This is a genomic window from Bacillus sp. NPDC094077, assembly GCF_050279465.1.
GTDB lineage: Bacteria > Bacillota > Bacilli > Bacillales > Bacillaceae_G > Bacillus_A.
Map to the genome: position 1 here is coordinate 1 of NZ_JBNNUF010000010.1, position 115343 is coordinate 115343.

Here is a 115343-nt window from a genome sequence, read left to right on the forward strand (position 1 = left end):
TGAAAGATGATCAGGTTGATAGGTTCGAGGTGGAAGCATGGTGACATGTGGAGCTGACGAATACTAATAGATCGAGGACTTAACCATATAATATGTAGCAACGTTATCTAGTTTTGAGAGAACATAAAAAACTTGTTGACTTTTAAAGTAAATGAGTTATAATAATGATTGTCTCAAAAGAATAATGTCTGGTAATGATGGCAGAGAGGTCACACCCGTTCCCATACCGAACACGGAAGTTAAGCTCTCTAGCGCCGATGGTAGTTGGGACCTTGTCCCTGTGAGAGTAGGACGTTGCCAGGCAATATTATTCCGCAGTAGCTCAGCGGTAGAGCTATCGGCTGTTAACCGATCGGTCGTAGGTTCGATTCCTACCTGCGGAGCCATTGGAGAGCTGTCCGAGTTGGCCGAAGGAGCACGATTGGAAATCGTGTATACGTCACAAGCGTATCAAGGGTTCGAATCCCTTGCTCTCCGCCATAAGGATTTATAATATTTGGCCCGTTGGTCAAGTGGTTAAGACACCGCCCTTTCACGGCGGTAACACGGGTTCGAATCCCGTACGGGTCACCACTTTTGGAGGATTAGCTCAGCTGGGAGAGCACCTGCCTTACAAGCAGGGGGTCGGCGGTTCGATCCCGTCATCCTCCACCATATATAATTATATGAATAATATTGTCGCGGGGTGGAGCAGTACGGTAGCTCGTCGGGCTCATAACCCGAAGGTCGCAGGTTCAAATCCTGTCCCCGCAACCAAATGGTCCCGTGGTGTAGTGGTTAACATGCCTGCCTGTCACGCAGGAGATCGCCGGTTCGACCCCGGTCGGGACCGCCATTTTAATAAGGCTCGGTAGCTCAGTCGGTAGAGCAGAGGACTGAAAATCCTCGTGTCGGCGGTTCGATTCCGTCCCGAGCCACCATTTTAATAAAATATGCCGGCTTAGCTCAATTGGTAGAGCAACTGACTTGTAATCAGTAGGTTGGGGGTTCAAGTCCTCTAGCCGGCACCATGTAAGTTTCGGAGGGGTAGCGAAGTGGCTAAACGCGGCGGACTGTAAATCCGCTCCTTCGGGTTCGGCAGTTCGAATCTGCCCCCCTCCACCATTTACATAGGGGCATAGTTTAAAGGTAGAACTGAGGTCTCCAAAACCTCCAGTGTGGGTTCGATTCCTACTGCCCCTGCCAAATTATATAAACACAACATGGCGGTTGTGGCGAAGTGGTTAACGCACCGGATTGTGGCTCCGGCATTCGTGGGTTCGATTCCCATCAGTCGCCCCATTTTTATTTTAAAAATTACAAATAATCTAATGGATACTTACATATAATTAAGTAAGAATTCGATGGGCTATAGCCAAGCGGTAAGGCAACGGACTTTGACTCCGTCATGCGCTGGTTCGAATCCAGCTAGCCCAGCCATTTTTGCGGAAGTAGTTCAGTGGTAGAATACAACCTTGCCAAGGTTGGGGTCGCGGGTTCGAATCCCGTCTTCCGCTCCATTTAAATTTCATATGGCGGCATAGCCAAGTGGTAAGGCAGAGGTCTGCAAAACCTTTACCACCGGTTCGAATCCGGTTGCCGCCTTTATTATTGTGCCGATGTGGCGGAATTGGCAGACGCGCACGACTCAAAATCGTGTTCCTTCGGGAGTGTCGGTTCGACCCCGACCATCGGTATCGGCGATGTAAAAAGACTCTAACAGAAATGTTAGAGTCTTTTTTGTTAAATTATACTATGTGATTCTAAAATTCGTAATGAACGTAGGAATTCATGTATAATATAACTTGTCGAAAGAACAAAATGATAGTGATTTATATTATGTCTGTAATATGAATTAAAAATGAACTTTTTATATTTCTTTTAAAAATGTGTTGAACACACATTATATTTCATATTAATATTTTTATGTAGATTTAAAACGGGAAAGAGAGTGGAAAGTATGGGCCGTAAATGGAACAATATTAAAGACAAGAAAGCATCAAAAGATGCAAATACAAGCCGTATATACGCGAAATTTGGACGTGAAATTTATGTAGCGGCAAAACAAGGCGAGCCAGATCCAGAATCAAATCAAGCGCTAAGAGTTGTATTAGAGCGTGCAAAAACATATAATGTGCCAAGAACAATTATTGACCGTGCGATTGAAAAAGCAAAAGGCGGTTCAGAAGAAAACTATGACGAGCTTCGTTACGAAGGTTTTGGACCAAATGGATCTATGGTAATTGTAGATACATTAACAAATAACGTAAACCGTACTGCAGCAGATGTACGAGCTGCATTTAGCAAAAACAGTGGTAACATGGGTGTAAACGGTTCTGTAGCTTACATGTTTGATGCGACAGCTGTTATCGGTCTTGAAGGTAAAACATCAGATGAGGTTCTTGAAATTTTAATGGAAGCAGATGTAGATGCACGTGACATTCTAGAAGAAGAAGATTCTGTTATCGTTTATGCTGAACCAGATCAATTCCATGCAGTCCAATCTGCTCTTAAAGATGCTGGTGTTGAGGAATTTACAGTTGCAGAATTAACAATGCTTGCACAAAGTGATGTAACACTTCCTGAAGATGCACAAACACAATTTGAAAAAATGGTTGATGCATTAGAAGATTTAGAAGATGTACAGCAAGTTTACCACAACGTAGACTTAGGAGAATAATATAAGGAGACCCTTTCGTTTAACGAACTGGGTCTTTTTTTATTGAAATAGTTAAGATGATAAAGTTTTAAAGGTGTTTTGTTGTAGTTATGGAATATGGTTATAGATAGTAATTTAAATAATCGTATTTCTAGGAGGCATTTCTGTGGAGCATAAAACACCAAAGCATATTGTTGCCGTAGCAGGTTATTTAACAAATGAAAAGAATGAGGTACTTTTAACAAAAGTACACTGGCGTGCCGATACGTGGGAAATGCCTGGGGGGCAGGTAGAAGAGGGAGAAGCACTCGATCAAGCTGTTTGTAGGGAAATAAAAGAGGAAACAGGATTAACGGTGAAGCCTATCGGAATTACTGGGGTTTATTATAATGCTTCTATGCATATTTTAGCTGTGGTCTTTAAAGTAGAGTATGTGAGTGGCGAAATAAAAATTCAACCTGAAGAAATAAAAGAGGCAAAATTTGTTGCTTTAAATGAAGAAAACATTGATGAGTATATAACGCGTCCTCATATGAAATCAAGGACACTTGACGCGATGAAAGCAACAAACTTCGTTTCATACGAAACGTGGGAAGTGCAGCCGTATACTCTTCTAGGAAGACTTTAAAAAAGGTTAGCTATTTGAGGCGATATCAAATAGCTAACCTTTTTATGTATACTGCTTTAGAAAAAGGTCAAAATGATAAAGAGGCTAGTATTGATTTTAAGAACGTTTGTTCTGTATAATGGTGATATATCGCATATAATTAGATTGCTAGATGCTCAAAAGTATATATTTATAGGTGATATAATAAAAGAATAAGGTAAAATTAAGGTGTTTTTATGGAAGAAGTATAACTGTTTCAACTTTTGTGTATCTGTATCTACTGATTATTAGGGTTTATAAATAACCTATATTCAATATTTCATATGAATAGTAGATAAAAAAAGACTGTGATACAATACATTTTTATACCTTACAATGATGTAAGGTAGGTGTAAGAAAAATCGATGGGATATTCTTTTACAACAAGGTATTCTTAAGGTAAGAGTTATATGCTGTGTGGAAAAGAGGTGTTCAAGATGAAAGAGCGAGTATTATCTAGAGTGAACTATCATCAAAAAGTTGCATTAAATCCAATGACTAAATTTTTTTATAAAGCCATTATTTTATTATTATTGTTAAGTTGTACGTTATTATTCGTTGGAAATGTAATGATTGAGCGAAGTGACATTAGTAAATTACATGTACCGGCTAAGTTAGAGGTGCCAGAATCATTAACACATGCATTTATTGCGACAGAGGATAAAAGGTTTTATCATCATAACGGTTTAGATTATATAGCAATTATTCGAGCGTCTATTGAAAATATAAAAGCTGGTGGTGTTGTGCAAGGTGGGAGCACAATTACACAACAGTTATCTAAAAATGCTTTTTTAACGAATGAACGTACATTTTCTCGTAAGTGGAAAGAGATTTTTTATACGAAAAAAATTGAACGTACATTTACGAAGGACGAGATTTTAAAATTGTACGTAAGTAATATTTACTATGGAGAGGGAGCTTGGGGGATTGAAAAAGCAGCAAACCTGTACTTCGGTAAAAAGGTGAATCAATTAACGGTGGCTGAAAGTGCAATGATGGCTGCTGTAGTCAAAGCGCCAGCTTATTACTCACCTGTACAAAACTATGATAAAGCGGTTGAGAGACGAAATGTAGTTTTGAGGTTAATGGAGAAAGAAGGTTATATCGATCATGATGAGTATGTGCAAGCGGTTAGTGAAAAATTAGTAATTCGTCATGATATAAAAACCGAGCAATCAATGTTAAATAATGCGCGTGAAAAAGCAGTAAGTTAAGAGAAGTTCCTACAGAGGAGCTTCTTTTTTTTGAATAAATTGTGACAAATAGTGACACAATATCGTCACAATTGTTGTATTTTTGTAATTTATGTGAGCGTGTTCATTGCGTGACATATGTAAGTATTGATATTATGTGTATTGTGTACAATGCTGTATACAGAATATGAATTTAAAGAGGAATGTATATGAAATCATCAAACAAACTCATGGTTCTTGGTGTAGTTTTTTCTATCGCAGTACTGATTGTAATCGGGACGATTGTGTATAGCATCATAAATGACAAAAAAGATAAAGGGAATGAGATGTTTGCTTATTCTACACAACAATCTTTAGGGAAAGAGGATGCTCCGGTTAAGGTAGTTGAATTTGGAGACTTCAAATGCCCTGCTTGTCGTACTTGGGATGCAACAGTATTACCACGATTAAAAGAAGAGTATATTGATAAAGGGAAAGTGCAGTTATATTTTATTAACTTCCCATTTATCGGAAAAGACTCTGATTTAGGTGCAGCAGCTGGTGAAGCAATTTATAAACAAGATAAAGATTCATTCTGGATTTTCTATGATGAGATTTATCAAAATCAAAAGAAAGATACGGAAGAATGGATTACAGAAGAATTACTTCTGAGCATTGTAAAAGAGAAGCTTCCAAAAGTTGATGTAGAGCAATTTAAAAAAGATTTACATAGTAAAGAAATAAAAGAAAAAGTACGTAAAGATTCAGATCGTGCTCAAAAATTAAAAGTTCAAGGTGCTCCTTCAGTATATATAAACGGAAATCTTGCAAACCCTGATTTTGATAGTATGAAGACGGCGATTGATAAAGAATTGAAAAAGTGATGAGATACTCATCACTTTTTCGACTTTTTTCGATAAAATTCTTGCTTCCGCTTTTTTTACATGCTATACTACTTTACATAAGTTATTTCAATATCGTATATTTATTTCATATTTGCGGGTGTAGTTTAGTGGTAAAACAAGAGCCTTCCAAGCTCTGGTCGAGAGTTCGATTCTCTTCACCCGCTCCAAACTTTATTTAATGCTTTTCTAATAAATTGTGATCAACGCAGTGTTTCGTTTCCGAGATAAACGAGGCATTGCGTTTTTTAATGTTTGAAAAGCATAATTGTATGCGAAAATAGAAGTAAAGAATAGTATTCCTAAAGTGAATTGCTAACCAATGTAGCCGTTACATAAGGGGTGGATTCATCTGAGGAGGGATTAAGAATGGATTTTGAACAATTAAAGCAAGATGTAATTGCGTATAGTAAAACAATTGGTATAGATAAAATAGGCTTTGCCAGTGCTTCTCCGTTTGAGGAATTAAAGCAGCGGCTAATTCAGCAGCAACAATTAAATTATCAGTCTGGATTCGAAGAACCTGATATAGAGAAGAGAACGAACCCACAGTTATTGCTACCTGGTGCAAAGTCAATCATTGCAATTGCCTTAGCATACCCTTCAAAATTAAAAAATGCACCATTAAGTAAACGAGGAGAACGTCGTGGGATTTTTTGTCGTGCTTCTTGGGGACAAGATTATCATCTTGTTTTACGAGATCGTTTGCAAAAGTTAGAAGCATATTTAATTGAAAAACTTCCGGATATAGAAGTGAAATCAATGGTTGATACAGGTGAACTAAGTGATCGAGCCGTTTCAGAGCGTGCTGGTATTGGATGGAGTGGTAAGAACTGCGCTATTATTACGCCTGAATTTGGTTCGTATGTATATTTGGGAGAAATGATTACGAACGTCCCATTTCCTCCGGATCAGCCAATAGAAGATCAATGTGGAAGTTGTACGAAGTGTATTGATATTTGTCCTACAGGGGCTTTAGTACAAGGCGGACAATTAGATTCGAAGAAATGTATCGCATTTTTAACACAGACGAAAGGATTTCTACCTGAGGAATATCGCGATAAAATAGGAAATCGTATATATGGATGTGATACATGTCAGACGGTTTGTCCGAAAAATAAAGGAATGGATTTCCATAACCATCCTGAAATGGAGCCCGATCCTGAGTTAGTTAAACCGTTATTAACACCACTTTTAACAATTAGTAATCGTGATTTTAAAGAGAAGTATGGGATTATGTCTGGTTCATGGAGAGGTAAAAAGCCATTGCAACGAAATGCTATTTTAGCACTTGCACATTTTAAAGAAACAGCAGCAATTCCTGATCTAATCGGCGTTATGAAAGAAGATCCAAGACCAGTACTACGCGGAACAGCAGCATGGGCACTTGGGAAAATTGGCGGAGATGGAGTAGGCGAAGCGATTGAAAAAGCGATGGAACGTGAAAAGGATGAAGAAGTTCTTCATGAAATGAATCGTGGGCTTGAATTGTTAGCGCAGAAAAAAGAGTAGATAATATCTTCCTTCTTCATATTGTAATATGGGAGGGAGACGAAATGGTTGTAAAAGCAAATATTGAAATGCAAGTAAAACAGTTTTTAGCATATATAACAGGGAAACGAACAGATGTGGATGGTATTGCTGAAGATTTATTACAAATGGCATGGAGAAAGAAACAATTGTTTCAAAAACGTAGTGCAGATATAGTAAAAGCAACTGCGGATATTTCTTTCATTAGACAATTAAATAGTACCAATCATCAAGAAATTGATTATCAAATACACTTTAAATATTTAATTAGGCATAAAGAATTATTTTACATCGAAGAGGAACAATTAAAACGAAGAGTCTATTTAAATGATGGTCGTATAGTAGATGATTATGCTATTGAAGTGTCAGAAGAAATTGGAATGGGTGAGACATTAGAGAGGGAAGTTACCAAAGAGAAGTATGGTTCTTATCAGTATAATCGTTTAGAGGCAGTGAAGTATGCAGAACGTTGGTGGGATGACCGAAACCCTGTTTATCGTAATTTCCCTGATAATTGTACGAATTTTATTTCTCAATGTCTTCATATTGGAGAAGTACCAATGAATGGATATCCTAATATTCGTAAAGGATGGTGGCAAAGGGAGAACCAGTGGAGTTGGAGCTGGGCTGTCGCACATTCTTTTTATTGGTATTTGTCAGGTGCTACAACAGGGCTTCGAGCAAAAGCTGTAGAAAGACCAGAAGACCTTATTCTTGGTGACGTTATTGCTTATGATTTCGAGGATGACGGTAGATGGAATCATACGACGATTGTAGTAGCAAAAGACGCAGATGGTATGCCACTTGTAAATGCACATTCAGCGAATAGTCGTCGGCGTTATTGGAACTATGAAGACTCTAGTAAATATACACCACAAATGAAATATAAATTCTTTCATATTATTAATGGGTAGAGATTTTTCGCTCAAGTGGTATAATACGTAGTAGACAAAAAACAGAGGTGAATATCGCGTGGGAGTACATGTTGTTTTATATCAACCAGAAATTCCAGCAAATACAGGGAATATTGCTCGTACTTGTGCAGCAACTGGAACAGAATTACATTTGATTAGACCGCTTGGATTTTCAACGGATGATAAAATGTTAAAGCGTGCAGGATTAGATTATTGGCAGCACGTGAAAATTACGTATTATGATTCAATCGAAGAATTTTATGAGAAAAATAAAGATGGTGAATTCTTCTATTTAACAAAGTATGGCGAGAAAGCTCATACAGCGTTTGATTATAGCAAGCGTGAGAAGGATTACTATTTCGTATTTGGAAGAGAAACGAATGGTTTACCAGCTAATGTAATCGAAGAAAACTTCGATCATTGTTTACGTATTCCAATGACGGATAAAGTACGCTCATTAAATTTATCTAATACAGCAGCAATTCTAATTTATGAAGCATTCCGTCAACAAAATTATCCAGGATTAGATTTAGAAATCGTTTATTAAAAGTCGCCATATGGCGACTTTTTTTCTAAAAATAAAAATAATATGTAATCATACATTTAAAAAGGGGTACATATTCATATAGAATGGGATATATGTATAAAAATAGATAAGACAGGTTGAGATAAATATGAAGGAACAATATAGTAATCAAAATACCTTTTTAAGTATGATAGATATGGATTTGATAAGAAGAGGATTATTACACGCTATTCAAGATTTAGTATTTATTGTGAAAGTTATTGATGATGAGATCTTTAAATATATTTATATAAATAAAATAGGGATGGAGTACGCGAAGCTAAGCGAAGAATGTTACGGAAAAACGTTTGCTGAAGTATTATCAGTAGATAAAGCGAGAATATTACAAAGACAATATACAAAAGTAATCCGAGAGGCGAGAGCACATACTTTTTGTGATGTAATCAGTTTACCAACTGGTAACCTACATTATGAGTCTTCACTTAATCCTGTATATGACGAAGAAGGGGTATGTCAGTTTATTATTTGTATTACAAGGGATATTACAGCTCAGATTGAGGAAAAGGTAGAAATAGAGGAAAAACAAATGTTATTTAAGTCATTACTAGAATATAATAATGACTCTATTATATCTATAGATTCTATGGGGAGAATTACATATGCAAATCCGGCAACATATGAAATATTTGGATATCGATATGAAGAATTAAATAATAACTTTATTTTTAAATTTATTATTAAAGAATATGAAGAAGACTTTCAAATGATATTTGAGGAAGCTTTACAGGGAAGGGCAAAACAAATTGTTTCAAAGAAATATGTTCATAAAGAAGGGTACGAGCTATATATTTCTTTGAGAACTATCCCGATTATTGTGAACGGTGAAATTGTTGGGATGTATATTGTTACGAGGGATGTGACAAGGCAAGTATTAAATGAGATGAAGACAGAATACTTCGCTTATTATGACCAGTTAACAGGTTTAATGAATAGAATTTCATGTACAAATAAGCTAAATGAGTTTTTAAATGAGAATAAAGAATTTGCACTTGTTTTCATGGATTTGGATGAATTTCATCTTATTAATGATACATTTGGTCATAAAGAAGGGGATAAAGTATTACAAAAAGTTACAGAATGTTTAAGCAATCTACAAATAGAAGGTATGCATTTATTTAGAGAGCATGATGATCAATTTGTTATGTTAATAGAAAATATAACGAAAGAATGTGTAGAGGAAGTTGCAAAAAACATATTAAAAAAGATTAGTGAGCATTTTGTAATCGAAGAAGAGGACGTGTATTTAAGTGCGTCAATTGGAATTATAATGGCACCAACGGATGGAGAAGATGAAAAAATACTTTTTCAAAGAGTTGATGCCGCTTTGGAAAAAGCAAAGGAAAAAGGAAAAGGGTATTATCATTTTTATTGTAATGGATTAGATTGTGAACGTGAACAAAGGTTTATTATAGAAAACCAGTTACATCGTGCGATAGAAAAAAATGAATTTTTCTTATATTATCAGCCACAAATTAATATTGAAACGAAAAAAATAGCCGGTATGGAAGCTTTAATAAGGTGGAAGAATAAAGAATTAGGATTTGTTCCTCCAAATCAATTTATTCCGCTGGCAGAAAGAACAGGATTTATTATTAAGCTTGATGAATGGGTAGTAGATCAAGTATGTTTACAAATAAGCGAATGGCTAAGTAAAGGATATGAAGTTGTCCCGATTGCAGTTAATATTTCAGCTAGACACTTTCGCTCTATTACATTAATAGAGATGATTACACGGGCCTTAAATAAGTACAATGTACCACCTCATTTATTAGCGATAGAGGTTACAGAAGGAGCTCTTATACATAAAGACATATCGAAGAGAGTGTTGCTGCAATTAAAGGAACAAAATTTAAAGATTCATTTAGATGATTTTGGAACGGGGTATTCATCTTTAAGTTATTTAAAAACATATCCAATTGATACGTTAAAAATTGATCGTTCTTTTATGGAAGGTATACATATAGATGAACGTGATACAAATATTACGGCTGCAATTATTCATTTGGCTCATACTTTAGGATTGAATGTAATTGCAGAAGGAGTAGAAAAGGTGGAACAAATCCAATTTTTAAAGGAAAAGAATGTGAAACTTGCACAAGGTTATTATTACAGTTGCCCTATATCAAAATGTGATGTGGAAAATGAGTATTACAAATGATATATAAAAAAGTGATGTGCTAAAAAGCACATCACTTTTTTTGTGTACCCGGTTTATCGTTGTAACCAGATGTGAAAATAGCTGTAAGAAATGTGAGTGATACACCTAAAATTAATAATAATTTCATATTAATATTCCCCCTACTTTTTCGGTTTACGAATTCTATTTATGAATCGAAATGTATGTAAGGTTCTTAGAAGAAAAGAATTTATTTATAATGAATAGCAGTGTGAAAACTTTAATACCTATATTATACAGAATTTTCTTTTGATTTTGGAGAGAATTTTATAGTGCTATTATATATTTCGTTTTGATTTAAAGAATGTTTAAGGACATCCTAGCATACCTTTTATAATAATCCGATTGAACAAGGAGATGGGGGAGGAGCTATAATGGATATTCTAAAGAAAATTGAACAACATCGAGAAGCAGAAGAACGTTTACAATGGGAAGGTACGTTTGCGGAGTATTTGGAGCTTGTGAAAGAAAGACCATGGGTGGCTCAAACAGCACACTCTCGCATTTACAATATGATAAAAGATGCTGGGATTGAAGAAGTTGATGGTAGAAGAAAGTATAACTTCTTTAGTAATCAGCTATTTGGATTAGAGGATGCTTTAGAACGCCTTGTAGAAGAATATTTTCATCCATCCGCAAAACGATTAGATGTTAGAAAACGTATTTTATTATTAATGGGTCCTGTTAGTGGAGGGAAATCAACATTAGTTACGATGTTGAAGCGAGGATTAGAAACATATTCACGAACAGATCGCGGAGCTATTTTTGCGATTAAAGGCTGCCCAATGCATGAAGATCCACTGCATTTAATTCCTCATCATTTACGAGATGATTTCTTTGATGAGTATGGAGTTAGAATTGAAGGGAATTTATCACCACTAAACGTTATGCGTCTAGAGCAAGAATATGGGTCAAGAATTGAGGATGTAGTTGTAGAGCGTATTTTCTTCTCGGAAGACCGTCGCACAGGGATTGGTACATTTAGCCCGTCTGATCCTAAATCACAAGATATTGCAGATTTAACAGGTAGTTTGGACTTTTCGACTATTGCGGAATATGGTTCAGAATCAGATCCTCGTGCGTATCGATTTGATGGAGAATTAAATAAGGCGAACCGAGGAATGATGGAGTTCCAAGAGATGTTAAAATGCGATGAGAAGTTTTTATGGCACTTATTATCGCTTACGCAAGAAGGGAATTTCAAAGCGGGTAGATTTGCGCTTATTTCAGCAGATGAATTAATCGTAGCGCATACGAACGAAACAGAGTATCGCTCGTTCATAGCAAATAAGAAAAATGAAGCATTGCACTCAAGGATTATTGTAATGCCGGTTCCATATAATTTACGAGTAAGTGAAGAAGAACATATTTATGAAAAAATGATTCGTGAAAGTGATGTGTCTAATGTTCATATTGCACCGCATACACTTCGCGTTGCAGCGATGTTTACTATTTTAACCCGTCTTAAAGATCCGAAGCGACCAGATATCGATTTAATTAAAAAGATGCGTTTATATGATGGGGAAATGGTTGAAGGCTATAATGCAATTGATGTAGAAGAATTGCAACGAGAATATCAAGATGAAGGTATGAAGGGTATTGATCCTCGTTATGTCATTAACCGAATTTCTTCTACAATTATTCGAAAAGAGGTACCATCTATTAACGCGTTAGATGTACTTAGATCTTTAAAAGATGGGTTGGATCAGCATCCATCGATTAGTAATGAAGACCGTGAGCGATATATGAACTTCATTTCATTAGCGAGAAAAGAATATGATGAAATTGCTAAGAAAGAAGTACAAAAAGCCTTCGTGTATTCGTATGAAGAATCAGCGAAGACGCTTATGGATAATTACTTAGATAACGTTGAAGCATACTGCAATAAATCGAAATTACGTGATCCGTTAACGGGCGAAGAAATGAGCCCAGATGAAAAACTTATGCGTTCAATTGAGGAGCAAATTGGAATTTCAGAAAATGCCAAAAAAGCATTCCGTGAAGAAATTTTAATTCGTATTTCTGCTTATGCACGCAAAGGAAAACGTTTCGATTATAACTCACATGAACGTCTGCGTGAAGCGATTCAGAAGAAGCTATTTGCTGATTTAAAAGATGTCGTGAAAATTACAACATCAACGAAAACACCAGACGAAAATCAGCTTAAGAAAATCAACGATGTTGTTGCACGTTTAATTGATGAGCATGGCTATAATTCTTCTTCAGCAAATGAACTATTACGCTATGTAGGTAGCCTGCTAAATCGATAGTTTGATAAAAAAACGCTGTCTCTTGTATTTTGCGGGACAGCGTTTTATTATCCGTTCATATGTGTATAAAGTGAAACTTTAATCAGTGGGGATTTTGTCAATCCCCCACTGATTATTAGTTGAACCAATCGGGCATTTACGGGCAGTTATTTCCCACCTAACTTCCTCGCATTTTCCAAATTTTGAGATGGGGGTCTTACTGCCCGTTAATGCGGGATAAAGTGTCATACCTTGTCCAAATATAATAAATTAAGATGCAATTTCATGAATTTATTGTCAATTATTTTTACAATATGCATATGATAGAGTAACCAACCATTCATACGAAAAAAGCCAACACAATACAATATGTTGCAAAGTGAAAATGTGTGCAACAATGCATTGTGTTTCTTTCTTATCGACGGTTAAATGTTATTTCTATTATGTAATGAGGAAAATTTTGTTTAGGATGCGCGGAGTTTTTGGATAAACAATTGATATGTTTAAGGGATAAATTTCAATGAACAGTTACTTTTGCCCTATACTAGTGGTGCATATCATAAAGAAAAATTTGCAGCTTACTGTTCATAAGGGAAGACAATTACAGTAAGGAGGGAAAGGAATGAGCGAAGAAAATCAACCAAATTATACGATTTCACAGGAAAACTGGTCCCTCCATCGCAAAGGATATGACGACCAACAACGCCATCAAGAAAAAGTGCAAGAAGCAATTAAAAATAATTTACCAGACCTTGTAACAGAAGAAAGTATAGTTATGTCTAATGGCAAGGATGTTGTAAAAATACCAATTCGTTCTTTAGATGAATATAAGATTAGGTACAATTATGATAAAAACAAACACGTTGGGCAAGGAAATGGTGATAGTAAAGTTGGCGATGTCGTTGCGAGAGATGGATCAGGTGGTCAAAAGCAAAAAGGCCCAGGAAAAGGTCAAGGTGCGGGAGATGCGGCAGGAGAAGATTACTACGAGGCTGAAGTCTCTATTTTAGAATTGGAGCAAGCGTTTTTCAAAGAATTAGAGTTACCTAATTTAAAGAGAAAAGAAATGGATGAAAATCGGATTGAACACATTGAATTTAATGACATTAGAAAAACAGGATTGTGGGGAAATATCGATAAGAAGCGAACGATGATATCCGCATATAAACGAAATGCGATGCGTGGTAAAGCATCTTTCCACCCTATTCACCAAGAAGATTTAAAGTTCCGTACTTGGAATGAAGTATTAAAGCCAGACTCAAAAGCTGTTGTATTAGCAATGATGGATACAAGTGGATCAATGGGAATATGGGAGAAGTATATGGCACGTAGTTTCTTTTTCTGGATGACAAGATTTTTACGTACAAAGTATGAAACAGTTGATATTGAATTTATTGCTCACCATACAGAAGCGAAAGTTGTTACAGAAGAAGAATTTTTCTCAAAAGGAGAAAGTGGCGGAACAATATGTTCTTCCGTATACAAAAAAGCATTAGAGCTTATCGATAATAAATATTCACCAGACCGCTATAATATTTATCCATTCCATTTTTCAGACGGTGATAATTTAACGTCAGATAATGCTAGATGTGTAAAACTTGTTGAAGAGCTGATGAAGAAGTGTAATATGTTTGGGTATGGGGAAGTGAATCAGTATAATCGCCATAGTACGCTTATGTCGGCATATAAAAATATTAAAGATGAAAACTTTAAATATTATATTTTAAAGCAAAAAGCAGATGTATTCCATGCTATGAAAAGCTTTTTTAAAAATGAATCAGGTGAGAAAATGGCATAATCCCTTTAAAAAAGGGGTTATTTTTTTTGCTAGTTTTATTATAGTGTTTCAATTGGAAATTCGCTTATGATAATGTTTTTTTAATAATAATTGTTCAGCTTGCTTCAATACTTCATTTTTATACTTTAAATCAATGTCTATTTCCACATGTACAGCCTCTTTTTTATTTGGATATAAAGAGGAAAAGATTAATATAAAGTTAAAAAATGTAAAAAAATCGATTTATTCCCTTTATAATAATATATAATCCTTATAAGATAAGTCATTTTTATTTGTTTTAGAAAAATAAATTAGAAGAATGTAACAATTAGCACCTCTCCTAAAAGAAGAGGTGCTAATTGTTACATAATTTTTTTGATTTTTTGTTGTACTTCTTTTGTTTGCGAATTAACAGCCTCTTTTCGCAATTCTTTAAATAACGAAGTAACCATAAGAACGACTACAATAGAAAACGGTAGTGCAGCAATTATAGCTGCGATTTGCAGTGCATTTAATCCACCTGCTTGTAATAAAATAGCTGCAATTATCGCGATTGTTAATCCCCATATAAGTTTTAAACTATTTTTCGGTGATAAGCTTCCGTTACTCGTTTGCATTGATACAACAAATGTTGCTGAGTCGGCGGAAGTAACGAAAAATGTGGCTACTAAAATTAACCCGATAATTGTTAAAAATGTAGAGAATGGTAAGTGTGAAATAACAGCAAATAATCCAATCTCTGTACCATTTTTTGCAATTTCATCAGCTATTCCAAGTGATTGGAACATTTCCATATGGATAGCGGTACCGCCAAATACCGCAAACCAAAATGTACAGATAAGAGTTGGGACTAATACAACTCCAAAAATAAATTCTTTTATCGTGCGCCCTTTAGAAATACGGGCGATGAATGTACCAACGAACGGAGACCAAGAGATCCACCAACCCCAATAAAAAATAGTCCAGTTTTCAATCCAAGCGGAAGATTTTTCATTAAATGCTCCTAAATTTAGCCCCATACTAGGTAAGGCACCAATATAAGAACCGAGTGTAGAGGTGAAATATTTCATAATAAATACAGTTGGTCCTAAAAGTAAAAAAGAGACGAGTAAAATACCTGCAAGAGAGAAATTCAAGTTACTCAAATATTTAATCCCACGATCTAAGCCGGTTTGTGCACTTGTTAAATATAAAACAGCAAAGATGGCAATAAGCACGAGCTGCGTAAGTAAAGTGTTATGAATGGAAGGGAATAAATAGCTTAATCCTCCGGCGATTTGTTGGGCACCAATCCCAACAGATGGTACAATGCCGAATACGGTGGCTAAAACAGCTAAAATATCTACTGTTTTTCCGATAGGAGAATTTTTCGATCGATTAAATAATGGAGTAACTGTAGCTCCAATTGTGCTACCTTTTTGTTTGCGGAATGTGAAATATGCAATTGTTAAAGCAACCATTGCGTATAGTGACCATGGAAAGAGCCCCCAGTGGAAAAATGAATATTGCATAGCGAGTTTGGCGCTTTCTTCTGTACCTGCTTTTCCTGTTAATGGATCTGTAAAATGTGAAATCGGTTCAGTGATTCCGTAAAAGAGGAGCCCAATTCCCATTCCTGCCCCAAACAACATGGATAGCCAAGATGGATAACTATATTTTGGTTTTTCCTCATCTTTACCAAGACGAATAGAACCGTACTTAGAAAATGCTAAATAAGTAGCCAAAATAATCATTGTAGTCATAAGTAGAGAGTAAAACCATCCAAATTTACTGAGGATAAATGAGTTTAAAGAAGATGTAACGCTTTGTAAATCATAGCCTTGTATCCAACTTGCCGGGGTAATCCCCCATATAATGAATAATGTTGTTAGCAAGATGGAGATGTAAAATACACTGTTTTCTTTTTTTATCATAGAATCCCACCCTTATTTAATAAAGTTAACAATTATATTAATCATAACAATTAAAGGTTTAATTGTCAAAAAATTCTCTTTTTATCATATAAAAGGCGTGGATTATTTTAGGGAGATAAAGGTAAATTTGTTCACGATATGTACAAAATGTAGGAAGAAATAATATGAAATATTGCATTTTATATTGTTGTATCCAAATTTTATGTTAAATTCTTGAATGGAATATTTAAATAGGGGGCAATGATATGAACAAGAAATCGAATTTCAATAAAGTGATGCTTAGTATTAGTACAATGGCTCTATCGTTAGGAGCAATTCAAACGAATGTGTCAGCAGAAGAAAAGGTACCGCATAACGTTTTGAAAACCAAGCCGGTTGGAATTGAAAAGTCAGTAGATGAGGTTGGACACGCTTCTAAAGCCGAGGAAACATTATCGTTTCAAGAACGTTTAAAAGTAGGAGATTTTTCACAGCGACCAGCATCTATTATGAAGAGTTCAGAAGTAAAGCAAGTTAAAGAAAGTTATTCAATGGCTGATTTAAACAAAATGAATGATCAAGAATTAGTTGAAACGTTAGGGAGTATTAAGTGGCATCAAATTACAGACTTATTTCAGTTTAATGAAGATGCAAAGGCTTTTTATAAAGATAAAGGAAGAATGCAAGTTATTATAGATGAGTTAGCTCATAGAGGTAGTACATTTACGAAAGATGATTCAAAGGGAATTCAAACGTTTACTGAAGTTTTACGTTCAGCTTTCTATCTTGCATTTTATAATAACGAATTGAGCGATTTAAATGAAAGAAGCTTCCAGGATAAATGTTTACCTGCTTTAAAAGCAATCGCAAAAAATCCAAACTTTAAGCTTGGTACAGATGAACAAGATACAGTCGTATCTGCATACGGTAAATTAATTAGTAATGCTTCAAGTGATGTTGAAACAGTTCAATACGCATCGAATATTTTAAAGCAATACAATGATAATTTTACTACTTATGTAAATGATCGAATGAAGGGACAAGCAATATACGATATTATGCAGGGTATTGACTATGATATACAGTCGTACTTAACTGAGGCTCGTAAAGAAGCGAATGAAACGATGTGGTATGGAAAAGTAGATGGTTTTATTAATGAAATAAATCGTATTGCTCTTCTAAATAAAGTAACGCCAGAAAATAAATGGCTCGTTAATAATGGCATTTATTTTGCTTGCCGTTTAGGGAAGTTTCATAGCAATCCAAATAAAGGATTAGAAGTTGTTACACAAGCAATGCACATGTATCCACGCTTAAGTGAACCGTATTTTGTTGCGGTAGAACAAATTACAACAAATTATAACGGGAAAGATTATAGCGGGAATACGGTAGATTTAGAGAAGATACGTAAAGAAGGAAAAGAGCAATACTTACCAAAAACGTACACATTCGACGATGGATCCATTGTGTTTAAAACTGGGGATAAAGTGTCAGAAGAAAAAATTAAGAGATTGTATTGGGCAGCGAAGGAAGTAAAGGCACAATATCACCGCGTAATCGGAAATGACAAAGCTTTAGAACAAGGTAATGCAGACGACGTATTAACGATAGTAATCTATAATACTCCAGATGAATATCAGTTAAATAGACAATTGTATGGATATGAAACAAATAACGGTGGAATTTATATTGAAGAGACAGGTACATTCTTTACATATGAGCGTACGCCAGAGCAAAGTATTTATAGTTTAGAAGAGTTATTCCGTCATGAGTTTACTCATTATCTTCAAGGGAGATATGAAGTTCCCGGTTTATTTGGAAGAGGAGATATGTATCAAAATGAAAGATTAACTTGGTTCCAAGAAGGGAATGCAGAATTTTTCGCAGGATCTACTCGTACAAATAATGTAGTACCGAGAAAGAGCATCATTAGTGGATTATCATCTGATCCTGCAAGCCGTTATACAGCAGAGCGTACACTATTTGCTAAATATGGTTCTTGGGATTTCTATAACTACTCGTTCGCATTGCAGTCTTACTTATATACGCATCAGTTTGAAACATTTGATAAAATTCAAGATTTAATTCGTGCGAATGACGTGAAAAATTATGATGCATATCGTGAAAATCTAAGTAAAGATTCTAAGCTAAATAAAGAGTATCAAGAGTATATGCAGCAGCTAATTGATAATCAAGATAAGTATAATGTACCGGAAGTAGCAGATGATTATTTAGCTGAACATGCACCGAAATCGTTAACAGAAGTGAAGAAAGAAATTAGTGATACGTTGTCTATGAAAGATGCAAAAATGACAAAACATGCATCTCAATTCTTTAATACATTTACATTAGAAGGCACGTTTACAGGTAGTGTAACAAAAGGTGAATCAGAAGACTGGAAAGCAATGAGTAAAAGAGTAAATGAAGCTTTAGAACAATTGGCGCAAAAAGAATGGAGTGGCTACAAAACTGTTACAGCATATTTCGTTAATTACCGTGTGAATAGCTCCAATCAATTTGAATATGATGTAGTCTTCCATGGTATCGCAAAAGATGACGGAGAAAATAAAGCTCCGACGGTTAATATAAACGGTCCTTATAACGGGCTTGTAAAGGAAGGTATTCAATTTAAGAGCGATGGTTCAAACGATGAAGACGGAAAAATTGCTTCTTATTTATGGGACTTTGGGGATGGAAGTACAAGTGCAGAAGTTAATCCAGTACATGCATATGAAAGAGAAGGAACTTATAAAGTAGCGTTAAGAGTAAAAGATGATAAAGGTAAAGAGAGTAAAATTGAAACAACTGTTACGATTAAAGATGGAAGTTTAACAGAATCTGAACCAAATAATCGTCCAGAGGAAGCAAATCGTATCGGGCTAAATACTAGTATAAAAGGTAGCCTTATTGGTGGAGATCACACCGATGTTTATACATTTAATGTGGCATCAGCGAAAGATATCGATATTTCTGTTTTAAATGAGCATGGAATCGGTATGACATGGGTACTTCACCATGAATCAGATATGCAAAATTACGCAGCTTACGGTCAAGCTAATGGAAATCATATAGAAGCAAAATTTAATGCAAAACCAGGTAAGTATTACTTGTATGTATATAAATATGATAATGGCGATGGAGCTTACGCATTATCAGTAAAGTGAAACTTTAGTCAGTGGGGGCATCCCAACTGATTATTAGTTGAACCAATCGGGCTTTTACGGGCAGTTATCTCCCACCTAACTTCCTCGCATTCGCCGAGCTTTGAGGTGGGAGTCCTACTGCCCGTTAATGCGGGATAAAATAAGTGCTTTTCCAATGTATGTTTAACTTTACTTTTTGTGGAAAATAGTATATTATATAGATATATAATATATCGGTTATTTTCTAGGAGGAGCCTGTCACAATAGGTTTCTCCTGTTCTTTTTTAGAGACCTGTCTTACAGGTTTTTCTTTAAATGATAAATAACTGAAAATTAAGAACAATAATCTTTGAAAGAGGTGAGGCATACACATAACAAAAAAGGGATTGTTTAAGAAAGGGGGATAAGAAATGGTTTTGTTTGGTTATCCACTTGAAACAATTTATTTATATGGATTTATTATTGCTACTATACTCACTGTTATTTATATTTTCTTTGGAGATATATTTGAATCAATATTTAGTTTTGGGGGCGGATCTGTATCCGTTGTTACTTTATTACTTAGTTTCTTCGCCATGTTATGTGGACTTAGTTATATAGGAGAATATTTATTTTCTTTTAATAGCATTATTATTTTCGGGGCTGCATTTGCTATATCCTTTATTGGTGTATTCATAATGAAAATATTAATTTTAAAGCCAATTGCAGAAGCAGAACAAAATACTGTGCAACGTATGGATGAATTCATTGGTTGTAAGGGAGAAGTCATTACGACAATTCCTACAGAAGGGTTTGGTGAAGTATTAATCTCCTCTCAATTTGGAAGTAATGCAATTCTAGCTAAAACAATTGGGAAAAAAGATATTGTACAAGGAACTGAAGTTATTATCGAGGGAGTTCAAGATGGTGTTTTGCTTGTACAGAACATCGCTTATTCTTTAAAGAAACCAAAATTATAAGGGGGAATTTGCATGACGATTCCATTCATTATCGGTGGAGTTTTACTCGCAATTTTAATTCTACTCATTTTAGTATTCATTACGAAGTATCGTACGGTTGGTCCAGATGAAGCATTAATTGTTACAGGGAATTGGCTTGGTGGTGGAAAGAATGTTGTTACCACTGATGATGGAAAGAAGATTAAGATTATCCGCGGAGGCGGTACTTTCGTAGTTCCAATTATGCAAAGAGGAGAACCTCTTAGCTTACTAAACTACAAATTAGAAGTTGGTACACGTGATACGTATACGAAGCAAGGTGTTCCAGTTACGGTAAACGGTGTTTCTATTATTAAAGTGGGCTCTACAATTGAAGAAGTATCTACTGCAGCTGAGCAATATTTAGGAAAAGAAACAGAAGAGTTAAAAGTAGAAGCAAAAGAGGTTTTAGAGGGTCATTTACGTGCGATTTTATCTTCTATGACGGTAGAAGATGCTTATAGCAACAGAGAGCAATTTGCACAAAAGGTGCATGAAGTTGCTTCGACAGATTTAAAGAAAATGGGACTTCGCATTGTTTCCTTTACGATTAAAGAAATAATGGATAAAAACGGCTACTTAGATGCACTTGGTCAACCGCAAATTGCAACCGTTAAGCGTGATGCAACAATTGCGAATGCAGAGCGTGAAAAAGAAGCGCGTATTGAAAAGGCTCGTGCAGAAAAAGAAGCGAAGGAAGCTGAGTATCAACGGGATGCACAGATCGCTGAAGCTGAAAAGCATAAAGAATTAAAAGTACAGTCTTATAAGAGAGAACAAGAACAAGCACGTGCGGATGCGGATCTTTCTTACGAATTACAACAAGCGAAAGCACAACAAGGTGTTACAGAAGAGCAAATGCGAGTTAAAATCATTGAGCGTGAAAAGCAAATTGAATTAGAAGAAAAAGAGATTGCACGCCGTGAGAAGCAATATGATGCAGAAGTAAAGAAAAAAGCAGATGCAGATCGTTATGCTGTTGAGCAATCAGCTGAAGCTGAAAAAGTAAAACAAATTAAAAAAGCAGATGCAGATCAATATAAGATTGAGGCAGAAGCAAGAGCGCGTGCAGAAGAAGTACGTGTAGAAGGTTTAGCGAAGGCGGAAATTGAAAAAGCGCAAGGTCAAGCGAAAGCAGAAGTACAGAAAGCACAAGGTACAGCAGAAGCAGATGTTATTCGATTAAAAGGTTTGGCTGAAGCTGAAGCGAAACAAAAAATTGCGGAAGCATTTGAATTATATGGTCAAGCGGCAATTATGGATATGGTTCTTAAAATGCTTCCAAGTTACGCGAAAGAAGTTGCAAGCCCACTTAGCAACATTGATAAAATTACAGTTGTCGACACAGGCGGCGGTGGTAAGAATGGCGGCGCCGGAAAAGTGGCAGGGTATGCGACTGATTTAATGGCAACAATGCAGGAGACACTAAAAGCTTCTTCTGGTATTGATTTAAAAGAGTTATTAGAAGGATTTGCAGGAAAAGGAGCAGTACAACAATTATCAAATGATAAATCTGTCGTATCTGTAGTAGAAGGTAAGGAAAAAGAAGTAGAAAAAGCTAAAGAATAGTAAGATAGAAAGAACCTCTAGTAAATGGGACACTAGAGGTTCTTCCATGAAATATAATATTTCGAATAATATACATTTTTATATATTGTTTTAATTATTTAAATTCTATAGAATGAAAAAGGTATGTAACAATTCTTTAAATGTAGAGAAAGATGGGAAAAAGAGATAAAGGGTCTCATCAATGCATTTAAATCGTATGATTTATATAAAGGGATTAAATGTAATTAATTGTATTAAAAACGGTATGGAGGGGCAGAAATATGTTTCAAGGAAAATTAAGGAGTAGTAGTTTAAAAACAAAGTTACTTGTATCATTTATTATTATTTTAATTGTACCAAGTATTATAATTGGTTGGACGTCTTATCAGCAGGCGAAGGCAAATTTTAATGAAACAATTTTGCAATCAGCAAAAGATAACGTGGAGATTTTAAATAATGTAATTAATAAAGAGTTAAATAGTAAGAAAGTAGACGCAGCATATTTTACAAAATTATTCACTGGAGCGAGTTATCAAGCAGATCAGCTTCAAAACGTGCAAAATAAATTAGAAGAATATAATAAATTACATCCAGAAATGGAAGCAATCTATACTGGATCTAGTAATGGACAATTTATTCAGTCACCGGCAATTCAAATGCCAGAAGGGTATAATCCTACAGAAAGAGATTGGTATAAAGAGGCGGTGGAAAAAAGTGGAGAAGTAATTATTACAGCTCCATATAAATCAAAAACGACAGGAAATATTGTTGTTACAATAGCAAAACAAAATGAGGATAAAAGTGGCGTTCTCGGCATTGATTTAATTATTAATGATATTGTAAATACTTCAAAAATGGTTAATATTGGTAAAAAAGGGTATGTTGCAATTTTTGATCAGGATAAAAATGTGGTAGCACATCCAACACTGAAGCCAGGGGATAAGGTAGAAGAGAAACTTGAAAAAGAGCTGTACAAACAGGAAGTAGGTAATTTTAAATTCTCACTAAATGGTGAGGATCGTAATATCACCTTTAAAACGAATAAGATAACTGGATGGAAAATAGCAGGAATTATGCCTTCAAAAGAAATTATTCAAGCGGCTGAACCTATTTTCTATAAAACGATAACTGTTCTTGGGATTTCATTAATGATCGGTGGGGTTTTAATTTACTTCATAATTGCTTCTATTATTAAACCGTTAAAACAACTTGTAATATCATCGAAAAAAATTAGTGAAGGTGATTTAACAGAATCAATTACAGTTCATTCTAAAGATGAAATTGGACAGTTAGGAGAAAGCTTTAACGAGATGGCATCATCATTACATAATGTCATTTCCAATATAAATATTTCAGCAAGTCATGTAGCAGCATCTTCAGAAGAATTAACAGCTAGCATGAAGCAGACAAGTGAAGCGACGGAACAAATTACACAGGCGATAGAGCAAGTGTCGAGTGGGGCTGAAATACAAACGAGAGAAGTTGAAGAAGGAGCAACATTATTAGAAGAAGTTACAGAAGGAGTTCAGCGTGTTGCAGATAGTTCTTCATTAGTATCCACAGCCTCTATGTATACGAAGAAAAAAGCTGAAGATGGTGGAAAGTTAGTTGAGCAAACTGTAAATCAAATGCAATTAATTCATGAGTCTGTTTCAAAGTCAGATAAAGTCATTGTTTTGTTAGATGATAAGTCGAAACAAATTGGAGCAATCCTTGAAGTGATTCAACATATTGCAGAGCAGACAAATTTATTAGCATTAAATGCTGCGATTGAGGCTGCAAGAGCTGGGGAGCAAGGAAGAGGATTTGCAATTGTAGCAGATGAAGTGCGAAAATTAGCCGAACAATCAGGACAGTCTTCTACGGAAATTGGAAAACTAGTGAAAGAGATTCAATTTGATATAAAAGAAACGGTAAGCTCTATGAATCAAGTTGGAACAGAAGTACAATCGGGTCTTGTAGTTGCAAATGAAACGAAGCAAAGTTTTACTGAAATATTGAAATCTACAAATGATACAGTTGTACAAATTGATAGTATGGTAGAAGTAGCGAAACAAATGACGATGGATGCAAAACAAGTAAGTGCATCTATTAATGAAATTGCAGCTACGATTGAAGAAAATGCAGCAAGTGTTCAAAATATTGCTGGCTCCTCTGAAGAACAATTAGCTTCAGTAGATGAAATAAATGCAGCGGCAGTTCACTTATCGCAAATGGCAGAAGAATTACAAGCGATGATTGGCAAGTTTAAAATATAAAGTGAAAGTAAAAAGAAACGAAGTAGATATTACTCCGTTTCTTTTTTTTGGATAAATACAATACGATAAAAAGTAAAGAAGTCAACTATGTAGTAATCATGGTATGATTACATATAGATAAAAAACTGTATATTCTTAAAATTCAACTTTATGAAATGTTAGGGGAATGGTGTTGAAATTTAAAAAGTTAAAACTACAACCGAGAATTACATTAACCATTGGTACACTTATTCTTGTTGTACTTCTGTTAACGAGTTATTTATTTTACTACATATTATCTGAAACAGTAGAAGAGCAAATTGGAAAAAGGGCTTTGCATGTTGCGAAAACAGTTGCAGCTATACCAGAAATCGGGGAAGCTTTTCAAAAAGAAAATCCAGCTTCTATTATTCAGCCGATTGCAGAAAAAATTCGAATTGATACAGATGCTGATTTTATTGTGGTTGGAAATAAAGAAGGGATTCGTTATGCGCATCCTAAGAAAGATAAAATAGGAGAAGCAATGGTTGGTGGAGATAACGAAGGAGTTCTATTAGAAGGGAAATCTTACGTTTCGAAAGCAACGGGGTCATTAGGGCCTTCGTTACGCGGAAAAGTCCCAATCCGTAATCAGGATAATGAAATTATTGGCGTAGTATCTGTTGGATTTTCAATGGATGATATTCATGGAGTGGTAGAAGTGTATGGACAGCGTGTATTTTGGATTACAATAATAGGTTTGTTAATGGGGATAATTGGTTCTATATATTTAGCTGGAAGTATAAAAAGAATGATGTTTGGAATGGAACCAGAAGAAATTTCATCTTTATATGAAGAGCATAGTACTGTGATTCAATCTGTACGTGAAGGGATTATCGTAATTGATAAAAACGGAATTATTAGTTTAGTCAATCAAGCGGCATGCGATATTCTTTCTTTAAATAGACAGCAAAATATCACTGGAGAATGTATTTTAAATGTTATCCCTAATTCATCGATACTAGAGGTACTTCAAACAGGCGAGGAACAGTTTGACAGACAATTAAATATAAAGGGACAGGCTGTTATCGCTAATCGTTTACCTATTAAAGTTAACAATAAAGTAACGGGCGTCGTATCGAGTTTACGTTTGAAATCTGAGATGGATCAGTTAATAGCAGAGCTGTCTCAAACAAAACAGTATACAGAAGCATTACGTGCACAAACGCATGAATATAATAATCTATTGTATACGCTTTCAGGTCTTATACAATTAGAGTCATATGAAGATGCCTTAGAGCTCATTCATAAGGAAACTGCGGTATATCAAGATTTTGTTCAATTTATTATGAAACGAATTCAAAACCCATGGCTAGGTGGAATTTTAATTGGATTTTACAATAGGGCACGAGAGTTAAAAATTGATTTTGTGTTAGATAGAGAAAGTAGTTTAGAAAAGTTAAGTCCACATATTGAAAGTAATTATGTTGTTTCTATTTTAGGGAATTTAATTACGAATGCATTTGAAGCAACTGAAAGAAATCAAGAGAATGATAAGAAAGTAAGAATGTTTGTAACAGATATCGGAGAAGAAATATTAATTGAAGTGGAAGATTCAGGACAAGGAATTCAGGACGAAATAATTACAAGTATATTCTATAAAGGTTTTTCGACGAAAGAAGGAGAAAAACGTGGCTATGGATTAGCAAAAGTGAAAGAATTAGTGGAAGATTTAAATGGAAGTATTGCAATCGAAAAAGGGGATTTAGGTGGTGCATTATTCATTATTGCATTACCGAAAGAGAGAGGCGAGTTGTAATGGGTGAGGAGATTGAAGTATTAATTGTAGAAGATGATATTCGGATTGCGGACATTCATCGTCGTTTTACTGAAAAAATTGAAGGGTTTAAAGTAATTGGAACAGCAACGAATGGAGAACAAGCGAAGGAATGGCTAGAGCTTGTTAAGCCGCAACTCGTTTTGTTAGATGTATATTTACCTGATATGCAAGGAACGGAACTTGTCACATATATTAGGCATAATTTGCATGATACAGATATTATTATGATTACAGCGGCATCGGAAACAGATGTAGTAAGGCATGCTTTACGTGGTGGAGTAACCGATTATATCGTAAAACCACTTATGTTTGACCGATTTAAAGCAAGTTTGGAAAGTTACCAAAAAAGGATTAGGCAGTTAAAGAAAAACAATCAATTATCTACAGAACAAATTGAACACTTATGGTCTCAAAGAGGTGTGAAGGGAAATACAGTTGAATATGCTCCGAAAGGGATAGACCCTTTAACTTTAGCAAAAATAAAAAAGCATATGTTAACAGTTAATGAAAAAGGAATTACCGCAGAAGTGTTAAGCTCAATGGTTGGGGTAAGTCGATCAACAGCGAGGCGCTATTTAGAGTATTTAATATCTGGAAAGAAAGTACATGCAGAGCTTATATATGGAAGTGTAGGGAGACCGGAGAGAAGGTATTTTCTTGTTTCCTCATAATAAAAAAACAGTAGAGGATTGCATTTTCTCTACTGTTTTTTATCTTATATTGGAATAACCCCAATTACAATTCCGGTAACTAACATAACTAGCGTCGTTCCAACTGCCCAAAATAAAGTAAAGCGTTGATGTTCACCAAAATCAACTTTTGCCATTCCGACTAATAAATATGTGGAAGCAACGAGTGGGCTTAATAAGTGAACGGGTTGACCGAGCAGGGAAGCACGTCCCATTTCAGCTGCACTAATTCCGTAAGTGGCAGCTGCTTTCGTTAAAATAGGTAATACACCGAAGTAAAATGCATCATTGGACATGAAAAATGTGAACGGCATACTAAGAAGAGCTGTAATAATTGGCAATTGTGGTCCAAGTGCATCTGGGATAAGATTCACTACACTTTGAGCCATCGCATCTACCATTTTTGTTCCAGATAAAATACCAGTGAAAACTCCAGCTGCAAATACGAGAGAAACAACCGCTAATACGTTTCCTGCATGAGAAGCAATACGTTCTTTCTGTTGTTCTAAGTGTGGATAGTTAATCATAACAGCAATAGCGAAAGAGATTGTAAATAAAACAGGTAACGGCATAACTTCTAGTATGAGACAGACAAGTAATGTAGCGGTCAATAAAAAGTTAATCCATAGAAGTTTAGGGCGTTTATGCACGGCAGCTTCTACTGTTGCAGCTTGCTCATCCGTTGTTTGCATTTGTTTTAAATATTGTACATCCATAATGCCTAAACGTTTTCTTTCTTTTTTTCCAAGATAGTAGGCAACGAAAATTACCCAAATGGCACCAACGATCATTCCAGGGATAAGTGGTGTGAAGAGCTCTGAAGCGTCTAGCCCAAGTGCACTCATAACCCGAGCTGTTGGTCCACCCCAAGGTGTAAGATTCGTAATTCCTGCCCCTAACATAACAACCCCAGCTAATATAAGTGGATTCATTCCAAGACGTTTATATAATGGGTACATTGCGGAAACAGTGATCATATACGTTGTTGTTCCGTCCCCATCTAATGAAACGATAATAGTAAGAATAGCTGTACCAACAACAATTTTTAAAGGATCCCCTTTTACAAACTTTAATATTTTACTAATGACAGGGTCGAATAAACCACTATCAATCATAATTCCGAAATATAAAATGGCAAACATAAGCATAATACCAGTAGGTGCTAATTTTTGAATTCCCTCTAGCATCATAGGTCCCATATTGGCATAGAAGCCGCCAATTAATGCAAAAACAATCGGAATTAATATTAATGCTACTAGCGCTGACATACGTTTCGTCATAATTAAAAACATAAAGACAAATACCATCGCAAATCCAAGTAGAGCTAACATATGATTTCCCCCTCAAAAAATGATTACGCTTTCAAAATAAAATAAAAATTCAGAAAAAAGGTTTTTTGTTTATCATAAAAGCATCCGTGCAAATGGTAAATAATTCGAAAAATAACATCATTAGAAGCATAATTTTTATTTTGGTCATATTGTTCACGAAGTTAATTTGAATTTTTAAAAATATAATTTACTTCTAACAAGAATGATAGAATAAGGTGAAAATAGTGAAGTGCGAAGTAGGGAGTAGATTTTGAATGGAAACGAGAATAGAGGAAATTTATAGTTCATGTGAAGGGAAAATAGAAGAGATTTTTGTGAATGAATCTTCTTACGTATATGAATGGGAAAAATTAATGATGATCAGAAAAAATAACGGTGAGCTTGAAAAAGTCGCGGTCGGTATCAGTGGAAATATAAGATTAGTAAATGTAGAAGTTGGACAGGAAATTAGTGCAGATACATTATTAGTTAAGTTAGAAGATGATTTATTAATTACAGGCTGTGAATGATGAGAGCTGTGTAGAAATAGCTACACATCTTTTTTGTTTCTTATATTACAAAAATAACATTATTTTTTCACAAATCTCACACAACTTTTTGATATTCTCCTCGTGGAAGCTATGGTTTTAGGGAGGAGATAGAATGAGAGTAAAGTATGTTGTGCTTGCTATATGTTTATGTTTCTTATTTATGGTAGTGGGATGTGGGAAAAAGGAAACAACAGCTGTTGCCATTGATGAGAAACATGATAAATGTGATGTATGTCAAATAGGGGTAATGGATAATCAATTTGCAACAGAAATCATTTTAGAAAATGGAAAAGCGTTAAAGTTTGATGATATTGGTTGTATGTATAAATGGATGGAGATTAATTCAGGTGAAAAGACGAAAGAAAAATTTGTTCGAGATTATGATTCGAAAGATTGGATTTCGTTAGAAGATGCCACTTACGTATATGATAAAACAATAACAACACCGATGGCTTATAACGTAATTTCTTTTAAAAATAAAAAAGACGCGGAAAGTTTCGTATCGAACTATATGGGGAAAGTGCTTTCGTATAAAGAGTTATCAAAGCATAAATGGGAAATGAATAAAGAAATGATGGGGAACCCGAAAAAAGGAAGCAACGGTGTTCATTCTCATTAAGATGAAGAAATATTTAAATGTTGTAGGACAGCCATATATGGTTGTCCTTTTCTATTATTAATCAGGTGCAAATATATAAAAGGTGTAAAATTTTTAGAAGAAAGGTTACAATGGAATATAGTAACCTAAAGCAATCATTTATGTACTTTTTAGAAATGTATACAAATGCGGCAAAAACGTGCTAAACTAATTGCTTCATAATGTTAATAATGAGATGAACAGGCGTATCGTTCCAATAGGTTGAAAAACATAGTATAAGTTTAAGATAATCCGATTAAAGAAGGAATATAAAGAGCTTATGGATAAATGTACTCAAGAAGAGTTATTGTATGTGATGGAGGAATGGTTAAGAAAACATTATCTTTCATAGGAGCTGTAGTTGTGAGAAAACAAAAAATTTTATTATGTATGTTATTAGGACTTTTAATGACGGTAGTGGCTTGCGATAAGCAAGAAGAACCAGAATCGAAACCGGTTCATGTGAAAAACGAAAAGAAAAAAGAAAAGCATAAAGAACAAGAAGAAGTTAAAGCAGAAAAAGGTATAAATTTAATGGACAAACAGTTGTTACTTTCTGCGACTCTTGGCGACACAGAGACAACTATGAAGTTGATTCAGGATGGAGCGAATATAAACGTAGAAGGTGACAACGGAGAAACGCCTGTCCTTGCAGCAACGTACCAAAATCATGTAGAGACAGTTAAAGCATTAATTAATGCCGGTGCTAATATTGAAATTAAAGATGAGAAACAAAGTAATCCATTTCTTTATGCAAGTAGAGAAGGATACACGGATATTGTAAAATTATTAATTAATGCCGGGGTTAATACGAAAGAAACGACTAAGTCAGGTGGAACAGCACTCATTTCTGCATCTGAGCGTGGTCATGTAGAGGTTGTTAAAGAATTATTAGAGCATACAGATATTGATGTGAATTATAAAAATGAACGTGGTGGAACAGCTTTATTAGAAGCAATTGTATTAGGAAATGGTAGTGAAAGCCATAAGAAAGTAATTCAAATGCTTATTGACCACGGGGCAGATGTAAATATGGCCAATAAGGAAAATATTACGCCGCTGCAATATGCTGAAAAAAGAGGTTTTAAAGATATTGTGAATATGTTGAGGTTAGCAGGTGCGAATGAAGTAGTGCAGCCACAACCGATGGAGTAACAAGACGAAGAAATAATGAGTGCGAAATAATCCCATTTAGATAGACAGAATGAAGAAGTCATTTTAGCATGATGGATTCAGTAATGTGTATTTAAATGGGATTTTTGTTTTGAACATGAAAAATAGAGTATGAATGGATGGTATATGGAGGCTACACATAGTATCTAAGGAGGGTTATAAATGCGATTTTCAGAACTTGAGTTAATAGCAATTCAGGCAGAGGTCTTATTTGTTCATAATCAAGTAGGAAGAATAAAGAGTGTAAATGAAAATGAAAATCCGAAAGCGCCGCGTTTTTTTCTTGGCCGAACTCGTGAAGGGAATATAACGAGATATCATTATAACCTGGAGAGTGAAATGATAAGTAAGATTGAGAAATTAATTCGAGAATGTTCAAATCACATAGAGATAGCAAAGATCATTAAAGTATTAAATGAAGAGAGAACGGTGGAGAATATTTGGATGGGTCCTGCTTACATGTTTCCAAATAATTTAAATAAGCCGACTAGGGCGATACAAATAACAGAGAAGAATAAAGAACTCATGCGAGAAAATTTTCCGAATTTAATAGAACAGATAGAATGGAGGCAACCTTATTTTGCAATTGTTGAAAATGGACAAGTAGTTTCTATATGTTGTAGTGCAAGACGCAGTCCAGAGGCTTCTGAAGCGAGTGTAGAAACGTTAGCAGAGTTTCAAGGAAAAGGATATGGTTCGGATGTTGTTACAGCCTGGGCGATATCGGTAAAAGAAGAAAAACGTATTCCACTGTATAGTACTTCTTGGGAGAATTTTGCCTCGCAAGCAGTGGCGAGAAAACTAAAACTCATTAACTATGGAATGAATTTACATATTGATTGAATTTTAAACATTGTTGCGTTCTATTTGTTTATATTCTTATATACAGATTATTGTAAATGATGATGGGGTGAATATTAACATTCGATTAACACCATATTAACAATCTATCAAAACTGACTTAATAAATACGTAATATAGTAAAGGTAACAAAATAACTAGGGTAGAGAACATTTGAGAACACCCGCTTACATATAACGTGCCATTTTCTTAGGTGTGCTCTATTCCCTAGAGTTCAAATAAGGAGAAGGGTGTTCTATGTAAGTAGGTGTTTTTAGTTTGGATAAAAATAGAAAAGCTAGGTGGAATGAATGTTTAAGGAACCTTATATAGCGATGATAAAGGATTGGAAAGGGTATAAAAGATACAAAAAATTACCAAAAACAGTTTTTCTTATGACGGGTTCAATGTTGGAGTTACCAGAACGTGTATATGAATTACAAAAGAATGGACATGATGTATTTCTTCATTGTGATTTTATACAGGGCTTAAATACGAACACAGAGGAAGCACTTTTGTATATTCAAGATGTTATCGGAGCACAAGGTATTATTTCAACAAAGGGGTCGACAATTCGAAATGCCAATAAAATTGGATTAAAAACAATTCAACGTATTTTTATTGTTGATACTCTATCTTTTACAAAATCAATTGAAAATTGTAAAACAACTAAACCAAATGCAGTAGAGATTATGCCTGGTATTATGCCTTCTATTATTAAAAAGCTAGCAGAGGAAATAGAATTTCCCATTATTGCAGGCGGATTGATTCAAACGCGAGAAGATGCGGAAATTGCAATTCGTGCAGGAGCAAGTGCGATTTCAACAAGTCATTATGAAGTATGGATACAAGAAGAAAAAAGGAGTGCAATCTTGTGATTGAATTAAAAAATGTTTCAAAGGTATATAAAAACGCAGAGGAAACAGCAGTTAAAGGCGTATCGGTTCACATTAAAAGGGGAGAATTTTTTGTTTTAGTTGGACCTTCGGGGTGTGGGAAAAGTACATTATTACGAATGATTGCTGGCTTAGAGGAAATTTCTTCAGGAGACTTAATTATTAATGAGCGTGTTGCAAATGATTTAGAGCCGAAAGATCGTAATTTATCAATGGTATTTCAAAATTATGCATTATATCCACACTTATCTGTAGAAGAAAATATTTTATTCGGACTTAAGGTAAGAAAAGTACAAAAAGAAGAGCGGCAAAAGCGATTAATGGAAGCTGTTGAGATGGTGGGACTGAAAGAGTATGTAAGGATGAAACCAGGCCAATTATCAGGCGGACAAAGACAGCGTGTTGCGCTTGCTAGGGCTATCGTGAGTCAAGCACCGATTTGTTTAATGGATGAACCACTTTCGAATTTAGATGCGAAATTACGTGCGCAAATGAGGATTGAAATTAGAGAAATTCAGCAACGATTAGGAATTACGATGATTTACGTTACTCACGATCAAATAGAGGCGATGACTATGGGAGATCGTATCATGGTTTTGAATAAAGGAAGTATACAACAAGTTGGAACACCGCTTGATATATATAATGAACCAGCAAATGAATTTGTTGCAAGTTTTATTGGCTCTCCTTCTATGAATATGAATGACGGAGAAGTGGATAAAGAAAAAGGCGTATTACATATAGGGCAATTGCAAATTCCATTATCTATTGGACAATTAAAGCAATTACCAGAAGGAACTATCCGAATAGGCATGCGTCCTGAGCATATTGCGTTGTCTGAGGAAGGACAAGAAGTTACGCTGCAATCTGTAGAAGTATTAGGGAATGAATCTATATTAAACTTTGCGGTTAATAAGACAACTTGGAGTGCGAAAGTTATCGGACAGTTACTTTTAAACAAAGGTGACAAAGTAAAATTATTATTCTCGCAAGATAAACTATGCTTCTTTCACAATAATACGAATGAACGATTAAAAGTGGTAATTGAAGAAGAGTTGAAAGTGGTGGCGAAATCATGATTGAAGTAGGTAAGCTATCAGTTCAAACAAAAGTGTCAAAAAAGAAGAATTTATGGGGCAGAACGAAAGACTTAAGAATAGGATTATTGTTTTTGGCACCATCTATTTTGCTATTTTCGATTTTTCTTTTCTATCCATTGTTTAGGACGATTTACTATAGTTTTTATTTAACAGATATACACGGAGAAGCTAGTCTTTTTGTTGGCTTAGAAAATTATCAATATTTATTTTCAGATCCTGCTTTCTACAAAAGCATAAAGTCAACTTTATTATTTGTTTTATATACAGTGCCTACTAGTATTGTATTGGCTTTATTTCTTGCTTTAATTGCTAATGAAAAAGTAAGAGGTATTGGATTGTTCCGAGTGCTTTTTTCTTCAACAATGGGGATATCAGTAGCAGCGAGTGCAGTCATTTGGCTGTTTTTATTTCATCCAAGTGTAGGATTATTTAATAACATACTAGCCGCTATGAATCTTCCGGCAATCGCGTGGTTAACGAGCCCTGACTGGGCATTGTTTTCTGTATCGGTTACAACGGTTTGGGTGAATACAGGATTTGCATTTTTAGTTATATTAGGTGGGTTACAAAATATTGATACGTCTTTATATGAGAGTGCGTCAATAGATGGTGCTAGTTATTTATATAAGCTTCGCCGTGTTACATTACCGATGTTATCACCAACTTTATTCTTTATCGTAACAGTAACTTTAATTAGTGCATTCCAAAGCTTTGGACAAATCGATATTTTAACGCATGGTGGACCGAATGATGCAACGAATTTAATTGTGTACTCGATTTATAAAGAAGCATTTGTGAATCATCAATTTGGAACAGCAAGTGCACAAGCGATGATATTATTTGTTTTCATTTTCATTGCTACATTACTTCAATTCAAGTTTGCTGAGAGAAAGGTGCATTATAAATGATTGTTAAACAGTGGAAACAAAATTTTCTATTATACATGCTGCTCATTATCAGTGCAGTGATGGTGTTTTTTCCTGTACTCTATGCGTTTTTAATAAGCTTTATGACACCGGATGATATTCAAATGAGAAGGTTATTTCCAACTCAATTTACTTTTGATAATTTTATTAATATTTTTCAAAAAGTACCGCTTTTTACATACTTATATAACAGCTTAATTGTATCGACGGTTGTTATGATTGGACAACTTATCGTATCAAGCTTAGCAGCTTATGCTTTTGTTTTTCTTCAGTTTAAAGGGAGAAACTTAATTTTCTTCTTGTTTATTTCAACGATGCTTATTCCGTGGGAAGCAACGATGGTACCTAACTTTTTAACGATTCAAAACTTTGGTTGGATCAATAGTTTTGCTGGGATGACGGTGCCGTTTTTTGCAACAGCTTTCGGTATTTTCTTATTACGCCAACATTTTATGACGCTTCCGAATGAATTGAAAGAGGCTGCTTTTATTGAAGGGATTGGAAATGTAAGGTTTTTATTTAGCGTTGTAATTCCGTATTGTAAAACGAGTTTTATTACGCTTGGAGTATATAGCTTTTTAACAACATGGAATATGTATTTATGGCCACTTTTAGTGACAACTGATGAAAAAGTAAGAACGGTACAAATTGGTGTGAAGCAGCTGCAGTCTCAAGAAGTTGCGACTGACTGGGGAAGTGTAATGGCTGGTGTAACAGTTATCGTAATTCCAACATTGATTTTACTATTTTTAGGACAGAAGCAATTGCAACAAGGGTTAACAAAAGGTGCAATTAAATAAATAAGAGAAGGTGAGAGAAAATGAGTTTAGTAAAAAAAGGTGCGGCTGTATTAATGGCAGCAACAATGGCATTATCTAGTGCCGCTTGTTCAAATAGTAAAACGGAGGGGAAACCTGAAGCGCAGGCAAAAGTAGCCCCAGTTGAAAAAAATGGTGATAAAACTGTAATTCGTTTCTGGCATGCGATGGGTGGAAAAACACAAGGGGTGCTAGATGGTCTTGTTGCAGACTATAATAAGTCACAGAATAAATACGAGGTAAAGGCAGAGTTCCAAGGGACATATGAAGAGTCTTTAACTAAATTTAAAACGATGTCTGCAACGAAAGAAGCACCAGCTCTTGTTCAATCAAGTGAAATTACAACGAAATATATGATTGATAGCAAAAAGATTACGCCTATTGATAACTGGATTAAAAAAGATAAGTACGATACATCAAAATTAGAAAAAGCAATTACGAATTATTATTCAGTTGATGGAAAAATGTATTCTATGCCATTTAATTCATCTACACCAGTATTAATTTATAATAAAGATGCTTTCGCAAAGGCGGGGTTAGATCCAGAGAAAGCTCCGAAAACATATGCAGAATTAAAAGAAGCAGCGAAAAAGTTAACGATTAAAGAAGGCGGAAATGTAAAACAATATGGATTCTCCATGCTCAACTATGGTTGGTTCTTTGAGGAATTATTAGCGACGCAAGGCGGTCTATATGTAGATAAAGAGAATGGACGTAAAGATGCAGCAACGAAGGCCATATTTAACGGAAAAGAAGGTCAAAAAGTATTTGGGATGTTAGATGAACTGAATAAAGCTGGTACACTCGGAAAGTATGGAGCAAGTTGGGATGATATTCGTGCCGCGTTCCAGTCTGGACAAGTTGCTATGTATTTAGATTCTTCAGCTGGTGTTCGTGATTTAATTGATGCATCTAAGTTTAATGTAGGCGTTTCGTATATTCCGTATCCAGAAGATTCGAAACAAAATGGTGTTGTGATTGGCGGTGCATCATTATGGATGACGAATATGGTTTCAGAAGAAACGCAGCAAGGTGCTTGGGACTTTATGAAATATTTAACGAAGCCAGACGTACAAGCAAAATGGCATACAGCAACAGGGTATTTCTCAATTAATCCAGATGCATATAATGAACCGTTAGTAAAAGAGCAATATGAAAAGTATCCACAGCTAAAAGTAACGGTAGATCAACTACAAGCGACGAAGCAATCTCCAGCAACGCAAGGTGCCTTAATTAGTGTATTCCCAGAATCGCGAGATGCAGTTGTGAAAGCATTAGAAGCAATGTATGACGGGAAAAATAGTAAAGAGGCGTTAGATGAGGCTGCAAAAGCAACAGATAGAGCCATTAGTATTTCAGCTCGTACGAGTCAAAAATAAAAGAAAGCCGTGTCCTTCTTAAGGATACGGCTTTCTTTATAGAGAGATAAGGGATCAAAGAAATGATGAAGTCTTATCTCTTTTATATGAGCAAAGGGTCTAGAACGAAGATTGTCCTTTTCATTATTTGTTTAACTCCATTGCAACTTGTTTGCCATTTACGAAAACCTCTGCTATCGCTACTATAACTTCCATCACTTTTTTCATATCTTATCTCTCCTTATTTTTTGTTTCATTTCTTACTTTTAGTATAAGAAAATGCAGTAGTTACAACCATCGAATTGGATGACAAGAGACTTACATTGTTGTAAGGATAATAGTTTTATTTGTAATAACTGTGATTTTGGATTCGGGTTCAGAAATTTCTATTGTTTTGGACTATAATTAGAAAGAGGTAAGGAGAATCTTATTTCTTTCAATTTTTTATTAAGCAAAATTTAAGAAAGAGCATTTATAATAAATCTTCAAAATTATATATAGGGCAATATTTTAGAAGGAAATAGTTAAAAATGAAATTACATAATGTGACTACATTCTTTTTTTATGAGAAGAAGAGATGCAATAATAAAGAGAGTTGAAATAGATTGTGGAAGGTGAGAATATGCGCTTACTTGTAGTAGAAGATAATGCTTCTTTATTAGAGTCTATTGTACAAATCTTACGTGATGAGTTTGAAGTAGATACAGCGTTGAATGGAGAAGATGGATTATTTTTAGCACTGCAAAACATTTATGATGCAATCCTACTTGATGTGATGATGCCAGGAATGGATGGGTTTGAAGTGATTCAAAAAATACGTGATGAAAAGATTGAAACGCCAGTATTATTTTTAACAGCGAGGGATTCTTTAGAAGATCGAGTGAAAGGATTGGATTTTGGCGGAGACGACTATATCGTTAAGCCGTTTCAAGCACCAGAACTAAAGGCGAGAATTCGTGCTTTACTACGCAGAACGAGTAGTTTAACAACAAAGCAGACCATTCGATATAAAGGGATTGAATTGTTTGGAAAAGATAAAGATGTTCAAGTAGATGGAGAAGCAATTAAGCTCACATTAAAACAATACGAGCTTCTAGAGTATCTTATTCAAAATAGCGGAAAGATTTTAATGCGTGAACAAATTTTTGATCGTGTTTGGGGATTTGATTCAGATACAACAGTAGCGATTGTAGAAGTATATGTACATCATTTACGTAAAAAATTAGAGCCATTCGGTTATCAGAAAGATATTCAAACTGTTCGAGGTATTGGATATATATTAAAAGAACAATGAAAAAGGGAAGCATGTTTCAAAAAACACGCATTCGTTTAACTATATTAAATTCATTAGTATTTATTATATTAATTGGGGTACTAGGAAGTTTAGTGTATTCATATACATCCAATGAAATTTATAAGGGAGTAGATGGATCGATAGAGGACTTTATTATAAAGACAACGAGAGAAAAGCGACCAGGACCCCCGCGATTTGAGTTGAATAAAGATTTACGTATAGGGGATTCAAGAGTTTTTTACTTGGTATGGGATGAAAATAATCAATTGCGAGAGATTGATCCGAGATCTAGAGATCGTAGTTTTCTGGAAGAAAACCAAATAAAGTTACTTCCAAAAAAAGTTGGAGATTTCTATGATATAGAAATAAAAGGAAAAAGTTATAGAACCGGGGCAGTTCACGGAACTACACGTTCGGGAGAGAACGTCACATTTCAAATATTACGTGAAACTACGACTGAAAAAGAAGTACTGCGTACATTGTTTTTAATTCTTATAATGGGCTGTAGCATAGGAAGTCTATGTGCAATAGGCATTGGCTTTTTCCTAGCTGGTAGAGCGCTTGTGCCTATTCAAAATTCATGGGAGAAGCAGCAACAGTTTGTCTCTGATGCATCGCATGAACTAAGGACACCGCTTGCGGTTATTCAATCAAAAACAGATGTATTATTCCAGTCCCCATCCGCTACGATAGAGGAAAAAGCGATGGATATCTCCACAATTTCAAAGGAATGTAGGCGGTTAGCGAAGCTCGTTGCCAATTTATTATTGTTAGCACGTTCAGATTCAAATCAGATTGAGATGGACAAGAAAACATTTGGACTGGATAAATTGTTAGAAGAGATCGTAGATCCATATAAAGAAATTGCCTCTTATCAAGAAAAACAGATGATTTTAAAAGTAGAACACGACATATCGTTTATGGGTGATAGAGAGAGAATCCATCAAATGATGGTCATATTGTTAGATAATGCGATGAAGTATACGAATGAAGGTGGGCAGATTCAAATCGATTGCACGCACACGAGCAGTTCAATTCGTATACGGGTGAAAGATAATGGGATAGGGGTTAAAGAGGAAGATATTCCGAAATTATTTGATCGTTTTTATCAAGGAGATAAAGCAAGAAGTACGTCAGAAGGAGCTGGATTAGGTCTTTCAATCGCCAATTGGATTGTAGAGAGGCATTACGGAAAAATATCAGTAGAGAGCAAATGGGGAGAGGGCACTTGCTTTGAAGTAATCTTTCCTAAAAACCAAAGAATATAGGTGAGAAGACGATCTTGTTTTTACAAGGTCGTCTTTTTTAAGGGAAAGTTAAGGAAGTGTTTATATTATGGATTACATTAAGAAGGTTCGTTATATGAAGAAGTGATTATAGTGGGTGGATTTTATCGATCATAATGTTATCTCAAGCCGTGATGAGATGTATGTATAGTATAAAAAAAATTATGGGAATGATGGAAAAGAAAGTGTAAGAGGGAGGAATTAATTTTGAAAAAGAAAATGATGACGGTATTCACTATTGGAGCAATGAGTTTTAGTATATTAGGGGGCGCTTCTCCTTCTGAAACACCAAAAGGAAAGCCAGATTACGCGCAGCGTAGTAAAGAACAATTAAACAATGGAAAGATACATGCAATGGATACAGAAGGAAAAGCAGAGAAACTAGGAATTGAAACGGAAGGAAAAGAACAAATTACGCTAGAAAAAGAAATTCATGAAACGGAAGTAGGAAGAGAAGCAGAACAGTTAGGAATATCGATTGAAGGAAAAGATGTTGGAACTCTCTCAGAAGAAATCTACGAAACAAAAGTGAAGCAAGAAGCGTTAAACCTAGGGCTATCTATAGAGAACGCATCGATTGTGGATTTAATAAGCCAAATCAATGCAATCAAAATTAATAACGAAGCAGATAAATTAGGCGTTTCGACTGAAGGAAAAGAGATAGAAGCTATTGCGGAAGAAATCTATGGAACGAAAGTGAGAGAAGAAGCAGAACAGTTAGGGATTTCTCGAAAAGGAAAAAAGATAGAAGAGTTAGCGCAAGAAGTGTACGAACAAAAAGTGCAGGAAGAAGCAAAAAAATATCATATTGATTTGTACGGTAAAGATATATATCAAGTATTAAGAGAAATTAACGAACAAAAAGTGATACAGCTGGCAGATGAGCTCAATGTGGACAAGACGAATATGAACATTCAAGATGTGGCAGAAAAAATAAAAAAAGAGTATCCTGAAAGAGGAAAAGAATTAAATTTTGTACCGATGATTCGAACAGATGCTGACGCGTTTTATTCTTATTTAACGAATTAAAAAGGGCGTGAGAGGGATACGGAAATTGAAATGGTATATATGCATGGCTTTACTATGTATAGCGATATGGAATGTATACACGAATGGAATTACAAAGTATATAGAGAAGGTAACATTTTCAAATGTACAAAAAGGAAAACGAGCGGAGTTTAGTAATAATGATGAAAAGGTCATCTTATCAAATGTACCTCTAATTCAGCAATTACCAGAGCTAGATAGAGGTTGTGAAGTGACAAGCTTAGCGATGATGTTACAATACGCGGGTGTTTCTGTAGATAAGATAGAATTGGCAAATGAAATAAAAAAAGTGGATTTTATAGACGACGGTGTACGTGGGAATCCGAATGAAGGATTTGTAGGGAATATTTATACATTTTCTGAATCCGGATACGGTGTATATCATGAACCACTTTTTCAATTAGCGAAAAAATATTTACCTAATAAAGCTGTGGACTTAACAGGGAAGAGTATAGAAGAAATTTATAAGAGTGTAAAAGCAGGACAACCGGTAGTAATGATTACGAATGCAACATATGCACCATTGGATGAAGATGAATTTACTACATGGGAAACAAATAGTGGGGATGTTTCTATTACTTATAATGAACATTGTGTTGTACTTGTTGGATATGATAAGGAATCTGTATATATTCGAGATCCTCTTAATGATAGCTTAGATGTAAACGTACCGAGGGAAAACTTTGAACAAGCGTGGATACAGATGGGAAGCCAGGCTGTTAGTTATGTGAAAGACTCAAAATAAATTAGGGAGAAAAGGATAGAGTGGGTGACGAAATTAAGTTAGTAAATTAGGATAAGAAAATGATATAAAATAAGAGAGTTTCTATACATAGAAGCTCTCTTGTTTTTGTAATACGAACTTTTAAGAATGACATGATTTAATTGAAAAACACATTTTATTATTATGGATTGTTTTATTGATTGGAAAATATAGAGTGAAAATGGTATCATTCTACTTATTTTACCATTTAATAATTGGGGGAGTCATGGAAGGGATGAGAAAAAGGAAAAAACTATGGAATTTATGGAAAACGATTACATTATTAGTGTGCACAGTTGTAATTTTTTCTTTGCTCGTAACAGATATGTTAATTAGCCATAATGTTGAACGAACGACGGAAGAAAGCCAAGCAGAGAAGGCAAAAACTATTGCACATATTGTAGCGAATGATTCGGTTGTAATCGATGGTTTAATAGGGAAAGCAGATACATTTGCAATCCAAACATATGCAAATAGGATATTAAAAAATACAGGTGTTCAATTTATTGTCGTTATGGACATGGATGGAATTAGAAAATCTCATCCAGATCCTCAAAAAATAGGTCATCATTTCGTTGGAGGGGATGAAGGAACTGTATTGAAGGGAAAGGAACACGTATCGTTAGCAAAGGGGACTTTAGGGATTTCAATGCGAGTATTCGTTCCTGTTTTTGCTGACACAGGTGAACAGATTGGTGCAGTTGCTGTTGGCATTTCAGCAGATAATGTAAAAGAGAGAGTTAAGGAAAGTAGACATATTATTTATATTGGTGTCGGGGTGGGAGTGCTAGTTGGCATTATAGGAGCAATACTACTTGCTAGACATATAAAGAAAAGTTTATTTGGTCTTGAGCCACATAGGATAGCCAAAATTTTAGAAGAAAGAAATACGATGCTACAATCAGTAAAAGAAGGTATTATTGCCGTAGATAAAGAGGCAAAAGTAACATTAATTAATAATGAGGCAAAACGGATATTTAAGAAAAGCGGACTTAAAGACGACTTTATCGGTAAAGATGTTGAATTGTATATGCCTAATTCACGTATAAAAGAAGTATTGCAAACAGGAGAGATGCAATTAAACGAAGAACAAAATATTTATGGAATTACGATTGTTACGAATCGTGTTCCTTTATATGTAAAAGGAGAAATAGTTGGCGCAATTGCAACATTTCGTGATAAAACAGAGATTAGAAAATTAGCAGAGGAACTAACTGGGATTAGGCTATATGCAGAAGCGTTACGGGCACAATCTCATGAATTTATGAATAAAATGCATGTCGTATTAGGGCTTACACATATGAAACAGTATGAAGAGTTGCAGAAGTATGTAAGTGGTATGGTATCAGAGCATCAATATGAAATTGGTGGGGTTATGAAAAGAATAAAAAGTCCAGTATTTGCTGGTTTTTTACTAGGTAAACTTAGCTATGCTAGAGAGAAAAATATAAAGTTAATTATAAGTGAAGATTCTTACATGCCGGAAATATATGATGAAGGTATCACTCATGAACTTATTACGATTGTCGGAAATTTAATTGATAATGCATTAGAGGCAGTGACGAATTGTGAAAAGAAGCAAGTTGAAGCTGGGATACAATATGGGGATGCATTAACTATTACAGTACAAGATACAGGGAATGGCATACAAGAAGATGAAATGGATGCATTATTTACAAAAGGTTATTCTACAAAGGGAGATAATCGCGGTTATGGTTTGTATCTTGTAAAAGAAAGTATACAGAGAATAAATGGGGAAATTCATATTCATTCATTGGTAGGAGAGGGAACAACGATAACAGTTGAAATACCTAAAGGTAGGGATGAGAGGCAAATATGATTAAAGTTTTAATTGTAGAAGATGATCCGATGGTAGCAATGTTAAATACACATTATTTAGAGCAAGTGGGAGGGTTTGAACTTGTTCATGCAGCTAAATCAGTAAAAGAGGCGATAGGAGTATTAGAGAAATCCCGAGTAGAATTAGTATTACTTGATATTTTTATGCCTGAAGAGACTGGATTTGAGCTGTTAATGTACATTCGGAATCAAGAAAAAGAAATTGATATTATGATGATTTCAGCTGTGCATGATATGGGGAGTATTAAAAAGGCATTACAATACGGCGTAGTAGATTATTTAATTAAACCATTTACATTTGAACGATTTAAAGAGGCGTTAACTGTATATCGAGAAAAATTCATCTTCATGAAAGAACAACAAAAAATTAGTCAATCGGAATTAGATTCACTACTTTTACAAAAAGAAAAAAGAGAATCTTTCGTTAATAAAGAGCTTCCGAAAGGATTAACGAAGCAAACATTACAACTAATCTGGAAGAAAATCGAATCGCTTAAGGGACAAGCATTTACAACAGATGAAATGGCGCAATTAGTAGGAGTTTCAAGGGTTTCTATTCGAAAGTATGTAATGTTTTTGACTGAAATTGGAGTATTAGAGAATGAAATGGTGTATCAAAATGTGGGAAGACCGGTGAGTAAATTAAGATGTATTGATCAAAATAAAATAAATTTTTACGTATAAGCGACTTATTATAAGTCGCTTATACTTTTTTTAATTACAAAAGTAGTTACAAAACTTACAAAAACTATTTTTACTATTGAAAGCGTTTTAATATTGTTATTAAGAAAACAAGGGGGTGCCATATGGGGATTCAAAAGAATGTGGAAGCGGTATCATTTTCTGAAGGAAATGAAGTACAAAGAGAATCTTTCGCTTCTAAAATGATGAATGTAAAAATCGGTGTTATACCTTTACCGTTATACGTAGTATTGGCTGCTATTATTTATGGAGCATCTGTATATAACAAATTGCCAGCAGATATGATTGGTGGATTTGCAGTTATTATGATTATGGGTATTTTCTTAGGAGACATTGGGATGAGAATTCCAATTTTAAAAAATATCGGTGGTCCAGCAATCCTTTCATTATTTATTCCATCATTACTTGTATTTTTTAACTGGATGAATCCAGCTTCAATGGAAGCTGCGACTATGTTAATGAAAAAATCGAACTTTTTATATTTATATATTTCTTGTTTAGTAGTTGGAAGTATTTTAGGAATGAACCGTAAAGTGTTAGTACAAGGTTTCGTTCGTATGTTTATTCCTTTAGTAGTAGGAACGTTAGCTTCTATAGCAGTAGGCTTATTAGTTGGTTCACTATTTGGGTTTGAAATGAAGAAGACTTTCTTCTTTATTATCGTACCTATCGTGAGTGGTGGTATTGGCGAAGGGATTTTACCATTGTCGTTAGCTTACAGTGATATTTTAAATGAATCATCAGCAGCATTTGTATCACAGCTTATTCCTGCGGCTATTATCGGAAATATGTTTGCGATCGTGAGCGCAGGCTATATGAAACGTTTAGGTGAGAAGAAACCTGAGCTTAGTGGTAACGGTGTATTAGTGAAAACAGACAATCAAGAAGAATTATTAAAAGAACAAAATACAGAGAAGCCAATTGACTTCTCATTAATGGGAGCAGGTTTATTAATTGCATGTACGTTCTTCATCTTCGGAGGATTTGCTTCTAAGTTCATCGGTATTCCTGGGGCAATCATTATGATTTTCTCAGCAGCACTTGTGAAGTACTTTAAATTAATGCCAGCAAAAATGGAGCAAGGAGCATTCCATTTATATAAATTTATTTCAAAGAATTTAACTTGGCCGTTAATGGTCGGTTTAGGATTGCTATATATTCCGTTAAAAGATGTAGCAGCAGTTCTTTCTGTAGGATATGTTGTTGTGTGCGCATCGGTTGTTCTTACAATGGTAACAACAGGTTTTCTTGTAGGGAAAGTGATGAAAATGTATCCAGTTGAATCAGCGATTGTAACTGGATGTCATAGTGGTTTAGGTGGAACTGGAGATGTTGCTATTCTATCAGCTTCAAATCGTATGGAATTAATGCCATTCGCGCAAATTTCAACGCGTCTAGGTGGAGCGGCAATGGTCGTAACAGCGACAATTTTATTAAAAATGTTTTCATGATCAACAAGCTAGCTATATTCATATAGCTAGCTTGTCAAATTAAGGGGAGATTATAAGTATGTTAGAAAATCAAATTAATGAAAGATCATTGTTATTGCATAAAGAGTTAGTAGGGAAAATTGAAATTACAAGTAAAGTAGAAGTGAATTCAGCGGATGATTTAAGCCTGACGTATACACCTGGGGTAGCTGAGTCTTGCAAAGCAATTGCAGCAGATGAGGAAACAGCTTATGACTATACAGCACGTGGTAATATGGTAGCAGTTGTTTCAGATGGAACTGCAGTACTTGGTTTAGGGAATATTGGACCGAAAGCGGCTATGCCCGTTATGGAAGGAAAAAGTATTTTATTTAAGAAGTTTGCGAATGTAGATGCTTTCCCGTTATGTTTGGGAACGACTGATGTAGATGAAATCGTTACCCTTGTAAAAAATTTAGAGCCTACATTCGCAGGTATCAATTTAGAAGATATTGCAGCACCACGTTGTTTTGAAATTGAAAAACGGTTAAAGGAAGAAACGAATATTCCTGTATTCCATGATGATCAACATGGGACAGCTATTGTCGTTTTAGCAGCTGTTATTAATGCGTTAAAAGTCGTAATTAAACAGATGGATGATGTGAAAATTGTTATTAACGGTGCGGGTTCGGCAGGAATTGCAATTGGAAAACTATTATTAAAAGCTGGTGCAAAACACATTACGTTAGTTAGTTTAGAAGGTATTGTTTGTGAAGGTGAAACATGGATGAACGAAGCGCAGATCGAAGTTTCAAAGAAGACAAATAGAGATTACGTACGTGGAACATTAAAGGAAGCGATTCATCATGCTGATATTTTCATTGGTGTATCTGCTCCTAACGTATTAACGAAAGACCTTGTACAGATGATGAATGAGAAACCAATTGTGTTTGCAATGGCGAATCCAATTCCAGAAATCTTCCCGGAGGATGCATTAGCAGCTGGGGCAGCTGTAGTAGGAACAGGGCGTTCTGATTATTCGAATCAAGTAAATAATGTATTGGCGTTCCCTGGAATATTCCGTGGTGCGTTAGATGTACGCGCGACTGATATTACAGAAGAGATGAAGTTAGCAGCAGCATATGGGATCGCTAACATTATTACGGATGAAGAGCGTAATGCGAATTATGTAATTCCAAATCCATTAGATAAAAGAGTTGTTCCAAGTGTTGCAGAAGCAGTAGCGAAAGCGGCTATTGATTCAGGTGTGGCGCAAATTACGAAAATGCCAAAGTATGAGTAGTTAGAAGCAGTGCCTAAAGAGGCACTGCTTTTTTGAGATAAGAAATCAAAATAATGAAGAAGTGTAGAATTATGTATGCCCACTCACTATTTATCTATTTAATTCCAACACAAGTTGTTTACCATTTACTAAAACCTCAGTTACTGCTACAATCACTTCCAGCATTTTTTCATCTTTCCTCATTTCATTACTGTAAGTATAAGAGAAGAGAGAGAATTTAACTATCGAAGTACATGAGGTAGAAATTACATTGTTATAAGGAAGTGTTTTAGTTTGGTCACTTTACGCAGCATTGATTACAAATTGATTATAATATTTTTCATTCACATATATATTTAATATCCATAATCCAGATGATGGCAGTGACATTACGAGGGGGAGTTCTTTTATTGTAGTATCGACTGTATTTGAAGTAGTCCAAGTTGGTTTGGAGGTTTCTGTTGGAACGATTACTGGTGTTGGAAGGATAGATCCTTGTTTTAAAGCAATAATAGATAGTTTTCCAGTTGGCATTTGAGGGTCTAGAAAGTACCACATAATTTCATTTTGTTCATTTGCGACAATAGGTGTATCAGCCAGTGCAATTCTTCTTTCAATCCCCTTTAAAGGTGTCTTTCCTTCTACGAAGGATGGCGCTTCTTCCCAATTTACATCTTTTAAAACGCTAAGATGAAAAAAAGAAGGTGCGTTAATTTGAGAGGATGATGTTGCTATTGCTTCTCTTTTAGGTACCTTTGAATCGGGTTGCGCTTGTGTGCATCCAGTGATGAGGAAGGAGAGAAGTAGCAGAGTTCCGATTTTTTTCATGGTGCCACACTCCTAGTTTTTATTGTTAGTGTAATTGTATTTGCTAGAAGGCGGGACAATTCCTTTAAAGTATAAAAAGAGGTCGTAAGTTTTGTACGACCTCTTTTGACATTTTTTATCCCGCTATTTGCGTGCAGTAAGACTCCCACCTCGAAATTCGGCGAATGCGAGGAAGTTAGGTGGGAGATCAACTGCCCGTAAAAGCCCGATTGGTGTGGGCTAATAATCCGTGGGGGATGGAAAAAAAACCACTGATTAAAGTTTCACTTTATACTTGTTCAGTTGTATAGGTTGGCTCGTTCTCTTTTTGAGGCATCGTTAAGAAAATAACAGAAAGAACGATACATACGCCGCCTAATAATTGATATGCTCCAAAAGATTCATTTAGCCAAGCGATTGAAACAATGGCAGCTACAAGTGGTTCAATGCTAGATAAAATACTTGTTTCTGTTGCTGCTAAATATTTAAGACTACCGATATACAAAAGGAAAGAAAGGGTACCACTTATAACGATAAGAATAAGCATAGAAAAAGTTTTTGGTGTAAAGGTTTGTGAAATCTGATTCCATCCAAAAGAACGATTACAAATAAGCAGTGCCATTCCTCCAATTAACATCCCCCAACCAATTACTACAGTTGTTCCGCATTCTTTAATAAGAGAAGCTGGATGAAGGGTATAAAATGCAAATCCAATTGCCGTTAATAGGCCCAAAATAATGGCCTCTTTAGATAAAACAATATTTTCAATTGAGCCATTTGTAATAATAAAGTATGTTCCTGTTAGCGCAGTTATAATTGCGAGTATTTGCATAGAAGCAGGGAATTTTCTTTGCTCAAATGAAACATACATCGTAATAAGAACAGGACCTAGAAATTGAAATAGCGTTGCTGTGACCGCATTACTAATATGAACCGTTTCGATAAAGGCGTATTGCGCACCAAGCATGCCGAGAATAGAAAAAATAACAAGTTGTATAGATTGTCTAGGATGTTTCCAAATTTGAAATATGTTTTGTTTCTTTATAAGTAAGAAAGACAAAATAAATATTCCTGCAAGTAACAAGCGAATTGTTAAAAAATCAATTGATGATACGTTAGTATGTTGAAATAGCCACTGAATCATCGGGCCAGATAATCCCCATAAGGTAGCTCCTGTAATAATCATAATGAGTCCAGTACGTCTACTATTGTTCATGATCATGCATCTCCTCTCGAGTATTTGATTTTTTATGTGTGACATGATAAAAGGAATTATATATAACTTCTGGTACTGTAAAAAGTGTCAGATTTTAGTTTTATTAAGGGGTCAGATATTATGTTAGAATTAACGCCTAATTTAAATGTGAATAGTAAAAAGGCATTGTATGTGCAATTGTATGAGTATATAAAAAAAGAAATTAAAGATGGAACGATCCCGGCCTTTACGAAGTTACCAGCTAAGCGAAAGTTAGCAACACATTTACAAGTAAGTAAAAATACAGTAGAGGCGGCGTATGAACAATTACTTGCAGAAGGCTATATTGAGTCGATGTCGAGAAAAGGTTATTTTGTGTGTAAGATTGAGCAAATGGTTCATGTAGAAGGAAGCGAAGAGAGAATAGGAGAAGTACCGTTTCAGGAGAAGAATTACAAATTTGATTTCACACAAACAGGAATTGATACAAATGCTTTTCCGTTCAATATGTATCGGAAAATTATAAATGAAGTATGGCAGCCACATAATAATAAACTGCTTTTTCTTGGACACCCTCAAGGAGAAGTGAGCTTAAGAGAAGAGATTGCGAACTATTTGTATGAATCTAGAGGTGTGCGTTGTTCAGCTAGTCAAATCGTATTAGGAGCGGGAACACAAATATTAGTGAAACTACTGTTTCAATTATTAAAGGGAAGCAATTATGCAGTTGAAAATCCAGGATATCATAGGAAAATGGTCGCTTTTGAACAGGGAGAAAAAAGAGTCCAAATGTTATCTTTGGATAGAGATGGAATTTGTATTGCAGATTTAGAAAATAGCGATGCGAATGTTGTATTTGTTACTCCTTCTCATCAATTTCCGTATGGAATGATCATGCCTATCACGAGAAGAATGCAGCTTTTACAATGGGCAAAGAAAGAAGAAGACCGGTATATTATTGAAGATGATTACGATAGTGAATTTCGTTATTCGGGAAAGCCGATACCAGCACTACAAGGGTTAGATACGGATGGGAAAGTTATTTATATGGGGACGTTATCTAAAGCATTGTTACCATCGTTACGGATGAGTTATATGGTGTTACCAAAGAAATTAATTAAAAAGTATCAACAGCAATACTTGTTTTATACACAAAGTGTTTCAAGAATGGATCAAGAAGTGATTAGAAGGTTTTTAAACGAAGGACATTGGGAAAAGCATATTCATAAAATGCGTGTTGTCTATCGAAAAAAAAGAGATCGGCTTGTTTTGGAAATAGAAAAATATTTTTCTAATCGTGTTGAAGTGATAGGAGAAGATTCGGGATTACATATTTTATTAAAGGTGCATAATGGAATGCGGGAAGAAGAATTAATTAAAGAAGCGGCGAAACATAGTATTAAAATATATCCTGTTTCTACGTACTATAAAGGCGGTACTGCACCTGAAAATGTAGTTCTACTTGGATTTGCAATTTTATCAGAAGAAGAAATTGCAAAAGCGATTCAATTATTAAGTACGGCATGGTTTACAAGAAAGTAAAAAAACATCCTCATATATGAGAGGATGTTTTTTTATTATTTATTTTCATCTAGGAATAAGACCATATGCTCTTCATCCCAATATTGTCCGTTATACTTTAATGAACGTTCTTGCACACCAAATGTTTTGAAGCCTAATGACTCATAAAGTTTTTTTGCACCATCGTTTCCGACAACAACATCAAGCATAACTTGTTCTACTTCTAAAGATTTAGCAAGCTCAAGACATTCTTTAATCAGTGCTTTTCCTGCTCCAAGTCCGCGTGCTTTTGGAGATACGTATACTGAACCGATTTTTGCTTTATGTTCTTGTTTTACATATGGTTTCGTTTCCAGTGTTGCAACTCCGATTAATTTTCCATCTTTAAATGCACCTAGTGTATAGTTTTCATCTTGTGCTAATTTTTGTGCTTTATATTCGATAGCACACTCTTTATTAATAATATCCTCATAAGAAGAGCTGAAAGCTTCAGGGTTTTGCTTTAATCCTTCTACGCGAAGTTCTAAGTAAATTTCCGCTTCGTCTTTTGTTAATACATGGATATCCAATTATATCACCCTCCAAATCTTTGACAAATGTACCTTTATTTTATATTGAAATAAGAATAATTTCAAAAGCCTAGCTTATATGAGTTGGTTTTATGAACAAAATAACACCAGTAGTGTTTACTACTACTGGTGATTTCACGCATATATTATTCAAATGGTAATTCAATTATAAATTCTGTTCCGACGCCTAATTCACTTTTAACTTTAATAGAACCATTATGAAGTTCGACAATTTCCTTTGCAACAGCCAGCCCAATACCTTTTCCTCCGGTAGCTCTGGTTCTGGATTTATCAACACGATAAAAACGGTCAAAAATATGTGGGATATCTTCTTCAGGAATACCTTCACCTTCATCTTGTACACTTATTGTAAAATAATCTGTTTCCGCTAGTACACGTATCGTTATAGATGTGTTTTCTGGCGAATGTTGATAAGCATTGTGCAATAAATTTAACATAACTTGTTCCATGCGTCTTTCGTCTATCCAAACTTCTAAATCATCTTTACAATATACATGAAGTTGCATTTGTTTGTTCGTTAATGTTGTTTTTGTTTTTTCAACCATTCGCTCTAGAAATGGCTGAAGCAGCATTTTTTGTTTTTTAATAACAAACTGGTGTTGTTCTAATTGTACAAGTATAAATAAATCTTGTACAAGATCGGTTATACTATCTGTTTCATCTTCAATGATTTGTAAGTATTCTTCACGTTCTTCTTTCGTTAAAGAGTCTCTCTGTGCTACTTTTGCATAACCTTTCATATAGGTTAATGGAGTTAATAATTCGTGAGCGACACTAGCGAGAAATTCATTTCGTTCCTTTTTCATATACGTAAGTTCGCTGGATAAATCTTCAATGGTTTTTGCTAAGCTTCCAAGTTCATCATTACGTTTAATTCCTAATTGAATCGGTTTATTTAATTTTGACATTTTCTCTGTTGCTCTCTTCATTTTTATAAGTGGCTCTGTAATAACGCGGGAGAAGAAAAAGACAGAAATAGTTGTTAAAATAAGTGTTAAAATACTAACGATGATGAATTGATGCATGAGTCTAAGTAACATATTTTCTAAAAATGATGTTTTTAAAAACATATGTAAGTTACCATTGAAGTCTTTTGTTTTAATCGGGCTTACTGTTGAGATGAATTTTGATTTTTTCCAGTTCTTTTCTACTATTAAGCCATCTCTTGTAACAGGTTGTGTTTTGCAATAGAGTTGTTGCTGCATATCTTTTGTTACAGTTGCTGAGGAAGACGTAATTTTTCCATCATTATCAGTTATAATGATAATGATATCGGAATTAGTAAGTGCCTCTGTTTCCATTAAATCTTCAGCGGCATGTTCGATAGTGAAAATGGGGGATTCAGGACGTTTGTAATGCTCAGTATATTTTTTTTGCTCGGCGTATTCGCTCCATTTTGCACGACGTTCAATCGTATCACGATAACGATTTCCTTTTTCTAAAAGAGAAATCGTTTCTTCTTCAACCCGCATTTTTGAAAGGCTTTTATAAAAAGATACGAAAGCGATTGTTTCAATACATAAAGCTAATATTAAAAAGTATGTCCCAACTTTAAGTGAAAGTTTGCTCATTTTCTCACCATACCTTATTTCATATAAAGTTCAACTAATAATCCGTGGGGATGGACAAATCCCCACGGATTATTAGTTGAACTGGTCGGGCTTTTACGGTCAGTGTATATCATATCATTTTCCACTGGCCGAAGTAATTAGTCATTTTTCCATTTATATCCGACTTTATAAACAGTTTCTAAATAATCCTCCACTGGAAATCCTTTTTTGCGTAATTTATCACGGATATTGCGAATATGCGAATCGATTGTTCTATATTCGATGTCTGTTTGATAGCCCCAAATTTTTTCGATTAGATCATCGCGGCTGTAAGCGCGGTTTGTATTTTGTAAAAATAGTCCAAGTAGCGAAAATTCGATAGGAGTTAGTGAGATTTTTTCGTCATAAACTGTGACAGTATGTTTCGTTTTATCCCACTCAATACCTTTGAAGCTAACAAATCCATCTTTCTTTGTACGGCGTAATATAGCCTCAATTCGTGCGACTAGTACATGCTCATCAAATGGTTTTGTAATATAGTCATCTGCTCCTATTGTAAGACCTTTAACCATATCGTAATTTTGGTTGCGGGCTGTTAGCATAATAATTGGAACGTTGGAAATTTGACGAATTTGATAGCAAGTATCCCAACCATCCATATTTGGCATCATAACATCTAATAAAATAATATCGAAGTCTTTTTGTTCGATTAATTCCAGCGCTTCAAGGCCAGATGTAGCTTTCATACAAAAATAGCCGCGAGGGCTTAAGAAAAGATCTAGCAATCGTAACATACGTTCTTCATCATCTACTAATAAAATTTTTACCATAATCTTGTGCACCCCAAACTATTCATTCTACTTGTATAGTTTACATGAAAATAATAAAAAACTCTTTTTATGTGATTGAATGGGTGGCTGATTTTTTCGTTTAGGGCAATTGACATAAAAAATGCACTAGTTTTGCACAACTATTTTTTATAATAGAAAACGTAGCGACACAAAATACCCTATGTTGCGACATAACGTCATGTCATTTTATTTATAAAATGACAATTCCATTCTATTGTGTATGTGAGATAGAGAGGATTTTCGTATTCACCTCGCATCGGATAAGGAAAAATTCCTATCTCACACTTTTTTTATTATAAAGGGGATTATACACATGAGTAAAAAAGAAGAACGTTTACAAAAAGAAAAGCAAGATCGTAATACAGTTGTGATGTGTGTTGCCGTATCTATGCTTATTATTATTAGTTGTGTAAATAAAATTTTCGGGATTTCATAATAGATAGAAAAAAGCTTATTGCTTCTTAAAGAAGCAATAAGCTTTTTTGTTTCATTCTATATAATAAACCAAGGCAAAATGGCTAGTCCGGAAGTTAAAATTGCTGTAGCAAATATTAAAAAGATAGCTTGTTTGTTTTGTTTCATGTCACATTCTCCTCTACATATCAATTGAATGCTGTTCGTTCATTTGATATGTCTAGTATAACGATTGGAAAGGATTGGTACGATCGATAAAGGTGACAGGAAGATTACATTGTTGTAATGAAAAAAAGCATCGTTCGTAATAAGAAGATGCTTTTGAAAATCTATATTGAAGTATTAATCATTTAAGAATAGAACCATATGTTCCTCGTCCCAATATTGACCATTGTGTTTTAAAGAACGTTCTTGTACGCCGTAAGTTTGGAAACCTAATGACTCATATAATTTTTTTGCGGCAGCGTTACCAACCACAACATCGAGCATGAGTTGCTCTACTTGCAATTTATCGGCATTTTCAATAATAGCTTTAATTAAAGCTCGTCCTGCCCCAAGGCCACGCGCTTTTGGGGAAACAAAAACGGAGCCGATTTTTGCTTTATGCTCTTGCTTAATGAACGGCTTTGTTTCTAAAGTAGCAATACCGATTAAATCATTATCTTTGAAGACACCTAGAGTATACTTATCCGGATTGCTTAATCGTTTGGCCATAGCAGCTACAGGGTCTTCCTGTTTAAGAACATCTTCATAAGAAGAGCTAAAAGCTTCAGGGTTTTTCGTTAAACCTTCCATACAAACTTTTAAATATATTTCTGCGTCCTCTGTTGTTAATAAGCGAATTTCCATAGTTATAACCTCCCTGGTGGATTTCAAATAAATCCATTACTTTTATAAGATTGAGTATGCGTTTTGTTAGCAGTCTCTTTTAATTTGTAAAAGAATGAAAAGATATATGCTACAATGTTTTGTTTTAATTGTGTAATGAAATTATATATTAACTTTATTAACTATTCAAGTGTTTAATATATTACATTTTTATAACTAAAACAACTCCTCAATTGAGGAGTTGTTTTTTAATTATTCGATTGATAACCATCAATTCGTTCAGGGTGTGTATAAATATTACAAGATTCATTTCTAATAAAACCTACGACTGTAATGCCTAAATCATGGGCGAGTTGTAATGCTAGCTTTGTTGGGGCGGATTTAGACAGAACAATTTCACAGCCGATTTTTGACACTTTGAGTAAAATTTCAGAAGAGATACGTCCGCTAAATGCGATGATTTTTCCTTTAACAGATATGTCGTTACGTAAACAATAACCGTATATTTTATCTAATGCATTATGTCTTCCGATATCCATTCTTGAGATAAGGATATTGTTTCGATCGCATAGGGCAGTATTGTGAACACCACCAGTTTGACGAAACGTAGTGGAAGATTGTTGTAAGGCATTCATTAAGTAAAAGCATTCTTCAGGAGTAATTTTTACATGTATATCATGTAAATTTTTTGCTTTTGCTGCGTCGTTTACAAAAATAAAACCTTGTCTGCCTTTTCCGCAGCAAGAGGTGACGTATCGTTTATTGTATAAAGTTTCATATAATGGATTCACTTTTGATGATTTTACATGGACGATTCCGTTTTCTTTTTGGATCCATAATTCTTCAACATCTTTATAGGAAGAGATAATTCCTTCAGAAATTAAAAAACCAATTACCATATCTTCAATGTAATTTGGTGTGCATACGACTGTTACGTATTCTTTACCATTTAATTTAATTGTAATAGGAGATTCTGTAACAATCTCATCAATTTGTTTTGAAAATGTACCAGATTGATAGCGTACAATTGCATATGTCTCTTGCGTAAGCTCCATATTAAATTCCCCTTTTATATGTATTTTTCTCCCACATTCATCATAAAACATTGAAAAACTAAAAACATCTATTAGCAGGAAGATCACAGATTATTTTGGTTATTATTGTATATGTACGATATAATAGAATTGTAGAATAGTCACATTTTTAAGCTTTTGTAGTGATACCTTATAACATCGAGAATTGACTTCATAAGAAAAGGATTTCAACAGAGGATTTCAAAAATATGTACAGAAATACGTTTTTGAAAACGTATTCATAATCGTATTGTACAGTCGGTTGTAAGGAGAGGGGAAACTATGGCAGAACAGACAGTCCGTGTAACCGTTGATGGTAAAGAATTTTCCGCATCAGGTGAAAAGACGATACTACAATTATTTAACGAGAGTAACTTGGAACATCCTCAAATTTGTCATGTACCAGAAGTAGATCCAATTCAAACTTGTGATACATGTATTGTAGAAGTAGATGGGAAGTTAATGCGTGCTTGTTCAACAAAGTTAGAAGAGGGTATGCATATTGAAAGGCAGTCGCAGCGCGCAAAAGAGGCGCAGACTGAGGCGATGGATCGAATATTAGAGAACCATTTATTGTATTGTACCGTATGTGATAACAATAATGGTAACTGTAAAGTACATAATACAGTGCATATGATGGGAATTGAAGAACAGAAATATCCGTATGAGCCGAAAGTAAGTGCGTATGAAGTGGACATGTCACATCCGTTTTACCGATACGATCCAAATCAATGTATTGCTTGTGGACAGTGTGTAGAAGTATGCCAGAACTTACAAGTCAATGAAACTATATCAATCGATTGGAGTTTAGAACGCCCGCGTGTTATTTGGGACAATGGTGTAAGTATAAACGACTCATCTTGTGTGAGTTGTGGGCAATGTGTAACAGTTTGTCCATGTAATGCACTAATGGAAAAAACAATGCTAGGAGAAGCTGGGTTCATGACTGGATTGAAACCAGATGTGTTAGATCCGATGATTGATTTTGTAAAGGATGTAGAGCCTGGGTATAGCAGTATTTTAGCAGTTTCAGAAGTAGAATCTGCAATGCGCAAGACGAAGGTTAATAAAACGAAAACAGTTTGTACATTTTGTGGTGTAGGTTGCTCGTTTGAAGTGTGGACGAAAGACCGTCACATTTTAAAAGTACAACCCGTTTCAGATGCACCAGTTAATGGTATTTCCACTTGTGTGAAAGGTAAATTTGGATGGGACTTTGTAAATAGTGAAGATCGTATTACAAAGCCATTGATTCGCCAAGGAGATATGTTTGTTGAAGCATCATGGGAAGAGGCGCTTGAAGTTGTTGCTTCTAACATGCAGCATATTAAAACAGAGTACGGTAGCGATGCATTTGGATTTATTTCTTCTTCGAAAGTAACGAATGAAGAAAACTATCTTATGCAAAAACTAGCTCGTCAAATATATGGAACAAATAATGTAGATAACTGTTCTCGTTATTGCCAATCTCCAGCAACAGATGGTCTATTTAAAACTGTCGGTATGGGCGGAGATGCTGGGACGGTGAAAGATATTGCTGAAGCAGGTCTTGTTATTATCGTTGGTGCGAATCCAACAGAAGGACATCCTGTGCTTGCAACGAGAGTAAAGCGTGCTCATAAATTACACGAGCAAAAATTAATTGTAGCAGACCTTCGTAAACACGAAATGGCAGAGCGTGCGGATTTATTTATTCATCCGCGTCAAGGAACGGATTACGTATGGCTTGCTGGTATTACGAAATATATTATTGATCAAGGTTGGCATGATAAAAAATTCTTAGCCGAAAATGTGAAGAACTTTGATGAATATAGCAAAATGTTAGAAAAGTACACGCTTGATTATACAGAAGAAATTACGGGTATTTCGAAAGATAATCTGAAAGAAATGGCTCGTATGGTATATGAAGCGGACGGTACTTGTGTACTTTGGGGAATGGGTGTAACTCAAAATACAGGAGGAAGTACAACATCAGCAGCGATTTCAAATTTATTGCTTGTTACAGGCAATTACCGTCGTCCTGGTGCAGGGGCATATCCGTTACGCGGACATAATAACGTACAAGGTGCTTGTGATATGGCAACATTACCGAACTGGCTTCCGGGCTATCAAGCAGTTTCAGATGATACGCTTCGTGCAAAATTTGAAAAAGCATACGGTACTACAATTCCGAAAGCGCCAGGATTAAATAATATTGCAATGTTACTTGCGGCGGAAGAAGGAAAACTGCGTGGTATGTATGTCATGGGTGAAGAAATGGCTTTAGTAGATTCGAATGCGAACCATGTACAACACATTTTATCCAATCTAGATTTCCTTGTTGTGCAAGATATGTTCTTATCGAAAACAGCTCGTTTTGCTGATGTTATTTTACCGGCGGCGCCGAGCTTAGAAAAAGAAGGAACATTTACGAATACAGAGCGCCGTATTCAAAGGTTGTATGAAGTAATGAAGCCTCTTGGCGATTCAAAACCAGACTGGTGGATTTTACAAAAAGTAGCTCGTGCACTTGGCGGAGACTGGAATTATGAAAGTCCAAGTGAAATTATGGATGAAATTGCATCACTTGCACCTTTATATTCTCAGGCAACGTACGATCGTTTAGAGGGATGGAATAGTTTATGTTGGGGTAGCCATGATGGTAGCGATACACCACTATTATATGTAGACGGATTTAATTTCCCAGATAAACTAGCTCGTTTATCATTAGATGAATGGGTACCACCAGTTGTAGCGCCAGATGAGTATGATTTACTCTTAAATAATGGCCGTATGCTAGAGCATTTCCATGAAGGGAATATGACGAATAAGTCGGCTGGTATTTTATCTAAAGTATCTGAAGTATTCGTTGAAATTTCACCTGAACTTGCTATAGAGCGCAATGTAAAAGATGGTGGTCTTGTGGAATTAGCGTCACCATTTGGGAAAATTAAAGTACAGGCACTTGTTACTGATCGTGTAACGGGGAATGAGCTATACTTACCGATGCATGCAACAGTAAATGAAGAGGCGATTAATATTTTAACTGGGACAGCAACAGACCTTTATACGTGTACACCAGCGTATAAACAAACGATGGTGAAAATGCGTGTATTACGTGAAAAAGGAAATCGTCCGTTACCATCTTCAAACCCGAGAGATAAAAAGCGTAATCCGCAAAACGGTGTTGAAATTCAGCAGAAGTGGCAAAGAAAACAATACGTATCACTTGTGGACTAGGGGGCGGAGATAGTGGCAAAAGAAATTACGTTAATTAAAAAGAAAGTTGTAACAGAAGAAGAGAAAAAACAGCAATTAGCGGAGGAACTGTTCACTGAGTTAGCGAATAACCGTGAAGCAGTCGAGGAAACGATGCAGTTACTAGCGCAATTACAAAAAGCAGGAATTTTAGACGCGGCAATTAGTTTACTTGCTGCAAAGGAAGATGTTTCAAAAATTGCTGTTGAGCAATTAAATCGTGAACCAGTAAAAAATGCACTGAACAATATGATGGGGGCAGGAGAGGCTTTATCTTCAGTTGACCCAGAAGTAACAAAGCAAATTACATCAAGCTTAGTTACTGGATTGCAATTTGCAACAGATGAATTAAATAGTGGTAAAAAAACAAAAGTGATGGATTTCTTTAAAGTATTAAAAGATCCAGATATCAATAGAGCAATTACATTCGGTTTTAGCTTTTTGAAAGCATTTGGACAAGGATTAGAGAAAAAATAGTGTAAATGAAAAAAGTGATGGGAAGTAGCCATCACTTTTTTCATTGTATGTATAAGAGTGTTCATGTTAAGCGGAATATATTATTATTAAAAAGGTGGATTAGAAATGGAAATGTGGAATCCATCTCAAATATCGTTTTAGAATGTGGAGGAATATATGCAACACCGTAAAAGACTATCTATACCAGGAGTAATGAGACATTCCTTTCAAACAGTAAAATTTGCTTTTTGGAATGTGCTAACATTCCAACTCGTATATAAATTGTTAGCTGCGATTGTGTTTATCCCACTCTTCGGTATTATTTTCAATAAGTTATTGTACCTTGGTGGTTATGCGAATGCTACAAATGATGAACTATTAGCATTTTTGAAAACACCATATGGGATTTTGGCCATTGTAATTTTATCGATATTAGCATTGTTTCTTATTTTTACAGAGTTTGCAGTGCTTATTATTATTTCGTACTTCGCTCATAAAAGACAAAAGGTGAAATTACGTCCGATTTTGTATAAAACGGTAACGTATTTACCTTCATTGTTCACATATTGCTTACCAGGATTTGTTTTATATGCTGTCGTATTATTGCCTCTTTTAAATATGGGATATGAAACGGCATTAATCCCGCAAATTCAAATTCCTAATTTTATTACAGGAGAATTGTTTAAGACGACGATGGGACAGGTTGGTTATTACACGTTCTTTGCTGTAGTTGCGTATTTGAACCTTCGCTGGATTTTTGTTCTACCTATTGTCGTTTTAGAGCAAAAGCCATTTCGCATAGCAGCACGCAAAAGTGCAGCTTTAGTAAAAGAAAGCTTTTTTAAAGTACTATTCTTTTTAGTAGGATTTTTTATTTCAATAGGGATTGTGTATATTGTATTTTTGGGAATATATTTATTGTGTCTATGGGGTGTTTATGAATTTACAAACCCGAAAGGAACATTTGCGTTATTAGCCGAATCAACGATTTCTGTATTCTTAACAAGTACATTGTATTTATTTAGCTTTATCGTGACGCCATTTTATATTATGGCGATTACGCGATTGTATTTACAAAAGGTTCCGGTTGAAGATGTTTTATTAGAAGAAGGATTAGATTATTCGAAAACGAAAGCAGATAAATGTTTCTTCCAAAAACATCGTTGGAAATTTATTGGCGTATATATTGTGGGGATTATTACTGCCGGAATGGTCGTTGCCTTCATTGTAATGTTTATTTCAAATTCGTATAAAGAGCCGATTATTATGGCGCACCGCGGATATATATCAAAAGGGGTAGAAAATACGAAAGAAGCTGTGCAAGGTGCAATTGATGCAAAAGCAGACTACGCTGAAATAGATGTATTACAAACGAAAGACGGTGAACTAGCGGTTATACATGATTTGAAATTAAAACGTCTTGCCAATGCTAATGTGCATGTGTCAGATTTAACGATGGATGAGCTAAGAAAGCTTACTCTTAGTCAAGATGGATTTTCGGGACAAATAAGTACACTTGATGAGATCATTAAGCTAGCAAAGGGTAAAATCAAACTCAATATTGAAGTGAAGCTTCATGGGGGCGAAAAAGATTTTGTAAACAAAGTATTAAAAACGATCAAAGATAATGAATTTGAGAAGCAATGTGTAATTCAAACGTTACACTATCCACTTATTAAAGAGTTTAAGCGTGCAAATCCAGATATAAAAGTAGGATATATATTGTATGCAAGTAGAGCTAACTTAAAGAATGTGAAGGCTGACTTTTATGTAGCGGAAGAATACATGTTAAATAAGAAATTAGTAAAAGAAGCAAGGAAGTTAAACAAGCCAATTTACGTATGGACAGTAAATGATATGGAAAATTTAAAGGCATATTATAAGTTAAACGTAGATGGTATTATAACCGATTACCCTGAGGATGCACGTGAAACAATTAAGATGTTAAAAGAGCAAGAAGCGGAAGAAAGTGATCTGTTTGATAAAATTACTGAAACAACAGATGATTTGTTTTCAAAGTTATTTATAAGTTACCCAGCTGCCGGCTAAATGCCAGCAGCTGTTTTTTGTAAAAAGAATATATCTCTAAAGTATTGTGTAAAGTAATAACTGTATATGTATACGTCGACATTTGGTTTTTTTACATTGTTAAATTATTGTCAAATAATAAATGAGCACTGCTTATTTTGAAGGAATATAATAAAAATAGAGTAAGAGATAATGAAATGATTCGAAGTCCCTAATAGAATCAATGTTTTATATATTTACACTATTCTAAATATATAAACTTTAGAAAAATGATATGTTAGCGTTTTCATAACTTTTAAGTTATGCTAGAATAAGGACATAAGTTATTAATTATTACAAAAAGAAAAAAGACTTTCTTTTTTCTGTTAATTATAAGGGGGCATTTCATTATGCGTATTGGGGTACCAGCAGAAATTAAAAACAACGAAAACCGTGTGGCAATGACACCAGCAGGTGTTGTACATTTAATTCGTAACAATCACGAAGTATTCATTCAAAAGGGTGCAGGTTTAGGATCTGGTTTCACAGATGCTCAGTATGTTGAAGCGGGAGCAAAAATTGTTGAAACAGCTGAAGAAGCTTGGAACATGGAAATGGTTATGAAAGTTAAGGAACCAATTGAAAGCGAATACAAACACTTCAGTGAAGGTTTAATCTTATTCACATACTTACACTTAGCTCCAGAACCAGAATTAACAAAAGCATTAATCGAAAAGAAAGTTGTTTCTATTGCATATGAAACAGTACAATTAGAAAACCGTTCTCTACCATTACTTGCACCTATGAGTGAAGTAGCTGGTCGTATGGCTGCACAAATCGGTGCACAATTCCTTGAGAAAAACAAAGGCGGTAAAGGTATCTTACTTGCAGGTGTTCCAGGGGTTAAACGTGGTAAAGTAACAATTATCGGTGGTGGACAAGCTGGTACAAATGCTGCTAAAATTGCAGTTGGACTAGGTGCGGATGTAACAATCATCGACTTAAGTGCAGAACGTCTTCGTCAATTAGATGACATTTTCGGAAACCAAGTAAAAACTTTAATGTCTAATCCTTACAATATTGCAGAAGCTGTAAAAGAGTCTGATCTTGTAATTGGTGCAGTATTAATCCCAGGTGCAAAAGCACCAAAACTTGTAACAGAAGAAATGATTAAATCAATGGAACCAGGTTCTGTTGTTGTAGATATCGCGATTGACCAAGGTGGTATTTTCGAAACAACTGACCGTATTACAACTCATGATAACCCAACTTACGAAAAACACGGCGTTGTTCATTATGCAGTTGCAAACATGCCAGGTGCGGTTCCACGTACATCAACTCTTGCATTAACAAACGTAACAGTACCATATGCAGTACAAATTGCTAACAAAGGCTACAAAGAAGCTTGCCTAGGTAACTCTGCATTATTAAAAGGTATTAACACATTAGATGGCTATGTAACATTCGAAGCAGTTGCAGAAGCTCACGGTGTAGAGTACAAAGGTGCTAAAGAATTATTAGAAGCAGAAACAGTATCTTGCTAATAGAAGCATTATACAAAACAAAATCGAACAATATATAAAACAACATGATAAGAGCTAAGAGATAATACCTCTTAGCTCTTCTTGGTAAAAGGGGGCATTCATCGTGGCCAACCTATTTAAAAAGAAATCCGTTACGCAATTGTTAGGGGAAAGTAAAAGTAAAACTTTAACGAAAACGCTAGGGGCATTTGACCTAACAATGCTAGGGATTGGTGCGATAATTGGTACAGGAGTTCTAGTATTAACTGGATTAGTAGCAGCAAGAGATGCTGGTCCAGCGGTTATTTTTTCATTTATGATTGCAGCAATTGTTTGTGGATTTGCAGCTTTATGTTATGCAGAGGTTGCATCTACACTTCCTGTTTCAGGTAGTGTGTACACGTATTCGTATGCAACAATTGGTGAGTTTGTAGCTCATTTAATGGGATGGACATTATTGTCAGTATACGTTGTAACGACTGCCGCAGTAGCTGGCGGATGGACTGGTTACTTCCACAACTTAGTGAGTGGATTGGGCCTTGAAATTCCAAAAGCATTGCTAACAATTCCAGCGCAAGGTGGTATGGTGAACTTACCAGCAGTTATCGTTACGTTAGTGATAACTTGGTTGTTATCACGAGGTACGAAAGAAAGTAAGCGTGTGAATAACATAATGGTATTAATTAAAATTGGTATTGTTGTTTTATTCATTGCAGTTGGTGTATTCTACGTGAAACCAGAAAACTGGATACCATTTGCACCGTACGGTTTAAGTGGAGTGTTCGCGGGAGGAGCAGCAGTATTCTTTGCTTTCTTAGGATTTGATGCATTAGCAACTTCTGCTGAAGAAGTAAAAAATCCGCAACGTGATTTACCGATTGGTATTATTGCTTCGTTAGTTATTTGTACAATCATTTATGTTGTAGTTTGTCTCGTTATGACAGGTATGGTTTCTTATAAAGAGTTAGATGTACCAGAAGCTATGGCATATGTGTTAGAAGTTGTAGGACAAGATAAAGTAGCTGGTGTAATCGCAATTGGAGCTGTAATTGGTATTATGGCTGTAATTTTCGCTTATATTTATGCGACAACACGTGTATTCTTCGCAATGAGCCGTGACGGTTTATTACCAAAATCTTTTGCGAAAATTAACAAGAAGACTGAAGCGCCAACATTTTCAGTTTGGTTAACAGGAATTGGTAGTGCTTTAATTGCTGGATTTATCGATTTAAAAGAATTGTCGAATTTAGCGAATATTGGAGCGTTATTAACATTCGCCATGGTTGGTGTAACTGTTATCATTCTTCGTAAAACGCATCCGAAGCTACAACGTGGATTTATGGTACCACTTGTACCGATCTTACCGATTATTTCAATTGCATGTTGTTTATTCTTAATGGTAAATTTACCATTAACAACATGGATTTACTTTGGTATTTGGTTAGCAATTGGAGTAGTTGTATACTTTGTTTATTCGAAAAAGCATAGTCATTTAAAAGAAGATGGAAGTTCGCAGGATAATTTAGAAGAAGCTAATTAAAGGGATATAAAGTTAGTAAGCCTTGTGCGTCTAGGGAGCGCGCAAGGCTTTTTCTTTTGGAGAAAAAAGGGAATGATTGTTATTTTGTCGAATGTTTATGTCGGAATATGAAGAAGGGGTGGGAGCAAAATGCAAGAAACGAAAGTTGTTGTTGGAGCAGAGGGATATAATAATAACCCTGGTTGGTTACATACGAATGAAGACGAATTAAATTTATTACGAAGAGAAATGTGGCTTGATAAATTTCAGCCTAATTCTTTATCAGTAATTTTAGCGGAACATGTATGGGAGCATTTATCATACGAGGAAGGAATCGAAGCGGCAAAGATTTATTATGAGTTTTTAACGGAGGATGGATATATTCGTTGTGCAGTGCCAGATGCATTTTTTCCAGATGAAGAATATCAGCAAGGTGTACAAGTAGGTGGACCTGGTCCGTTAGATCATCCAGCAGCAAGCCATAAAATCGTTCATAACTATAAAACAATCACGTCTATGTTTGAATCAGCAGGTTTTCAAGTGAGGATTTTAGAATATTGTGATGAGAATGGTGGGTTTTATTATAATGACTGGGATGAAAAGAAAGGATTCATTTACCGATCGAAACGTTTTGATCATAGAAATCAAGGTGGTAAATTAGAGTTTGCTTCGTTAATTGTGGATGCAGTGAAAGTTAATAAATAAGAGAAGGATGCACGCTAGTTTTCGTGCATCCTTTTTTGTATGAAGAGTATGATAGGTGCGGAGAATATTGATATGCTTATGTTGAAATGTGAACGGAATTGTCAAAAAAATCTTTCGGTTTTTATTGACACATATGAATAGGCGCTCATATAATAAAGGTATAAGATATATGAATGATTGTTCATATGTTCAATTAAAGAGGTGAGCTATAATGGCTAGAAATAAAGTAGAAACGCCACAAGAGACATGTTCTCAAACGATAATTCATGAAGAAGTCGTTGATCAAGTAAAACAAACAATTCCAACTGATGAAAGTTTAAGTAAAGTAGCAGAATTATTTAAAATATTAGGCGATCGTACACGTACGAGAATATTACATGCGTTATTTGAAGCTGAAATGTGCGTTTGTGATTTAGCGTATTTATTAGGAATGACACAATCATCTATTTCGCATCAGCTTCGTGTATTAAAGCAAGCGAAACTTGTAAAGAATCGTAAAGAAGGAAAAGTCGTTTATTATTCGTTAGCTGACCAGCACGTAATTCATATCTTCGAGCAAGCGTTTGAACACGTAAACGAGGAAGAATAAAAAAACGCGAGGAGGGAGAATGATGGCTGAAGCATTAGTGAAAAAGAAACTGATGTTAGAAGGTTTAGATTGTGCGAACTGTGCAATGAAAATTGAAAAAGGCGTTGGGAATATAGAAGGAGTAAATTCGTGCTCTGTAAACTTCGCAACAAAGACAATGATTCTAGAAACAGCACAAAAAAAAGAAAACGAAGTTGTTACGGAAGCAAAGCAACTCGTTACAAAATTAGAACCGCATATTAAAGTGCAAGAAGAACAAAAAACAAAAGTTGCAAAAGAAGTATTTATATTAGAAGGTTTAGACTGTGCGAATTGTGCAATGAAGATTGAAAATAAGGTAAAGGAAATGCCGACAGTTTCAGAAGCAACTGTTGATTTCGTATCAAAGAAATTACGAATAGAAGTTGCGAATAAAAGAGAACTAGAATCGACTGTGGAAGATATAAAAAACGTCGTACAAAAGTTAGAACCAGACGTGAAAGTTGTGCGTGAAGAGAAGAAAGGTCATGATCACGGACATAGCCACGACCATGGTGAAGCAAATGTGAAAAAGATGGTTGGACGATTAGTAGTCGGTGGAATCTTGACAGGGATTGCTGCGCTAGCAGGCTTACCACAAATGATAACAATTCCGCTATTCGTCCTTGCGTATTTATTAATAGGTGGAGATATCGTTTGGAGAGCGGTAAGAAATATAACTCGCGGTCAAGTATTTGATGAGAACTTCTTAATGGCCATTGCGACGCTAGGAGCTTTTGCGATTCAACAATATCCAGAAGCGGTTGCGGTAATGTTATTCTATCAAGTAGGGGAACTATTCCAAAGTATTGCGGTAAACCGTTCTCGAAAATCAATTACTTCATTAATGGATATTCGTCCTGATTATGCGAATGTAAAGATTGGAAGTGAAACGAAACAAGTATCACCAGAAGATGTACAAATCGGTGATTATATTATTGTTAAGCCAGGTGAGAAAGTACCATTAGATGGAAAAGTAGTTGAAGGAACATCAATGGTAGATACTTCAGCGTTAACTGGTGAATCTGTACCACGTGAAGTTGAAGTTGGAAATAATGTATTAAGTGGTTTTGTAAACCAAAATGGTGTATTAACAATTGAAGTTACAAAAGAATTTGGTGAATCAACTGTATCAAAAATTTTAGATTTAGTTCAAAATGCAAGCAGTAAAAAGGCACCAACAGAAAACTTTATTACGAAGTTTGCGCGCTACTACACTCCAGTTGTAGTTATTACAGCAGCAATCATGGCATTTGTTCCACCACTTATTTTAGAAGGGGCTACATTCGCTGATTGGATTTATAGAGCTTTAGTGTTCTTAGTAATCTCTTGTCCATGTGCGTTAGTTGTATCCATTCCTCTCGGATTCTTTGGAGGTATCGGAGGGGCATCTAAAAGTGGTATTTTAGTAAAAGGAAGTAACTATTTAGAAGCTTTAAACGATGTGAAATATATCGTTTTTGATAAAACAGGAACATTAACAAAAGGTGTCTTCAAAGTTACAAAAATGGAAGCAAGCGAAGGTACTACAAGTGAAGAACTGTTAGAGTATGCAGCATTTGCTGAAGTGTATTCTAACCATCCAATTGCCCAATCTATTCGAAATGCATATGGAAAATCAATTGAAGAAAAACTAATTGATGATTATAACGAAATTTCTGGCCACGGTACAGTTGTAAAAGTACAAGGAAAAGAAATCTTTGCAGGTAATGCAAAATTAATGAGAAAAGAAAACATTACATGTAAGCAACCAGAAACAGTAGGTACATTAGTTCACGTTGCTGTAGATGGAAAATATGCAGGTTATATTGTTATCTCTGATGAGGTAAAAGAGGATTCAAAACAAGCGATTCAACAGTTAAAAGAACTAGGTATTAAGAAAACAGTGATGTTAACTGGTGATGCAAAACCAGTAGGCGAAGCTGTTGGTAAAGCGTTAGGCTTAGATGAAGTTCATGCGGAACTACTACCGCAACAAAAAGTAGAAGAGATTGAAAAAATTGATGCGGCGAAGCACGGAAAAGAAAAAGTTGCCTTCGTTGGTGACGGTATTAACGATACACCGGTATTGGCACGAGCAGATGTCGGTATTGCAATGGGTGGTTTAGGATCAGACGCAGCAATTGAAGCGGCAGACATCGTTATAATGACTGATGAGCCTTCAAAAATTGCAACAGCAGTAAAAATTGCAAAACGTACACGAAGTATTGTATGGCAAAATATTATATTTGCATTAGGTGTAAAAGGGTTAGTTTTATTACTTGGTGCTTTTGGTATTGCAACAATGTGGGAAGCTGTCTTCTCAGATGTTGGTGTGACACTACTTGCAGTGTTAAATGCAATGCGTGTACTACGAGTGAAAGAGTTATAAAAAAAGAAGACGCGATTGCGTCTTCTTTTTTTGTTATTTTAATATACTTTTTACAAATGACCATTTGGTATTGGAAAAACAGAGAAGAGGGAAACTTCTCTGTTTTTCCCGCATTAACGGGCAGTAAGACTCCCGCCTCAAAATTCGGCAAATGCGAGGAAGTTAGGTGGGAGTTAACTGCCCGTAAAAGCCCGATTGGTGCAACTAATAATCAGTGGGGGATGGACAAAACTCCTACTGATTAAAGTTTCACTTTATTTTTGTATGTTTTTTTCAACTTGTTCTCGAACAGTTTGAATGTAATTCATTTTATGATCCCAGCATTCTTGGCTTAAATCGACAGGGTACTCTTCGGGATTTAAAGTTCGCATATATTCCTCCCAAAATAGCGCGAGACTCTGTTCATTATATAGTTGAATATCTAATATGCTTGGTAGCTCATAGGTTCTTTTACCGTTAACGAAAATGTCCTTATGCAGTTCGCGTGCTTCAAAGTTTGTTACGAATTTACTTATATACGTGTGAACAGGATGAAACATTTTTAAACGCTCTTCTTTTCCAGGTTCTTCAGAATCTAACGCAATATAATCGCCTTCTGCATGATCGTTAACACGATTGATAATACGATAAATTCGTTTAAGTCCTGGAGTTGTAATCTTTTCAGGGTTAGATGAAATTTTAATCGTATCATTTAATTCCCCGTCAGTATCTTCAATCGCAACTAGTTTGTAGACAGCCCCTAATGCTGGTTGCTCAAAGGATGTAATTAATTTTGTTCCAACACCCCATACGTCAATTTTTGCTCCTTGAGATTTTAAATGCATAATTGTGTATTCATCTAAATCGCTAGAAGCGATAATCTTTGTATTTGTAAATCCAGCTTCATCTAGTAGTTTTCTTGCTTTTTTAGATAAATAAGCCATATCACCACTATCAAGGCGAATCCCATAAAAATCGATACGGTCTCCAAACTCTTTCGCGACACGAATTGCATTTGGAACACCTGATTTTAAAGTGTCGTATGTATCGACAAGAAAAACACACTTTTTATGTGTCTCAGCATATTTTTTAAATGCAACATATTCATCACGATATGCTTGAACGAAAGAGTGGGCATGCGTGCCGGCTACAGGTATTCCGAAGCGTTTCCCCGCACGAACGTTACTCGTAGATGAAAACCCACCAATAAAGGCAGCGCGTGTACCCCAAAGGGCAGCATCAAACTCGTGGGCACGTCTTGTTCCGAACTCTAAAAGTTCATCGTTATTTGCAGCATGCTTCATACGAGCAGCTTTTGTAGCGATTAATGTTTGGTAATTCACAATGTTTAAGAGAGCAGTTTCAATAATTTGTGCTTCGCCGAGTGATGCATCAACACGTAATAAAGGCTCGTTATTAAAAACAACTTCACCTTCTTGCATACTACGAATTGTCCCAGTGAATTTCATATTTTGTAAATAATGAAGGAAGTCTTCTTCAAATTGTAATTCTGCTAAATAAGCGATATCGCTTTCGGTAAAGCTGAAATTTTCTATATACTCTACAATTTTCTCAAGGCCAGCAAAAACAGCGTAGCCATTCTCGAATGGAAGCTTTCGAAAATATAAATCAAAAACAGAACGGCGATTATGAATACCATCTTTCCAATATGTATAAGCCATGTTGATTTGATATAAATCTGTATGTAAGGCGTAACTATCGTCTTTATAATAATTCATTGCGAAAACACCTCCGTAATTTGGTTATAGTATACCAATTTTGCAACGTTCGTAGCAAAGAAGAGATATTGATGTGAAGTCAAGAGAGAAAAAAATGAAATAATGCATATTTTTTAGAAAATTAACATTTATCAATTTATATTTCTCTAGATTTTATGTATTATTAGAGTAATGGGGGTAATGAGAATGGAGGAGGACAATGCAACAAACATTAGAAAAAATAGGCAAACAAGTCTTTTACAAGCGGCTACAGCAAAAAATGACACAAGAAGAATTATGTCAGGGCATTTGTTCTGTCTCATACTTAAGTAAGATCGAAAATGGAAAGATCGAAGCATCAGAAGAAATTCTACAATTGCTCTGCACAAGGCTAGAAATTGCTGTGACAGATTTGAGAGATGTAGAAGAAGATGTGAAGGGGAAGCTGGATGAGTGGCTGAATGCACTAGTTCATTTGGACAAGCAACAAGTAGAACGTATATATGAAGAGTTGCAAGGTGAAATGAAGCATGTGTTGGATTTTGAAATTATAAATTATTATAAGCTACTTTATACGCGGTATTTAATTATGAAAAGGGATTTTCCTGCTGTTGAAGAAGAGTTAGAGGGCTTAAAGAAGATGTACAAAAAGTATTCACCATTTCAGAAATTATTATATACGTATAGCAAAGGGTTATATTATTTTTTGCAACATAAATATAAGGCGGCATTGGAGTACTTGGCTCGAACAGAAGTAATGGCAAAGGAACAAGGCTACCATGAAAATGGGATATATTTCAATTTAGCTCTTGTTTATAATGAATTAGAAGTTGAACATATGACTTTACATTTTGCTAATGTAGCAATGGAAGGATTTAAGAATGAATATAAGTTCCGTTATGTGATAAATTGCCAATTGCTTATTGCGCTGAGTTATATACAAAAAAAACAATATAATGAAGCGCTATCTATTTATAACAATATTTTGAGAGAAGCAAATTCTTTTGCTGATAAAGAAAGCATAACAGCTATTGCTTTAAATAACTTAGGATTCTTGTATTATAACTTAAAAGATTATGCAAAAGCTAAAGATTATTATTTGCAATGCTTACAGTATAAGAAGGAAGAGGATTTAAATTATATTGATGCAGTATATGAGATTGCTTTACAATGTATTGAATTAAAAGAATTTGAAGAAGCGAAAGATTGGATCGGTAAAGGGATAGATGTCGCGAAGAGGGATGAAAAGTATAAAAGTATGCTATATATACTTTTAATGCTTAAGCATAAATACTTTGAAACTAAAGATGTTTATAAAAAATTTTTAGAAGTTGAGGCAATCCCATTTTTTAGAGGCGAAGAGAATAAAAAGGAATTAAAAATGGTGTATTTAGAACTAGCAGGGTATCATGAAGAATTATTAGAGTTTCGAGAAAGTAATAACTATTATAAATTAGCAATTAATTTATTAGAAGAAAAGGGAGGAAAATAATATGAAGAAAATAATTATTGGTGCTTTGGCTTTGGTAGCTGTATTAGTGGTATTGGAACCGCAATATGCTTGGACATCGGATATCTATGGTCAAGGAGAGAAAGTAGTTGAAGTGGTAAACTTTTAATAGAAACCCCTTTCCAATCGGAAAGGGGTTTTTCAATATTTGTTCCCCAAAATTCTACAAAACTTGAGAAAAAAATTATTTGAATTTTTAGTATATTAATAGTGGAAACATAATGCTAATATAAAACTACTCTTTTTCAAAAATTTTTTATTAGGGGGAAGGTTATATGAAAAAGAAGAGTTTAGCGTTAGTGTTAGCGACAGGAATGGCAGTTACTACATTTGGAGGGACAAGCTCTGCGTTTGCAGATTCAAAGAATGTGCTCTCTACAAAGAAGTACAACGAAACGGTGCAGTCACCTGAGTTTATTTCTGGTGATCTAACAGAAGCGACTGGTAAGAAAGCGGAATCTGTTGTGTTTGATTATTTAAACGCAGCAAAAGGTGATTATAAGCTAGGGGAAAAGAGTGCGCAAGATTCTTTCAAAGTGAAACAAGTGAAGAAAGATGCAGTAACTGATTCAACGGTAGTACGTATGCAACAAGTTTATGAAGGAGTACCTGTATGGGGTTCTACTCAAGTAGCTCACGTAAGTAAAGATGGTTCTTTAAAAGTGTTGTCTGGAACAGTTGCGCCTGATTTAGACAAAAAGGAAAAGTTGAAAAATAAAAATAAGATTGAAGGCGCAAAAGCAATTGAAATCGCGCAGCAAGATTTAGGTGTAACACCGAAATATGAGGTAGAACCAAAAGCGGACTTATATGTATATCAAAACGGTGAAGAAACAACATATGCATATGTTGTAAATCTAAACTTCTTAGATCCAAGCCCAGGAAACTACTACTATTTCATTGAAGCAGACAGCGGTAAAGTATTAAATAAATATAATACAATTGATCATGTGACGAATGATGATAAGTCACCTGTTAAACAAGATGCTCCTAAACAGGATGCAAAAGCAGTTGTAAAGCCTGTAACAGGAACGAATAAAGTAGGAACTGGTAAAGGTGTATTAGGAGATACGAAGTCGCTTAATACAACATTATCTGGATCATCTTACTATTTACAAGATAATACACGCGGAGCAACAATTTTCACATATGATGCGAAAAACCGTTCAACATTACCGGGAACATTATGGGCAGATGCAGATAATGTTTTCAATGCAGCGTATGATGCAGCAGCAGTAGATGCTCATTATTATGCAGGTAAAACATATGATTACTATAAAGCTACATTTAACAGAAATTCTATTAATGATGCAGGAGCGCCATTAAAATCAACAGTTCATTACGGAAGTAATTATAATAATGCATTCTGGAACGGCTCGCAAATGGTATACGGAGATGGTGATGGTGTAACATTCACTTCATTATCTGGTGGAATTGATGTAATCGGTCACGAATTAACGCATGCGGTTACGGAAAATAGCTCGAATTTAATTTATCAAAATGAATCAGGAGCATTAAATGAAGCAATTTCTGATATCTTTGGTACGTTAGTAGAATTCTATGATAATCGTAATCCAGATTGGGAGATTGGTGAAGATATTTATACGCCTGGACAAGCAGGAGATGCACTTCGTTCTATGAGTGATCCTGCGAAGTATGGTGACCCAGACCATTATTCTAAACGTTACACTGGTTCAAGTGATAACGGTGGCGTTCATACAAACAGTGGTATTATTAACAAACAAGCATATTTATTAGCAAATGGTGGTACACATTACGGTGTAACTGTAACTGGTATCGGAAAAGATAAATTAGGTGCAATTTACTACCGTGCGAATACACAATATTACACGCAATCTACTACATTTAGTCAAGCTCGCGCTGGTGCAGTACAAGCTGCTGCTGACTTATATGGTGCGAATTCTGCTGAAGTAACAGCGGTTAAGCAATCATTTAGTGCTGTTGGTGTAAACTAAGATACTTCTATTCGTAAGAGATATGTATTAATCGAATATACTTCAAAAATAAAGAAGGAGCCTATGCTCCTTCTTTATTTTTTTCTCCATTTTTTCCACAAATAAAATAATCCGATACAACCTGCGATTGTTATAATCCACTTCGCTTCATTTGTTCCATTCATAACTTGGTATGCCGAATATACTTCGATCAATAAGGCCGGTATTTTCCCTATTGTGCTGGCAATACTGAAAGAGGGTAATGACATTTTCCCTAGAGCTGCAAATAAAGTAACGATACTTGCTGGAATGAAAGGGATAAAACGAAAAGATAGAACGAGTAGAAAGGCCTCTTTACCTTCTACGTAAAGGAGACGTTCTACCTTTGGATACTTATTTACTTTATCGTGAGTGAATTTTTGAAGGCCTATGCGATAAATATAAAACGAGATAATAGCCCCTAATGCTTCACCTGCGATTGAAATGAGTGTGCCATTTGTTAAGCCAAAGAGCTGTATATTAATGGCGGTTAAAAAGATGCTAGGGATAAAACCTAAAAGGCTAATGATGATATTAATTACGATACTAAGTGGAACTGCGATTGAATAATAGTCTGTTAAGAAGTTCTGAATTGTTTCTGCCATTGTATAAAATCCTTTATCTTTTTTTGCATTACACCATATTTCTATTGTGTAGGCAAGTGCAAATTTACATAATGTAGAAAAGCGTTGACGGAAAGGGTATTATATACCTTATACGGGTATTAGGTATATGAAAATAGGGGTATTTTATGTGTTTTGAAAAAATACATAATAAACCCTTATATAAAAGGATTTATTATGTATATTATCAGTAATTTCATTTGGGAAATAATAATAAAATGATAGGGGTATATATTCAATCGGGCGAAAAATAGAGGTTTGGTGAAAGTGTGTGGGTAAATATAGAAAAATGGATGAGGAATTTTAAAACTGATAGGTTTTTTCGTTGTGAAATTGACTTTTAGTGAAGTTATGATAATAATCATGGAAGAGGTGATATGATGAAACGAATAAGTAGTCTTTTCTTGAGTAGCTTATTGGCATTCATGCTGATCTTAAGTGGATGTGCAGGAAAAGAACAAAAAACAGAGAAACAAACAGGGAATCAAGCTACGTCAGTAAAAAAAATTAGTGATAATATTTTAGATGAAATGGAAGGACCACCTAAAAATGGTCATACGATTGAAAGGCATGTAGGCAAATCAGAAGAGGATTTGAAGAATCGTTTGAAGACAGATAAAGTATCAGCAGCAAGTACATACTATGATAAAGAAACAGCGACGAAAGCTGTAAAAGATAGTTTGAAGCAACACGATAAGGAAATTCAGGATTGGTTAAAAAACTCTAAAGAGGCTCGTCTTGTATTGAATACAACTCATGCATTCCCAGTTGGAAAAACGGTAATAAAGAAAAATATGAGTGTAAAAGACAAACTAGTAAAGACTGTAACTGTTTTAGCGAGAGATAAGTCAGGGGAATTAGGATTCAAGATTGTTACTTCTTATCCATCTGACAAATAAGAAGGGGGAGTAAACATGTATACGACATTACAATACTTTCTCAAATCGTATTGTACGTTAAGCATCCATGAGAATGAAATAGTACATGTGATGGAAGAGTTTCTAGAGCAAGAAGATGAAGAAATTGTTTTGAAATTACGCGATGAATTAGTGAATATGAAGAAAAAGAACGAGTGGGAAGCAGCATGCGTATTAGCTGCGAAGCAAGGAAATCGTATGTGGTCTTTAGAAGAAACGAAAGACCATCTTGAAACTTTTTTACTATTATTGCAAAAGAAAAAGGCGTGAGTAGATCACGCCTTTTTATATACGCTTTTTGAAATTTGTCCATTTGAGATTACTTCACCGTTTTGTGTTACTTTTTTATATGTCACAGCCGTAATTTTATCGCCAGTCTCACTAATCACTTTAGAAGAAACGTCTACATCTTTCCCAGTAGCTGTACCGAAAATGCGTGCAGTAATACTACCTCCATTTGAAAAGGCTTGAATGTAAATATAATTCCCGGTATTGTTTTTAAATTTTAAATCAGGTCCATAATCTGCCACTGCTGCATCTTGGCCAAGTGGTAAGTAATGTACAGGCATAGAATGGTTGCTTCGAGCTACAATTCCTAAGTCAGCTCTTAAAGCTGCGCTATATAATGTGCTACTTACTTGGCAAACTCCCCCGCCAGCACTTTGTATAACTTTACCTTGCAAGTATACTGCTGCGGATTTATACCCATGCGCAGCATCAGTTACGCCAACACGTCCGTTAAAACTAAATGTTTCATCAGGTGCTACAATAGCTCCACTTAAAGTATTAGCTGACTTATTTACGTTAAACGATTGGTTTCCATTACGGCCAGCCATTGGAGTAGAATATTCAGCAATGACTTCTTTAATCCCCATTTTCTGTATATCTTCTGTGGAACGTTCAGGCTTTAGTAGTGTAACTGGTAATGTAACATCTGATGTGCCAGAAGTGATGGCCTGTTTCGTTAAATCAGTTAGTTTTCCTTTATCAATTTTTTCTCCGTTTTGACTTTGACTAATATTTACTGTAGAGCCTTCAACACTTAATTCTGCATTAACAGGATTTTTTAATGCAGAATTATATTTATCTTTTATAAAGGTTTCATAAGCAGTTGTATTTAATTGTGGTGTTAATTTATAGTCACGTTTTATCTCACCGTTTTCAGCTTGCTGTCGCATTTTGTAACGGTTTATTATGTTTCCTTCTTGTTCTTTAAAGATTTTGTCGACAATATCTTTCTCTTTATAATCGATCCCTAAATCTTTCCATTTGTAAGTTTGTTTATCATTTTGGAATATGTAGGTAAGGGGTTTTTGATCTAATTCAGTTACCTTTTGATTAATAATTGCTTGAATATCTGCTTTATTTTTTCCATCAAGAGAAATACCTTCAAACGTAGTGTTTGGTAATGCGGTGGTATCTAATTGATTATTCAATTTGGATACATATTGATATCCACTAATACCTCCTACACAAAGTAATATGCCACCAGCAATTGCAGAACCAATCAGTATTTTACTTAGCTTCATCTATTTCCCCCCAGAAATTTTTATATAAATATATGTATTACATTTTTTGTATAAAAATGATGAAAATAACATTATGTACGTCCTAGTATACTATTATTTTCACTGTGTGTGTAATGTTTTTATAAAAAATGTTACACTGTTGTAATAATTATCTCTTTTTGTCACAATATGCATGAAAAATATGTTGAAAATTATAATAAAAAGGCTGCCTAGAAAGATCTAGCAGCCTTTTTATTATAATTTTTTATGCTCATTTTTATTCGTAACACCGAGATGTTCTTGAAGTGTTGTCGATATATTATTGACGCTTTTTTCGTTTGGAACGTAATAATAAATACCGCCTATATATTTATCAGTACCTTCCACTTGCAATTTGTCCATTTTTAAACTTGAATTCATTGAATTTTTTGCAATTGTCATCATATCATCAAAAGTTAAATTAGTTTTTAGGTCTTTATCGACAGCATCTAGTAGGCCCCCGATTTTATTAATGGAATTAAGAGATAATGCTTTTTCAGCAATAGCTTCTAAAACAAGCTGTTGTCGTTGACCACGCATATAGTCGCTATCGATATGGCGAGTTCTAGCTAGTGCAAGTGCCTCTTCTCCATTTAAATGTTGACGTCCTTTTTTGAGATGAATGGCATCTGCTTCATCTTTACTATTTTGTTCTGTGAACTCAACTGGAACATCGACAGTAATACCGCCAAGGGAATCAACGATTTTAATAAAGGATTTAAAGTTGAATTTTACATAGTAGTCAACTGGGACATCTAAAAAGTTCTCTACTGTATCAATCGTGCTGTCTACACCACCAAATACATGTGCGTGCGTAATTTTATCATATTTATCACGCGATTTAATGTAGACACGTGAGTCACGTGGAATGCTGACAAGTTTAACAGATTTATCGTTTTTATTAATTGTTGCAAGTAATAACGCATCCGTACGAGTTGCTTTTCCGTAATTTTTTTCCCTAATATCACTTTCATCAACACCCATAATAAGTACGGAAATATTATCAGTCATAGGCTTAACAGCTTTTTCACGTTTGCTGGATTTATCGCCTCGACCTAGTTCAGAATAAGCATTACTTAAAACGGATTTTGCTTTACTGTATATATGGAAGGAGTATCCTCCCGCTCCAAGTGCTACAATTAGCAATGGAATAAGAAGGAACCAAAGTAGGCGTTTTTTCTTTGAGCGTCCTTTTTTGGCTCGCATATTGTTGTTCATATCGGATTTCATCATTTTTTCTCCTTTAAAACTATCAAAGTGTATACATCTAGAAGCGTATTCAAACACATAAAAAATATTGTACGCTAAATAAAAGCGATTGTACATGTATAAAAAATAGATGTCTTGATTATTTATAAGGCATCTATTCGTTATTGTATACAAAAGACAGGGGGAAGAAAATGATAAAATTTTACCTAATTACAACATAATGCTTACGATAATTGCAGATAAAATACTAACGAGAGTAGCTCCGTAAAGTAATTTTAAACCAAATCGCGCAACAACGTTTCCTTGTTCTTCGTTTAATCCTTTTACTGCACCTGAAATAATTCCAATGGAAGAAAAGTTGGCAAAAGAAACGAGGAAGACAGAAATAATACCCACTGTACGTGGAGAAAGGCTGTTGGAAATTTTGCTAAGATCCATCATTGCTACAAATTCATTTGTGACGAGCTTTGTTGCCATAATACTACCAGCTGTGACAATTTCAGAACTCGGTACACCGATAAGAAATGCAATAGGAGCAAATACGTAGCCGATTAATTGCTGGAAAGTAATGCCGAATATAATGAGGAATAGGTCGTTAATGCAACTCATTAGTGCGACGAATCCGATGAGCATAGCGCCGACGACAATGGCTACACGAAAACCATCAAGAATGTATTCTCCAAGCATCTCAAAAAAACTTTGCTTTTCACCTTTTATTTCCAAAATGTCTTCGTCATCTTTCACATCGTAAGGGTTAATGATGAGTACGATAATAAAACCGCTAAATAAATTGAGAACGAGTGCGGTTACTACATATTTAGGTTCAATCATCGTCATATAGGCACCTACGATAGACATAGATACGGTTGACATAGCCGAAGCGCAAAGGGTATAAAGACGATGTTTTGGAATTTGAGCTAATTGTTTTTTTACTGTAATAAACACTTCTGATTGACCGACAATGGCAGAAGCGATAGCGTTGTAAGATTCTAATTTCCCAAGACCATTTATTTTACTAAGAAAATAACCGATCCAGCGAATAAAAAATGGTAGTATTTTGAAATGTTGTAATATACCAATTAAGACGGAGATAAAAACAATTGGTAATAATACAGTAAGGAAAAATGGCATTTCACCTTTATTTGCAAGACCACCGAATACAAAGTTTATACCATTAGCAGCATATTCGAGTAGCTTTGTAAACAGGCTAGAAATGATTGTAATAAGTACAAGTCCAATTTCTGTATTTAATAATAAATAGGTTAAAATTAACTGTATAATAAGCATGATAAAAATTGGCTTAATTTTAATATGTTTCTTATTATTACTAGCAATATAAGCAAGGAAGAAAACAACGATAAGTCCGACGAAAAAAGTGATAAATTTCATAATAAGCCCCCTAAAAGAGATATTCTGCTATATAGGTTTTTCATTTCAAGGGAGAATATGCATCTTTGGTAAAGAAAGGAATAGAGAGATCATGAATATATGTAGAGTGCATCATGTTGCAATTATTTGTTCGAATTATGAAGTGTCAAAGAATTTTTATACTAGGATATTAGGTTTTAAAGCGATAAATGAAGTATATAGAGCAGAGCGAGATTCTTATAAGTTAGATTTATGTGTAGGAGAAGAGTATCAAATCGAATTATTTTCATTTCCACATCCACCTGAGCGTAAAAGCTTTCCAGAAGCAGCTGGACTGAGACATTTAGCATTTGCTGTTACACATATAGAAGAAGCTGTGAAACATTTGAACCGACATGGTGTGGAGACTGAGTCGATACGTATTGATGAAATCACGGGTAAAAAATTCGTCTTTTTCCAAGACCCTGATGGCTTGCCTTTAGAATTGTATGAGAGCTGAAAATTGGTGAATTTTATATAGGGTTGCTTTCAAGCAAATGAAGAAACTAAAGTGAAACTTCTTTTTTAAAGGAGGTGTAACTTTAGCTAAGAAAGCTAAAGGGGATATGTGGATATTTTAAAATTATTGATGGTAGCCATCCTTATTGCATTAACAGGTTTTTTTGTGGCTGTTGAGTTTGCAATCATTAAGGTGCGTAGCAGTCGTATCGATCAACTCGTTAGTGAAAAAAGACGAGGAGCATTGGCAGCGAAAAAAGTAACTTCAAATTTAGATGAGTATTTATCAGCCTGTCAGTTAGGTATTACGATTACTGCTTTAGGGCTCGGGTGGTTAGGAGAGCCGACGATTAAACATTTACTTGAGCCGTTGTTCTTAAAATTACATGTATCTCCTACAATTGCCAGTACAGTTTCATTTATTATTGCCTTTGCAGCGATTACATTTTTACATGTTGTTATTGGGGAACTTGCTCCGAAGACATTTGCTATACAAAAGGCAGAGCAGGTTAGTTTATTATTATCGAAACCACTTATTTACTTTTACCGAGCTATGTATCCCTTCATTTGGGCTTTAAATGGTTCGGCAAGGCTTGTAACAGGCTTATTCGGCTTACATCCAGCCTCTGAACATGAAGTGGCTCATTCAGAGGAAGAACTAAGATTAATCTTATCTGAGAGCTATGAAAGTGGAGAGATTAATCAAAGAGAATTTAAATACGTAAATAATATTTTTGAATTCGATAATAGAGTTGCAAAGGAAATTATGGTACCTCGTACGGAGGTTGTAGGATTATATGAGGACGAATCGTTTGAAACGCATATTAAAGTAATCGCGCAAGAGAAATATACGAGATATCCTGTATTTGGTGAAGATAAAGATGAAATTATTGGAATGGTTAATGTAAAGGATTTATTTATTCGTTATATGGATGGTAATCGGGATGAAGAATGCTCGATTACACCATATACACGACCTGTTATTGAAGTGCTAGAAAATATCCCAATTCATGATTTATTATTACAAATGCAAAGAAGGCATATTCCGCTAGCTGTCTTATATGACGAATATGGTGGTACAGCAGGGATCGTGACGCTAGAAGATATTCTAGAAGAAATTGTTGGAGAAATTCGGGATGAATATGATGAAGATGAGCATCCGCCTATAGAACATATAAGTGAAGGGTATAAAATCGTTGAGGGAAAAGTGCTTATTAGTGAAGTAAATGATTTATTTGGTATACATTTGGTCGCTGATGATGTAGATACAATTGGTGGCTGGATCATGGTACAAAAACAAGTCGTTGCTGAAGGGGATGTTATTGAGAAACATGGCTTTTATTTTAAAGTCCTTGAAAAGGATATGCATCAAATTAAACGAGTGGAAATAAAGAAAGTAGAAGAATGATTTTCTATTAACTTTAATAAAAAAGATATATAGAAAAATAAGTGTTTGCGCTTTCAAAAAAGGTGTTTTATAGTGAAGGTGGATACTGAAAAATTCTTCTGAATGATACTCGTATTTTGAGAGGGTGGATTTTTCAAATAAGGATTTAGAATGAAAAAGTATAGGTGATGAAAATGATAGCAACGAAGGATATACGTATAGAAAAAGATTTTTTAGGTGAAAAGGAAGTACCAAGTACAGCATATTATGGTGTACAAACATTACGTGCCGTAGAAAACTTCCCGATTACAGGATATCGCATTCATCCGTCACTCATTACGGCAATGGCAATTGTGAAAAAAGCGGCTGCACTTGCGAATATGGATACCGGTTACTTAGCTAAAGATATTGGACAAGAAATTGCGGAGGCGGCGCAAGAAATTGTTGACGGAAAGTTCCATGATCAATTTATCGTGGACCCGATCCAAGGCGGAGCGGGGACTTCCATAAATATGAATACAAATGAAGTAATTGCTAATAGAGCGTTAGAACGTATGGGATATGAAAAAGGTGAATATGCGAAAATTAGCCCAAATACTCATGTGAACATGGCGCAATCAACAAATGATGCATTTCCAACGGGGATTCATATTGCAACTCTTATGATGTTAGAAGAACTTCTTATTACAATGGATGAACTTCATTCTGCTTTCCGTACAAAGGCAAAAGAGTTCGATCATGTTATTAAAATGGGGCGTACACATTTACAAGATGCAGTTCCGATTCGTCTTGGACAAGAATTTGAAGCGTATAGTCGAGTGCTTGAGCGTGATATAAAAAGAATTAAACAGTCTCGTCAACATTTATATGAAGTGAATATGGGAGCGACAGCTGTTGGTACAGGATTAAATGCAAATCCTACTTACATTGAACAAGTGGTAAAACATTTACGAACATTTAGTGGATTCCCACTTGTTGGTGCAGAGCATTTAGTTGATGCAACGCAAAATACAGATGCATACACAGAAGTATCTGCAGCGCTAAAAGTATGTATGATGAATATGTCTAAAATTGCAAACGATCTTCGCATTATGGCATCTGGTCCACGTGTTGGATTGGCTGAGATTCAATTACCAGCTCGTCAGCCAGGTTCATCTATTATGCCAGGTAAAGTAAATCCAGTTATGGCAGAAGTAATTAACCAAGTCGCTTTCCAAGTAATCGGAAACGATCATACAATTTGCTTAGCGTCAGAAGCAGGACAATTAGAGTTAAACGTAATGGAGCCCGTACTTGTATTTAATTTAATTCAATCTATAAGTATTATGAATAACGGATTCCGTGTATTCCGTGAATATTGTATTAAAGGAATTACAGCGAATGAAGAATTGCTGAAGCAATATGTTGAGAAAAGTGTTGGAATTATTACAGCGGTTAATCCTCATATTGGCTATGAAGCAGCATCTCGTATTGCACGTGAAGCAATTGAAACAGGAAAATCTGTTAGAGAGTTATGTTTAGAACATGGTGTACTGACAGATGAAGAATTGGATATCATTTTAGATCCATACGAAATGACACATCCTGAAATTGCTGGAGCTTCTTTATTAAAGAATAAAGTGAAACTTTAATCAGTGGGGGGCCATCCCCACTGATTATTAGTTGAACCAATCGGGCTTTTACTGCCCGTTAATGCGGGAAAAAAATGTAATGTAAAAAACACCGATCCATTTGGATCGGTGTTTTATTTTTAAAAGATATTAAATACAGCATTTAATTGAAGTAAGCTAATAATAGCTAAGAAGATTAAACTATATTTCATCACTGTTTTAAATAGAGCAGATTCTTTACCAACTAGTCCAACTGCCGCACAAGCAACTGCTACAGATTGTGGTGAAACCATTTTTGCGATTGTACCACCAACTACGTTTAATGAAACGAGAGTAGATGGAACGATGTTTAACTGATCGGCAGTTACTGCTTGAAGTGGTGCGAATAATGAACCACTTGATACTACTGATCCTGTAATGAATACGCCAATCCATCCTAAGATTGGAGAAAGAATAGGGAATGCATTTCCAGTAGAAGAGAATGCAAGTCCAAGTGTAGATGACATACCAGAGTAGTTCTCTACGTAAGCTAAAGCGATAACACTACAAATTGTATATACTGGAACTTTTAGTTCTTTTATTGTTTCGATCATTAATTCTTTAATCATTTTGCCGTTTACACGGTAGACGATAAGTGAAACGATAATTGCTAATACAATTGCAGTAGTTGTAGAAGAGAATACATCTAGTTTGAAAATCGCTGCGAAAGGTGTATCAGCTTTTGTGATTGGTGCAGTTTTTATAACTTGATTATGAAGACCAGGGAATTGAATGTTAAATACTAAGTTTGCTAATGGACCATCCGGAGCAAATAAAGCTTTAATTGGTTTTAAATTAAAGATTGTTACAAATGCAGTTAAGAATACGAATGGAGACCAAGCATATAAAATTTGATTGAATGTATGAGATTCTTTTTCTTCTTGTTTTTCTTCTTTAGCAGAAGATTTTGGTTGCCAAACACGTAAGAATAATGCAAGAGCGACCATACTTACGACTGCTGCGAAAATATTAGTAAGTTCAGCGCCTAAGAAGTAAGTTACAAGGAACTGAGTAATTGCGAAAGAAACACCACTTACAAGAATACCTTGCCAAGTTTCTTTAATGCCTTTAAATCCATCTACCATTGAAACAAGTAAGAACGGTAAAATAATGCTAATGAATGGCAAAATGTAAACTGCTTGACGACCGACAGTTAATGCATCTATTCCAGTTAATTGTGCAGGTACTGTGACTGGAATACCCATAGCACCCATAGCACCACCAGCGATATTAGCTACTAAGCAAATACCTGCTGCTTTTAATGGATTAAAGCCCATACCTACAAGTAATGCAGCTGTAATAGCAACTGGAACACCGAAACCAGCTGCGCCTTCTAAGAAAGCACCGAAAGAATAAGCGATTAATAATACTTGTAAACGCTGATCATTTGTAATACTGGAAATGCTATCACGAATGACATTGAATTGTTCTGTTTTAACAGTTAATTTGTAAAGGAAGATAGCTGCGATAACGATAGTACAAATTGGATAAAATCCAGATAAAACACCAAATCCGGCAGATGCTACTGCTGCAGTTGCAGGCATTTTATAAACAAATATAGCAAGAATAATAGCAACAATTACACTATAAAGCCCAGCCATGTAACCTTTCATTTTGAGTCCCACTAAACAAATAATAAAGCAAAAAATTGGGAGTGCAGCGATTAGTGCAGATAACCAGATGTTGTTTAATGGATCATAAATTTGTGTCCAAGTACTCATAATAATGACAACTCCTATCTATTATATGTGAAGAAATTCACATTATTTGTGAAACTATTCACAATCAACTTACATGCTTAGTATATTCTCCTTCAGCACTATTGTCAACGTAAAAAAGTATAATTATTCCATAATAGTGTTAAAAGTAAATTTTTGTTCATAAAGTAGACAAAAAGCGCACTCAAATAGATTTGAGTGCGCTTTTTAAATTATTTGCATATTCTTTTACTTGTTCATATGCCATTGCCCATATAGGCTTATATTAGATGACGTCTTTTGTATCGAGTATAAAGGATATTTGATACGTAGCGCTTATTTGTCCCGTTTGATCTAGTGGGGAGGAACTTTAATAGGAAGTTTTGCATAACGTTCTATCCACTTGTAACACGAATAAAAAATAAGAAGCAAATTTTTAATACCACATCATCTCTTTTTACTGAAAATTCCTTTTAGCGTAACAAAGAGGTTAATTATGGTTAAACTACGTTACGATAGGTTATCAATTATAGACGGTATTTTACAATACCATTACTTTACGTTTCAATGAGATGAAAATATAACAAAAAGCCTGATAAAACAACATTTGCAAGCAAAGTATTCGTAGCCCTTTGTTTTGCTTTTTCGTTATATCATATAGTATAATATTCAAAATCAGCAAGGATTTTTTCCTGAATTCTATGCTGATAAAGGTGGAAAAAATTTTCAGCGTTATAGGTTGATAAAGTTATGTCGTAACAGGAAATATAAGAACAGATATATAAATAAATAAAAAGAAAATAAAAATGAAAATGAGGGGAACTTTATGAGCCAAAATCAATTCGAATGTCGTATTTCAGAAGAAGATGTACAAATGTTAAGAGCGTTAGCTCACCCACTTCGTCTACGCCTAGTAATGGAACTAATGCAGCGTGGAACGTGCAATGTAACACAATTACAGGAAGTATTAGAAATTCCACAATCAACGGTTTCACAACATTTAACGAAATTAAAGCAAAATAAAGTAGTACGCTTTGAGAGACGCGGGTTAGAAGTGTATTATCAAATTCATAACGATAAAGTAAGTAAAGTAGTAAAAACATTATTTTCTTAAAATTTGAATATTATGGAAAAGGCGTGTGGAATATACGTCTTTTTTTATTTGTCAGAAAGGTAGTAAGAGAGTAAATATTAGCATGTGAGGAAGAAATGACTATCAATCAACATGCGTCCTTACGGAATATATTCTAAAAGGAAAAGAAAAAATAGAAAGGAGTGTAGTAAGAAAAAAGGAGGGATAGTAGTATGGATGTGAAACGTGTGAAACAAATCTTATCTTCTTCAAGTAGAATTGACGTTACATATGAGGGCGTACCAGTATGGATTGAGAGCTGTGATGAGCAGAAGGGAAGTGCTCAAGTGTATGACGTATCTAATCCTGGTGAGAGCGTTCATGTGGACGTGACAGCTCTAGAGGAGAAATAATAAAAAAGACGCTTCTAATTTTAGAAGCGTCTTTTTGTGTGTTATTCCATCATACTCGCAACTTTTTTAGAGAAGAGAAGGAGTACAAGTCCTAAGACGATAACGATAATACCGATACTTGAAAATACTTCAAGGTATCCTAATGATTGTGTAAAGGAAGCAAGTTTACCAGCTAACCAGTTAGCCATACCCGTACCAGCTAACCATACTCCCATTAGTAATGATGCTAATTTTACAGGAGCAATTGCACTTACCATTGATAGACCGATTGGTGATAAGAATAACTCACCAATTGTATGGAAGAGATAAGTGATAACGATGAATAATAAGTTTGCTTTTACAGTTATATCTGCTTCATTACTACCAGTTTTTAGAACTGCTAATGTTAAAACAAGGTAACCTATACCTAGTAAAATCATACCTAATGCCATTTTTGTTGGCACTTTTAAATCACCGCGTTTTGTTTTAGAAAGTTTTAACCATAGCATAGATACGAATGGTGCAAGTAGTACGATGAATGCTGGGTTAACTGATTGGAACCAAGATGTTGGAACTTCCCAACCAAAAATGGTACGATCAACAAATTTATTTGTATAAAGTGTTAAAGAACTACCAGCTTGCTCAAATCCTGCCCAGAAGAATACTACGAAACAAGTTAAAATTACAATTGCCCAAGTGCGATTTTTTTCTTGTTTTGTTAAAGGTTTCTTTTCGATTACAGGTTGATTTTTTGATTTTTTACCAATAACTGTTGTTCCTGCTTTACCAAGGTAGCGAGGAGCTAATAAGTTGAAAACAATTTGTCCGATAATCATACCGATACAAGCTGCTAAGAATCCGTATTTATATCCCATAACCATAACGCCATCAACACTTGTTTTAAAGAAATCTTCTGCTAAAAATCCACAAATAAGTGGAGCGAAGAAAGCACCTACGTTAATACCCATATAGAAGATAGTAAATGCACTGTCACGACGTGAATCATTTTCTTCATACAATTCACCTAACAGTGTAGAAATATTTGGTTTAAAGAATCCATTACCAATAACTAATAGTACTAATCCAAGGAATAGTCCTGTTTTTGTATTCATTGAGAATAGTACAAAGTTACCGATTGCCATAATAATTCCGCCGAGAGTAATGGCATGACGTCTTGTAATATAATGATCAGTTAGCCATCCGCCTATAATTGGCATGAAATATACTGCGGCTGTAAAAGTACCATATAATTGCACTGCGAATGCCTTATCAAATCCTAACCCGCCACTAACAGCAGCAGTTGTCAAATAAAGAACTAAAAGGCCGCGCATTCCATAATAACTAAATCTTTCCCACATTTCTGTTAAGAACAACAAATACAACCCTGGTGGATGTTTTTTTGGTGATTGTTGCTCTCCAGCTTTGTCTAATTTTAAAGCTGCATCCATTTTTGTTTCCCCCTAATCCTGTATAACGGATATTTATGTAATCATTTTAATTTACAAAATATTTAGAAGTCAATAGAATTATATGGAAATAGAAAGAAAATTTCTAAAAAAGTTCTATTTTTCTTCAACCGTTATTGTATTTTTCCCTGAAAACGAGATAATAAGCGTTTTCAAATGTAGTAATTGAATTCTAAATGGAAGTAAAAAAGTGATTAATCAGAAAATTTAGATTAGAACATCTATTCTGATATAGAGAAAATATACTCTATTTACTTTTATAATATAACATATTGGGAATAAAAATACAAAATGAAATAATGTGACATTTCCGTGGAATGAAAAAACCAGCTCCATAAAAGAGGGAGCTGGTTAGAACAAAATTATTTCATAAAGCGTTTTTCAATGTCATCTAGCATTAAGTTCGCAGCCATTACACCGCCAGCTGTATTCCAAATGACATCGTCAACTTTGTATACTTTACCGTTTTTAGAAGCATTTAAGTTTTTGAATAGAGGATCGTTTATATATTCTTTCTCTAATTCAGAACCTTTTTTCTCATTACCTTTATCGTATGTAAAGTAGAAGATGATATCGCCATCCATTGCAGGGATACGCTCTTTAGATACATTACGTTCTGCAAAGTCATTTTTATTTTGATCACCAGGGCGTTTGAAACCAAGTTCTTTTAAAATAACGCCAGAGAATGTATCACCATGATAAATACGAACATCACCAGGCATGAAGCGGACCATAGAAATTTCTTGATTTACTTTATCACCAAGCTTGCCTTTTAAGTCTTTTATACGTTTTTCGTAATCAGCTAAAACCTTTTGACCTTCTTTTTCTTTATTTACTGCTTTTGCATAAAGTTTAAAGTTATCCTTCCATTCACCACGCAGTGTTTCTGAAAAGACAGTAGGAGCGATGCCTTTTAATTGCTCGTATACTTTTTCATGGCGAAGTTTGTTACCAATGATTAAGTCAGGTTTTAAGGAAGCGATTGTTTCCACATTAACTTGAAGCTCAGTACCGACAGTTTTTACATCTTTTAGTTTATCCTTCGTATGAGGATACCATGGGTTACCGGTAGGTGCTTCAGCAGCGCCTACTGGCGTGACACCAAGGGTAAGTAAAGCTTCTGTTCCTTCATTTGTTAAGACAACGACGCGCTTTGGATTAGCAGGAACCTCTGTTTTACCCATTGCGTGTTCTACAGTAATCATTTCCTTTTTATTATCTTCTTTTGTAGATTCTTCTTTGTTATTTGATTTTCCACAAGCACTTAAAATAAGTGAAAAGGCTAGTAGAAATGCAAATAATGTAAACGATTTCTTTTGCGTGAAATTCATTGTGTACCCCCTACATATTGAGAATTTTTTTCAATAGCAAGCATGATATTAAGGCTTTGTTGTCTGATTGTCAATATATATCACTGAAAATGATTATCAGTTTTATTGACAATGCGAATTAAGTTGAAATACACTAACAACGTATCATTATACATTGAAGGGGAAACGCTGCATGTTATTAAAAACAAATCAAGCAAAATGGATTGGATTATTTGTTGGAATCATTGCAGTCATTATTTGTATTTGGGGAAGTATTATTTTCGGATATACAAATACGAGTTGGAAATTAGCGTTAGATGCTTTTTTTCATTTTAATGGTTCCAATGAACATATTATTATTCAAAATGTGCGTCTTCCAAGGGCGCTAATTGCGGCTAGTGTTGGTGCTAGTTTAGCCATTGCAGGTTGTCTTATGCAAACTTTAACTAAGAATCCACTTGCTTCTCCAGATTTTATTGGATTAAATTCAGGTGCTGCATTCTTCATAGTTGTAGCAATTGTACTCTTTTCCGTGACGTCATTATCAGCTTTCACGTGGATCGCCTTTTTAGGAGCGGCAATTGCAGCTGTGCTTGTATTTGCTTCTAGTTCTTTAGGAAAAGAAGGGACAACTCCTCTTAAGTTAACATTAGCAGGTGTAGCAATCAGTGCCTTATTTTCATCATTAACACAAGGGTTACTTGTATTAAATGAAAAGGCGATGGAAGAAGTATTATTTTGGCTTGCGGGATCTGTGCAAGGAAGAAAGTTAGAAATTTTACAATCTGTATTCCCGTATTTATTAGTAGGCTGGATTGCATCTCTTATGATGGCAGGGAAAGTAAATACATTAATGATGGGGGAAGATGTTGCAAAGGGACTCGGACAACGAACAATTTTAATGAGATCATTGGTACTACTCATAATTGTATTGTTATCAGGTGGTTCCGTCGCGGTTGCTGGTCCAATTGGATTTATTGGAATTGTTACGCCGCATTTTGCAAGAGCTCTTGTTGGAGTAGATCATCGGTGGAGAGTACCATATAGCGGATTGTTAGGGGCAATATTATTACTCTTGGCTGATATAGCAGCGAGATACGTCATTATGCCACAAGAAGTACCAGTAGGGGTTATGACAGCATTTATCGGGGCCCCATTCTTTATTTATATTGCACGTAAGAGAGGGCTTAGCAAATGAAGAAGTATATCCCGTTTCGTATAGGAACAGACGGCTTCTCGTTTTTAATGTATAAACGAGCTTGTATCGTTTTAGTGAGTTTACTAGTTGTTTTAATAGGATTATTTTTTGCGAGTGCAGGCATGGGAGATATGAAAATTGCTCCTTATGATGTATGGCAAGCGATTACCGGAAATGGCGATGCAATGTCAAATATGGTTGTAAATAAGTTTCGTATGCCGCGTATTTTAATCGCCATCCTTGTAGGAATCGCACTTGCTGTAGCAGGTTGTATTTTACAAGGGCTCGTTCGAAATCCGCTTGCTTCTCCTGATATCATCGGAATTACAGGTGGTGCAAGCGTAGCAGTTGTACTCTTTTTAGCTATATTTAGTGATAAAAACAATGCGCTAACAGTAAGCATTCATTATATGCCGCTAGCAGCTTTTGCTGGAGCGACGATTGTAGCGCTTTTTGTATATTTATTTGCATGGAAAAATGATGGTTTATCACCGATTAGTCTTGTTTTAATTGGTGTTGGATTTTGGGCGTTAACGAAAGCGGCAACAACGTTATTTATGTTGTTAGCGCCAATTTATCAAGCGAGCCAAGCGAATGTATGGATTACAGGTACTGTTTACGGCTCTTCATGGCAAAACGTGATGGTACTTGCGCCCTGGGTGCTTATTTTAACGGTAATATCCTTTATCGCTGCTAGACATTTAAATGCACAAGAGCTAGGGGATGATATAGCGATAGGACTCGGTGTTCCTTTAACGAAGTCGCGTGTATTCATGTTATTACTTAGTACAGCTTTAATTGGTGGCGCGGTTGCCTTTGCCGGAGGGATTGGGTTTGTTGGTTTAATGGCACCTCATATTTCGCGAAGATTAGTTGGTTCTTTATACGGTGCATTACTCCCAGTTGCAGCTATTGTCGGTGCAATTTTGGTACTCGCTGCAGATTTAATTGGGCGCACAATTTTCACACCACTTGAAATTCCAGCAGGGGTATTTACATCAGCAATTGGTGCACCTTATTTTATTTACTTACTTTATAAAAGTCGGAATTCATAAAGGGAGATGAATATGCAAAAAGCATTGGAGACGAAACGTTTGACTCTGTCTTATGGTGAAACAATTATTATTGATGAGTTGGATTTAGAAATTCCAAAAGGTGAAATTACAATCTTCATCGGTTCTAACGGTTGTGGAAAATCAACTTTATTACGTTCACTAGCTAGATTATTAAAGCCAACAGCTGGTGACATTTTGTTAGATAATCAAGCAATTCAAAGTATGCAAACGAAGCAAATTGCTCGTCAGATGGCAATTTTACCGCAAGGACCGCAAGCGCCAGAAGGGCTTACAGTATTGCAACTTGTAAAGCAAGGACGTTATCCATATCAAACTTGGCTGAAGCAATGGTCAGAAAAAGACGAGGAAATGGTACAGAAGGCACTTGCAGCAACAGGTATGACAGAATTTGCTGAGCGTGATGTGCATGCTCTTTCAGGTGGGCAACGTCAACGTGCTTGGATTGCAATGACGCTTGCACAAGATACAGACATTATTTTACTGGATGAGCCAACTACATATTTAGATATGACTCACCAAATTGAAGTACTAGATTTATTATTCGAATTAAATGAAACAGAACAACGAACAATTGTTATGGTATTACATGATTTAAATTTAGCATGCCGCTATGCAGATAATATTGTAGCAATTCAAGATAAACAAATATATGCACAAGGTAAGCCTGAAGAAGTGGTAGATGAGAAGTTAGTACGTGATGTATTCCGAATGGAGTGTCAAATAAGTACGGATCCTTTGTTTGGAACACCACTTTGTATCCCGCACGGAAGAGGAAGAAGATTAGTTAAAGAAGTTGCTCAGGCAATGAGGTGAAAAAGGAGATGAATGATTCATCTCCTTTTTTATTTTTTACAAGAAAATAGAAGGAAGAGAGGAATCCGTAAACGACGTTCATATTCTTCTTCACTCTGAAAATAGGTTTGATTTGGTGTAGCTTCTTTTAAGCTTGTAATCGTAAATCCGACTTGTTGTAGTAATGTGAAATACCCTTCCGTTGTACGATGATATTTAATAACCTCTTGGTCAATCCATGGTTCAACACGCTTTCCTATTTTAAAGTAATCATCGACGAGCCAACTCGTCCTCTTGCCACTTGTTTGTAAGCTTTCAAATGAAGAGGTAATAATGGGATGTTGAACGCTAAAGATAAAGGTTCCGTTCGTTTTTAAAGTTTGAAATACATGCTGAAGAATGATATCAAGATGTTCAATATAATGTAAGGCGAGTCTAGATGTTACTAAATCAAAAGTAGAAGGGGGATAGGTATAGTCTTTGAGGTTTATAAAATGAACAGATCCATTTTTATTTTCTAGTTGTTTTCTAGCTTTTTCATACATAAGTTGAGAACCTTCAATACCAGTGTAAGAGTGGCAACCGTTTTCTAATAATTCTTTGCCAAACTTAGCATCACCACAGCCTAAATCGAGAATTTGTTTTCCTTGTACATTACCAATGAGCTGAAAGAATGCTGGCTTTTCAATCGATTCATTCGGGCTATTTTCTCGATATCTTCGTTTCATATATTGTTCCAAAAATGCTTCGTTATTATATACGTCAGATTCTGTAAATGCCATGTTTGAAGCCCCCTTAAATATTTTTTTAATTCTATCAAATATGAAAAGTAAATGATAGATTTCTTGTAATGAATCGTATATAATCTAAAATTGTAAGCGGTTACTTTAAACTATTTTTCTATAATAAATTCTGAAAACGTGTTAAGCTAGTAGAGGGATTATTAGAACTATTAAGACAATAATTCGCTTACATGAACGATGGGAGGCTTCACGATGTCTAGTAAAACACTTGCAAAATTTTTAGAAGAAAATTTAGAGGATTTAAAATCAAAGGGGCTTTATAACGTAATTGATCCGCTTGAAAGTCCAAATGGACCGATTATTACAATTGGCGGAAAAGAATATATTAACTTATCTTCAAACAACTATCTTGGATTAGCGACTGATAATCGCTTACAAGAAGCAGCAATTGGTGCAATTCATAAGTATGGTGTTGGAGCAGGAGCTGTTCGTACAATTAACGGTACTTTAGATTTGCATATTAAATTAGAAGAAACAATTGCAAAGTTTAAACATACAGAAGCAGCAATTGCTTATCAATCAGGATTTAATTGTAATATGGCAGCGATTTCAGCTGTTATGGATAAAAATGATGCGATTCTTTCAGATGAATTAAACCATGCATCTATTATTGATGGTAGTCGTCTATCAAGAGCGAAAATCATCGTTTATAAACATTCTGATATGGAAGATTTACGTAAAAAAGCAATCGAGGCAAAAGAATCAGGTCTTTACAATAAATTAATGGTTATTACAGACGGTGTTTTCTCAATGGATGGAGACATTGCAAAATTACCAGAAATTGTTGAGATTGCAGAAGAATTAGATTTAATGACATACGTAGATGATGCACACGGTTCAGGTGTACTTGGCAAAGGCGCAGGTACTGTAAAACATTTCGGTCTTTCTGATAAAGTTGATTTCCAAATTGGTACATTATCAAAAGCAATTGGGGTAATTGGTGGATATGTAGCAGGGAAACAAAACTTAATTGATTGGTTGAAAGTTCGTTCACGTCCATTCTTATTCTCTACAGCTTTAACACCCGCTGATGCAGCAGCTTGCATGAGATCAATTGAAATCTTAATGGAAAGCACAGAGCTACACGATCGTCTATGGGAAAATGGTCGCTACTTAAAACAAGGGCTAAAAGAACTTGGCTTTAACATCGGAGAAAGTGAAACGCCAATTACACCTTGTATTATCGGTGATGAAGTATTAACACAAGAATTTAGTAAACGTCTAAATGAAGAAGGCGTATACGCAAAATCAATCGTGTTCCCAACTGTAGCTAAAGGAACAGGACGCGTTCGTAATATGCCTACAGCAGCTCATACGAAGGAAATGCTTGATGAAGCAATTCGTAAGTATGAAAAAGTAGGGAAAGAAATGGGTATCATTTAAGTAACGGCATCTTTTGAATAGCTTGCAAATGAGGAGTGGGGAAAATGAAAAAAATTCTAGTAACCGGTTCTTTAGGGCAAATTGGTTCTGAACTAGTAATGAAACTTCGTGATGTATACGGTGCATCAAACGTTATTGCAACAGATATTCGTGAAACAGATAGTGAAGTAGTAAAGTCTGGTCCATTTGAAACGTTAGATGTAACAGATGGACAAAAATTACATGACATTGCAAAGCGTAATGAAGTGGATACAATTATTCATTTAGCAGCTTTACTTTCAGCAACAGCGGAAAAAAATCCGCTATTTGCTTGGAATTTAAATATGGGCGGACTTGTAAATGCCTTAGAAGCAGCTCGTGAATTAAACTGTAAGTTCTTCACGCCAAGTTCTATCGGTGCATTCGGTCCATCAACGCCAAAAGATAATACACCACAAGATACAATTCAGCGTCCTACTACGATGTATGGGGTAAACAAAGTAGCAGGAGAATTATTATGTGATTACTATTATCAAAAATTCGGTGTTGATACGCGCGGTGTGCGTTTCCCAGGCTTAATTTCTTACGTAGCTCCTCCAGGAGGCGGCACAACTGATTATGCAGTTGAAATTTATTATGAGGCGATTAAAAAAGGTGCATACACCTCATACATTGCAGAAGGAACGTACATGGATATGATGTATATGCCTGATGCTTTACAAGCGATCATTTCATTAATGGAAGCTGATCCAAGTAAACTAGTGCATCGAAATGCGTTTAACATTACAGCAATGAGCTTTGAGCCAGAGCAAATCGCAGCATCAATTCGTAAACACATTCCGAACTTTACAATGGATTACGCTGTAGACCCAGCTCGTCAAACGATCGCTGACAGCTGGCCAAACTCTATTGATGCAACAGCAGCAATGAAAGAGTGGGGCTTTAAAGCAGAATATGATTTAGACAAAATGACAACTGACATGCTGGCTAAGTTAAAAAAAAAGCTCACAGCTGAGTTAGTAATGAATTAATAGGGAGAGCCGATTCTTAGGGATCGGCTCTTTTATTTTTATTTTTGTAAATATACAAATAATTCTAAATGTGATAGAATGAGTTAATTTGTGCATAAAGGGGAGCGATAGAATGGAGAAATGGGAATTAGCAAAGGAAATTTACAGTGTGTCACGTTTAACGGGAACGTTTAAGCTTCGATCAGGACAAGTATCAAATCAATACTTTGATAAGTACTTATTCGAATCGAATCCAGTACTACTATTAGAAATCGCAAAGCAATTGAAAGAGCACATTCCTCCTGAAACAGAAGTACTAGCAGGTTTAGAGATGGGAGGAATTCCAGTAGCGACAGCATTATCTTTACAAACAGGTATACCAGTTGTATTTGTAAGAAAAGAAGCGAAGAAGTACGGTACATGTAAGTTAGCAGAGGGCGTTGATATTGCTGGGAAAAATGTTTGTGTTGTTGAAGATGTTATCACGACAGGCGGTCAAATATTATTAAGTACGAAAGATTTAAGAGAATTAGGTGCGAAAGTAAATCATGTTTTAGGTGTGATTGAACGAACAAAAGAAGGAAGAGAAAACTTATTAGAAGATGGATTGCAGTTACATTCTTTATTTACAATGGCTGAGCTAATTGAAGGAGAAAAGCAACATGCAAAGAGTTGATGTCGTATATGCACTAATACATGATGAAGAAAGAGATAAAATATTAATGGTACATAATATAGAACAAAATGTTTGGTCATTACCAGGTGGTGCTGTTGAAAAAGGTGAAACATTAGAGGAAGCTCTAGTAAGGGAAGTAAAAGAGGAGACAGGATTAACTGCTGTGGTAGGTGGATTTGTTGCAATAAACGAGAAATTCTTTGAGAAGAAAGGACACCATGCACTATTTTTTACATTCCGAGCGAAAGTGGTAACCGGTGAACTTCGTGCAGAAGATGAAGATGAAATTTCCGCAATTGAGTGGGTGGATAGAAAAATCGCAAATGAGCGATTTCCATACTACGACGGAGGATTCGAAACATTATTAGAAGTAGCCATTCCATACAAGTTTCAACCAGAAACAAAGTGAGTGAATGAAAAACCAGGAGCCATAAGGCTCCTGGTTTCTATTCAATCGTCTTCAATAATAGCTTTTTTAATAGTGGTTTAATCTTCAAACGTAAATCTTCAGCGTGATTTGCAACTAAGAAGTGATGATTATAAATATTCTTCATTAATTGATATGTCGCTTCTTTAGCTTCTCCTTCTTCGATGAAGATACCGATTACTTCCATACCACTTTTACGCGCGAGTTTAACAGCTTCATGCGTATCTAAAATTCCATCTTGTTGATAGTCTAATGCAGAAGGCTCACCATCTGTGAAGACTAGTAGGAATTTATGTTTTTCGGGTCTTTTCGCAAGTTTTTCAGAGACGATACGAATAATATATCCGTCACGGTTATCTTCCTCTTCGCGAAGTTGCATAATTTCTGGACCGACGTTTGGTAACGTTGAGTTTTTATACGTTACAACTTCGTGGATAACGTTCGGTTTATCTTCAGGTTTAGCGCTAGAAGCATCTTCCCAAAATCCACTAATAGCGTGCGGGATTTTTAATGATTTTAATGCTTCATGGAATAGTACAACACTCTTTTTCGTTTCTTCCATTTTGTTATACATAGAACCAGAACAGTCGACTAACAGTTGGAATGCAACATCGAGTTCTTGTGACTCTTGTCCTTTTTTATAAAACATGCGCGGCTGTTTTTCTGTATATATACGAAGGAATTTCTTACGAAGTCTTCCGTAATATTTATCACTATTTGCATTCGTTTTGTTTTCAATTGTTTTTTCGATAATTTTCTTTAATTCTTTTACATCTTTATTAACGACGGATTTGATGGTTTGGTAATCTTTTTTCTCGTCAGGGTTTGGCTTACGTGCTTCTTTAAATGTATGGGAAGCTCCCACATTATACTTGCCGTATACACCTTCGTTTTGACTAGAAGCGTGAGATGCTCTCGCTTCCTCTGTATCAGCACCATCAAAATTAGAGTGTGTACTTTTTTGCGAAGTACCTTGTACAGAACCAAGTGCCTGATCACCATCTTCTGATTCGCGAGCAGTATCACCCATCATATTTGTTTTTGTTCCACTTTCTAATTCGAAGCGTAAAAAGTTTTCGTTTTCATTGTTTTTATTTTCACGATGCCATGTCGAGAAGCTTTCATTAATTTTATTTTTATTTTCATCGTCAACGATTTGCGTATCATCATTTGCTAATTTTTCGGTGCGACTGTCTTTCTCATCTGCAAGAACAGATAAGTAGAGTGGTGCATGTCCGAAATAATTGTTAAGCATATCACTTTCAAGAAGCTCCTCTAAACGGTAGCGGATTTTCTCAACGATATACATAATATCTTCTGTATTACGAGCTTGGAATGTTTCATGCAAGATCGTTTCAATTTGCTCGAAATATTCATTATTAAACATTTCATATTTATCGCTCGTTAATGAAAGGTAACATAGACAAAACAGGCGATCACCGTGATAGTTACGAACACGATTGATTTCATTTTGTGAACTGAAATAGTTGCGGTACATTTCTTTTCGGCGTTTAAAAATATGCTTTGTGCCAGGGCGTATTTTTTTTACGATTTCCTCGACACGTAAATCTTCTAATAGAACAAATAATTGCGTTAAAAACTTTTTTAGAGGCGACTCTTGCAATTCAATTGCATAAGAACGAATGAAAGTCATGTCCGAGTAATGTTTATTACCAAGTGCTTTTAAGAACACTTCGCTTTTTAATCCGATTACTGTATCTTCTTCTTTTCGATCATCCCAAAAGTGACTAATGACAACCTTTTTTTCAATTTCGTCGTAGTATGCTTTATAGCCATATTCAAGGTAGGCATCATCTTCCTTTAGAAGGGCATACATTAAGTTTTCCATTTGTAGAAACAGCGACGCATCAATTTTCTTGTCACTAAAAATTTGTCTCATGAATTATCCCTCAAAGAAATAACTTTCTGCTAATTCACGGACAGTCATTTGTTCTGTTTCATCATTTAATTTTGCAATAATGCTACGCTCAATAGCGCGCATAACAGGAATATATACGCCTAAATCACATGCGTCGATAATACCACGAATACTTGCTGCTTCTTCACTTACACGTCCATCACGAGCTAAAGGCATAAGATCGCTTGCAAATGCAACGAACTTTTCAATTGTTGCAGTATCTTTTAATTTGGATTCTGCTAATAATAGTTCTTTTAATGTTTCACCTTGAATGTACGGAACTTCAATAATAACGAAACGGTTTTTTAATGCTTCGTTTAGTTCACTTGTTCCAACGTAACCTTCATTGATTGCAGCGATTACACGGTATTCGTTATCACCGTATACAACTTCTTGTGTAAATGGGTTTGTAATCATTTTACGGTAATCTAATGCACCGTGAAGTAGTGGTAACGTTTCAGGTTTTGCCATATTGATTTCATCAATATATAGGAAATGACCGTTTTTCATAGCTTTCATAAGAGGGCCGTTAACGAATGTAACTTCAGATGCGCCATCTTTCGTTTGTAGTGTGTTGTATCCTAAAATACCTTCTACGTCTAAGTCAACAGAACAGTTAATGCTATGCATTGGTTTTTGGAATAAAGACGAAAGAGTTTCCGCTAGTACCGTTTTACCACTACCAGTCGGTCCTTTTAATAGAATGTTTTTACCAAGAAGAAGGGCAGTAATAGCATCTTCGATGATACTGTTATCAGATGCTTTATATATTTTTGTACCGATTAAATGTGCATTTGCGCCAGCTTCTTGTTTATTCTTTTCGTGAATTGATGAAAGCTGTCGTTTTAAATCAGCATGTATATGAAATTGTTCTAACATGTATTTCCCACCTAACATTATTTTCATAAAGTAATACATCTTATGATAACTTGTTTTAATATGGTATGCAAAGAAAAGGAGAGGGGACAAATATAAAAGAAAAAGCAATCAATAATACACTGATTGCTTATAGTAATGGAGAAATGAGTCGCATAAAGGACTCTAATATTCTTTTTTTGATACTTCTTTTTTGGAACGAGTTCCATTTAATTTCAGTGGAATGCTTAAAGTCTTCTTCAAAATCGTGCTTAATATCATGAACGGTTTCTGATTCATACAGTACGCTAATAATTTCATAATTTAATTCAAAGCTGCGTACATCCATATTTGCTGTTCCGATTGTTGCAATTTTATCATCGACGAGTACAATTTTTGCGTGCATGAACCCATCTTTATAACTATAAATGGAAGCCCCAGCTTTTAAAAGTGGAGTGAAATAGGATTGGGATGCTTGATCGCTAATAATACTATCACTTTTACCTGGATATAAAATGCGCACATCTATTCCGGCAATTGCACTTAAGCGTAATAATGTTAAAGTTTCTTGATCTGGAATAAAGTATGGTGTAGCGATCCAAATAGATTTTTTTGCAGAGCCCATAACAGCTAATAATGTATTACGAATACTTTTATCATCTGAGCTTGGTCCACTCGCTACAATTTGAACAGCACCTTCTGCATTTGAAATCTCTTTACCTGGGAAGTATTGTCTATTCATGAATTGATCCCAAGAATAAGTATTTAAACCACTAGAGGCATAGAGCCAGTCTTCTAGAAAAATTGCTTGTAATTTATATAACGCTTTTCCCTCTATTTTTAAATGACTATCACGCCAAACGGGGAATTTTTTTGAACGGCCAAGATATTCATCACCGACGTTGAGTCCCCCGGTAAAACCAATTTCTCCATCTACAATAACGATTTTTCGATGGTTGCGATAATTGACTGTTTCAAGTAACCAAGCTGAAAAAATAGGATCAAATTCGACAATTTCAATTCCAGCTTCTTTCATAGGATGTAAAAACCGTCTTCTTAACGTATTACTTCCGAGTCCATCATAAAGGAACCGTACAATAACACCAGCTTTTGCTTTTTTTATTAAAGCATCTCGAACTTTTGTACCAATCTCATCAGATTTATAAATATAGTATTGAATATGTATGTGATGTTTCGCATGCTCGATAGCTTGCAAAATTTCTGAGAATGTTTGATCTCCGTTTGTTAAAAGTTTTGTAGATGTTCTATCTGCGGCAGGACCGCCTCCAAATTTTTGTACGACTTCTGTTAAATGTATAGAACGTTCATGTAATGGAGCTTTAAGTGATAGTTCAAGTCGTCTTCCTTCTAAAATTTCACGGAATAATTTTCTTTGTTCTTCTGAACGATGGAGATGTTTTTTTCTTCTCCAGCGGCTACGCCCGAAAATAGAGTATAAAAGCACACCTACAACAGGAAGAAGTGCTAATACTAAAAACCACGCTAAGGTACTTTGTGGAGATCTATTTTCGATAAAAATAACGAATGAAATTCCGACGATTGTGATGGACCATAGAGCACCGACAAACGTATATAACGAAATAAATGATGTATTTAATAGGAAAAGAACGATAGATACAATTGTAAATATTAATAATAATTGAACGATAGGTTTCTTCATTTCTATATAATTCCTCTAATCTTTCTTAAATATAGACTTCTTAAATAGAAGATGTAATCTGACCTCCTCATTATAAAGTGTTTTCTGTTTTTTACAAAATATAGGTATTTCCCTATACTTTCCGCATTTGTCCTACATACAGTATATTGTTACGTTTTTAAATAGAAAAGGGGGATGAATAAAATATACGGTCGCCCAGTCGGTAGTTTTGGTCATGGCGGCTTTGGACATTCACCATTTTTTGAAGGAGGTTTCTTTCCTGGATTTGTAGCAGATTCATGATTAAGCCCTGGATATGGTTATCCGTATTACCTAGGTTATTCTTATTATGCAGCTTACCAACAAAATCCGTATTATTCATACAACATCTATTAAGGTGAGAAAATTGAAAAGGAGAGGGGAATAATGCATTATATAGAAAATAACGGATTGTATTATCGCAATCATCATGGAGGGCATCATCATAATGGCGGACATAATCATTATGGTGGACACCATCATTATGATCACCATCATCATCATCACGGTGGTGGATGGGGCGGCGGTGGCGGCTCATGGGGCGGTGGGTTTTTCCCTGGAAGTTTTGCTGGAGGAGTGTTAGGCGGGCTTACAGCTGGTGCATTAACGGGTGCAGCAAGTGGAGGCTATTATCCAGCACCGTACCCGGTAACATATCCAGCACCATACCCGGGTTATCAGCAAATACCATATCCATATTAAACTAAAAAAGAGGCTATCCTCTTTTTTTAGTTTAATAATGTATTTATTTATAAAATACTTCCAAAATTAAGATGGAAATATGTTAATATTTTATTATTGTAATTCAATAACGTATATACCAATTTAGATTTTTATATTATTCGTGAATAGTTGTATAGTATGTTCTAACTTCTATTTTGCTATTAAAACGAAAAGGTTAGATGAGAGCGGAGTTAGTAGGAAATAGAGGTTGTATAGAGCTAGTTAAAGGAATGCAAGAGAATGAATGCTGTATAATAAGACAAGATAATTAGAGAAATGTGAAGCTACTAATTATAATTGAAACGGTATTATATTGCTTTTTATTACAAATAATATTATGTTATTTTAATCGGCCTATTTAAAAATATGTTTTATGTAAAGGGCTATTATTAAAAAGTGAAATGTCTCTATTTCTATGAAAAGAAACAAGTTGTGTTTTAGTTAGATAGGAAGCAAGGAGAGATGCGCATGCTAGGACAAAGAGGTCAGGCATTATATGACTCTTCATTGCGAGATTTAAAGTTGGCATTAGATGAGTCTTCAATTGTTGCAATTACAGATCGAAAAGGTCTTATTACATATGTAAATGATAAGTTTTGTGAAATCTCCAAATATACAAGAGAAGAGTTAATTGGAAAAGATCACCGTATTTTAAATTCAGGATATCATCCGAAAGCGTTTTTTCAAAACTTATGGAAGCGTATTTTGAATGGAAAAGTATGGAGAGGTGAGATTCGGAATCGAGCGAAAGATGGTACATATTATTGGGTTAAAACAACAATTGTTCCATTTTTAAATGAAAAAGGAGAGCCATATCAATTTATTGCGATCCGAAATGACATTAGTAGTAGAAAAGAAGCAGAACAGAGATTACGGTTAAGCGAAAGTCGTTATAGGGAACTTGCATATCATGATGCTTTAACGAGTCTACCGAACCGTTTGCAGTTAATAACGACTGTTAATGAGATGATTGCCGAGAAAAAAGAATTTGGCATGATTTATTTTGATTTGGATCGTTTTAAATTAGTAAATGATACGTTAGGTCATATGATAGGAGATTTACTTTTAAGCGAAGTTGCTTCACGGTTGCATTATGTGCTAGGAGAGAAAGATGTTCTGGCTAGGCTGGGTGGCGACGAATTTGTGCTGTTAACAAAAAATTATACACAAGATGAGATGGGGCAGTTAGCGACATCTGTGTTGTCATGTTTTCAGGCACCCTTTATGCTTGAAGATCATGAAGTATACATTTCAGCTAGTCTAGGACTTTGCTCATATCCACAAGATGGACAAGATGTGGAAACACTATTAAAAAATTCGGACTTAGCTATGTATAGTGCGAAAGAGCAAGGAAGAAACGCTGCGTGTTTCTTTACAGATGAGTTACGTGCGAAAATAAACCGTAGAATGAAAATTGAATTTGCTTTGCAAAAGGCAATTCGTGATGAAGAATTAGACGTGGCATTGCAACCTATTATTGATTTGAAAACGAAGAAATATACTGGTATTGAGGCTTTAGTACGTTGTATGACAGAAGACGGGCCTATTTCACCAAGCGAATTTATCCCTGTAGCTGAAGAGTCTGGACTTATTATAAAATTAGGAGACTGGGTATTAGAAAAATCATGTCGCTTGTTTAAAACATTGCCAGATTACCAAGAAGGATTAAGGTTATCTGTTAATTTATCCATACAACAATTGATGCAAAAGCGTTTTATTTTGTCTGTACGTAGCATTTTAAGGCGAACTGGTTTTCCTCCGAATCGTTTAATTTTAGAAATAACGGAAAGTATTGCTGTTCGGCATTTTGATTATATTATTGCTACATTACAAGAATTAAGAAATATGGGCGTTTTAATTGCTTTAGACGATTTTGGAACGGGTTATTCTTCCTTATATTATTTAAAACAACTACCACTGGATATAGTAAAAATTGATCGTAATTTTATTCGCGAATTTCATTATGATTACGCACAACCAGAGCGAACGATTGTAAAATCTGTTATTGAAATTGCTCATAGTTTAAATTTATCAGTAGTTGCTGAAGGGATAGAAACAGTAGAGCAAGAAAGTTTATTACAATCCATGGGCTGTGATTATGTACAAGGATTTTATTATGCGAAACCTTTATCCGTAGGCGAGTTAAAAGAAAAGTTAATTACGGATTTTTAATAAAAAAGAGAAGCGAGAAGCTTCTCTTTTTTTAATTCACTTTTTGTGAATTTTTCATTAATACTGGATAAAGAATAAGGCCTAATATAAATAATCCAATTCCTAAGAAGAAAGTTTTTAAATCAGCAGTTCCCGTTTTGATAACCCAAATGGAGTATACCAATGCCAATGTAGTAATGATCCCATCTTTTACTCGAGATCCCGGCATTATATCATACGTTTCTCCAGTAATAACTAATTTTAATTGGTACAGAGTAGAAACAAGGTATGGAATTAAATATGCTAATGTTGCTACGACGATAGCGAAATTATACGCTTCTGAAACAGTACCAGAAATCGTTGAGAATAAGAAAATTTGCGTCATCACATTTGTAATAAATAATGATTTTGAAGGACTACCTTTTTTATTTGTTTTCCCGAAAAACTTAGGGAAAAGTCCATTTTTTGCTGCCTGGTAAGGTACTTCGGAACTCACAACGATCCAGCCAACTGTAGATCCAAATAAAGATACAAGTGCGAGTAAAGCCATGATATATGCGCCTTTATTGCCAATTGCTAAATTTAATGCATCTACTAATGGTTTTTGAGATTCCTTTAAAGCATCTTGTGGAAGAGCCCCCATTGTAAGTAAAGTAATTGCCATGTAAATAAGAAGAGCGATAATTAAGCCGAAAATTGTAGCTTTTTTTACATCTCGCTGTGATTTTGCACGGTTAGAAAGCATGACAGCAGATTCAATACCGATAAACGCCCAAAGTGTTGCAATAGCAGCTGAATTGATTTGTCCACCTAACGAGATAGCTTGTCCAGCTTCATTCATAAATGTTTGACCGTCTCCGAAATTAGAGGCATTGAAAATGAATAATGTGATTACAATAAACATTGTAAATCCGATAATTTTTGCAATGGTAGCAAGAAGATTCATATTTCCAGCTCGGTCAATATTTTGAGAAAGAATACATTGAATTCCCCATAACATAAGGCTACATACGAGGAAAGTTAATCCTTTTCCGAGTTCCAGTGAAAACCCATTTATTGAAAAGAGAATTTGCTTACTTTGTAAAACTGGAAAGAATGTTGATAAATATCCAGCAAAAGAAATAATAACAGATGCGGTTGCAGCCCAGTTAGCAGCCCAATATCCCCATGCCATACTATATCCTGCAACTTTACCAGCTTTTTTTGAAGGAAACATCGCTTGAGCATAACTTTGTGGTCCTGCTTTTAATTCTGGTTTCCGAATTGCTAAATTTCCAAATACGAGTGCAATCATAAATACACCAAGGCCTGTAATACTCCATGCGAGTGTAGAACCCATTGGACCTGATACTTGTGCTAGATTTGCTGGGAGCATAAATACGCCACCGCCAACCATATTTCCGATAACAAAAGCTGTTAAAATCCATAATCCCCATTTTTTCGTTTCCATTTTTGTTAACTCCTTTGTAGTAAGTTTTGCTTAAACATCATTTTTTACTAGCGTTTTGGCAATAAAAAAAGAGCCATGTAGATAAAAAAATACCTACATGGCTCTTCGCCAAAGCGTAGGTACAACGGGAATAACCCTTGTACCTACGCGTGAATTTTTCCGCTAGGTTTCAAGGGTTAAGTATGATGATGATGTTTTTGTGCAAATGTAACTACAGTTGTATAAGTAAGCATAGTTCTTTGCTCCCTTTCTCCTCTGATTTTGAAGTTAGTATACTACATGTTTTTTTGAATGAAAAGAAAAATATAAAAATTTTTATAAAAATACGTTTTAAAGACTAAATATTTACCTATATTTTTCTTGTAATGGAAAATAAGTGAGAGATTGGCAGAAGAGTGTTGCATGGTATAATACATATAGAATTAGAAGGTGACAAGGGGCTATTGTAGATGATGAGTAAGTATGAACAAATTTATACAGAAATCAGTAAGTCTATTGATAATAAACAATTAAAAGAGGGATGTAAAATCCCATCAGAAACCGAATTAATGAAGCAGTATGAGGCAAGCCGAGGTACTGTAAGAAAAGCAGTAGATTTATTGCAAGAACGTGGATATGTGCAAAAAATACACGGCAAAGGTGTTTTCGTTTTAAAGCGAAAAAACATTGAATTTAATTTTGGCGGTATTGTAAGTTTTCAAGAAGAAAATGAACGTTTAGGACGTCATTGTATTACGGAAGTTGTGGAAATGGAGAAAGTAAAAGCGACAAAAGAGGTTGCAAAACTATTAAACGTGAAAGAAAAAACAGAAATCGATCATATTAAACGCGTACGAAATATTGATGGAGAAAAAGTAATTTTAGATATCAACCATTTTGTATCTGAATGTATTCCAGGATTAACGAGAGAAATCGCAACGGAGTCAATTTATAAATACATTGAGAAAGAACTAGGGCTACATATTAGTTATTCACAGAGGGTAATTGAAGTGCAGCCGTGTACAGAGGATGACAGAAAGTATTTAGATTTAAATGGAACAGACTATGTTGTCGTTGTAAAAAACTTTACTCATTTATACGATGGGAGTCAGTTCGAATATACGGAATCACGTCACCGCTTAGATATTTTTCACTTTTCGGATGTGGCGCGAAGAAAGTAAGGAGGTGAAACGAAATAACGTTTCATCTTTTTTTTATAAAAAAATCACCAACTCGTATATACGAGTATTGACTAACTTATATATACGAGTTAATATGTAAGTGTAAACGGTATCAAAAAAAGAAAAGAGGGACGGGAATATGGGGAAAGACTATCGTAAAACAGCAGAGGAAGTGTTGCAGTATATTGGTGGGAAAGACAATATTGAACAAGCTGCGCACTGTGTAACGAGGCTCCGTATCGCTTTAAAAGATGAAAGTAAAATAGATAATGATAAATTGCAGTCTGTTTCATTAGTAAAGGGAGCGTTTCATAATGCTGGGGTATTTCAAATTGTAATTGGTCCAGGTGATGTTGATCGAGTATACGCTGAATTGATAACGCTTGCAGGTATGAAGGAATCGACAGTAGCTGACGTAAAAGATTCTGGAAACCAAAAGTTAAATCTGGCTCAAAAGTTTGTAAAAGTATTTTCAGATGTATTTATGCCGATATTACCAGCAATCGTAACGGCTGGTTTACTGATGGGAATTAACAATCTATTAGGGGCAAAGGATTTATTTTTTGATGGTAAAAATTTATTAGATGTTTATCCGAACTTAGGCGGGCTTTGGGATTTAATTAATATGATGGCCAATACAGCATTCGTATTCTTACCGGCACTTGTCGGTTGGTCAGCGACGAAGCGTTTTGGCGGTAGTCCAATACTAGGGATTGTTATGGGATTAATGCTCGTACATCCTGATTTATTAAATGCTTGGAATTACGGGAAAGCAGCAGCAGGATTAGATGGTCAAAAAATTGAGTACTTCAACATATTAGGATTATTCCAAATTGAAAAAGTTGGGTATCAAGGTCAAATCCTACCGGTTTTAGTAGCGGCATTTGTATTGAGTAAAGTAGAGATCTTCTTAAAGAAACACGTACCAAATGCGATTCAATTATTAGTTGTACCAATTACAACAATCGTTGTAACAGGTGTGTTAGCATTAGGAATTATCGGTCCAGTTACACGTCATATTGGAGATTTATTAACAGCTGGATTAGTAGGTGTATATGAAACAGTACCAGTAGTTGGAGCAGTATTATTTGGAGCATTATATGCGCCATTAGTTATTACAGGTATGCACCATATGTTTATTGCAATCGATTTACAATTAATCGCGCAGCACGGTGGTACATTTATTTGGCCAATGATCGCTCTTTCTAACATTGCGCAAGGTAGTGCGGCACTAGCAATGTTCTGGATTTCTAAAAATCAAAATGATAAAAGTATGGCATCAACATCAGCGATTTCAGCGTACTTCGGTATTACAGAGCCAGCGATGTTCGGTGTAAACTTACGAAATAAATTCCCGTTCTATGCAGCGATTATAGGATCGGCTGTAGCAGCGATATTTATTACGTTAAATGGCGTATTAGCACCTGCTATCGGAATTGGCGGACTGCCAGCATTTATTTCTATCATTCCGAAATCGATTCCAATGTTTATTGTAGGAATGATTATCGCAGTTGTAATCCCATTTGCGTTAACATGGTTATTTGCAAAAAGAGTTAAACAGAAGTAGGAGGAAGTTAAACATGAAGGATTGGCATAAAAGTGTAGTCTATCAAATTTATCCGAAGAGCTTTAATAGTTATTACAATAAAGAAACCGGTGATATAAAAGGAGTTACAGAGAAACTAGATTATTTACAAGAACTCGGAGTGGATTATATTTGGTTAACACCGATATACCAATCACCACAAAATGATAATGGATACGATGTAAGTGATTATTACAGCATTGATCCATCTTACGGAACGATGGAAGAGTTTGAAGAACTTTTAGAAAAAGCAAAAGAACGTGACATTGAAATCATGCTCGATATCGTTGTAAACCATAGTTCGACGGAGCATAAGTGGTTTAAGGAAGCGAAGAAAGATAAAAACAACCCATATCGTAATTACTATATTTGGCGTGATGAAAAAAATAATTGGCAGTCTAAGTTTGGTGGGTCTGCTTGGAAGTATGATGAAAAGACTGAGCAATATTATTTACATCTATTTGACGAAACACAAGCGGATTTAAATTGGGAAAATGAAAAGCTTCGTGAAGAAGTGTATGATATGATGCGCTTTTGGCTTGATAAAGGGGTAACTGGATTCCGCCTTGATGTTATTAACTTAATTTCAAAAGACCAACGTTTCTTAAGCGATGACGGAAGTACTGCGACAAGTGATGGACGTAAATATTATACAGATGGTCCGCGTGTCCATGAATATTTACAAGAGATGCACCGAAATGTGTTTGAAGGGAAAGAGGTAATTACAGTAGGAGAAATGTCATCTACGACAATTGATAATTGTATTAAATACTCAAACCCTGAGCGAAATGAACTAAGTATGACGTTTAGTTTCCATCATTTAAAAGTAGATTATCCGAATGGTGATAAGTGGACGAAGGCGGAGTTTGATTTTATTAAATTAAAAGAGATTATGTCTAATTGGCAAATTGAAATGCAAAAGGGCGGGGGATGGAATGCGTTATTCTGGTGTAATCATGACCAGCCTCGCATCGTATCACGCTTTGGTGATGATGGAAAGTACCGAAACGAATCTGCAAAAATGTTAGCAACAGCCATGCATATGTTGCAAGGGACTCCCTATATTTATCAAGGAGAAGAAATCGGTATGACGAATCCTAATTTTGAGTCCATCGAACAATATCGTGATGTGGAATCGTTAAATATATATGATATAAAACAAGGAGAAGGGTTATCAAAAGAAGAGATTATAGGGATTTTAAAACAAAAATCTCGTGACAATTCCCGTACTCCGATGCAGTGGAATGAAGAGGAGAATAGTGGGTTTACAACAAGTACACCTTGGATCTCTGTGGCTGAAAATTTTAAAGAGATAAACGTAGAGAAGGCATTAGAAGATAATGAATCTGTATTTTATCATTATAAAAAACTAATTGAACTAAGAAAAACATATGATGTTATTACAGAAGGAGAATATGCTATTTTAGATGAAAATCATCCTAAGATTTGGGCATATACACGTACTGTAAATGATGAAGTACTACTTGTTATAAATAACTTTTACGGAGAAGAAATCACTTACTCCATACCAGAAAATGTTCAATTAGATGAGATGAAGCAAGAAATATTGTTATCCAATTATAAAGACTCAAGTAAAGACATTAAAAATCTTGTATTGAGACCGTACGAATCTATTGTATATCGATATACGAAATAAAAAGGTTGTATGCCGCATAGGCATACAACCTTTTACTTTAAGACACCACTATATAAAATGTTTACTTCTACTTCTGGTTTAAACTTCACTTTTGCATAATCTTTCTTCCAATTTTTCTTCTTCCATACTTCTGGATGATAAGCGATAAGGTTTCTACCAATACCGAAAGCATCACAATTTGCTTTTTGTAGTTTTTTCGTTATTTGTTTTGCTTCTTTTGTGAGCTGTTTAGATAATTCTTTATTTAGTTTTTTCCTCTCTTCCATTTTATCAAGATGATCTCTTGGAGCTTCAAGAGCTATTACTCTTAGTTGTAATTTAATATGAGCATAAACATTTCCTTTTTTATCTGTTGTCACTTTTAAGTCTCGTTTTAGTTTGCGATTGCTCACTTCCATTGTTAAATAATCAGATGTTTGCTCTGATTCATCGCTAGTAAGTTTTTGGGTTATACGGGCACTTGTTCCCATTTTTCCGGTTAATAACACGAATAAAACAGCTTGTTTCAGGGGTAAATGACCAGTTAATTTATCTTTATTAAATAAAGATAACCCGTCTGTAATAACTTCTTTTCCTTTTATTTTTATAGAAGGGAGAGTGAAGTCTTTACCTGGATCTAACATTTTTGTAGCAGCTGTTTCTAAAGTTTCTTTTGGAAATACACTCATATCTTCTAAGCTTTTCACTTTTTTCTTTAGAAAATCTCCAATTAGTAAATTTCCTACTTTCTTTTTTTCGAGTATCTCGGATGTTTCACCATCTACTGCAATAAGTTTTACTAAAGCAGTTGGGTTTGTTGGGTCTCGAAAGCTGACATCTAAATAGGGTAGTATACCTTTTTTTTGAATTTTTGTTCCTAGTAATTGAACGCCATATTTAAAATAACGAATATTTCCAGTCACATTTTTTTTCAGTGCATCGCTTGTATCCCTTATGTTATGCCCAGTTGCTGAATGTACTTCATTCTCGAATGAAGATTGCTCTCCGCTTGAGCTTTTTACGAGTTCGACTGTTTGCTGAAGTTTATTTTCTTCTGTAATATCACATCCAATACTATAAGCTAATCGGGCCTCTCTTTCTGGTTCTTGATCCCAACAACCAGAAAGGAGTGAACTAATGCATAAGATTGCACTTAATTTAATTATTTTTTTTTGCATATTGTGCTCCTTTCTTATTTCTGAGTAAGGAATAAAGAAGAAATAAAAAAGGTAAGATTACTATAAAAATATAGGTGAATTTATCAGTGAATTGTGCAAGGGCTTTTAATTCTTCAGGTGTATCTATAAATAAGGCTACACTAAAAGCAATAATACCAACGATTGGAACAGCTTTTTTATGATTAGCAAGATTGAATATATGTCCAATTCCTATTGAAGCAGCGCAATAATAACTAGCAATAGAAGCTACGACTGTTATCATCCATATTGGTATAAAAAGTAAATCAGTCCGGTCTACAATCCCGATATGCAAGGAGCGTAGTAAGTAAGCAACTGGCTCTGGAATAAGCTCAATTTGCTTTGGACTAAATACGATAAAGCAAATCCAAACAGTAAAAGTATAAAAAAGTGTTACAAATCCATTAGCGATAGAAATAGCTTTTAGTCTTGCTAAAGGGTTCCCATTTACTTTTGGAAAAGCGATAAGAATAATTTCAAAACCATACATGGCTGTAATTGTTTCTTTTGATGCTTGAATAATATTCCACCATCCAGCCTCTGTAATGGGGAATATATAAGAAAAATCAGCACGTGTAAGCCCTAGGGCAATTAAAAGAGCCATGGGAAAAATGAGAATAGAGGCCATGACATAAAATCGTACAATGACTTTAAACGTATTATAAGCTACATAACAACAAGCTATTGTAAATAATATGAGAATTGCGTACCAAGGAGTTGCTTGCAAAACCCATACTTTAATGACGTTACATACATTTAACATAACGGTCATACCGATAAGGGTAAAATAAAGAATATATGAAAAACCTAATAGTTTTCCGAATTTATTACCAAACATCATAGAAGCAATTTCATACATATCTGCATCAGGAAACCTTCTTAATAAAAACCACATAAGTAAAATGATAAGTTGAATTGCCAACCCAGCGATGAGGGCAGAAATCCATCCGCCGCCTTTAGCAATTGGGTGAAGACGGTTTGGTAGAGAAAGTATACCAACACCGATCTGACATTGAATAACGAAAAAGGTTAATTGAACTAGCGAAATTTTACTTTGCGTGTTTGTCACCGTTCTTATCCTCTCTCGTTACATGTTGTCGTTGCATTTTTTTCGGCTTTGGATCATGTGGTCGTTCCCAAAATGACCAAATTGGTAGCCTTACAAAGGAATCTTTCATATCTTTTATCCGCATCGGAGCAACAGGAGAAAGATATGGTGTATGAAATGAATGTAACTGACATAGGTGAACGAAAGTTATAATTAGGCCAAATGATATTCCTACATATCCGAATATGGCAGCCAGAATCATTAATGGGAAACGAAGAATCCGAACTGCTGAGCTCATATCGTTTGATGGAACAAGAAAAGATGAGATTGCAGTTAAAGCTACAACGATAATCATTGTGTAAGAAACGAGTCCAGCTTTTACGATCGCATCCCCAATTACTAAACCGCCTACAATACCGATTGTTTGTCCAACGCGGCTCGGCAGACGAATACCAGCTTCTCGTAATAACTCGAAAATTAACTCCATTAAGAGAGCCTCCAAAATAGGAGGGAGCGGTACTTTTTCTAATGAAGCTTTAATCGTATAAACGAGTTCGAGCGGTAACACATCAGGGTGAAAAGCAACCGTTGCGATATATAAAGCTGGTAAGAGAAAGGCAATTAAGAAACTCACTAAGCGAATCATCCGTACAAAAGAACCGACAATCCAGCGGTTATTATAATCATCTGGCGATTGATAGAAAGCGAATAACGTAACAGGAACGATAAGGGCTGTTGGATCTCCGTCGGATAAAATAGCAACTCGTCCCTCCATTAAATTTGCAGCCGTCCTATCTGGACGCTCTGTATTTAATTGCTGCGGAAATGGCGAAAAAGAAGTATCTTCTATAAATTCTTGTAGGTAGCCTGGTGGCATTAGTGCATCCGTTTTGATCATTTCTAATCTTCTTTTCACTTCTGTAACAAGATCAGCATTAGCTATATTTTGAATATAAGCAATAGCTACTTTTGTATGCATTTCTTCACCGAGTGTAAAATACTTAATAACTAAATTCGGACTTTTAATGAGTTTACGAATAGAGGCTAAATTAGTTGCTAAATCTTCTACGAAACCAGTATGCGGTCCACGTACAATACCTTCATTATCAGGCTCTGTTATATCTCTTTTTAAAGATAGAGCTGTTTCAAAAATACAAAAGCTTTCGACATGCTCATGAAAATATAATGATTTCCCTTGTAATAAAAGTTGCACACCATAATTTAAATTCGTTTCTTTTTTCATATTCAATGTAGAAAAAGCTTTATCTAAAGACAGCTCAGCTCGAGTTAATAGAGGCTCAAGAGCAAGCTGATGAATTAAATTTGGATCGGCTAAAGATTCGATATATAAGATTGTTCCTTTTCCGTTTTGAAAAGGAACATCTAATTTTTTTATATCATCTGAATGGGAAAGTTTGTTTTCAATGTAATTAATGTTCTCCGGAAGTGATGGAAACATATGCTTTTTGCTATCATCTTGTTGTGAATTTTCCTGTTCGGCCATAATTTCCACCTCGTTTAGAATAAAGTTACTTCTGTTAATTTTTGTTTTTTATGAGAAAATTATGCTTGGAGTATTTGAAAAAGTAGCTTGAAAGTTCTGTTGCGTTATCTTCTATACTTAAAGAAAATGAAAATTAGGGGAATAGAAAGAAAGCGTATATTAGATTGGCGATATTCATATATATCTTTTGTACTATAGGAGGGTAAGCCTAGCGGCATGCATAATTACATCATTTGATGAATAGGAAATTTATGAAAAGCGATTTATACTACTAGTATTGTGTCTTGCCTTTTTAGGTGCAGTACACAGCCGGTGATTGGCTAGTGGAGGTTCTTCCATTTTGCCAGTGCCGGTTTTTTATTGGATAATAGAGAAAATGAATTTCTATAAAGAAAGAAGGGGTTGTTTTGAAAGATGTGAATTCTATCTTTATGAGAGAAAAGATTGCTAGTTCTTATCTTTATTTTATTTCTTTTCTTGGTTTGATTACTATAACTATATCTTTACTTGAAATTAAAATCCCTTCTCATCCAACAATACTAATATTGTTATTACTATTTATGGGGATTGCAGAGTATTTTCCTGTACGGTTTTGGAGAGGAACTAGCTCGCTTACCTTTCCGATAATTTACGCTATGAGTTGGCAGTTTGGAATCCATATAACTATTATTGCTATTGTACTCGTTACGCTAATTCTTCACCTGCATCGTCGTTCACCGATACAAAGAATGTTATTTAATAGTACTCAGCATGCGCTTAGTTTGATCTTGGCGGAATGGTTTTCAAATAAATGTCTGACCTTATTAATTAACAAAATGGATATGTCAGTTCTGTATGAAAATTTAATATCTTTGTTATTATTTTGCGTGTTTTTTTGTTTTTTCAACAATCGCTTTTACGATCTGTTAATGATACTCCTTCCGCAGCCATATTCGATCTATCAGTGGTATAAAAAAACTGTAACGGTATTTCTTTGTGAAACTTTTGGTTTCTCTTATGCGGCCCTGATGCATGTATTAATTAGTACATATAGTGTGGAAATAAACGAGATTACAGTACTGTTTTTCTTTTTCCCACTTGTAGCAATTTCAGTTATTAGTTCTTTTTCTGTACGGATAAGGATGGAGAAGGAACGATTATATGAGCTGTTTCTTATTACGACAGAAATGAGTCGTGAACTAACCGGAGGAAACTTGAAACATATTAAAAAAGCACTTAAAGGTTTTTTTGGAATACAAGCATATGTAATATGGACAAAAGATGATGGAAATTGGAATCTTCTATTAAAAGATGGGAAAGTCCACCTTGATATTTCTGATGATTCAGACAAGTTTGAAGCGTTTGAGGAAATCTCTAAAAATCTTGTATTTAATGACTGGAAAACTGGTACGGCTCCTGGAGATGAAATATTTGATAGTGTCATACGCTCGCTTGTATATTTTCCTCTTATTGTAAATGATGAATTAGTTGGAATATTTGTTGCAGGGAAAAGTAGAACTGCGGGTTTTTTTCCGGAAGATGTACAGTCGTTAGCTACGTTTTCTAACCAATTAGCTAACGTAGTTAAAACAAGGATATTGATTTCTGAACAGAAAAAAAGAATGATTTTAGAAGAAAGAAATAGAATTGCACGCGAAATTCACGATGGTATCGCGCAAACATTGGCCGGGGTGATATACCAACTAGAATCTGCGCAGAAAAAATACCGTGATAAACCAATAGATATGCAGCAAATAGTAGAGAAAAGTATAAAAGATTTAAGAGGAAGCTTAGGAGAAGTTCGCTATTCTATTTATGCTTTAAAACCATATCCGACACAACAATTAGGGCTTAAGCAGGCGATAGCAAGTAAAATAAAATCTTTAAAACAAGAATATAAAATAGATATTACATATCATGAAAGAGGCCATGCACGTGCGCTTAGCTTTTCAAAAGAAAGAGTTATTTTTGATACATTACAAGAGAGTTTACAAAACATTGTAAAACATGCACAAGCAGAAAAGACTGATGTTTTACTCAGCTACCAAAGTGAACACGTGCTTTTAAGGGTTAAGGATAATGGGATTGGCTTTTCGCTATTCGAGTCTATGGTTAAAACGAAGAATGAGCCACATTATGGTATATTACATATGAATGAACAAGCTGAACAATTAGGGGCTACTTTACAGATTGATAGTTCTGTAGGGAAAGGGACAGAAATTACATTATTAATTCCAGATTCACAAACAAGGGGTGCGTAAAATGATTAAAATATTAGTAGTTGATGATCATGCTTTTTTACGAGACGCAATTCGGAGTATACTAGAGGATGAATCTGATATGAAAGTGGTTGGAGAAGCTAGCTCTGGGGACGGAGTATTGGGAAAAGTAGAAGAATGCAGACCAGATTGTATTTTGATGGATATTAATCTTCCGGTGAAAAATGGGATTGAAGCTACAGAGTTAGTGAAAAAAAATTATCCGAATTGCCGAGTACTTGTGTTTACAATGTATGAGCATGATGAGTATTTAATGGATGCACTCCAGGCTGGTGCTGATGGTTATTTATTGAAGGATTCATCATCGGAGCAGGTAGTAGCAGCAATTCGAATGTTATATCGAGGCGATTCAGTTATTCATCCGCGTATGACTAAAAAATTAATTACATATCATCAGCAAAAAATGAAATTAGAATCCAATGAAAATGAACTGACGGAACGTGAAAAGGAAATTCTCTTTGAATTAGTAAAAGGACTTAGTAATAAAGAAATTGCTGAAGCTCTATATATTAGTGATAAAACAGTTAAAATTCACATCAATAAAATTTTTAAAAAACTAAATGTGAAAAGTCGATCGCAAGCGGTGATTTATGCTGTTCGAAATCAATTGGTTCCGTTGGATTAAATAAGAGATGTTTAAAAGAACTATCGTGTTTCTTTATTCTATATTACAAAGAATAAAGGGCAAGGTAGTTCTTTTGTACTATTTAGGCATAGAATCATTAGAAAAAAGATACTCCTTTTGTTTAATTTTCAGAAAAATCAGAATGTGGAATAATAAATATAGAATTACATTTTAATCCTATTAATAATTCATTTTGTGAAAATCTTTTATTGGAAATAAATTGTTGGGGGGCTTCTATAGAAAGATTAAAGTGAGTGATTAGCTATATGGGGATGGTAGTAGTGTGGAAAATTCTTAATGATGCAAAATAAAAGTTTAAGATTAATAGAATTTTCAATGCAAAATGGGAACTTAAGAATCAATTTGTTTAGAAAAATAATTTTAATAATGGGGAGATGCAATATGAAGCGAGGGAAATTTGGAAAGATTCTTATTGGAACGCTAACAGTTGGAA

Annotated in this window: 93 protein-coding genes, 16 tRNA genes, 2 rRNA genes and 2 pseudogenes (1 of these 113 running past the window's edge); 88 read left to right on the forward strand and 25 right to left on the reverse strand. The window is 35.1% G+C overall.

Annotated features, from left to right (window positions below; all coding sequences use genetic code 11):
• The 28 genes from ACQKNR_RS20945 to yhbH all read left to right on the forward strand — a co-directional run.
• A 23S ribosomal RNA gene (locus ACQKNR_RS20945) occupies positions 1-87 on the forward strand; the annotation flags it as partial.
• 100 nt (positions 88-187) lie between these two features.
• Positions 188-303, forward strand: a 5S ribosomal RNA gene (gene rrf / locus ACQKNR_RS20950).
• A gap of 8 nt (positions 304-311) precedes the next feature.
• Positions 312-386: transfer RNA gene (locus ACQKNR_RS20955), tRNA-Asn, on the forward strand.
• A gap of 2 nt (positions 387-388) precedes the next feature.
• A tRNA-Ser gene (locus ACQKNR_RS20960) sits at positions 389-480 on the forward strand.
• 18 nt (positions 481-498) lie between these two features.
• Positions 499-573, forward strand: a tRNA-Glu gene (locus ACQKNR_RS20965).
• Between the two features lie 5 nt (positions 574-578).
• Positions 579-654 (forward strand) — tRNA-Val (locus ACQKNR_RS20970).
• Positions 655-679: 25 nt separating this feature from the next.
• A tRNA-Met gene (locus ACQKNR_RS20975) sits at positions 680-756 on the forward strand.
• Between the two features lie 3 nt (positions 757-759).
• Positions 760-835 (forward strand) — tRNA-Asp (locus tag ACQKNR_RS20980).
• A 9-nt stretch (positions 836-844) separates the two neighbouring features.
• A tRNA-Phe gene (locus tag ACQKNR_RS20985) sits at positions 845-920 on the forward strand.
• Positions 921-934: 14 nt separating this feature from the next.
• Positions 935-1010, forward strand: a tRNA-Thr gene (locus ACQKNR_RS20990).
• A 10-nt stretch (positions 1011-1020) separates the two neighbouring features.
• A tRNA-Tyr gene (locus ACQKNR_RS20995) sits at positions 1021-1104 on the forward strand.
• A gap of 7 nt (positions 1105-1111) precedes the next feature.
• Positions 1112-1185, forward strand: a tRNA-Trp gene (locus tag ACQKNR_RS21000).
• 20 nt (positions 1186-1205) lie between these two features.
• A tRNA-His gene (locus ACQKNR_RS21005) sits at positions 1206-1281 on the forward strand.
• A 63-nt stretch (positions 1282-1344) separates the two neighbouring features.
• Positions 1345-1419, forward strand: a tRNA-Gln gene (locus ACQKNR_RS21010).
• Between the two features lie 5 nt (positions 1420-1424).
• Positions 1425-1499, forward strand: a tRNA-Gly gene (locus ACQKNR_RS21015).
• A 14-nt stretch (positions 1500-1513) separates the two neighbouring features.
• A tRNA-Cys gene (locus tag ACQKNR_RS21020) sits at positions 1514-1584 on the forward strand.
• A 10-nt stretch (positions 1585-1594) separates the two neighbouring features.
• Positions 1595-1676, forward strand: a tRNA-Leu gene (locus ACQKNR_RS21025).
• A 263-nt stretch (positions 1677-1939) separates the two neighbouring features.
• On the forward strand, positions 1940-2659 hold the full coding sequence (locus tag ACQKNR_RS21030; protein WP_193413580.1) for a YebC/PmpR family DNA-binding transcriptional regulator: 720 nt from the start codon (positions 1940-1942) through the stop codon (positions 2657-2659).
• A gap of 145 nt (positions 2660-2804) precedes the next feature.
• Positions 2805-3266: an NUDIX hydrolase gene (locus ACQKNR_RS21035; protein ID WP_427320244.1), complete on the forward strand. Its 462-nt coding sequence runs from the start codon at positions 2805-2807 to the stop codon at positions 3264-3266.
• Positions 3267-3721: 455 nt separating this feature from the next.
• On the forward strand, positions 3722-4498 hold the full coding sequence (locus ACQKNR_RS21040) for a transglycosylase domain-containing protein (protein WP_427320246.1): 777 nt from the start codon (positions 3722-3724) through the stop codon (positions 4496-4498).
• Positions 4499-4686: 188 nt separating this feature from the next.
• Positions 4687-5340, forward strand: a complete 654-nt coding sequence (locus ACQKNR_RS21045; protein WP_427320248.1) for a DsbA family protein — start codon at positions 4687-4689, stop codon at positions 5338-5340.
• Between the two features lie 114 nt (positions 5341-5454).
• Positions 5455-5528: transfer RNA gene (locus ACQKNR_RS21050), tRNA-Gly, on the forward strand.
• A 199-nt stretch (positions 5529-5727) separates the two neighbouring features.
• Positions 5728-6870 (forward strand): tRNA epoxyqueuosine(34) reductase QueG, encoded by a 1143-nt coding sequence (gene queG, locus ACQKNR_RS21055; protein WP_427320250.1) that lies wholly within the window; start codon positions 5728-5730, stop codon positions 6868-6870.
• A 44-nt stretch (positions 6871-6914) separates the two neighbouring features.
• Complete coding sequence (locus ACQKNR_RS21060) at positions 6915-7802, forward strand: amidase domain-containing protein (RefSeq protein ID WP_427320252.1); 888 nt, start codon at positions 6915-6917, stop codon at positions 7800-7802.
• A 58-nt stretch (positions 7803-7860) separates the two neighbouring features.
• A complete protein-coding gene (trmL, locus tag ACQKNR_RS21065) occupies positions 7861-8349 on the forward strand; it encodes a tRNA (uridine(34)/cytosine(34)/5-carboxymethylaminomethyluridine(34)-2'-O)-methyltransferase TrmL (protein WP_000538147.1) in 489 nt (162 codons plus the stop codon).
• 127 nt (positions 8350-8476) lie between these two features.
• A complete protein-coding gene (locus ACQKNR_RS21070) occupies positions 8477-10546 on the forward strand; it encodes a sensor domain-containing protein (RefSeq protein ID WP_427320254.1) in 2070 nt (689 codons plus the stop codon).
• A 392-nt stretch (positions 10547-10938) separates the two neighbouring features.
• Entirely contained in the window at positions 10939-12834 is a 1896-nt protein-coding gene (locus ACQKNR_RS21075; RefSeq protein ID WP_427320256.1) for a PrkA family serine protein kinase, read from the forward strand.
• A 601-nt stretch (positions 12835-13435) separates the two neighbouring features.
• Positions 13436-14611 (forward strand): sporulation protein YhbH, encoded by a 1176-nt coding sequence (gene yhbH, locus ACQKNR_RS21080; protein ID WP_427320258.1) that lies wholly within the window; start codon positions 13436-13438, stop codon positions 14609-14611.
• 341 nt (positions 14612-14952) lie between these two features.
• On the opposite strand, the gene opuD is transcribed toward yhbH, so the two are convergent.
• Positions 14953-16503 (reverse strand): glycine betaine transporter OpuD, encoded by a 1551-nt coding sequence (gene opuD, locus ACQKNR_RS21085; RefSeq protein WP_427320260.1) that lies wholly within the window; start codon positions 16501-16503, stop codon positions 14953-14955.
• A 245-nt stretch (positions 16504-16748) separates the two neighbouring features.
• Here opuD and colA point away from each other — a divergent pair, with 245 nt between their 5' ends.
• From colA to ACQKNR_RS21120, 7 genes and pseudogenes are all read left to right on the forward strand, one after another.
• On the forward strand, positions 16749-19646 hold the full coding sequence (gene colA, locus ACQKNR_RS21090) for a collagenase ColA (RefSeq protein WP_427320262.1): 2898 nt from the start codon (positions 16749-16751) through the stop codon (positions 19644-19646).
• 389 nt (positions 19647-20035) lie between these two features.
• Positions 20036-20584 carry an NfeD family protein gene (locus tag ACQKNR_RS21095; protein ID WP_427320264.1) on the forward strand — a complete coding sequence of 183 codons (549 nt, stop codon included), beginning with the start codon at positions 20036-20038 and terminating at the stop codon, positions 20582-20584.
• Positions 20585-20596: 12 nt separating this feature from the next.
• Entirely contained in the window at positions 20597-22171 is a 1575-nt protein-coding gene (locus ACQKNR_RS21100) for a flotillin family protein (protein WP_427320266.1), read from the forward strand.
• Positions 22172-22431: 260 nt separating this feature from the next.
• A pseudogene (locus ACQKNR_RS21105) lies at positions 22432-23418 on the forward strand (cache domain-containing protein); the annotation flags it as partial.
• Between the two features lie 129 nt (positions 23419-23547).
• Complete coding sequence (locus ACQKNR_RS21110; protein ID WP_427320543.1) at positions 23548-24408, forward strand: methyl-accepting chemotaxis protein; 861 nt, start codon at positions 23548-23550, stop codon at positions 24406-24408.
• A 172-nt stretch (positions 24409-24580) separates the two neighbouring features.
• Complete coding sequence (locus tag ACQKNR_RS21115) at positions 24581-26185, forward strand: ATP-binding protein (protein ID WP_427320267.1); 1605 nt, start codon at positions 24581-24583, stop codon at positions 26183-26185.
• The gene (locus tag ACQKNR_RS21120) at positions 26185-26877 is read left to right on the forward strand and encodes a response regulator (RefSeq protein ID WP_427320269.1); all 693 of its coding nucleotides are present in this window, start codon (positions 26185-26187) and stop codon (positions 26875-26877) included. Before ACQKNR_RS21115 ends, ACQKNR_RS21120 begins: the two co-directional genes overlap by 1 nt.
• 44 nt (positions 26878-26921) lie before the next feature.
• Here ACQKNR_RS21120 and ACQKNR_RS21125 read toward each other — a convergent pair whose 3' ends face one another.
• Entirely contained in the window at positions 26922-28226 is a 1305-nt protein-coding gene (locus ACQKNR_RS21125) for a CitMHS family transporter (RefSeq protein WP_427320271.1), read from the reverse strand.
• A gap of 254 nt (positions 28227-28480) precedes the next feature.
• Here ACQKNR_RS21125 and ACQKNR_RS21130 point away from each other — a divergent pair, with 254 nt between their 5' ends.
• The 17 genes from ACQKNR_RS21130 (at position 28481) to ACQKNR_RS21210 (ending at position 46168) form a co-directional block, all read left to right on the forward strand.
• Entirely contained in the window at positions 28481-28735 is a 255-nt protein-coding gene (locus ACQKNR_RS21130) for a hypothetical protein (protein ID WP_427320273.1), read from the forward strand.
• A 133-nt stretch (positions 28736-28868) separates the two neighbouring features.
• Complete coding sequence (locus ACQKNR_RS21135) at positions 28869-29375, forward strand: nitrous oxide reductase accessory protein NosL (RefSeq protein WP_427320275.1); 507 nt, start codon at positions 28869-28871, stop codon at positions 29373-29375.
• A gap of 306 nt (positions 29376-29681) precedes the next feature.
• Complete coding sequence (locus ACQKNR_RS21140; RefSeq protein ID WP_427320277.1) at positions 29682-30548, forward strand: ankyrin repeat domain-containing protein; 867 nt, start codon at positions 29682-29684, stop codon at positions 30546-30548.
• 180 nt (positions 30549-30728) lie between these two features.
• Positions 30729-31409, forward strand: coding sequence for a GNAT family N-acetyltransferase (locus ACQKNR_RS21145; protein ID WP_427320279.1), 681 nt, complete (start codon positions 30729-30731; stop codon positions 31407-31409).
• A gap of 308 nt (positions 31410-31717) precedes the next feature.
• Complete coding sequence (locus ACQKNR_RS21150; RefSeq protein ID WP_427320281.1) at positions 31718-32284, forward strand: glycerol-3-phosphate responsive antiterminator; 567 nt, start codon at positions 31718-31720, stop codon at positions 32282-32284.
• Entirely contained in the window at positions 32281-33381 is a 1101-nt protein-coding gene (locus ACQKNR_RS21155) for an ABC transporter ATP-binding protein (RefSeq protein WP_427320283.1), read from the forward strand. The genes ACQKNR_RS21150 and ACQKNR_RS21155 overlap by 4 nt, the downstream gene beginning before the upstream one ends.
• Positions 33378-34310: a carbohydrate ABC transporter permease gene (locus ACQKNR_RS21160; protein ID WP_427320285.1), complete on the forward strand. Its 933-nt coding sequence runs from the start codon at positions 33378-33380 to the stop codon at positions 34308-34310. Before ACQKNR_RS21155 ends, ACQKNR_RS21160 begins: the two co-directional genes overlap by 4 nt.
• On the forward strand, positions 34307-35128 hold the full coding sequence (locus ACQKNR_RS21165) for a carbohydrate ABC transporter permease (protein ID WP_000635948.1): 822 nt from the start codon (positions 34307-34309) through the stop codon (positions 35126-35128). The genes ACQKNR_RS21160 and ACQKNR_RS21165 overlap by 4 nt, the downstream gene beginning before the upstream one ends.
• Positions 35129-35148: 20 nt before the next feature.
• Positions 35149-36525, forward strand: coding sequence for an ABC transporter substrate-binding protein (locus ACQKNR_RS21170; RefSeq protein WP_427320287.1), 1377 nt, complete (start codon positions 35149-35151; stop codon positions 36523-36525).
• A gap of 601 nt (positions 36526-37126) precedes the next feature.
• Positions 37127-37798, forward strand: a complete 672-nt coding sequence (locus ACQKNR_RS21175) for a response regulator transcription factor (RefSeq protein ID WP_427320289.1) — start codon at positions 37127-37129, stop codon at positions 37796-37798.
• Complete coding sequence (locus ACQKNR_RS21180; protein ID WP_427320290.1) at positions 37795-39066, forward strand: sensor histidine kinase; 1272 nt, start codon at positions 37795-37797, stop codon at positions 39064-39066. Before ACQKNR_RS21175 ends, ACQKNR_RS21180 begins: the two co-directional genes overlap by 4 nt.
• A 225-nt stretch (positions 39067-39291) precedes the next feature.
• Entirely contained in the window at positions 39292-40113 is an 822-nt protein-coding gene (locus tag ACQKNR_RS21185) for a transporter (RefSeq protein ID WP_427320292.1), read from the forward strand.
• Between the two features lie 43 nt (positions 40114-40156).
• Positions 40157-40876 (forward strand): C39 family peptidase, encoded by a 720-nt coding sequence (locus ACQKNR_RS21190; protein WP_427320545.1) that lies wholly within the window; start codon positions 40157-40159, stop codon positions 40874-40876.
• Positions 40877-41129: 253 nt separating this feature from the next.
• A complete protein-coding gene (locus ACQKNR_RS21195; RefSeq protein WP_427320294.1) occupies positions 41130-42734 on the forward strand; it encodes a sensor histidine kinase in 1605 nt (534 codons plus the stop codon).
• A complete protein-coding gene (locus tag ACQKNR_RS21200; RefSeq protein ID WP_427320296.1) occupies positions 42731-43438 on the forward strand; it encodes a response regulator in 708 nt (235 codons plus the stop codon). The genes ACQKNR_RS21195 and ACQKNR_RS21200 overlap by 4 nt, the downstream gene beginning before the upstream one ends.
• A 122-nt stretch (positions 43439-43560) precedes the next feature.
• The gene (locus ACQKNR_RS21205) at positions 43561-44907 is read left to right on the forward strand and encodes a 2-hydroxycarboxylate transporter family protein (protein ID WP_427320297.1); all 1347 of its coding nucleotides are present in this window, start codon (positions 43561-43563) and stop codon (positions 44905-44907) included.
• A gap of 58 nt (positions 44908-44965) precedes the next feature.
• Positions 44966-46168, forward strand: coding sequence for an NAD(P)-dependent malic enzyme (locus ACQKNR_RS21210; RefSeq protein ID WP_427320299.1), 1203 nt, complete (start codon positions 44966-44968; stop codon positions 46166-46168).
• 282 nt (positions 46169-46450) lie between these two features.
• Here the strand turns inward: ACQKNR_RS21210 and ACQKNR_RS21215 are convergent, their stop codons facing one another.
• Both ACQKNR_RS21215 and ACQKNR_RS21220 read right to left on the reverse strand, forming a co-directional pair.
• Positions 46451-46975: a DUF4871 domain-containing protein gene (locus ACQKNR_RS21215; RefSeq protein ID WP_427320301.1), complete on the reverse strand. Its 525-nt coding sequence runs from the start codon at positions 46973-46975 to the stop codon at positions 46451-46453.
• Positions 46976-47243: 268 nt separating this feature from the next.
• Entirely contained in the window at positions 47244-48170 is a 927-nt protein-coding gene (locus tag ACQKNR_RS21220; protein ID WP_427320303.1) for a DMT family transporter, read from the reverse strand.
• Positions 48171-48290: 120 nt separating this feature from the next.
• Here ACQKNR_RS21220 and ACQKNR_RS21225 point away from each other — a divergent pair, with 120 nt between their 5' ends.
• Positions 48291-49691, forward strand: coding sequence for a PLP-dependent aminotransferase family protein (locus ACQKNR_RS21225; RefSeq protein ID WP_427320305.1), 1401 nt, complete (start codon positions 48291-48293; stop codon positions 49689-49691).
• A gap of 35 nt (positions 49692-49726) precedes the next feature.
• Here ACQKNR_RS21225 and ACQKNR_RS21230 read toward each other — a convergent pair whose 3' ends face one another.
• The 3 genes from ACQKNR_RS21230 to ACQKNR_RS21240 all read right to left on the reverse strand — a co-directional run bounded on the left by ACQKNR_RS21230 (position 49727) and on the right by ACQKNR_RS21240 (position 52640).
• Complete coding sequence (locus ACQKNR_RS21230) at positions 49727-50239, reverse strand: GNAT family N-acetyltransferase (RefSeq protein WP_000351212.1); 513 nt, start codon at positions 50237-50239, stop codon at positions 49727-49729.
• Positions 50240-50385: 146 nt separating this feature from the next.
• The gene (locus ACQKNR_RS21235) at positions 50386-51831 is read right to left on the reverse strand and encodes a sensor histidine kinase (protein ID WP_427320307.1); all 1446 of its coding nucleotides are present in this window, start codon (positions 51829-51831) and stop codon (positions 50386-50388) included.
• Between the two features lie 137 nt (positions 51832-51968).
• Positions 51969-52640 (reverse strand): response regulator transcription factor, encoded by a 672-nt coding sequence (locus ACQKNR_RS21240; protein ID WP_427320309.1) that lies wholly within the window; start codon positions 52638-52640, stop codon positions 51969-51971.
• 334 nt (positions 52641-52974) lie between these two features.
• Between ACQKNR_RS21240 and ACQKNR_RS21245 the strand changes: the two genes are divergently transcribed.
• Positions 52975-53097, forward strand: coding sequence for a hypothetical protein (locus ACQKNR_RS21245; RefSeq protein WP_427320311.1), 123 nt, complete (start codon positions 52975-52977; stop codon positions 53095-53097).
• Positions 53098-53417: 320 nt separating this feature from the next.
• Here the strand turns inward: ACQKNR_RS21245 and ACQKNR_RS21250 are convergent, their stop codons facing one another.
• Entirely contained in the window at positions 53418-53924 is a 507-nt protein-coding gene (locus ACQKNR_RS21250) for an N-acetyltransferase family protein (RefSeq protein ID WP_427320313.1), read from the reverse strand.
• Positions 53925-54151: 227 nt separating this feature from the next.
• Entirely contained in the window at positions 54152-54958 is an 807-nt protein-coding gene (gene fdhD / locus ACQKNR_RS21255; protein WP_427320315.1) for a formate dehydrogenase accessory sulfurtransferase FdhD, read from the reverse strand.
• Positions 54959-55258: 300 nt separating this feature from the next.
• Here fdhD and fdhF point away from each other — a divergent pair, with 300 nt between their 5' ends.
• The 8 genes from fdhF (at position 55259) to ACQKNR_RS21295 (ending at position 67401) form a co-directional block, all read left to right on the forward strand.
• On the forward strand, positions 55259-58195 hold the full coding sequence (gene fdhF / locus ACQKNR_RS21260; RefSeq protein WP_427320317.1) for a formate dehydrogenase subunit alpha: 2937 nt from the start codon (positions 55259-55261) through the stop codon (positions 58193-58195).
• Between the two features lie 12 nt (positions 58196-58207).
• Positions 58208-58690 (forward strand): DUF1641 domain-containing protein, encoded by a 483-nt coding sequence (locus ACQKNR_RS21265; RefSeq protein ID WP_001040512.1) that lies wholly within the window; start codon positions 58208-58210, stop codon positions 58688-58690.
• Between the two features lie 156 nt (positions 58691-58846).
• On the forward strand, positions 58847-60718 hold the full coding sequence (locus ACQKNR_RS21270; RefSeq protein WP_427320319.1) for a glycerophosphoryl diester phosphodiesterase membrane domain-containing protein: 1872 nt from the start codon (positions 58847-58849) through the stop codon (positions 60716-60718).
• A 368-nt stretch (positions 60719-61086) separates the two neighbouring features.
• The gene (gene ald / locus ACQKNR_RS21275; protein ID WP_427320321.1) at positions 61087-62220 is read left to right on the forward strand and encodes an alanine dehydrogenase; all 1134 of its coding nucleotides are present in this window, start codon (positions 61087-61089) and stop codon (positions 62218-62220) included.
• A gap of 103 nt (positions 62221-62323) precedes the next feature.
• Complete coding sequence (locus ACQKNR_RS21280; RefSeq protein ID WP_427320323.1) at positions 62324-63739, forward strand: amino acid permease; 1416 nt, start codon at positions 62324-62326, stop codon at positions 63737-63739.
• Positions 63740-63868: 129 nt separating this feature from the next.
• Positions 63869-64423 carry a class I SAM-dependent methyltransferase gene (locus tag ACQKNR_RS21285; protein WP_427320325.1) on the forward strand — a complete coding sequence of 185 codons (555 nt, stop codon included), beginning with the start codon at positions 63869-63871 and terminating at the stop codon, positions 64421-64423.
• A gap of 211 nt (positions 64424-64634) precedes the next feature.
• Positions 64635-65012 carry an ArsR/SmtB family transcription factor gene (locus ACQKNR_RS21290; RefSeq protein ID WP_427320327.1) on the forward strand — a complete coding sequence of 126 codons (378 nt, stop codon included), beginning with the start codon at positions 64635-64637 and terminating at the stop codon, positions 65010-65012.
• A 22-nt stretch (positions 65013-65034) separates the two neighbouring features.
• The gene (locus ACQKNR_RS21295; protein WP_427320329.1) at positions 65035-67401 is read left to right on the forward strand and encodes a heavy metal translocating P-type ATPase; all 2367 of its coding nucleotides are present in this window, start codon (positions 65035-65037) and stop codon (positions 67399-67401) included.
• A 254-nt stretch (positions 67402-67655) separates the two neighbouring features.
• Here ACQKNR_RS21295 and ACQKNR_RS21300 read toward each other — a convergent pair whose 3' ends face one another.
• On the reverse strand, positions 67656-69119 hold the full coding sequence (locus tag ACQKNR_RS21300; RefSeq protein WP_427320331.1) for a nicotinate phosphoribosyltransferase: 1464 nt from the start codon (positions 69117-69119) through the stop codon (positions 67656-67658).
• Positions 69120-69318: 199 nt separating this feature from the next.
• Between ACQKNR_RS21300 and ACQKNR_RS21305 the strand changes: the two genes are divergently transcribed.
• The 3 genes from ACQKNR_RS21305 to ACQKNR_RS21315 all read left to right on the forward strand — a co-directional run bounded on the left by ACQKNR_RS21305 (position 69319) and on the right by ACQKNR_RS21315 (position 72584).
• The gene (locus tag ACQKNR_RS21305; protein WP_427320333.1) at positions 69319-70590 is read left to right on the forward strand and encodes a tetratricopeptide repeat protein; all 1272 of its coding nucleotides are present in this window, start codon (positions 69319-69321) and stop codon (positions 70588-70590) included.
• Between the two features lies 1 nt (position 70591).
• Entirely contained in the window at positions 70592-70717 is a 126-nt protein-coding gene (locus tag ACQKNR_RS21310) for an NprX family peptide pheromone (protein WP_178941127.1), read from the forward strand.
• A gap of 166 nt (positions 70718-70883) precedes the next feature.
• Complete coding sequence (locus ACQKNR_RS21315; protein ID WP_427320335.1) at positions 70884-72584, forward strand: M4 family metallopeptidase; 1701 nt, start codon at positions 70884-70886, stop codon at positions 72582-72584.
• Positions 72585-72658: 74 nt separating this feature from the next.
• On the opposite strand, the gene ACQKNR_RS21320 is transcribed toward ACQKNR_RS21315, so the two are convergent.
• Positions 72659-73207 (reverse strand): TVP38/TMEM64 family protein, encoded by a 549-nt coding sequence (locus ACQKNR_RS21320; RefSeq protein ID WP_427320337.1) that lies wholly within the window; start codon positions 73205-73207, stop codon positions 72659-72661.
• 398 nt (positions 73208-73605) lie between these two features.
• Here ACQKNR_RS21320 and ACQKNR_RS21325 point away from each other — a divergent pair, with 398 nt between their 5' ends.
• Positions 73606-74124, forward strand: a complete 519-nt coding sequence (locus ACQKNR_RS21325; protein WP_427320339.1) for an RNase A-like domain-containing lipoprotein — start codon at positions 73606-73608, stop codon at positions 74122-74124.
• A gap of 15 nt (positions 74125-74139) precedes the next feature.
• The gene (locus ACQKNR_RS21330) at positions 74140-74412 is read left to right on the forward strand and encodes a hypothetical protein (RefSeq protein WP_427320341.1); all 273 of its coding nucleotides are present in this window, start codon (positions 74140-74142) and stop codon (positions 74410-74412) included.
• Between the two features lie 5 nt (positions 74413-74417).
• Here ACQKNR_RS21330 and ACQKNR_RS21335 read toward each other — a convergent pair whose 3' ends face one another.
• The 3 genes from ACQKNR_RS21335 to ACQKNR_RS21345 all read right to left on the reverse strand — a co-directional run bounded on the left by ACQKNR_RS21335 (position 74418) and on the right by ACQKNR_RS21345 (position 78287).
• Positions 74418-75671, reverse strand: a complete 1254-nt coding sequence (locus ACQKNR_RS21335; RefSeq protein ID WP_427320343.1) for a VanW family protein — start codon at positions 75669-75671, stop codon at positions 74418-74420.
• Between the two features lie 234 nt (positions 75672-75905).
• Positions 75906-76922 carry an LCP family protein gene (locus ACQKNR_RS21340; protein ID WP_427320344.1) on the reverse strand — a complete coding sequence of 339 codons (1017 nt, stop codon included), beginning with the start codon at positions 76920-76922 and terminating at the stop codon, positions 75906-75908.
• A gap of 186 nt (positions 76923-77108) precedes the next feature.
• Positions 77109-78287 carry a NupC/NupG family nucleoside CNT transporter gene (locus ACQKNR_RS21345; RefSeq protein WP_427320346.1) on the reverse strand — a complete coding sequence of 393 codons (1179 nt, stop codon included), beginning with the start codon at positions 78285-78287 and terminating at the stop codon, positions 77109-77111.
• Positions 78288-78378: 91 nt separating this feature from the next.
• Here ACQKNR_RS21345 and gloA2 point away from each other — a divergent pair, with 91 nt between their 5' ends.
• From gloA2 to aspA, 3 genes are all read left to right on the forward strand, one after another.
• A complete protein-coding gene (gene gloA2 / locus ACQKNR_RS21350; RefSeq protein WP_427320348.1) occupies positions 78379-78765 on the forward strand; it encodes an SMU1112c/YaeR family gloxylase I-like metalloprotein in 387 nt (128 codons plus the stop codon).
• Positions 78766-78873: 108 nt separating this feature from the next.
• Positions 78874-80172, forward strand: a complete 1299-nt coding sequence (locus ACQKNR_RS21355; RefSeq protein ID WP_427320350.1) for a hemolysin family protein — start codon at positions 78874-78876, stop codon at positions 80170-80172.
• 173 nt (positions 80173-80345) lie between these two features.
• Positions 80346-81782 (forward strand): aspartate ammonia-lyase, encoded by a 1437-nt coding sequence (gene aspA / locus ACQKNR_RS21360; protein ID WP_427320352.1) that lies wholly within the window; start codon positions 80346-80348, stop codon positions 81780-81782.
• A 119-nt stretch (positions 81783-81901) separates the two neighbouring features.
• Here the strand turns inward: aspA and ACQKNR_RS21365 are convergent, their stop codons facing one another.
• Positions 81902-83521 carry a lactate permease LctP family transporter gene (locus ACQKNR_RS21365; protein WP_427320354.1) on the reverse strand — a complete coding sequence of 540 codons (1620 nt, stop codon included), beginning with the start codon at positions 83519-83521 and terminating at the stop codon, positions 81902-81904.
• Between the two features lie 802 nt (positions 83522-84323).
• Here ACQKNR_RS21365 and ACQKNR_RS21370 point away from each other — a divergent pair.
• Positions 84324-84611 (forward strand): ArsR/SmtB family transcription factor, encoded by a 288-nt coding sequence (locus ACQKNR_RS21370; RefSeq protein WP_427320356.1) that lies wholly within the window; start codon positions 84324-84326, stop codon positions 84609-84611.
• A 191-nt stretch (positions 84612-84802) separates the two neighbouring features.
• Entirely contained in the window at positions 84803-84982 is a 180-nt protein-coding gene (locus tag ACQKNR_RS21375; RefSeq protein WP_000382679.1) for an acid-soluble spore protein H, read from the forward strand.
• A gap of 41 nt (positions 84983-85023) precedes the next feature.
• Here ACQKNR_RS21375 and ACQKNR_RS21380 read toward each other — a convergent pair whose 3' ends face one another.
• Positions 85024-86409 (reverse strand): peptide MFS transporter, encoded by a 1386-nt coding sequence (locus ACQKNR_RS21380; protein WP_427320358.1) that lies wholly within the window; start codon positions 86407-86409, stop codon positions 85024-85026.
• A gap of 380 nt (positions 86410-86789) precedes the next feature.
• Positions 86790-87758: an ABC transporter substrate-binding protein gene (locus ACQKNR_RS21385; RefSeq protein WP_427320360.1), complete on the reverse strand. Its 969-nt coding sequence runs from the start codon at positions 87756-87758 to the stop codon at positions 86790-86792.
• A 172-nt stretch (positions 87759-87930) separates the two neighbouring features.
• Here ACQKNR_RS21385 and ACQKNR_RS21390 point away from each other — a divergent pair, with 172 nt between their 5' ends.
• The 3 genes from ACQKNR_RS21390 to ACQKNR_RS21400 are packed head-to-tail and all read left to right on the forward strand — an operon-like array spanning position 87931 to position 90824.
• Positions 87931-88935 carry a FecCD family ABC transporter permease gene (locus tag ACQKNR_RS21390; protein WP_427320362.1) on the forward strand — a complete coding sequence of 335 codons (1005 nt, stop codon included), beginning with the start codon at positions 87931-87933 and terminating at the stop codon, positions 88933-88935.
• Positions 88932-89990 carry a FecCD family ABC transporter permease gene (locus tag ACQKNR_RS21395; RefSeq protein WP_427320364.1) on the forward strand — a complete coding sequence of 353 codons (1059 nt, stop codon included), beginning with the start codon at positions 88932-88934 and terminating at the stop codon, positions 89988-89990. Before ACQKNR_RS21390 ends, ACQKNR_RS21395 begins: the two co-directional genes overlap by 4 nt.
• A 12-nt stretch (positions 89991-90002) precedes the next feature.
• On the forward strand, positions 90003-90824 hold the full coding sequence (locus tag ACQKNR_RS21400) for an ABC transporter ATP-binding protein (protein WP_427320366.1): 822 nt from the start codon (positions 90003-90005) through the stop codon (positions 90822-90824).
• Positions 90825-90853: 29 nt separating this feature from the next.
• On the opposite strand, the gene ACQKNR_RS21405 is transcribed toward ACQKNR_RS21400, so the two are convergent.
• A complete protein-coding gene (locus tag ACQKNR_RS21405; RefSeq protein ID WP_427320367.1) occupies positions 90854-91585 on the reverse strand; it encodes a class I SAM-dependent methyltransferase in 732 nt (243 codons plus the stop codon).
• 213 nt (positions 91586-91798) lie between these two features.
• On the opposite strand from ACQKNR_RS21405, the gene ACQKNR_RS21410 reads away from it, so the two are divergent.
• The 4 genes from ACQKNR_RS21410 (at position 91799) to ACQKNR_RS21425 (ending at position 95063) form a co-directional block, all read left to right on the forward strand.
• Positions 91799-92989, forward strand: a complete 1191-nt coding sequence (locus ACQKNR_RS21410) for a glycine C-acetyltransferase (RefSeq protein ID WP_002174837.1) — start codon at positions 91799-91801, stop codon at positions 92987-92989.
• 44 nt (positions 92990-93033) lie between these two features.
• On the forward strand, positions 93034-93999 hold the full coding sequence (locus ACQKNR_RS21415) for an L-threonine 3-dehydrogenase (protein ID WP_193413514.1): 966 nt from the start codon (positions 93034-93036) through the stop codon (positions 93997-93999).
• Positions 94000-94111: 112 nt separating this feature from the next.
• Positions 94112-94654, forward strand: a complete 543-nt coding sequence (gene pyrE, locus ACQKNR_RS21420) for an orotate phosphoribosyltransferase (protein WP_427320370.1) — start codon at positions 94112-94114, stop codon at positions 94652-94654.
• Positions 94641-95063: an NUDIX hydrolase gene (locus tag ACQKNR_RS21425; protein WP_427320372.1), complete on the forward strand. Its 423-nt coding sequence runs from the start codon at positions 94641-94643 to the stop codon at positions 95061-95063. Before pyrE ends, ACQKNR_RS21425 begins: the two co-directional genes overlap by 14 nt.
• A gap of 37 nt (positions 95064-95100) precedes the next feature.
• Here ACQKNR_RS21425 and ACQKNR_RS21430 read toward each other — a convergent pair whose 3' ends face one another.
• The 3 genes from ACQKNR_RS21430 to ACQKNR_RS21440 all read right to left on the reverse strand — a co-directional run bounded on the left by ACQKNR_RS21430 (position 95101) and on the right by ACQKNR_RS21440 (position 99535).
• Entirely contained in the window at positions 95101-96981 is a 1881-nt protein-coding gene (locus ACQKNR_RS21430) for a vWA domain-containing protein (protein ID WP_427320374.1), read from the reverse strand.
• A 3-nt stretch (positions 96982-96984) separates the two neighbouring features.
• Positions 96985-97878: an ATP-binding protein gene (locus tag ACQKNR_RS21435; RefSeq protein ID WP_427320376.1), complete on the reverse strand. Its 894-nt coding sequence runs from the start codon at positions 97876-97878 to the stop codon at positions 96985-96987.
• A gap of 127 nt (positions 97879-98005) precedes the next feature.
• Positions 98006-99535, reverse strand: a complete 1530-nt coding sequence (locus ACQKNR_RS21440; protein WP_427320378.1) for a cardiolipin synthase — start codon at positions 99533-99535, stop codon at positions 98006-98008.
• 183 nt (positions 99536-99718) lie between these two features.
• Here ACQKNR_RS21440 and ACQKNR_RS21445 point away from each other — a divergent pair.
• From ACQKNR_RS21445 to ACQKNR_RS21455, 3 genes and pseudogenes are all read left to right on the forward strand, one after another.
• Positions 99719-99910 (forward strand): annotated as a pseudogene (locus tag ACQKNR_RS21445) (hypothetical protein).
• Positions 99911-99940: 30 nt separating this feature from the next.
• The gene (locus tag ACQKNR_RS21450; RefSeq protein WP_427320380.1) at positions 99941-100255 is read left to right on the forward strand and encodes a cobalt transporter; all 315 of its coding nucleotides are present in this window, start codon (positions 99941-99943) and stop codon (positions 100253-100255) included.
• A 489-nt stretch (positions 100256-100744) separates the two neighbouring features.
• The gene (locus tag ACQKNR_RS21455; RefSeq protein WP_427320382.1) at positions 100745-102448 is read left to right on the forward strand and encodes a putative bifunctional diguanylate cyclase/phosphodiesterase; all 1704 of its coding nucleotides are present in this window, start codon (positions 100745-100747) and stop codon (positions 102446-102448) included.
• 31 nt (positions 102449-102479) lie between these two features.
• Here ACQKNR_RS21455 and ACQKNR_RS21460 read toward each other — a convergent pair whose 3' ends face one another.
• The gene (locus ACQKNR_RS21460) at positions 102480-103877 is read right to left on the reverse strand and encodes an amino acid permease (protein ID WP_427320384.1); all 1398 of its coding nucleotides are present in this window, start codon (positions 103875-103877) and stop codon (positions 102480-102482) included.
• Between the two features lie 449 nt (positions 103878-104326).
• On the opposite strand from ACQKNR_RS21460, the gene treR reads away from it, so the two are divergent.
• The 3 genes from treR (at position 104327) to treC (ending at position 108279) form a co-directional block, all read left to right on the forward strand.
• Positions 104327-105037: a trehalose operon repressor gene (gene treR, locus ACQKNR_RS21465; RefSeq protein ID WP_427320386.1), complete on the forward strand. Its 711-nt coding sequence runs from the start codon at positions 104327-104329 to the stop codon at positions 105035-105037.
• Positions 105038-105176: 139 nt separating this feature from the next.
• Complete coding sequence (gene treP, locus ACQKNR_RS21470) at positions 105177-106604, forward strand: PTS system trehalose-specific EIIBC component (RefSeq protein WP_427320388.1); 1428 nt, start codon at positions 105177-105179, stop codon at positions 106602-106604.
• A gap of 13 nt (positions 106605-106617) precedes the next feature.
• Complete coding sequence (treC, locus tag ACQKNR_RS21475) at positions 106618-108279, forward strand: alpha,alpha-phosphotrehalase (RefSeq protein ID WP_427320390.1); 1662 nt, start codon at positions 106618-106620, stop codon at positions 108277-108279.
• Positions 108280-108311: 32 nt separating this feature from the next.
• Here treC and ACQKNR_RS21480 read toward each other — a convergent pair whose 3' ends face one another.
• Genes ACQKNR_RS21480 through gerKA form a run of 3 tightly spaced genes read right to left on the reverse strand, consistent with a single transcriptional unit; the run spans position 108312 to position 112006 of the window.
• A complete protein-coding gene (locus tag ACQKNR_RS21480; RefSeq protein WP_427320392.1) occupies positions 108312-109436 on the reverse strand; it encodes a Ger(x)C family spore germination protein in 1125 nt (374 codons plus the stop codon).
• A complete protein-coding gene (locus tag ACQKNR_RS21485; RefSeq protein WP_427320394.1) occupies positions 109417-110523 on the reverse strand; it encodes a GerAB/ArcD/ProY family transporter in 1107 nt (368 codons plus the stop codon). The genes ACQKNR_RS21480 and ACQKNR_RS21485 overlap by 20 nt, the downstream gene beginning before the upstream one ends.
• Positions 110504-112006 carry a spore germination protein GerKA gene (gene gerKA / locus ACQKNR_RS21490; protein ID WP_427320396.1) on the reverse strand — a complete coding sequence of 501 codons (1503 nt, stop codon included), beginning with the start codon at positions 112004-112006 and terminating at the stop codon, positions 110504-110506. The genes ACQKNR_RS21485 and gerKA overlap by 20 nt, the downstream gene beginning before the upstream one ends.
• A 407-nt stretch (positions 112007-112413) precedes the next feature.
• Here gerKA and ACQKNR_RS21495 point away from each other — a divergent pair, with 407 nt between their 5' ends.
• The 3 genes from ACQKNR_RS21495 to ACQKNR_RS21505 form a co-directional block, all read left to right on the forward strand.
• Positions 112414-114246 (forward strand): GAF domain-containing sensor histidine kinase, encoded by a 1833-nt coding sequence (locus tag ACQKNR_RS21495; RefSeq protein ID WP_427320398.1) that lies wholly within the window; start codon positions 112414-112416, stop codon positions 114244-114246.
• Position 114247: 1 nt separating this feature from the next.
• Positions 114248-114889: a response regulator gene (locus tag ACQKNR_RS21500; RefSeq protein ID WP_427320400.1), complete on the forward strand. Its 642-nt coding sequence runs from the start codon at positions 114248-114250 to the stop codon at positions 114887-114889.
• Between the two features lie 402 nt (positions 114890-115291).
• Positions 115292-115343, forward strand: partial view of a S8 family serine peptidase gene (locus tag ACQKNR_RS21505; RefSeq protein ID WP_427320402.1) — the start only. The gene runs 4190 nt beyond the window's last position; 52 of the gene's 4242 nt are visible here — the first part of the coding sequence; it begins with the start codon at positions 115292-115294; its stop codon lies off the right edge, out of view.

Coding starts and splice junctions, on each gene's coding strand:
- fdhF (WP_427320317.1), top strand. CDS start 55,259: ATGGCAGAACAGACAGTCCGTGTAACCGTTGATGGTAAAGAATTTTCC.
- ACQKNR_RS21480 (WP_427320392.1), bottom strand. CDS start 109,436: ATGCAAAAAAAAATAATTAAATTAAGTGCAATCTTATGCATTAGTTCA.
- treP (WP_427320388.1), top strand. CDS start 105,177: ATGGGGAAAGACTATCGTAAAACAGCAGAGGAAGTGTTGCAGTATATT.
- ACQKNR_RS21345 (WP_427320346.1), bottom strand. CDS start 78,287: ATGAAATTTATCACTTTTTTCGTCGGACTTATCGTTGTTTTCTTCCTT.
- pyrE (WP_427320370.1), top strand. CDS start 94,112: ATGGAGAAATGGGAATTAGCAAAGGAAATTTACAGTGTGTCACGTTTA.
- colA (WP_427320262.1), top strand. CDS start 16,749: ATGAACAAGAAATCGAATTTCAATAAAGTGATGCTTAGTATTAGTACA.
- ACQKNR_RS21405 (WP_427320367.1), bottom strand. CDS start 91,585: ATGGCATTTACAGAATCTGACGTATATAATAACGAAGCATTTTTGGAA.
- ACQKNR_RS21125 (WP_427320271.1), bottom strand. CDS start 28,226: ATGTTAGCTCTACTTGGATTTGCGATGGTATTTGTCTTTATGTTTTTA.
- ACQKNR_RS21040 (WP_427320246.1), top strand. CDS start 3,722: ATGAAAGAGCGAGTATTATCTAGAGTGAACTATCATCAAAAAGTTGCA.
- ACQKNR_RS21455 (WP_427320382.1), top strand. CDS start 100,745: ATGCTAGGACAAAGAGGTCAGGCATTATATGACTCTTCATTGCGAGAT.
- ACQKNR_RS21170 (WP_427320287.1), top strand. CDS start 35,149: ATGAGTTTAGTAAAAAAAGGTGCGGCTGTATTAATGGCAGCAACAATG.
- ACQKNR_RS21430 (WP_427320374.1), bottom strand. CDS start 96,981: ATGAGACAAATTTTTAGTGACAAGAAAATTGATGCGTCGCTGTTTCTA.
- ACQKNR_RS21070 (WP_427320254.1), top strand. CDS start 8,477: ATGAAGGAACAATATAGTAATCAAAATACCTTTTTAAGTATGATAGAT.
- ACQKNR_RS21330 (WP_427320341.1), top strand. CDS start 74,140: ATGTATACGACATTACAATACTTTCTCAAATCGTATTGTACGTTAAGC.
- ACQKNR_RS21285 (WP_427320325.1), top strand. CDS start 63,869: ATGCAAGAAACGAAAGTTGTTGTTGGAGCAGAGGGATATAATAATAAC.
- ACQKNR_RS21110 (WP_427320543.1), top strand. CDS start 23,548: ATGAAGCAGACAAGTGAAGCGACGGAACAAATTACACAGGCGATAGAG.
- ACQKNR_RS21400 (WP_427320366.1), top strand. CDS start 90,003: ATGCAAAAAGCATTGGAGACGAAACGTTTGACTCTGTCTTATGGTGAA.
- ACQKNR_RS21295 (WP_427320329.1), top strand. CDS start 65,035: ATGGCTGAAGCATTAGTGAAAAAGAAACTGATGTTAGAAGGTTTAGAT.
- ACQKNR_RS21220 (WP_427320303.1), bottom strand. CDS start 48,170: ATGAACAATAGTAGACGTACTGGACTCATTATGATTATTACAGGAGCT.
- ACQKNR_RS21030 (WP_193413580.1), top strand. CDS start 1,940: ATGGGCCGTAAATGGAACAATATTAAAGACAAGAAAGCATCAAAAGAT.
- gerKA (WP_427320396.1), bottom strand. CDS start 112,006: ATGGCCGAACAGGAAAATTCACAACAAGATGATAGCAAAAAGCATATG.
- queG (WP_427320250.1), top strand. CDS start 5,728: ATGGATTTTGAACAATTAAAGCAAGATGTAATTGCGTATAGTAAAACA.
- ACQKNR_RS21380 (WP_427320358.1), bottom strand. CDS start 86,409: ATGGATGCAGCTTTAAAATTAGACAAAGCTGGAGAGCAACAATCACCA.
- ACQKNR_RS21245 (WP_427320311.1), top strand. CDS start 52,975: ATGAGTAAAAAAGAAGAACGTTTACAAAAAGAAAAGCAAGATCGTAAT.
- ACQKNR_RS21435 (WP_427320376.1), bottom strand. CDS start 97,878: ATGTTAGAACAATTTCATATACATGCTGATTTAAAACGACAGCTTTCA.
- ACQKNR_RS21415 (WP_193413514.1), top strand. CDS start 93,034: ATGAAAAAAATTCTAGTAACCGGTTCTTTAGGGCAAATTGGTTCTGAA.
- ACQKNR_RS21195 (WP_427320294.1), top strand. CDS start 41,130: ATGAGAAAAAGGAAAAAACTATGGAATTTATGGAAAACGATTACATTA.
- ACQKNR_RS21270 (WP_427320319.1), top strand. CDS start 58,847: ATGCAACACCGTAAAAGACTATCTATACCAGGAGTAATGAGACATTCC.
- ACQKNR_RS21100 (WP_427320266.1), top strand. CDS start 20,597: ATGACGATTCCATTCATTATCGGTGGAGTTTTACTCGCAATTTTAATT.
- ACQKNR_RS21300 (WP_427320331.1), bottom strand. CDS start 69,119: ATGAATTATTATAAAGACGATAGTTACGCCTTACATACAGATTTATAT.
- ACQKNR_RS21140 (WP_427320277.1), top strand. CDS start 29,682: ATGTACTCAAGAAGAGTTATTGTATGTGATGGAGGAATGGTTAAGAAA.
- ACQKNR_RS21250 (WP_427320313.1), bottom strand. CDS start 53,924: ATGGAAATTCGCTTATTAACAACAGAGGACGCAGAAATATATTTAAAA.
- ald (WP_427320321.1), top strand. CDS start 61,087: ATGCGTATTGGGGTACCAGCAGAAATTAAAAACAACGAAAACCGTGTG.
- ACQKNR_RS21365 (WP_427320354.1), bottom strand. CDS start 83,521: ATGAGTACTTGGACACAAATTTATGATCCATTAAACAACATCTGGTTA.
- ACQKNR_RS21225 (WP_427320305.1), top strand. CDS start 48,291: ATGTTAGAATTAACGCCTAATTTAAATGTGAATAGTAAAAAGGCATTG.
- fdhD (WP_427320315.1), bottom strand. CDS start 54,958: ATGGAGCTTACGCAAGAGACATATGCAATTGTACGCTATCAATCTGGT.
- ACQKNR_RS21440 (WP_427320378.1), bottom strand. CDS start 99,535: ATGAAGAAACCTATCGTTCAATTATTATTAATATTTACAATTGTATCT.
- ACQKNR_RS21315 (WP_427320335.1), top strand. CDS start 70,884: ATGAAAAAGAAGAGTTTAGCGTTAGTGTTAGCGACAGGAATGGCAGTT.
- ACQKNR_RS21340 (WP_427320344.1), bottom strand. CDS start 76,922: ATGATGAAATCCGATATGAACAACAATATGCGAGCCAAAAAAGGACGC.
- ACQKNR_RS21390 (WP_427320362.1), top strand. CDS start 87,931: ATGTTATTAAAAACAAATCAAGCAAAATGGATTGGATTATTTGTTGGA.
- ACQKNR_RS21290 (WP_427320327.1), top strand. CDS start 64,635: ATGGCTAGAAATAAAGTAGAAACGCCACAAGAGACATGTTCTCAAACG.
- ACQKNR_RS21305 (WP_427320333.1), top strand. CDS start 69,319: ATGCAACAAACATTAGAAAAAATAGGCAAACAAGTCTTTTACAAGCGG.
- ACQKNR_RS21335 (WP_427320343.1), bottom strand. CDS start 75,671: ATGAAGCTAAGTAAAATACTGATTGGTTCTGCAATTGCTGGTGGCATA.
- gloA2 (WP_427320348.1), top strand. CDS start 78,379: ATGAATATATGTAGAGTGCATCATGTTGCAATTATTTGTTCGAATTAT.
- ACQKNR_RS21215 (WP_427320301.1), bottom strand. CDS start 46,975: ATGAAAAAAATCGGAACTCTGCTACTTCTCTCCTTCCTCATCACTGGA.
- ACQKNR_RS21325 (WP_427320339.1), top strand. CDS start 73,606: ATGAAACGAATAAGTAGTCTTTTCTTGAGTAGCTTATTGGCATTCATG.
- ACQKNR_RS21375 (WP_000382679.1), top strand. CDS start 84,803: ATGGATGTGAAACGTGTGAAACAAATCTTATCTTCTTCAAGTAGAATT.
- ACQKNR_RS21425 (WP_427320372.1), top strand. CDS start 94,641: ATGCAAAGAGTTGATGTCGTATATGCACTAATACATGATGAAGAAAGA.
- opuD (WP_427320260.1), bottom strand. CDS start 16,503: ATGATAAAAAAAGAAAACAGTGTATTTTACATCTCCATCTTGCTAACA.
- ACQKNR_RS21075 (WP_427320256.1), top strand. CDS start 10,939: ATGGATATTCTAAAGAAAATTGAACAACATCGAGAAGCAGAAGAACGT.
- ACQKNR_RS21410 (WP_002174837.1), top strand. CDS start 91,799: ATGTCTAGTAAAACACTTGCAAAATTTTTAGAAGAAAATTTAGAGGAT.
- ACQKNR_RS21200 (WP_427320296.1), top strand. CDS start 42,731: ATGATTAAAGTTTTAATTGTAGAAGATGATCCGATGGTAGCAATGTTA.
- ACQKNR_RS21095 (WP_427320264.1), top strand. CDS start 20,036: ATGGTTTTGTTTGGTTATCCACTTGAAACAATTTATTTATATGGATTT.
- ACQKNR_RS21180 (WP_427320290.1), top strand. CDS start 37,795: ATGAAAAAGGGAAGCATGTTTCAAAAAACACGCATTCGTTTAACTATA.
- ACQKNR_RS21135 (WP_427320275.1), top strand. CDS start 28,869: ATGAGAGTAAAGTATGTTGTGCTTGCTATATGTTTATGTTTCTTATTT.
- ACQKNR_RS21130 (WP_427320273.1), top strand. CDS start 28,481: ATGGAAACGAGAATAGAGGAAATTTATAGTTCATGTGAAGGGAAAATA.
- ACQKNR_RS21240 (WP_427320309.1), bottom strand. CDS start 52,640: ATGGTAAAAATTTTATTAGTAGATGATGAAGAACGTATGTTACGATTG.
- ACQKNR_RS21395 (WP_427320364.1), top strand. CDS start 88,932: ATGAAGAAGTATATCCCGTTTCGTATAGGAACAGACGGCTTCTCGTTT.
- ACQKNR_RS21235 (WP_427320307.1), bottom strand. CDS start 51,831: ATGAGCAAACTTTCACTTAAAGTTGGGACATACTTTTTAATATTAGCT.
- ACQKNR_RS21150 (WP_427320281.1), top strand. CDS start 31,718: ATGTTTAAGGAACCTTATATAGCGATGATAAAGGATTGGAAAGGGTAT.
- ACQKNR_RS21460 (WP_427320384.1), bottom strand. CDS start 103,877: ATGGAAACGAAAAAATGGGGATTATGGATTTTAACAGCTTTTGTTATC.
- ACQKNR_RS21385 (WP_427320360.1), bottom strand. CDS start 87,758: ATGAATTTCACGCAAAAGAAATCGTTTACATTATTTGCATTTCTACTA.
- ACQKNR_RS21205 (WP_427320297.1), top strand. CDS start 43,561: ATGGGGATTCAAAAGAATGTGGAAGCGGTATCATTTTCTGAAGGAAAT.
- treR (WP_427320386.1), top strand. CDS start 104,327: ATGATGAGTAAGTATGAACAAATTTATACAGAAATCAGTAAGTCTATT.
- ACQKNR_RS21370 (WP_427320356.1), top strand. CDS start 84,324: ATGAGCCAAAATCAATTCGAATGTCGTATTTCAGAAGAAGATGTACAA.
- ACQKNR_RS21145 (WP_427320279.1), top strand. CDS start 30,729: ATGCGATTTTCAGAACTTGAGTTAATAGCAATTCAGGCAGAGGTCTTA.
- aspA (WP_427320352.1), top strand. CDS start 80,346: ATGATAGCAACGAAGGATATACGTATAGAAAAAGATTTTTTAGGTGAA.
- ACQKNR_RS21450 (WP_427320380.1), top strand. CDS start 99,941: ATGCATTATATAGAAAATAACGGATTGTATTATCGCAATCATCATGGA.
- ACQKNR_RS21160 (WP_427320285.1), top strand. CDS start 33,378: ATGATTGAAGTAGGTAAGCTATCAGTTCAAACAAAAGTGTCAAAAAAG.
- ACQKNR_RS21310 (WP_178941127.1), top strand. CDS start 70,592: ATGAAGAAAATAATTATTGGTGCTTTGGCTTTGGTAGCTGTATTAGTG.
- ACQKNR_RS21045 (WP_427320248.1), top strand. CDS start 4,687: ATGAAATCATCAAACAAACTCATGGTTCTTGGTGTAGTTTTTTCTATC.
- treC (WP_427320390.1), top strand. CDS start 106,618: ATGAAGGATTGGCATAAAAGTGTAGTCTATCAAATTTATCCGAAGAGC.
- ACQKNR_RS21210 (WP_427320299.1), top strand. CDS start 44,966: ATGTTAGAAAATCAAATTAATGAAAGATCATTGTTATTGCATAAAGAG.
- ACQKNR_RS21190 (WP_427320545.1), top strand. CDS start 40,157: ATGGCTTTACTATGTATAGCGATATGGAATGTATACACGAATGGAATT.
- ACQKNR_RS21165 (WP_000635948.1), top strand. CDS start 34,307: ATGATTGTTAAACAGTGGAAACAAAATTTTCTATTATACATGCTGCTC.
- ACQKNR_RS21120 (WP_427320269.1), top strand. CDS start 26,185: ATGGGTGAGGAGATTGAAGTATTAATTGTAGAAGATGATATTCGGATT.
- ACQKNR_RS21320 (WP_427320337.1), bottom strand. CDS start 73,207: ATGGCAGAAACAATTCAGAACTTCTTAACAGACTATTATTCAATCGCA.
- yhbH (WP_427320258.1), top strand. CDS start 13,436: ATGAGCGAAGAAAATCAACCAAATTATACGATTTCACAGGAAAACTGG.
- ACQKNR_RS21500 (WP_427320400.1), top strand. CDS start 114,248: ATGATTAAAATATTAGTAGTTGATGATCATGCTTTTTTACGAGACGCA.
- ACQKNR_RS21060 (WP_427320252.1), top strand. CDS start 6,915: ATGGTTGTAAAAGCAAATATTGAAATGCAAGTAAAACAGTTTTTAGCA.
- ACQKNR_RS21175 (WP_427320289.1), top strand. CDS start 37,127: ATGCGCTTACTTGTAGTAGAAGATAATGCTTCTTTATTAGAGTCTATT.